At 64.4% G+C, this 111,858-nt stretch carries 109 protein-coding genes, 2 tRNA genes and 3 riboswitches (1 of these 114 cut by a window edge); of the genes, 61 read left to right on the top strand and 50 right to left on the bottom strand.

Annotation, left to right across the window (positions count from 1 at the left end):
• The 4 genes from ACVJNE_RS15445 to ACVJNE_RS15430 all read left to right on the top strand — a co-directional run.
• Positions 1-1,217: the final stretch of a vitamin B12-dependent ribonucleotide reductase gene (locus ACVJNE_RS15445; protein WP_499566942.1), read on the top strand. It extends 2,602 nt beyond the left edge of the window; the window shows 1,217 of its 3,819 coding nt (coding positions 2,603-3,819); its start codon lies beyond the left edge, outside the window; it ends in the stop codon at positions 1,215-1,217.
• 11 nt (positions 1,218-1,228) lie between these two features.
• Complete coding sequence (locus ACVJNE_RS15440; RefSeq protein WP_499566940.1) at positions 1,229-2,722, top strand: hypothetical protein; 1,494 nt, start codon at positions 1,229-1,231, stop codon at positions 2,720-2,722.
• 490 nt (positions 2,723-3,212) lie between these two features.
• Positions 3,213-3,932 (top strand): HNH endonuclease, encoded by a 720-nt coding sequence (locus ACVJNE_RS15435; protein WP_499566938.1) that lies wholly within the window; start codon positions 3,213-3,215, stop codon positions 3,930-3,932.
• Positions 3,933-4,142: 210 nt separating this feature from the next.
• Positions 4,143-4,916, top strand: coding sequence for a hypothetical protein (locus ACVJNE_RS15430; protein ID WP_499566936.1), 774 nt, complete (start codon positions 4,143-4,145; stop codon positions 4,914-4,916).
• Between the two features lie 125 nt (positions 4,917-5,041).
• On the opposite strand, the gene ACVJNE_RS15425 is transcribed toward ACVJNE_RS15430, so the two are convergent.
• Positions 5,042-5,455: a hypothetical protein gene (locus tag ACVJNE_RS15425; RefSeq protein WP_499566934.1), complete on the bottom strand. Its 414-nt coding sequence runs from the start codon at positions 5,453-5,455 to the stop codon at positions 5,042-5,044.
• 168 nt (positions 5,456-5,623) lie between these two features.
• Between ACVJNE_RS15425 and ACVJNE_RS15420 the strand changes: the two genes are divergently transcribed.
• Entirely contained in the window at positions 5,624-6,472 is an 849-nt protein-coding gene (locus tag ACVJNE_RS15420) for an EF-hand domain-containing protein (protein ID WP_499566932.1), read from the top strand.
• A gap of 69 nt (positions 6,473-6,541) precedes the next feature.
• Here the strand turns inward: ACVJNE_RS15420 and ACVJNE_RS15415 are convergent, their stop codons facing one another.
• Both ACVJNE_RS15415 and cobD read right to left on the bottom strand, forming a co-directional pair.
• Complete coding sequence (locus tag ACVJNE_RS15415; protein WP_444725583.1) at positions 6,542-7,561, bottom strand: glycoside hydrolase family 25 protein; 1,020 nt, start codon at positions 7,559-7,561, stop codon at positions 6,542-6,544.
• 106 nt (positions 7,562-7,667) lie between these two features.
• The gene (gene cobD, locus ACVJNE_RS15410) at positions 7,668-8,711 is read right to left on the bottom strand and encodes a threonine-phosphate decarboxylase CobD (RefSeq protein WP_499566930.1); all 1,044 of its coding nucleotides are present in this window, start codon (positions 8,709-8,711) and stop codon (positions 7,668-7,670) included.
• On the opposite strand from cobD, the gene cbiB reads away from it, so the two are divergent.
• Positions 8,710-9,675: an adenosylcobinamide-phosphate synthase CbiB gene (gene cbiB / locus ACVJNE_RS15405; protein WP_499566928.1), complete on the top strand. Its 966-nt coding sequence runs from the start codon at positions 8,710-8,712 to the stop codon at positions 9,673-9,675. The genes cobD and cbiB overlap by 2 nt on opposite strands.
• Here the strand turns inward: cbiB and cobO are convergent.
• From cobO to ACVJNE_RS15385, 4 genes are read right to left on the bottom strand one after another with little or no spacing between them, the layout of a single operon-like run.
• Positions 9,672-10,286 (bottom strand): cob(I)yrinic acid a,c-diamide adenosyltransferase, encoded by a 615-nt coding sequence (gene cobO / locus ACVJNE_RS15400; RefSeq protein WP_499566926.1) that lies wholly within the window; start codon positions 10,284-10,286, stop codon positions 9,672-9,674. The genes cbiB and cobO overlap by 4 nt on opposite strands.
• The gene (gene cobU, locus ACVJNE_RS15395) at positions 10,286-10,804 is read right to left on the bottom strand and encodes a bifunctional adenosylcobinamide kinase/adenosylcobinamide-phosphate guanylyltransferase (protein ID WP_499566924.1); all 519 of its coding nucleotides are present in this window, start codon (positions 10,802-10,804) and stop codon (positions 10,286-10,288) included. Before cobU ends, cobO begins: the two co-directional genes overlap by 1 nt.
• Positions 10,797-11,528 (bottom strand): CbtA family protein, encoded by a 732-nt coding sequence (locus ACVJNE_RS15390; RefSeq protein ID WP_499566922.1) that lies wholly within the window; start codon positions 11,526-11,528, stop codon positions 10,797-10,799. Before ACVJNE_RS15390 ends, cobU begins: the two co-directional genes overlap by 8 nt.
• Before the next feature lie 15 nt (positions 11,529-11,543).
• Complete coding sequence (locus tag ACVJNE_RS15385) at positions 11,544-11,720, bottom strand: CbtB domain-containing protein (protein WP_499566920.1); 177 nt, start codon at positions 11,718-11,720, stop codon at positions 11,544-11,546.
• 31 nt (positions 11,721-11,751) lie between these two features.
• Positions 11,752-11,948, bottom strand: a riboswitch (cobalamin riboswitch).
• A gap of 60 nt (positions 11,949-12,008) precedes the next feature.
• Positions 12,009-12,209, top strand: a riboswitch (cobalamin riboswitch).
• A 37-nt stretch (positions 12,210-12,246) separates the two neighbouring features.
• On the opposite strand from ACVJNE_RS15385, the gene ACVJNE_RS15380 reads away from it, so the two are divergent.
• The 7 genes from ACVJNE_RS15380 to ACVJNE_RS15350 are packed head-to-tail and all read left to right on the top strand — an operon-like array spanning position 12,247 to position 20,378.
• Positions 12,247-12,687 carry a DUF1636 family protein gene (locus ACVJNE_RS15380; protein WP_499566918.1) on the top strand — a complete coding sequence of 147 codons (441 nt, stop codon included), beginning with the start codon at positions 12,247-12,249 and terminating at the stop codon, positions 12,685-12,687.
• The gene (gene cobW / locus ACVJNE_RS15375) at positions 12,684-13,721 is read left to right on the top strand and encodes a cobalamin biosynthesis protein CobW (RefSeq protein ID WP_499566916.1); all 1,038 of its coding nucleotides are present in this window, start codon (positions 12,684-12,686) and stop codon (positions 13,719-13,721) included. Before ACVJNE_RS15380 ends, cobW begins: the two co-directional genes overlap by 4 nt.
• Positions 13,722-13,725: 4 nt before the next feature.
• Positions 13,726-17,067: a cobaltochelatase subunit CobN gene (gene cobN, locus ACVJNE_RS15370; RefSeq protein WP_499566914.1), complete on the top strand. Its 3,342-nt coding sequence runs from the start codon at positions 13,726-13,728 to the stop codon at positions 17,065-17,067.
• Positions 17,064-18,251: a precorrin-3B synthase gene (cobG, locus tag ACVJNE_RS15365; RefSeq protein WP_499566912.1), complete on the top strand. Its 1,188-nt coding sequence runs from the start codon at positions 17,064-17,066 to the stop codon at positions 18,249-18,251. The genes cobN and cobG overlap by 4 nt, the downstream gene beginning before the upstream one ends.
• Complete coding sequence (locus tag ACVJNE_RS15360) at positions 18,248-18,883, top strand: precorrin-8X methylmutase (RefSeq protein WP_499566910.1); 636 nt, start codon at positions 18,248-18,250, stop codon at positions 18,881-18,883. The genes cobG and ACVJNE_RS15360 overlap by 4 nt, the downstream gene beginning before the upstream one ends.
• Complete coding sequence (locus tag ACVJNE_RS15355) at positions 18,880-19,605, top strand: precorrin-2 C(20)-methyltransferase (protein WP_499566909.1); 726 nt, start codon at positions 18,880-18,882, stop codon at positions 19,603-19,605. Before ACVJNE_RS15360 ends, ACVJNE_RS15355 begins: the two co-directional genes overlap by 4 nt.
• Positions 19,602-20,378 carry a precorrin-3B C(17)-methyltransferase gene (locus ACVJNE_RS15350; protein ID WP_499566907.1) on the top strand — a complete coding sequence of 259 codons (777 nt, stop codon included), beginning with the start codon at positions 19,602-19,604 and terminating at the stop codon, positions 20,376-20,378. The genes ACVJNE_RS15355 and ACVJNE_RS15350 overlap by 4 nt, the downstream gene beginning before the upstream one ends.
• Here the strand turns inward: ACVJNE_RS15350 and ACVJNE_RS15345 are convergent.
• On the bottom strand, positions 20,345-21,115 hold the full coding sequence (locus ACVJNE_RS15345; RefSeq protein WP_499566905.1) for a cobalt-precorrin-6A reductase: 771 nt from the start codon (positions 21,113-21,115) through the stop codon (positions 20,345-20,347). The genes ACVJNE_RS15350 and ACVJNE_RS15345 overlap by 34 nt on opposite strands.
• Here ACVJNE_RS15345 and cbiE point away from each other — a divergent pair.
• From cbiE to cobF, 8 genes are read left to right on the top strand one after another with little or no spacing between them, the layout of a single operon-like run.
• A complete protein-coding gene (gene cbiE, locus ACVJNE_RS15340) occupies positions 21,114-22,352 on the top strand; it encodes a precorrin-6y C5,15-methyltransferase (decarboxylating) subunit CbiE (RefSeq protein ID WP_499566904.1) in 1,239 nt (412 codons plus the stop codon). The two genes, ACVJNE_RS15345 and cbiE, sit on opposite strands and share 2 nt — an antisense overlap.
• Positions 22,337-22,720, top strand: coding sequence for a cobalamin biosynthesis protein (locus ACVJNE_RS15335; RefSeq protein WP_499566902.1), 384 nt, complete (start codon positions 22,337-22,339; stop codon positions 22,718-22,720). The genes cbiE and ACVJNE_RS15335 overlap by 16 nt, the downstream gene beginning before the upstream one ends.
• Positions 22,717-23,481, top strand: coding sequence for a precorrin-4 C(11)-methyltransferase (gene cobM / locus ACVJNE_RS15330; protein WP_499566901.1), 765 nt, complete (start codon positions 22,717-22,719; stop codon positions 23,479-23,481). The genes ACVJNE_RS15335 and cobM overlap by 4 nt, the downstream gene beginning before the upstream one ends.
• On the top strand, positions 23,478-24,257 hold the full coding sequence (gene cobA / locus ACVJNE_RS15325; protein ID WP_499566899.1) for a uroporphyrinogen-III C-methyltransferase: 780 nt from the start codon (positions 23,478-23,480) through the stop codon (positions 24,255-24,257). The genes cobM and cobA overlap by 4 nt, the downstream gene beginning before the upstream one ends.
• Positions 24,254-25,564 carry a cobyrinic acid a,c-diamide synthase CobB gene (locus ACVJNE_RS15320; protein WP_499566897.1) on the top strand — a complete coding sequence of 437 codons (1,311 nt, stop codon included), beginning with the start codon at positions 24,254-24,256 and terminating at the stop codon, positions 25,562-25,564. The genes cobA and ACVJNE_RS15320 overlap by 4 nt, the downstream gene beginning before the upstream one ends.
• Positions 25,565-25,567: 3 nt before the next feature.
• Positions 25,568-26,338 (top strand): adenosylcobinamide-GDP ribazoletransferase, encoded by a 771-nt coding sequence (cobS, locus tag ACVJNE_RS15315; RefSeq protein WP_499566895.1) that lies wholly within the window; start codon positions 25,568-25,570, stop codon positions 26,336-26,338.
• A gap of 10 nt (positions 26,339-26,348) precedes the next feature.
• Positions 26,349-27,365: a nicotinate-nucleotide--dimethylbenzimidazole phosphoribosyltransferase gene (gene cobT / locus ACVJNE_RS15310; RefSeq protein ID WP_499566893.1), complete on the top strand. Its 1,017-nt coding sequence runs from the start codon at positions 26,349-26,351 to the stop codon at positions 27,363-27,365.
• Positions 27,366-27,369: 4 nt separating this feature from the next.
• Entirely contained in the window at positions 27,370-28,137 is a 768-nt protein-coding gene (cobF, locus tag ACVJNE_RS15305; protein WP_499566891.1) for a precorrin-6A synthase (deacetylating), read from the top strand.
• A 117-nt stretch (positions 28,138-28,254) separates the two neighbouring features.
• On the opposite strand, the gene ACVJNE_RS15300 is transcribed toward cobF, so the two are convergent.
• Positions 28,255-28,331, bottom strand: a tRNA-Asp gene (locus ACVJNE_RS15300).
• A 213-nt stretch (positions 28,332-28,544) separates the two neighbouring features.
• On the opposite strand from ACVJNE_RS15300, the gene ACVJNE_RS15295 reads away from it, so the two are divergent.
• Positions 28,545-28,620 (top strand) — tRNA-Val (locus ACVJNE_RS15295).
• 214 nt (positions 28,621-28,834) lie between these two features.
• Here the strand turns inward: ACVJNE_RS15295 and hupB are convergent.
• Both hupB and lon read right to left on the bottom strand, forming a co-directional pair.
• Positions 28,835-29,107, bottom strand: a complete 273-nt coding sequence (gene hupB, locus ACVJNE_RS15290; RefSeq protein WP_173193594.1) for a DNA-binding protein HupB — start codon at positions 29,105-29,107, stop codon at positions 28,835-28,837.
• Between the two features lie 193 nt (positions 29,108-29,300).
• On the bottom strand, positions 29,301-31,736 hold the full coding sequence (gene lon / locus ACVJNE_RS15285; RefSeq protein WP_499566889.1) for an endopeptidase La: 2,436 nt from the start codon (positions 31,734-31,736) through the stop codon (positions 29,301-29,303).
• 218 nt (positions 31,737-31,954) lie between these two features.
• Here lon and ACVJNE_RS15280 point away from each other — a divergent pair, with 218 nt between their 5' ends.
• Complete coding sequence (locus ACVJNE_RS15280; protein ID WP_499566888.1) at positions 31,955-32,191, top strand: DUF1289 domain-containing protein; 237 nt, start codon at positions 31,955-31,957, stop codon at positions 32,189-32,191.
• The gene (locus ACVJNE_RS15275; RefSeq protein WP_499566886.1) at positions 32,188-32,898 is read left to right on the top strand and encodes a TIGR02281 family clan AA aspartic protease; all 711 of its coding nucleotides are present in this window, start codon (positions 32,188-32,190) and stop codon (positions 32,896-32,898) included. The genes ACVJNE_RS15280 and ACVJNE_RS15275 overlap by 4 nt, the downstream gene beginning before the upstream one ends.
• A 3-nt stretch (positions 32,899-32,901) precedes the next feature.
• Here ACVJNE_RS15275 and ACVJNE_RS15270 read toward each other — a convergent pair whose 3' ends face one another.
• From ACVJNE_RS15270 to ACVJNE_RS15255, 4 genes are all read right to left on the bottom strand, one after another.
• Positions 32,902-33,732, bottom strand: a complete 831-nt coding sequence (locus ACVJNE_RS15270; RefSeq protein WP_368804535.1) for a sulfite exporter TauE/SafE family protein — start codon at positions 33,730-33,732, stop codon at positions 32,902-32,904.
• 216 nt (positions 33,733-33,948) lie between these two features.
• Positions 33,949-34,953 carry a tRNA dihydrouridine(20/20a) synthase DusA gene (dusA, locus tag ACVJNE_RS15265; RefSeq protein ID WP_499566884.1) on the bottom strand — a complete coding sequence of 335 codons (1,005 nt, stop codon included), beginning with the start codon at positions 34,951-34,953 and terminating at the stop codon, positions 33,949-33,951.
• A 130-nt stretch (positions 34,954-35,083) separates the two neighbouring features.
• On the bottom strand, positions 35,084-36,184 hold the full coding sequence (locus ACVJNE_RS15260; protein WP_499566882.1) for an NAD(P)/FAD-dependent oxidoreductase: 1,101 nt from the start codon (positions 36,182-36,184) through the stop codon (positions 35,084-35,086).
• 18 nt (positions 36,185-36,202) lie between these two features.
• A complete protein-coding gene (locus ACVJNE_RS15255) occupies positions 36,203-37,234 on the bottom strand; it encodes a histone deacetylase family protein (RefSeq protein ID WP_499566880.1) in 1,032 nt (343 codons plus the stop codon).
• Positions 37,235-37,410: 176 nt separating this feature from the next.
• Between ACVJNE_RS15255 and ACVJNE_RS15250 the strand changes: the two genes are divergently transcribed.
• Positions 37,411-38,220, top strand: a complete 810-nt coding sequence (locus ACVJNE_RS15250; protein ID WP_499566878.1) for an IclR family transcriptional regulator — start codon at positions 37,411-37,413, stop codon at positions 38,218-38,220.
• Here ACVJNE_RS15250 and ACVJNE_RS15245 read toward each other — a convergent pair.
• Genes ACVJNE_RS15245 through ACVJNE_RS15235 form a run of 3 tightly spaced genes read right to left on the bottom strand, consistent with a single transcriptional unit; the run spans position 38,204 to position 41,587 of the window.
• Complete coding sequence (locus ACVJNE_RS15245) at positions 38,204-39,094, bottom strand: DMT family transporter (RefSeq protein ID WP_499566876.1); 891 nt, start codon at positions 39,092-39,094, stop codon at positions 38,204-38,206. The two genes, ACVJNE_RS15250 and ACVJNE_RS15245, sit on opposite strands and share 17 nt — an antisense overlap.
• Position 39,095: 1 nt before the next feature.
• Positions 39,096-40,796: an FAD-dependent oxidoreductase gene (locus ACVJNE_RS15240; RefSeq protein ID WP_499566874.1), complete on the bottom strand. Its 1,701-nt coding sequence runs from the start codon at positions 40,794-40,796 to the stop codon at positions 39,096-39,098.
• A gap of 38 nt (positions 40,797-40,834) precedes the next feature.
• Positions 40,835-41,587, bottom strand: a complete 753-nt coding sequence (locus tag ACVJNE_RS15235; RefSeq protein WP_499566872.1) for an SDR family NAD(P)-dependent oxidoreductase — start codon at positions 41,585-41,587, stop codon at positions 40,835-40,837.
• Positions 41,588-41,762: 175 nt separating this feature from the next.
• On the opposite strand from ACVJNE_RS15235, the gene ACVJNE_RS15230 reads away from it, so the two are divergent.
• The 3 genes from ACVJNE_RS15230 (at position 41,763) to ACVJNE_RS15220 (ending at position 44,799) form a co-directional block, all read left to right on the top strand.
• The gene (locus ACVJNE_RS15230; RefSeq protein WP_499566870.1) at positions 41,763-42,794 is read left to right on the top strand and encodes a TRAP transporter substrate-binding protein; all 1,032 of its coding nucleotides are present in this window, start codon (positions 41,763-41,765) and stop codon (positions 42,792-42,794) included.
• Positions 42,795-42,902: 108 nt separating this feature from the next.
• Positions 42,903-43,478, top strand: coding sequence for a TRAP transporter small permease subunit (locus ACVJNE_RS15225; protein WP_499566868.1), 576 nt, complete (start codon positions 42,903-42,905; stop codon positions 43,476-43,478).
• Positions 43,471-44,799, top strand: coding sequence for a TRAP transporter large permease (locus ACVJNE_RS15220; protein ID WP_499566866.1), 1,329 nt, complete (start codon positions 43,471-43,473; stop codon positions 44,797-44,799). The genes ACVJNE_RS15225 and ACVJNE_RS15220 overlap by 8 nt, the downstream gene beginning before the upstream one ends.
• Before the next feature lie 27 nt (positions 44,800-44,826).
• Here the strand turns inward: ACVJNE_RS15220 and ppk2 are convergent, their stop codons facing one another.
• From ppk2 to ACVJNE_RS15200, 4 genes are all read right to left on the bottom strand, one after another.
• The gene (ppk2, locus tag ACVJNE_RS15215; RefSeq protein WP_499566864.1) at positions 44,827-45,747 is read right to left on the bottom strand and encodes a polyphosphate kinase 2; all 921 of its coding nucleotides are present in this window, start codon (positions 45,745-45,747) and stop codon (positions 44,827-44,829) included.
• 150 nt (positions 45,748-45,897) lie between these two features.
• Positions 45,898-46,143 carry a hypothetical protein gene (locus ACVJNE_RS15210; RefSeq protein WP_499566862.1) on the bottom strand — a complete coding sequence of 82 codons (246 nt, stop codon included), beginning with the start codon at positions 46,141-46,143 and terminating at the stop codon, positions 45,898-45,900.
• A 1-nt stretch (position 46,144) separates the two neighbouring features.
• Complete coding sequence (locus ACVJNE_RS15205) at positions 46,145-47,236, bottom strand: FAD-binding oxidoreductase (protein WP_499566999.1); 1,092 nt, start codon at positions 47,234-47,236, stop codon at positions 46,145-46,147.
• Positions 47,237-47,255: 19 nt separating this feature from the next.
• Positions 47,256-48,503, bottom strand: coding sequence for an aromatic ring-hydroxylating oxygenase subunit alpha (locus ACVJNE_RS15200; RefSeq protein WP_499566860.1), 1,248 nt, complete (start codon positions 48,501-48,503; stop codon positions 47,256-47,258).
• 125 nt (positions 48,504-48,628) lie between these two features.
• Positions 48,629-48,836: riboswitch (cobalamin riboswitch) on the bottom strand.
• Positions 48,837-48,997: 161 nt separating this feature from the next.
• Here ACVJNE_RS15200 and deoC point away from each other — a divergent pair.
• Both deoC and ACVJNE_RS15190 read left to right on the top strand, forming a co-directional pair.
• A complete protein-coding gene (gene deoC / locus ACVJNE_RS15195; protein ID WP_499566858.1) occupies positions 48,998-50,029 on the top strand; it encodes a deoxyribose-phosphate aldolase in 1,032 nt (343 codons plus the stop codon).
• Positions 50,030-50,041: 12 nt separating this feature from the next.
• Positions 50,042-52,420 carry an aldehyde dehydrogenase family protein gene (locus ACVJNE_RS15190; RefSeq protein WP_499566856.1) on the top strand — a complete coding sequence of 793 codons (2,379 nt, stop codon included), beginning with the start codon at positions 50,042-50,044 and terminating at the stop codon, positions 52,418-52,420.
• 57 nt (positions 52,421-52,477) lie between these two features.
• On the opposite strand, the gene ACVJNE_RS15185 is transcribed toward ACVJNE_RS15190, so the two are convergent.
• Positions 52,478-53,260 carry a hypothetical protein gene (locus ACVJNE_RS15185; protein ID WP_499566854.1) on the bottom strand — a complete coding sequence of 261 codons (783 nt, stop codon included), beginning with the start codon at positions 53,258-53,260 and terminating at the stop codon, positions 52,478-52,480.
• Between the two features lie 14 nt (positions 53,261-53,274).
• Positions 53,275-54,042: a hypothetical protein gene (locus ACVJNE_RS15180; protein ID WP_499566852.1), complete on the bottom strand. Its 768-nt coding sequence runs from the start codon at positions 54,040-54,042 to the stop codon at positions 53,275-53,277.
• A gap of 271 nt (positions 54,043-54,313) precedes the next feature.
• Between ACVJNE_RS15180 and maiA the strand changes: the two genes are divergently transcribed.
• The gene (maiA, locus tag ACVJNE_RS15175) at positions 54,314-54,964 is read left to right on the top strand and encodes a maleylacetoacetate isomerase (RefSeq protein ID WP_499566851.1); all 651 of its coding nucleotides are present in this window, start codon (positions 54,314-54,316) and stop codon (positions 54,962-54,964) included.
• An 8-nt stretch (positions 54,965-54,972) separates the two neighbouring features.
• Here the strand turns inward: maiA and ACVJNE_RS15170 are convergent, their stop codons facing one another.
• The 4 genes from ACVJNE_RS15170 to ACVJNE_RS15155 all read right to left on the bottom strand — a co-directional run bounded on the left by ACVJNE_RS15170 (position 54,973) and on the right by ACVJNE_RS15155 (position 58,759).
• Complete coding sequence (locus ACVJNE_RS15170; RefSeq protein ID WP_499566849.1) at positions 54,973-55,443, bottom strand: MaoC family dehydratase; 471 nt, start codon at positions 55,441-55,443, stop codon at positions 54,973-54,975.
• A 17-nt stretch (positions 55,444-55,460) separates the two neighbouring features.
• Entirely contained in the window at positions 55,461-56,735 is a 1,275-nt protein-coding gene (locus ACVJNE_RS15165; RefSeq protein WP_499566847.1) for an alpha-hydroxy-acid oxidizing protein, read from the bottom strand.
• Between the two features lie 70 nt (positions 56,736-56,805).
• Complete coding sequence (locus ACVJNE_RS15160) at positions 56,806-58,104, bottom strand: DUF445 domain-containing protein (RefSeq protein WP_499566845.1); 1,299 nt, start codon at positions 58,102-58,104, stop codon at positions 56,806-56,808.
• Between the two features lie 97 nt (positions 58,105-58,201).
• Positions 58,202-58,759, bottom strand: a complete 558-nt coding sequence (locus ACVJNE_RS15155; protein ID WP_499566843.1) for a GNAT family N-acetyltransferase — start codon at positions 58,757-58,759, stop codon at positions 58,202-58,204.
• A 242-nt stretch (positions 58,760-59,001) separates the two neighbouring features.
• On the opposite strand from ACVJNE_RS15155, the gene rirA reads away from it, so the two are divergent.
• The gene (gene rirA / locus ACVJNE_RS15150) at positions 59,002-59,463 is read left to right on the top strand and encodes an iron-responsive transcriptional regulator RirA (RefSeq protein WP_499566841.1); all 462 of its coding nucleotides are present in this window, start codon (positions 59,002-59,004) and stop codon (positions 59,461-59,463) included.
• Between the two features lie 3 nt (positions 59,464-59,466).
• Here rirA and ACVJNE_RS15145 read toward each other — a convergent pair whose 3' ends face one another.
• Genes ACVJNE_RS15145 through hemP form a run of 5 tightly spaced genes read right to left on the bottom strand, consistent with a single transcriptional unit; the run spans position 59,467 to position 63,554 of the window.
• The gene (locus tag ACVJNE_RS15145) at positions 59,467-60,258 is read right to left on the bottom strand and encodes a heme ABC transporter ATP-binding protein (protein WP_499566840.1); all 792 of its coding nucleotides are present in this window, start codon (positions 60,256-60,258) and stop codon (positions 59,467-59,469) included.
• A gap of 11 nt (positions 60,259-60,269) precedes the next feature.
• Positions 60,270-61,373, bottom strand: coding sequence for a FecCD family ABC transporter permease (locus tag ACVJNE_RS15140; RefSeq protein ID WP_499566838.1), 1,104 nt, complete (start codon positions 61,371-61,373; stop codon positions 60,270-60,272).
• Positions 61,374-61,381: 8 nt separating this feature from the next.
• Complete coding sequence (locus tag ACVJNE_RS15135; protein WP_499566836.1) at positions 61,382-62,254, bottom strand: heme/hemin ABC transporter substrate-binding protein; 873 nt, start codon at positions 62,252-62,254, stop codon at positions 61,382-61,384.
• 11 nt (positions 62,255-62,265) lie between these two features.
• Entirely contained in the window at positions 62,266-63,321 is a 1,056-nt protein-coding gene (locus tag ACVJNE_RS15130; protein WP_499566835.1) for a hemin-degrading factor, read from the bottom strand.
• 17 nt (positions 63,322-63,338) lie between these two features.
• Positions 63,339-63,554 carry a hemin uptake protein HemP gene (gene hemP / locus ACVJNE_RS15125; protein ID WP_499566833.1) on the bottom strand — a complete coding sequence of 72 codons (216 nt, stop codon included), beginning with the start codon at positions 63,552-63,554 and terminating at the stop codon, positions 63,339-63,341.
• A gap of 214 nt (positions 63,555-63,768) precedes the next feature.
• Between hemP and ACVJNE_RS15120 the strand changes: the two genes are divergently transcribed.
• From ACVJNE_RS15120 to ACVJNE_RS15085, 8 genes are read left to right on the top strand one after another with little or no spacing between them, the layout of a single operon-like run.
• Positions 63,769-65,829 (top strand): TonB-dependent receptor domain-containing protein, encoded by a 2,061-nt coding sequence (locus ACVJNE_RS15120; RefSeq protein WP_499566832.1) that lies wholly within the window; start codon positions 63,769-63,771, stop codon positions 65,827-65,829.
• A gap of 2 nt (positions 65,830-65,831) precedes the next feature.
• Positions 65,832-66,281 carry a hypothetical protein gene (locus tag ACVJNE_RS15115; RefSeq protein ID WP_499566830.1) on the top strand — a complete coding sequence of 150 codons (450 nt, stop codon included), beginning with the start codon at positions 65,832-65,834 and terminating at the stop codon, positions 66,279-66,281.
• A 19-nt stretch (positions 66,282-66,300) separates the two neighbouring features.
• Complete coding sequence (gene exbB / locus ACVJNE_RS15110) at positions 66,301-67,239, top strand: tonB-system energizer ExbB (RefSeq protein WP_499566828.1); 939 nt, start codon at positions 66,301-66,303, stop codon at positions 67,237-67,239.
• Positions 67,240-67,253: 14 nt separating this feature from the next.
• A complete protein-coding gene (gene exbD, locus ACVJNE_RS15105) occupies positions 67,254-67,727 on the top strand; it encodes a TonB system transport protein ExbD (RefSeq protein WP_499566826.1) in 474 nt (157 codons plus the stop codon).
• Positions 67,724-68,833, top strand: a complete 1,110-nt coding sequence (gene tolA, locus ACVJNE_RS15100; RefSeq protein WP_499566824.1) for a cell envelope integrity protein TolA — start codon at positions 67,724-67,726, stop codon at positions 68,831-68,833. Before exbD ends, tolA begins: the two co-directional genes overlap by 4 nt.
• Positions 68,834-68,842: 9 nt before the next feature.
• Entirely contained in the window at positions 68,843-69,112 is a 270-nt protein-coding gene (locus ACVJNE_RS15095; protein WP_499566822.1) for a hypothetical protein, read from the top strand.
• A gap of 34 nt (positions 69,113-69,146) precedes the next feature.
• A complete protein-coding gene (gene hmuQ / locus ACVJNE_RS15090) occupies positions 69,147-69,461 on the top strand; it encodes a heme-degrading protein HmuQ (protein WP_499566820.1) in 315 nt (104 codons plus the stop codon).
• 2 nt (positions 69,462-69,463) lie between these two features.
• Positions 69,464-69,835, top strand: a complete 372-nt coding sequence (locus ACVJNE_RS15085) for a bleomycin resistance protein (protein WP_499566818.1) — start codon at positions 69,464-69,466, stop codon at positions 69,833-69,835.
• A gap of 3 nt (positions 69,836-69,838) precedes the next feature.
• Here the strand turns inward: ACVJNE_RS15085 and putA are convergent, their stop codons facing one another.
• Positions 69,839-73,393, bottom strand: a complete 3,555-nt coding sequence (gene putA, locus ACVJNE_RS15080) for a bifunctional proline dehydrogenase/L-glutamate gamma-semialdehyde dehydrogenase PutA (RefSeq protein WP_499566816.1) — start codon at positions 73,391-73,393, stop codon at positions 69,839-69,841.
• 190 nt (positions 73,394-73,583) lie between these two features.
• Between putA and ACVJNE_RS15075 the strand changes: the two genes are divergently transcribed.
• Complete coding sequence (locus ACVJNE_RS15075) at positions 73,584-74,036, top strand: Lrp/AsnC family transcriptional regulator (RefSeq protein WP_499566814.1); 453 nt, start codon at positions 73,584-73,586, stop codon at positions 74,034-74,036.
• Here the strand turns inward: ACVJNE_RS15075 and ACVJNE_RS15070 are convergent.
• The 3 genes from ACVJNE_RS15070 to ACVJNE_RS15060 are packed head-to-tail and all read right to left on the bottom strand — an operon-like array spanning position 74,033 to position 75,851.
• Positions 74,033-74,161, bottom strand: coding sequence for a hypothetical protein (locus tag ACVJNE_RS15070; protein ID WP_280515724.1), 129 nt, complete (start codon positions 74,159-74,161; stop codon positions 74,033-74,035). The two genes, ACVJNE_RS15075 and ACVJNE_RS15070, sit on opposite strands and share 4 nt — an antisense overlap.
• 26 nt (positions 74,162-74,187) lie before the next feature.
• Positions 74,188-75,411, bottom strand: a complete 1,224-nt coding sequence (locus ACVJNE_RS15065; RefSeq protein WP_499566812.1) for a cytochrome-c peroxidase — start codon at positions 75,409-75,411, stop codon at positions 74,188-74,190.
• An 8-nt stretch (positions 75,412-75,419) separates the two neighbouring features.
• Entirely contained in the window at positions 75,420-75,851 is a 432-nt protein-coding gene (locus tag ACVJNE_RS15060; RefSeq protein ID WP_499566810.1) for a FixH family protein, read from the bottom strand.
• Between the two features lie 133 nt (positions 75,852-75,984).
• On the opposite strand from ACVJNE_RS15060, the gene ACVJNE_RS15055 reads away from it, so the two are divergent.
• Positions 75,985-76,902 carry a sugar kinase gene (locus ACVJNE_RS15055; protein ID WP_499566808.1) on the top strand — a complete coding sequence of 306 codons (918 nt, stop codon included), beginning with the start codon at positions 75,985-75,987 and terminating at the stop codon, positions 76,900-76,902.
• Position 76,903: 1 nt separating this feature from the next.
• Here the strand turns inward: ACVJNE_RS15055 and ACVJNE_RS15050 are convergent, their stop codons facing one another.
• From ACVJNE_RS15050 to ACVJNE_RS15040, 3 genes are all read right to left on the bottom strand, one after another.
• A complete protein-coding gene (locus ACVJNE_RS15050; RefSeq protein ID WP_499566806.1) occupies positions 76,904-77,923 on the bottom strand; it encodes an aldose epimerase family protein in 1,020 nt (339 codons plus the stop codon).
• Positions 77,924-77,954: 31 nt separating this feature from the next.
• On the bottom strand, positions 77,955-79,412 hold the full coding sequence (locus tag ACVJNE_RS15045) for an NAD-dependent succinate-semialdehyde dehydrogenase (protein ID WP_499566804.1): 1,458 nt from the start codon (positions 79,410-79,412) through the stop codon (positions 77,955-77,957).
• Positions 79,413-79,497: 85 nt separating this feature from the next.
• The gene (locus ACVJNE_RS15040; RefSeq protein ID WP_499566997.1) at positions 79,498-80,448 is read right to left on the bottom strand and encodes an AEC family transporter; all 951 of its coding nucleotides are present in this window, start codon (positions 80,446-80,448) and stop codon (positions 79,498-79,500) included.
• A gap of 128 nt (positions 80,449-80,576) precedes the next feature.
• Here ACVJNE_RS15040 and ACVJNE_RS15035 point away from each other — a divergent pair, with 128 nt between their 5' ends.
• The 6 genes from ACVJNE_RS15035 (at position 80,577) to ACVJNE_RS15010 (ending at position 86,051) form a co-directional block, all read left to right on the top strand.
• Positions 80,577-81,137 carry a histidine phosphatase family protein gene (locus tag ACVJNE_RS15035; RefSeq protein WP_499566802.1) on the top strand — a complete coding sequence of 187 codons (561 nt, stop codon included), beginning with the start codon at positions 80,577-80,579 and terminating at the stop codon, positions 81,135-81,137.
• A gap of 109 nt (positions 81,138-81,246) precedes the next feature.
• Complete coding sequence (locus ACVJNE_RS15030) at positions 81,247-81,531, top strand: acyl carrier protein (protein WP_173192011.1); 285 nt, start codon at positions 81,247-81,249, stop codon at positions 81,529-81,531.
• Between the two features lie 33 nt (positions 81,532-81,564).
• Entirely contained in the window at positions 81,565-82,749 is a 1,185-nt protein-coding gene (locus tag ACVJNE_RS15025) for a beta-ketoacyl-ACP synthase (protein WP_499566800.1), read from the top strand.
• Positions 82,750-82,765: 16 nt separating this feature from the next.
• Positions 82,766-84,040: a beta-ketoacyl-ACP synthase gene (locus ACVJNE_RS15020; protein ID WP_499566798.1), complete on the top strand. Its 1,275-nt coding sequence runs from the start codon at positions 82,766-82,768 to the stop codon at positions 84,038-84,040.
• A 38-nt stretch (positions 84,041-84,078) separates the two neighbouring features.
• Positions 84,079-85,107, top strand: a complete 1,029-nt coding sequence (locus ACVJNE_RS15015; RefSeq protein ID WP_499566796.1) for a zinc-binding dehydrogenase — start codon at positions 84,079-84,081, stop codon at positions 85,105-85,107.
• Positions 85,107-86,051, top strand: coding sequence for a lipid A biosynthesis lauroyl acyltransferase (locus tag ACVJNE_RS15010; RefSeq protein ID WP_499566794.1), 945 nt, complete (start codon positions 85,107-85,109; stop codon positions 86,049-86,051). The genes ACVJNE_RS15015 and ACVJNE_RS15010 overlap by 1 nt, the downstream gene beginning before the upstream one ends.
• Positions 86,052-86,067: 16 nt before the next feature.
• Here the strand turns inward: ACVJNE_RS15010 and ACVJNE_RS15005 are convergent, their stop codons facing one another.
• The 4 genes from ACVJNE_RS15005 to ACVJNE_RS14990 all read right to left on the bottom strand — a co-directional run bounded on the left by ACVJNE_RS15005 (position 86,068) and on the right by ACVJNE_RS14990 (position 91,357).
• Positions 86,068-86,994, bottom strand: coding sequence for a dimethyl sulfoxide reductase anchor subunit family protein (locus tag ACVJNE_RS15005; RefSeq protein ID WP_499566792.1), 927 nt, complete (start codon positions 86,992-86,994; stop codon positions 86,068-86,070).
• Between the two features lie 233 nt (positions 86,995-87,227).
• Complete coding sequence (locus ACVJNE_RS15000; RefSeq protein ID WP_499566790.1) at positions 87,228-87,989, bottom strand: 4Fe-4S dicluster domain-containing protein; 762 nt, start codon at positions 87,987-87,989, stop codon at positions 87,228-87,230.
• Positions 87,986-90,826, bottom strand: a complete 2,841-nt coding sequence (locus ACVJNE_RS14995) for a molybdopterin oxidoreductase family protein (protein WP_499566788.1) — start codon at positions 90,824-90,826, stop codon at positions 87,986-87,988. The genes ACVJNE_RS15000 and ACVJNE_RS14995 overlap by 4 nt, the downstream gene beginning before the upstream one ends.
• Before the next feature lie 102 nt (positions 90,827-90,928).
• Positions 90,929-91,357: a L,D-transpeptidase gene (locus ACVJNE_RS14990; protein ID WP_173192032.1), complete on the bottom strand. Its 429-nt coding sequence runs from the start codon at positions 91,355-91,357 to the stop codon at positions 90,929-90,931.
• A 181-nt stretch (positions 91,358-91,538) separates the two neighbouring features.
• Between ACVJNE_RS14990 and ACVJNE_RS14985 the strand changes: the two genes are divergently transcribed.
• The 5 genes from ACVJNE_RS14985 (at position 91,539) to ACVJNE_RS14965 (ending at position 97,925) form a co-directional block, all read left to right on the top strand.
• The gene (locus ACVJNE_RS14985) at positions 91,539-92,819 is read left to right on the top strand and encodes an acetylornithine deacetylase/succinyl-diaminopimelate desuccinylase family protein (protein ID WP_499566786.1); all 1,281 of its coding nucleotides are present in this window, start codon (positions 91,539-91,541) and stop codon (positions 92,817-92,819) included.
• Between the two features lie 105 nt (positions 92,820-92,924).
• Positions 92,925-94,406 (top strand): ABC transporter substrate-binding protein, encoded by a 1,482-nt coding sequence (locus ACVJNE_RS14980; protein WP_499566784.1) that lies wholly within the window; start codon positions 92,925-92,927, stop codon positions 94,404-94,406.
• A 74-nt stretch (positions 94,407-94,480) separates the two neighbouring features.
• Positions 94,481-95,428 (top strand): ABC transporter permease, encoded by a 948-nt coding sequence (locus tag ACVJNE_RS14975; RefSeq protein WP_499566995.1) that lies wholly within the window; start codon positions 94,481-94,483, stop codon positions 95,426-95,428.
• Complete coding sequence (locus tag ACVJNE_RS14970; RefSeq protein ID WP_499566782.1) at positions 95,425-96,297, top strand: ABC transporter permease; 873 nt, start codon at positions 95,425-95,427, stop codon at positions 96,295-96,297. The genes ACVJNE_RS14975 and ACVJNE_RS14970 overlap by 4 nt, the downstream gene beginning before the upstream one ends.
• Positions 96,294-97,925: an ABC transporter ATP-binding protein gene (locus ACVJNE_RS14965; protein ID WP_499566780.1), complete on the top strand. Its 1,632-nt coding sequence runs from the start codon at positions 96,294-96,296 to the stop codon at positions 97,923-97,925. Before ACVJNE_RS14970 ends, ACVJNE_RS14965 begins: the two co-directional genes overlap by 4 nt.
• Before the next feature lie 104 nt (positions 97,926-98,029).
• On the opposite strand, the gene ACVJNE_RS14960 is transcribed toward ACVJNE_RS14965, so the two are convergent.
• Positions 98,030-98,461: a tellurite resistance TerB family protein gene (locus tag ACVJNE_RS14960; RefSeq protein WP_499566778.1), complete on the bottom strand. Its 432-nt coding sequence runs from the start codon at positions 98,459-98,461 to the stop codon at positions 98,030-98,032.
• Between the two features lie 104 nt (positions 98,462-98,565).
• Here ACVJNE_RS14960 and ACVJNE_RS14955 point away from each other — a divergent pair, with 104 nt between their 5' ends.
• From ACVJNE_RS14955 to ACVJNE_RS14940, 4 genes are all read left to right on the top strand, one after another.
• Positions 98,566-99,321, top strand: a complete 756-nt coding sequence (locus tag ACVJNE_RS14955; RefSeq protein ID WP_499566777.1) for a TSUP family transporter — start codon at positions 98,566-98,568, stop codon at positions 99,319-99,321.
• Between the two features lie 45 nt (positions 99,322-99,366).
• Complete coding sequence (locus ACVJNE_RS14950; RefSeq protein WP_499566775.1) at positions 99,367-100,218, top strand: helix-turn-helix domain-containing protein; 852 nt, start codon at positions 99,367-99,369, stop codon at positions 100,216-100,218.
• An 85-nt stretch (positions 100,219-100,303) separates the two neighbouring features.
• On the top strand, positions 100,304-100,729 hold the full coding sequence (locus ACVJNE_RS14945) for a VOC family protein (RefSeq protein ID WP_499566773.1): 426 nt from the start codon (positions 100,304-100,306) through the stop codon (positions 100,727-100,729).
• Entirely contained in the window at positions 100,726-101,127 is a 402-nt protein-coding gene (locus ACVJNE_RS14940; protein WP_499566771.1) for a cupin domain-containing protein, read from the top strand. The genes ACVJNE_RS14945 and ACVJNE_RS14940 overlap by 4 nt, the downstream gene beginning before the upstream one ends.
• 2 nt (positions 101,128-101,129) lie before the next feature.
• On the opposite strand, the gene ACVJNE_RS14935 is transcribed toward ACVJNE_RS14940, so the two are convergent.
• Positions 101,130-102,611 (bottom strand): cobyric acid synthase, encoded by a 1,482-nt coding sequence (locus ACVJNE_RS14935; protein ID WP_499566769.1) that lies wholly within the window; start codon positions 102,609-102,611, stop codon positions 101,130-101,132.
• A 117-nt stretch (positions 102,612-102,728) separates the two neighbouring features.
• Here ACVJNE_RS14935 and ACVJNE_RS14930 point away from each other — a divergent pair, with 117 nt between their 5' ends.
• Both ACVJNE_RS14930 and mmsB read left to right on the top strand, forming a co-directional pair.
• Entirely contained in the window at positions 102,729-103,904 is a 1,176-nt protein-coding gene (locus ACVJNE_RS14930; RefSeq protein ID WP_499566767.1) for an isobutyryl-CoA dehydrogenase, read from the top strand.
• A gap of 28 nt (positions 103,905-103,932) precedes the next feature.
• Positions 103,933-104,817, top strand: a complete 885-nt coding sequence (gene mmsB, locus ACVJNE_RS14925; protein WP_499566765.1) for a 3-hydroxyisobutyrate dehydrogenase — start codon at positions 103,933-103,935, stop codon at positions 104,815-104,817.
• Positions 104,818-105,079: 262 nt separating this feature from the next.
• Here mmsB and ACVJNE_RS14920 read toward each other — a convergent pair whose 3' ends face one another.
• From ACVJNE_RS14920 to ACVJNE_RS14905, 4 genes are all read right to left on the bottom strand, one after another.
• A complete protein-coding gene (locus ACVJNE_RS14920) occupies positions 105,080-105,436 on the bottom strand; it encodes a hypothetical protein (RefSeq protein ID WP_499566763.1) in 357 nt (118 codons plus the stop codon).
• An 89-nt stretch (positions 105,437-105,525) separates the two neighbouring features.
• The gene (locus tag ACVJNE_RS14915; protein WP_499566762.1) at positions 105,526-105,933 is read right to left on the bottom strand and encodes a carboxymuconolactone decarboxylase family protein; all 408 of its coding nucleotides are present in this window, start codon (positions 105,931-105,933) and stop codon (positions 105,526-105,528) included.
• A 15-nt stretch (positions 105,934-105,948) separates the two neighbouring features.
• A complete protein-coding gene (locus ACVJNE_RS14910; protein WP_499566761.1) occupies positions 105,949-107,325 on the bottom strand; it encodes an aspartate aminotransferase family protein in 1,377 nt (458 codons plus the stop codon).
• A gap of 50 nt (positions 107,326-107,375) precedes the next feature.
• Positions 107,376-107,540, bottom strand: coding sequence for a capsid protein (locus ACVJNE_RS14905; RefSeq protein WP_499566759.1), 165 nt, complete (start codon positions 107,538-107,540; stop codon positions 107,376-107,378).
• A 115-nt stretch (positions 107,541-107,655) separates the two neighbouring features.
• Between ACVJNE_RS14905 and ACVJNE_RS14900 the strand changes: the two genes are divergently transcribed.
• Both ACVJNE_RS14900 and ACVJNE_RS14895 read left to right on the top strand, forming a co-directional pair.
• Entirely contained in the window at positions 107,656-109,230 is a 1,575-nt protein-coding gene (locus ACVJNE_RS14900) for a trimethylamine methyltransferase family protein (RefSeq protein WP_499566757.1), read from the top strand.
• A 30-nt stretch (positions 109,231-109,260) separates the two neighbouring features.
• A complete protein-coding gene (locus tag ACVJNE_RS14895) occupies positions 109,261-111,834 on the top strand; it encodes a GcvT family protein (protein WP_499566755.1) in 2,574 nt (857 codons plus the stop codon).
• Positions 111,835-111,858: the final 24 nt, after the last annotated feature.

Here is a 111,858-nt window from a genome sequence, read left to right as displayed (position 1 = left end):
TGGCGGCCGCCCAGCCCTTCATCTCCGGCGCGATCTCCAAGACCATCAACATGGCCAACGAGGCGACCGTCGAGGACTGCAAGGAAGCCTACATGCTGTCCTGGAAGCTGGCGCTCAAGGCCAACGCGCTCTACCGCGACGGCTCCAAGCTCTCCCAGCCGCTCAACGCCTCGCTGATCGAGGACGAGGATGACGACCAGGACGAGCTGATCGAGGAGCTGGTCGCAGCGCCGGCCGCCGCAAGGGCGGTGCAGGTGACGGAGAAGATCATCGAGAAGATCGTCGAGCGCGAGGTGCGTTCGCTGCGCGAGAAGCTGCCGAACCGTCGCAAGGGCTACACGCAGAAAGCCGTTGTCGGCGGCCACAAGGTGTACCTGCGCACCGGCGAGTTCGACGACGGCCGCCTCGGCGAGATCTTCATCGACATGCACAAGGAAGGTGCCGCCTTCCGCGCGATGATGAACAACTTCGCCATCGCCATCTCGCTCGGCCTGCAATACGGCGTGCCGCTCGACGAATATGTCGAGGCCTTCACCTTCACCAAGTTCGAGCCGGCCGGCATGGTCCAGGGCAACGACGCGATCAAGAACGCGACGTCGATCCTCGACTACGTCTTCCGCGAGCTGGCGATCTCCTATATCGGGCGCAACGACCTCGCCCATGTCGACACGTCGGACTTCTCCAACACCGCGCTCGGCCGTGGCATCAACGAAGGCAAGGCGACGCCCTTCTCCAAGGGGCTGACCCGCGGCGCCTCACCGGTCAAGCTGGTCTCCAGCGTTGCCGGCGGCGGCTCCGAGCCCAAGGGCCAGGCCGGCGGTCATGCCCCTGCCCCGGTCCGCGCCGCCCCGGTCGCCGCGTCCGGCTCCAAAGTGCGGGCAATCTCGTCCGGCTCGACGGTGACGGCGCTCAAGCCGCTCACATCCGAGCAGCGCGAGGAAGCCACCGCCTTCAAGCGCGACTATGAGGAGCGCGCGAAGGAACTGGCCGAGGAAATCGCCGTCGAGGAAGGTGCTGCCGAAACCGAAGCCCTCTTCACCGACGCGGCCGCCAAGGAAGCCGGCGAAGCCAAGGCGCTGGCCGCCGAACGCCGCCAGAAATCGATGATGCAGGGCTACACCGGCAACTCCTGCTCGGAATGCCAGAACTTCACCATGGTCCGCAACGGCACCTGCGAGAAGTGCGACACCTGTGGAGCGACCAGCGGATGTAGCTGAACTTCGCGCCGATGATGATGGGTAATTTGCTAACAACGATCGGGCTGGCCAGCCCGATCGTTTTGTTCGGAGCACTTGATCTATACCTCCGAGCTGATTTACGTGAGCGCATCGCCTCTCATGTATACGGAACCAGCGATCAGCCGCTTTCTGAAAGAATCAGGCTTTTTCACTCATTTTTATCCAAAGCAGCAGGCGCCAATATTCTTGCTCGTTTGGCCCGCCTCGCCATATTATCAATTATCGCAATTCTATTTGTGTACTCAATACAATATAAATACAATTTTCCTTCTTTTGAAGGCAAAACATTATTATTTGTTGACCAGATAAGAACTGCCAATCCATTTGCGGTGCTTATTTTTGCTTCATTTATTTTAGTTGATGTGGTTTCTTTTTTTCAAACACTCGCTTTTGTGAGACTCTCTACGCACTGTAAAAATGTTTTTGAAATTTTCTTTCTAGGTATAGCTGATATAATACTATCTTTATTTATTGTTATAGCGGCACTTCCGTTTTTAATTATTGTCTCCCATAAAGTAACAAGCGTTCCGCGAGAAGTATCGTTCTATCTGAGCATCGATAGCGGAATTACGCGTCAAGATATGACCTTACGCGACTCTCTACTCATGGCCGCTCCTCGTATTGAGCCTACAGAATCCGAATCGAAGCGCGAAAATCTAAACGACGCCATTATGAACGGGTGGGACTATTCCCTCGGAAATCTCTCCGTGTCTAATACTTCCGAAGCCCCGACGCTTGCTGAAGCAGCACAATCACTTAAGTATCAATTTGGGCAAACAGTTTATTATGAACGCGGCAATCTGACAGCAGAGCAAACCGCTTCTGGATTCACAAAAATACTATCTAGTGCACCCACGATAGAATCGGCCAGAATCGTAGAAAATTATCGGGACGTATTTGGAAGATCGATATACATAATAAAAATATCCGGGAATTCGGGACGATCATCAGTATCAATTCGAAATGACTATAAGTTTCTTGTTAACGACATTAATTTCTTTGGGAGTGAGCTGGGTAAAATATTTTCATTTGACTCTAAGACGTACTCAGAAAATGAGCTGGTTTGGATTGGTCTTCTTGGAAATGCACTATCGAGCATGAATGGTCGCATGCTTGTGGTATGCGGTGAGAACGCACCTGTTGCGCTTGATCGCGACGAGTTTGTTAATCTTACAATCGACGAGTGCCCAGATGCGCTGGCAATGAGCGAAACATCCACCCTGGGGATTGCCGGAATGCCTTCCTATCGCTTTGCAAACGCCACATCTATTCCTGTCCTCCCCACTGCTCTTTCCTCTATATTTCTCACTATATCCGTTTATCTTCTAACTGCAGTATGGTTAATCTTACCCGTCATTCGTGAATACGCTTCCAAATACGCCGATGGCGGCATAGTATTTTTTAACAATCATGTGTTTGTTATATCATACCTGTCTTTCGTTTTTCTTGCGATCCCGGCAATGTATATTTACTCCTTATTCTGAAAAACCGACAGACACGCTGTAATTATGATACAAAATAGGCATCGTCACCTTATCACCCGGCCACGGCTAGACCGAAACTCACTACTCGATGATCTTAGATTCACTTGTCCACTCGAAGGACCTGACGAAGCACGGTGCAAACTACTCCATGACTGACCAAGCCGTGACCACTTTGGAGTGCATGGAAGTCGAGAAAGAACGCCACGACGACAGCATCCGTTAGCAGAGCCGCATCGGATGCTCACGGCGGTTGTCATCGTCGTCACCATCATTCAGGCGGGCTTCGCCGTGAGGGGTGAACTGAACCTCGATCCGCCGTCCGACCTGATACGCATACAAGTCAGGAAGGTAGTTGATTCCGGCGGACGTAACGTCTTACTCGGCCTAAAGGGGACGAGAGCCGATCCAGCAGCCTCGCGGTCGAGTATTGGTGCAAACCTCCGTTCAAGGTAAACCTTATACTGATCGCAAATTTCGTGAGGGAAAGAACGTGCTTGAACTGAGCGTAGAGGGAAAGGGCATCTTTCGATATCTGGTGAATGTCCTTTCGAGCGTGCAGCCCGGTCGCCCATATACATATCGAACTTACGGTATGGTTCACGCTGATCTGGGATTGCCAGGCACAGCGCGTGACCTTGAATTTCGGGGATTGGCGGAACTCGCGAAGGCGGTTCATGCTGCTAACCTGCCCGCCATTACAGGTTTAGTGGTTCGCCAGGACACATTGATGCCCGGCCAAGGGTATTTCCAACTCTACGAACGCGATGTGATGGACTTTCCGTGGTGGGAAGCTGAGATTGCGAAGGCCAAAGTTTTCGATTGGACGTCCTTTATCGACAACCCTACGCCGCCGCAGTCGCCAAAGGCATTGGACCTGAAAAAGCCGGAGCGCGTACAGACGATAACTTATCGGATTCTGCGGGATACGCTGGTTGCTCTTCGCGTGAAACAGCTTCACGGTTATCGCTGTCAGATTTGCAGCGAAACCATCGTATTGCCGGACGGTTCATTCTATGCGGAAGCGCATCATATACACCCGCTAGGCTCAGGCGGTCCGGACGTGGCGGAAAATGTTCTGTGCCTGTGCCCGAACCATCATGTTGAGCTAGACTATATGGTCAGTCCGATTGACAAAGCTGCACTAAGCCAAGTCGAGGGTCACACAATCGACGACGAATTCGTTCGCTATCACAACGACAAGTTCGGATAACAAATACTTGGTGAGAGAGTGCCGAGCTGTCCGCAAGTCAAATTAAATTGCAAGTTGGTATTTTCGACTTCCTCAATTTTGCTCGTAGCAATGGCAGGGAGGCAGCTAACGACGCCGCGATATCGAGCGTTGCCGAGCCCAGCGCTTCGAAAAACTTGTCCACGCCCCTCCAGACCCGCACGATCCTTGCCCGACCGAGCGGAGGGCGCGATGGACTGGAATGCTGCGATCGAGACGAACCGCGAGGCGCTCAGGCGGGTGCTCGCCATGCTCGTCGCCATGGTGAGGAGCGGTCCGCTTGGCGGAACGAACAGCCCCGAAACGGGCTTGTCGGGCGAACGGACGCCCGAGGCCATGGCCGGGGCTCGCCCCACTTTGCCCCGCTATCTCCACCGCGCGGTGCTTGCCCTGCTGCGCCCGGCGGAAGCGGCAGCGCGGCGGCTGGTCATCATCGTCGCGCGCGATCTCGCAGCACCGCCCTCAACGCCACGCCTTGCGAGGCGGCCCGTCGCACGCGGCGGCGCAGCCGTTGCGGAGCCTCGGCGCACACGCCCGCTCTGCCTGCCGCTCTTCGATCCGCTGCCGCGCTGGAACCGGCGTCACCGCCTTGCTGCGGCCGGCATGCCCCGCATCTCGTTTCCCGGCTTCACCCAGCCTGCGCCCATCCCGCAACCCCCGAACGACTTCGATAGGGTCGGCGCGACCCGCCTCGCCTTGCGGCTTGCAGCACTCGGCCGCGCCCTCGACGACCTGCCGCGACAGGCAACCCGTTTCGCGCGCTGGCGCGATGCCCGAGACGCGCGGCGCAGGCGTCTCGAAACCGGCGCGTCCCACCGCATCAGCCGCGTCTCCGCACTACGCCCCGGCCGCCCGCCCGGCCTGAAACCCGCCCGCCGCGACGGTTGGGCACACGAGGTCCACGCCGTGCTGGACACCGTCCACGGCCTCGCGTTCTGGGCGCTGGAGCCGGCCGACACCTCATGACGCGCGGCAGCGGCACTCGATAACCGCCGGCACGATCCCAACAGCGGCAAAACCTTGAACCGGCCGGACGCGGCAGCGGCCCGGCGACGATGAAGCGCGCCAACGCTCAAGGCGAGGCCGGGCTCCTACATCTTGCGGGCAAGGCACGGGTCGAGCATCATCCGCGTCTCGTCCACCGGCGCATAGCCGCCGCCGAAGGCCACGAAATCGCCCGGCTGCATCCCGTTGGTGGAATAGGTCACGCACAGGACCCGCACGCCGGGCGCGTCGCACATCACCAGATAGGCGAGCGTTCCATCGGTTTCGACGGCCGAAAGCACGCCGTGGATCGAGACGGTCAGCCGCCCGTCATAGGCGGGCACGCGCTCCATCCAGTAGCCGATGGTGTCGCATGTGGCCGGCTCGTCGGCGGCCGCCTCCCCCATGCGGAAGGGACCGGCCGGGTCGCAGCAATCCTGCGCCCGCGCGGCTGCGGAAGATACCGCAAGCGCCGCCGCCAGTGTCGAAGCGCGCAGGGCGCGAGCAGCCGTCATGGTCATTCGTCCCTCTCCTCAGTATCGCCATGCGGACTATCGCGGCCAGCATGGCGGAAGAATGACGCCGCCGGACGCCGATCCTTACCGCAGTTTAATGTGCCGGCCATCCCCCGGTAATGTTGGCGCACGCATCATCGCTTCGAGGGACAACGCAACGAGGAAGCCACCCCCATGAAAAAACTCATTATCATCGCGCTCGCCGCATCCGGCGCGGTCGTCGCCCAGGCCCACGCCGAGACACCCGACCAGCGCAGCGGCCGAGGCGAGTTCCGCGCCGAGATGCGGGCGCTGATCGCCGGCGACGGCATGGACGTCGCAGCCCTCGCCAACCTCATGCAAGAGCACGCCACCGCCCGCTTCGAGGCGCTGGATGCCGACGGCGACGGCATCGTCACGAAGGACGACGTGCTGGCCGCCGCCGCCGAGCGCGCACAGAGCCGCTTCGAACGCATGGGGCCGAACGAGGACGGCATCGTCAAGCACGAAGGCCGGAAGGGCTGGAGGCATCATGGCGGTCGCGGCGAACGTGCGGAGCGCGGCGAGCGCCGGCAGCCGCTCAGCGAAGAGCAGCGCGCCGAGCGCATGCAGGAGCGGACGAGCGAACGCTTCGCGCGCCTCGACACGGACGGCGACGGGATGATTTCGCCCGAGGAGTTCCAGGCTGGCGCCACGGGCCGGATGGAGCGTTTCGCCGAGCATCGCGAACGCCGGGCCGAGCGCCGCGCGGAGATGCCTGAGGAGATGCGCGAGATGCACGCGCAGTTCCGCACCATGATGCGCGAGGGCATGGATCTCGACGCCTTTTCCGGCTTTGCCCGCGATCGTGCATCCGCCCGCTTCGACGCGATGGACGCCGACGGCAATGGCGAGCTGACGGCTGGCGAGTTTACCGCCGAGGTGAGCGAACGCGCCGAGCGGGTCTTCGCCCGCATGGACCGTAACGAAGACGGAAAGGTGACGTCGGACGATCGCCCCAACCGCGCCGGCAAGCGTGGCGATGGCCCCCGCAGCAAGGACTGATCGGGATCGACAACGAAAAACCGCCCGGCACTGCCGGGCGGTTTGGGTGTTGTCAAAGGTCGGCGAGGATCAGTTTCGCGCCATCGCGGTGCCGTGGACGTTGCGCCCCAGCCAGCGATACCAGGTTGCGACGTCGCCATTGAAGACGTTGAGGTCGATCTCGCCCTTGACGCCCTTGGACAGGCCGGTGCCGGAATATTGCCAGAAGGCCCATTCGCGGCCGGGATAGCGCTTCGACGGGTGGGCCGCGACCGAGCGCAGCCAGAACGGATAGCCGTTGAACGCACCCTTGAGGTTGTCCTCATAGAAGTCGGGCGTCACGTAGATGATCGGCTTCTGGCCGTAATGACGCTCCAGCCGATCCATGAAGACCTGCATCTTTTCACGCACGAGCTGCGGCGAGAGCTTCTGCTTGCAGCGCGATTGATGGTTCCACTCAACATCGATCACCGGCGGCAGCGCGCCTGCCTCTCTCGGCACGTTGCGGATGAACCAGTCAGCCTGCGAGGAGGCCGTGCGGCACCAGTAGAAGAAGTGGTAGGCGCCGCGCTTGATCCCGGCTTCCGCCGCACCCTTCCAGTTCTTGGCAAACATCGGATCGAGATGGTCGCCACCATCGGTGGCCTTGATGAATGCGAAATTTGCGCCCTGGCTGCGCAGCCGCGCCCAGTCGATGTCGCCCTGCCAGCGCGAGACGTCGACGCCGTGCACCAGATGGTGCTGCGGCGTGATCTTGCCGAAGTCCATAGGCTTTGCGTCGCTGAAGCGCTGCGAAATCACCTTGGGGCGCGGGCCGGAGGCAGGCGGCGCTGCGGGCCTCGACTGCGGCGCCACCATTGCCACCTGCTGCATGGCCGGGGTGTCGATCCTATCCGGCTCATTCAGCGCGGCGATCGCCGCCGGAGATGCGTCAGGATAAGCTGATGCAGTGGCGCCTACGGCGGTCTGCGGTGTCACGGGGCGCACGATCGAACTGGTCGTCTCGTTCGACGGCTTGATCGATTGCAGCGCATCGATGGTCGAGCCCGTTGAGCAGCCGGCCAAGACGAGAAGTGCCGCAAACATCGCGGTAGGTCGGAAAGGACGCATGAAAACTCGCATACAAAACTGGAGTTTGCAGGCAAGGGAACGCGCCGCCCTGCCCGCCTCCAGTCACGCTTAACGAAAAATCACCAACAATCACTGAATCCGAGCTTTAACCATGTTTGGTCCGCTCGACGGCCGTTGCGAGCGCGTCGCCGAGGCGGCCGAACGCGGCCTCGTCTCCGGGCAGGCCGAAGCGCAGGGCCTGCTCGTCGAAATCGAAGCTGCGCACCAGCACGCCCTGTCGGCCCAGTGCCGCGGCAACAGCCCCCGCACCGGGCACGCGCACGAAGCGGTAGAGATCGGTGCCGCCAGAAACGGCCAACCCGTGCCGGCCAAGCAATGAATCAAGCCGGTCGGCGTCCATCCGGAGCCGTTCGCGCATTGCCTCTTGCCAGCCGGTATCGGCAAGTGCACGCAAGCCGATCTCCAGCGCCGGACCTGAAACCGCCCACGGACCGAGCCGACGCCGCAGGTCTTCTGCCAGCTCTGATGCTGCCAGTGCGAACCCGAGGCGGATACCGGCGAGACCGAAGAACTTCCCGAACGAGCGCAGAACGACGATGCCGCCCGCCTCAACCTCCGGCGCGAGGCTCTGATGGCGGGGACCGACATCCATGAACGCCTCGTCAACAACCAGCAAACCGCCTTTGGTTCGAAGGTGCGCGGCCAGTCGAAGCAAGCCGTCTCGCAGGCAGACACGCCCGTCCGGATTGTTCGGGTTGACGACGATCGCGACGTCGGCTTCGAACAAGGCATCGAAATCCCGCGCTTCAACGACGGCGTGACCGGCCAGCGCCGCCGCGCGCGCGTGTTCTGTGTAGGTAGGCGACAGCACGGCCGCGCTCCCCGGCCGCACCAGCTCGGCTACTAGTGGCAACAAGGCCTGCGTGCCGGGCGCCGCGGCGATGAACTCTGCGGACGGCGCTTCATAAGCCGCTGCCGCCACCGCCGCGAGTTCATTGGCTCGGCTTTCCTCGGGCAGACGTGCAAAGACGCTGGCGGGCAGCTCGAACAGCGGATAGGAGTGCGGGTTGATGCCGGTAGACAGGTCGAGCCAGGGTTTCGGCGCGCCTGGGTAAAGCCTTTCAGCCCGCGACAGGCTGCCGCCATGTTCCACCGTTCCGAATGATCCATCAACGCCGCTTGCCGTCATGTTCGTGCTGATCGCCTTTCTTGCCCTGCTGTTCGAAACCGCCGTCGGCTATCCCGACCGCCTGTTTCGCGCGATCGGACACCCAGTGACATGGGTCGGTCGACTGATCTCATGGATGGATACGCGCTTCAATCGCGACGCCGACTCGCCGTCCACAGCCCGCATGGCGGGCATCATAACACTGCTCTTGCTGGTTGTGCTTTCGGTCGGGACAGGACTGGTGCTGCAATGGTTTCTTGCCGGCTGGATCGGCTTCTTGCTGCTTGCAGTGCTCGCCAGCAGCCTGCTGGCCCAGCGCAGCCTTGCGGCGCATGTCGAGGCAGTTGCCGACGCACTCGAGGCCGGCGGGCTGGAGGCCGGCCGCGAAGCCGTCTCGCATATCGTTGGCCGCGACCCGCAGAGCCTCGATGAAGCCGGTGTCTCCCGTGCCGCAATCGAGAGCCTTGCGGAAAATTTCTCCGACGGCGTGGTCGCGCCGGCGTTCTGGTTGGCCCTTGCCGGGCTTCCCGGCGGAATTGCCTACAAGGCAATCAACACCGCCGACAGCATGATCGGCCACAGGACACCACGCCACCTTGCATTCGGCTGGGCCTCGGCGCGGCTCGACGATCTGGTCAACCTGCCGGCCTCGCGGCTTTGCGCAATGTTGATCTGCGCTGCAGCCGCGCTTGTGCCGGGCGCATCGCCGGCGGAAGCATGGCGCGCGGTCTGGCGCGATGCGCGATACCACAAGTCGCCCAATGCGGGCTGGCCGGAGGCTGCCATGGCGGGCGCGCTCGGCCTCGCACTGGCAGGCCCGCGCTCCTATGGCGGCGTGCTGGTCGATGACATCTTCATGGGCGAAGGCGGCCGCCGCGAAGCCAACGCTGCCGATATCCGCCGCGCCCTGCGGCTCTACCGGACAGCCGACGCGCTGCTGATCAGCCTCGCCGGCGTAGGCGCCGCAAGTGTGCTGGCTCTCTAGAATTCTATGCCCGCCTGCGCCTTCACGCCGGCGGCAAAGTGGTGCTTGACCTGCCCCATCTCGGTGACGAGGTCTGCCACCTCCACGAGTTCGGGCTTTGCGTTGCGTCCGGTGACGACGACATGCAGGTCCGGCCGGCGCGTCTTCAGGGTAGCCACGACACTGCCGAGGTCGAGGTAGTCGTAGCGCAGAGCGATGTTGAGCTCGTCTAGGATGACCAGGCCGAAACTCTCGTCGGCCATCATCTCCTGCGCCTTCGCCCATGCGCGCTCGGCCGCGGCCACGTCGCGGGCGAGATCCTGCGTTTCCCAGGTGAACCCCTCGCCCATGGCGTGCCAGACGAACATGTCTCCGAAGCGCTCGAGCGCCTGCGTCTCGCCTGTCTTCCACGCGCCCTTGATAAACTGCACGACACCGACCCGCCGTCCGTGTCCCAACATGCGCAAGGCAAGGCCAAACGCCGCGGTCGACTTGCCCTTGCCCGGCCCGGTATTGACGACCAAAAGACCCTTTTCGACCGTCTTGCCGGCGACCTCGGCGTCCTGGACGGCCTTGCGTCTCTCCATCTTGGCCTTATGGCGCTCGGCTTGCTTTTCGTCGATCTCGCGCATCACTTCACTTTCATCGGAAGGCCGGCGACCATAAAGACCACGCTATCAGCGCGCGCCGCGACCATCTGGTTGAGGCGACCCGCAGCATCGCGAAACCGGCGCGCAAGCGCGTTGTCCGGCACGATCCCGAGCCCGACCTCGTTTGCGACGACAACCCAGCGCCCATGTGGGCTGGCGAGGGCATCGGCCAGCCGCTGCGATTCGGCATCTACGTCCCGCTCGGCCAACATCACATTCGTCAGCCACAGGGTCAGGCAATCCAGAAGAACCGGACGACCCGCGGGCAACGCTTCCAGCGCGTCGACGAGGTCCAGCGGCGCATCGACGGTCTGCCATCGCGAATCCCGGCGCGCACGGTGGTGAGCGATCCGCTCCGCCATCTCGCCGTCCAGCGCCTGCGCCGTCGCGATATAGCTCCAGGGCGCCGGCTCTGCTGACAGAAGGTCCTCGGCGTGGTGGCTCTTTCCGGAGCGCGCACCGCCGAGGACGAAAGTCAGCGTACCGGTCGGGTCAGGCAAGGCTGCTTTGCGGCTCGCCGAGCCCCTGCGCGAAACGCGGCCGCAGCACGCCAACTATGGCGCCGAGAGCCAGCCAGAAGACGAGGTTGGTCACGGTCACCGCCACAACAAAGCTGTGGTGGAGATGGGCCGGGACCAGCGTATCGTGGCTCTCCGGCTGCGGAGCGCCGATGACGTGCGGCAGCACGATCAGCACGGCACCCAGGGCCGCCAGCGCCGCCGACCGCGTCAGCGCGATAAGCGCGAGTCCACCGGCCGTGGCAATGACGACACCGATCCACCATGCCTGCCGCGCGAAGAGATCGGCGGCAGGCATGCCCGGCAGTTCGGGCGGCAGGCCTAGTCCGGGTGCAAGCGTGAACACCGAGAAACCAGCGAACCCCCAGAATAGTCCCTGCCGCCAGCCGGCGATCCCGCCAACCAGTTCGGATGCAACAACCAGCAGCAGGCTGAAGCCAATGCCGGTCACAATGGCTGCAAGGGCGGTGTAGAGGGTTCGTTCCAGCCCGTCGGCGGGCATCCACGCCTCGTCGCCATGGCTGTGCCCGGCTGCACCGTGATCGTGTGATTCTTCAGCCGCAGCACCTTCTTCGCCTGCGCCTTCATAGGCTTCGGCTTGGAGAATGAGGGGAACCGTGAAGGCAACCTGCATGGCGGTCATCACGAAACCCGCGAACAGCCCGGAGAGCGCCGCGACGAACACGACGTTACGAAATATGGTCATGGCTTAACTCTCGTATCAGTGGCAGGGAAATGCCATCGAATGGCGGTAGTCGTGGCCGGCATTGTGCATCACTTCGATATGGGAAAAGCCCACGAAGCCGGTGATGAACAGGCCCAGAAAACCTGCGAGCGAGAGCTGCAAGAGGCGCGATTGAGAAGAAGCGGCACCGATAGCGCCAGATGAAGTAGCCATGATTCGTCCTTTCCCCTCCACCCGAGGGAACGTGTTGCGATAGTCAGCGGCAGGTCTCCTGGCTCGCGGGTCACAGCCCTTCCCCGCCTTCCCGAAGCGAATGCTCCAGTGGCTTTTGGGGAAAGGCTCTCCGCTTACAGTTGCGGGGGCAGCCGCGGAATCGGGCGCTGTTGGCCCTCACCGCATTCCCTCTGGTCCCTTGCGGAAACCGACGACGCTTTCACCATAGCGCAATCATCGGCTGCCGCAACCTTCAATCGAGCCGCGTTGACAGCCTTACCTCGGGCGACCTAAATGGACGCCGACGGTCCTGTCGCCGCGAGGTGACAGGCTAAGAGGGAATACGGTGCGCTTTCGGGCAAATCCGTAGCTGTCCCCGCAACTGTAGACGGATAGTTCCTGTCGAATGCCACTGAAGCGGGTGCTTCGGGAAGGCGGCAGGAGCAGCGATCCGTGAGCCAGGAGACCTGCCGTCGCAGACCCAATCCTGACCGCCCGGCGGGTGTTCCCGGGCAAGGAGCGCAATGTGACGGACATAATTTCCGGCGAGTTGAAGCCGGACCTCGATGCCTCTTCGCCAGATAGCGAGACCGCGTCCGCGGTTACCATAATCGTCTGCAGTTCCTGCCGCTATCCAGGCACGCCGGCCGAAACCTTTCCACGACCCGGATCGGCGCTGGCCGACGCCACCCGCGAGGCCGCAGCAGGCAGCACGGTCGACGTCAGGCAGGTCGCCTGCCTCGGCAACTGCAAGCGAGGCCTGAGCGCCGCCGTGCTGCGCGCCGGCTCGTGGAGCTACATCTTCGGCGAACTCGACACCGACAACGCCGCAGACCTCGTTGCGGGCGCGGAGCTCTTTGCCGGCTCATCCGATGGTTTCATGCCGTTCCGCAGTCGGCCGGAAGCGCTCAAGCGCGGCCTCATCGCCCGCGTCCCCACCGCAGCCAACCTTCAGGATCTCAAATGAACACGTCCGTCCAGCGCATCCCCTGCACCGTCGTCACCGGCTTTCTCGGCGCCGGCAAGACCACGCTCATCCGCAACCTGATAGAGAATGCCGGCGGCAGGAAACTCGCCGTCATCGTCAACGAGTTCGGCGATGTCGGCATCGATGGCGAAATCCTGCGCGGCTGCGGCGTCGAGAACTGCTCCGAGGAGGACATCGTCGAACTGGCCAATGGCTGCATATGCTGCACCGTCGCCGACGATTTCGTGCCGGCTCTGGACAAGATCCTGTCGCGCGGCACGCAGGTCGACCATATCCTGATCGAGACGTCGGGCCTCGCCCTGCCCAAGCCGCTGGTGCAGGCCTTCCAGTGGCCTGCCGTGCGCAACCGCGTGACGGTGGACAGCGTGGTTGCAGTGGTCGACGGACCCGCGCTTGCCGCGGGCGAGGTGACGGGCGACCGCGACGCGCTCGAACAGCAGCGGGCAGCGGACGAATCGATCGACCACGAAGACCCGGTAGAGGAAGTCTTCGAGGATCAGGTCGCCTGCGCAGACCTGATCGTGCTGTCCAAGAGCGACTTGCTGGACGATGCCGCCAGACGCCGGGCCGAAGCAGCGGTGGCCGAGCATCTGCCGCGCGCGGTCAAGATCGTAGCCGTCGCAAACGGCCGCATCGATGCAGGCGCCGTGCTCGGCCTCGGCCTCGCCGTCGAAAACGACATCGAGAACCGCAAGACGCACCACGATGACGAGGAAGATCACGAGCACGACGATTTCGACTCCTTCGTCATCGACCTTCCGGCGATCGCAAGCCCCGAGGAGCTTGCCCGCAAGGTGGCAAGCGCTGCTGAGGCTGAGAACGTCCTGCGCCTGAAGGGGTTCGCCCATGTCGAGGGCAAGCCCATGCGCCTTCTGGTGCAGGCGGTCGGCCCGCGCGTGTCGCATCACTACGACCGCGCCTGGGAAGCCGGCGAAGAGAAGGCGACACGGCTCGTCGTGATCGGCCTGAAGGGGCTCGACCGCGCCGCCGTGGAGCGGCTGCTGGCCGCCTGAGACGATGCACATCCTCGCGACATCTTCCGCCTCGCTGGACGACCTGATCGACCCCGTCGATCTGGCCATGCAGCCAGCGGAGATGATCGCGCTCTCCTTCTCCGACAGCGATCTTGCCGCGCTTTCACGGGCGTGGAAGGCCGCCGACGGCGCGTTGCCTTCGCTACGGCTGGCGGCCCTGCGCGACCTGCGGCATCCGATGTCCGTCGACCTCTGGCTCGATGGCGCGGGCGGGACGGCGAAGGTCGTGGTGGTGCGCCTCCTCGGCGGCCACGACTACTGGCGCTATGGCTGCGACAGACTGGCGGAAACCGCGCGGCGAAACGGCATCGCGCTTGCGCTGCTGCCGGGTGAATGCCGCGAGCGCGACGAGCGGCTGGCTGGGCTCTCGACGATCCCGGACGTCGAGTATGATGCCCTGCTGGCCTGTTTCCGCGAGGGCGGGCCGGCCAATCTCGCCCTGGCGCTGCGCCATATGGCGCGGCTGGCCGGCCACGAGGTCGAGGCGGCAACGGCGGCCTCTATCGCAAAAGCTGGTTACTATCTGCCTGGCGAAGGTGTCGTTGCTCCCGAACGGATCGAACCGGATGGCAGGCCCGTCGTGCCGCTGCTGTTCTATCGATCGATGCTGCTGGCGGACGACGTCGCGCCCATCGACGCGCTGGCGAGTGCACTTGAGGCACGCGGCATCCGTGCCCTGCCTGTCTTCGTTGCCAGCCTGCGCGACGACGCGGCGCGAGCTCTGCTCAAGGACGTGGTGAAGCGTTTCGCGCCGCCGCTGCTGGTCACCGCGACGGCTTTCGCCACCGGTGCCGAACCCGGCGAGCAGAACATCTTCGACGACATCGGCCTTCCGGTGTTTCAGGTAGCCATTGCCACGACGAGGCGGGACGCCTGGGCGGAAGGCCAGCGCGGGCTGGCGCCGGCAGACCTTGCGATGCACGTGGTCCTGCCGGAACTCGACGGCCGGCTGATGGCCGGCGCAATCTCCTTCAAGCACACGGCGGAACCAGACGCCCAACTGGCGTTGAGACCTACGGTCAACCGGCCGGAGCTCGACCGGGTCGAGCAGGTGGCCGCCCGCATCGAGGCTTTCCTCAGTCTGCAAGCGACGCCGCCCGCCGAGCGCCGCGTGGCGATCCTCGTTCCCGACTATCCGGCTGCGGCCGGCCGTACCGGTTATGCCGTCGGCCTCGATGTGCCGCAAAGCGTGCTGGAGATACTGCGCGACCTGAAGAACGCCGGCTATTCGGTTGAGAAGATTCCAGATTCGGCGCGCGAACTCATGCGGCTGCTTGAGCGCGAAAGCGACGCACTTGCGCTTGATGTCTATCGCAACGCCCTTTCCGACCTACCGCTGGAATCCGTCCAAGCGCTGCAGGCGGCCTGGGGCGACCCTGCCGACGATGCAGCCGAAGGCAGGTTCCGCTTCCGCGCGGCCCGGTTCGGCAATATCACCGTCGCGCTTGCACCCGATCGCGGCCGTTCCGCCGACAGGCGCGTCGACTATCACGATCCGGCCCTTCCGCCGCGCCATGCGCTCGTTGCATTCGGCGTCTGGCTGCGCCAAGCGCTTGGCTGCCACGCATTGGTGCATGTGGGTGCGCATGGCACGCTCGAGTGGTTGCCCGGCAAGACGGTCGCGCTGTCGAGCGGCTGCTTCCCCGAGATCGTCGCCGGCGCACTGCCGGTCATCTACCCCTTTATCGTCAGCAATCCCGGCGAGGCCGCACAGGCCAAGCGGCGCATCGCAGCAGTCACGCTCGGCCACCTGACGCCGGCACTGGTCGGCGCGGGCTTGACGCAAGAGCAGCAGGCGCTGGAGCGGCTGGTCGACGAGTACGCACAGGCCGACGGGCTCGACCGGCGGCGGCGCGACCGGCTGGCGAAGCTGATCATGGAGACCGCGGCCGAAACCGGCCTGGCCCGCGATGCAAGCGTTTCGACCGACAACCCCGACGAGGCATTGCTGCAGATCGATGCGTGGCTGTGCGATCTCAAGGACTTCGCGGTCAAGGACGGGTTGCACATCTATGGCCGCAGCCCGGACGGGGAAACTGACACGGTGCGCAAGGCCAGCGCCGAAGCGGAGCGAAAAGCGCTGCTCGTCGCACTCGATGGCCGGCGCATTGCCGCAGGCCCCTCGGGTGCGCCGGCGCGCGGCCGCACCGATGTGTTTCCGACCGGGCGCAATCTGTTCACGGCCGATCCACGCACGCTGCCGACGCCGACCGCCGCAGCGCTCGGCGAGGCGGCGGCAAAAGAGGTCGTGCGCGGCTATATGCAGGACCACGGCGACTATCCGCGCGCGATGGTGATCGATCTGTGGGGCTCGGCCTCCCTGCGTACCGGCGGCGAGGAAATCGCGCAGGGGCTGGCGCTGATGGGCTGCCGCCCGCAATGGGACCATGCGACCGGGCGCGTCACCGGTATCGAGGTGCTGCCGCCTGCCGCTATCGGGCGCCCCCGCGTCGACGTGACCTGGCGTATTTCCGGCCTGTTCCGCGACATGTTCCCGACCCAGATCGCATTGATCGACGCAGCGGTCGCGGCCGTCGCCGCGCGCGACGAGGCCGCTCCGGAGAACCCGCTGGCCGCTGGCCGCCACGTTGGTGATGCGCGGCCCGTTCGAATCTTTGGGTCCGCACCCGGTACCTATGGCTCCGGCATCGAGGAGAAGCTCGCAAGCGGCGCATGGGACGAGCGGGCGGAACTTGGCCGCGCCTATCTCGAAGCGACCACCCATGCCTATGGCGGCGCGGATGGCGAGGGCTTGGCTGTGCCCGGTGCGTTCGCGGACCGTATCGCGGGCGCCGACCTGCTCGTGCATGTCAGCGACGACCCCGGTCGCGACATACTCGAAGGGTCTGCGGACGTCGCCTTTGTCGGCGGCTTCGCGGCGGCGGTTGCCGCACTCGGCGGCAAGGCCGACATCGTCATGCTCGACGTCACCGATCCGGCGCGGCCGCGCGCCCGCTCGGTCGTTTCCGCCGTGACGCGTACCGTCCGCGCCCGCGCGCTCAATTCGCGCTTCATCGCTGGCCAGATGCGCCACGGCCCACGTGGCGGTGCGGAATTTGCCGAGACGGTGGACCGTCTGGTGGGTTTTGCCGAAACGGCGGAAGCGATCCCCAGCAACCTGCTGGAAGATGTGCACGACGCCTATCTCGGCGACCCGGCGGTGCGCGCCTTCCTGCTCGACCAGAACCCGGCGGCCGCCCGCGCCATCGCGGAGCGGTTCGCGGCGGCACGTCGGCGTGGGCTCTGGCACCCGCTGCGCAATTCGGTCGACGAGGATCTGGCCGCGCTCATCGCCGAGGCGCAGGCGCTGGAGCAGGCCGCATGAGCCCGGACCTGCGCCGGGGCGCCTGCCCCTCCCTTTCCGCGCCTATGCAGACGGGCGACGGCCTGCTTGCGCGGCTCAACCCCGCCGACGGCGCGCTGACAGGAGACCAGCTTGCCGGTGTGGCGGATGCAGCCCAAGCGTTCGGAAACGGCCAGCTTGAAATCTCCGCTCGCGGCAACCTGCAGATCAGGGGACTGACGCGCGCTTCGGCAAACGTCCTTGCAGATGCGGTTGCGGAGTTGGGCATCGCGGTTCACCCAGGCATAGAGGTGCGGACGGGAGCCTTGGCCGGACTCGACACCGCGGAGATCGCAGACCCCCGCCCGCTCGCCGGGGCGATCCGAAAACGGGCACTGCCGCTTGCCGACCGGCTCGCGCCCAAGCTGTCGGTGGTGGTCGATGGCGGCGGCGCCCTGCCTCTCCATGAACTTGTTGCGGATGTGCGGCTCCGCGCCATCTCGGCACGCGAGTGGCTGGTGGAAGCAGGCCGCACGGTGGTCGGCACCGGTGGGCCGGACGCGGCTGTCGATGCGGCGCTCTTCGTGCTCGACCACCTGTCGGAACGCGGCCCCGGCGCGCGCGGTCGCGACCTGGACGACGCCGCGATCAGCGCGGTTTCCGCCAGCCTGAAACCCGCCCCGCAAAGAGCCCCGGCGCAAGCGACGCTGCCGGTCGGGCGCTTTCCACTGCGCGACGGCAGGATGGCACGCGGCATTGCGCTGGCTTTCGGCCAGATCGATGCGAGCAGCCTCAGAACCCTTGCACAAGCGGCGGAATCGGAAACGGTCTTCCGGCTTGCGCCCGGCCGTGGACTGCTGGTGCTGAACATGTCTGAGGCCGAAGAACACACGCTGGTCGAGACCGCCACCCGGCTTGGTCTCGTGACCGAAGCGAGCGATCCCAGGCTGCGCATCGTGACCTGCGCCGGGGCGCCAGCGTGTGCCTCCGCTCATCTGGCTACCAAGGCGATCGCCGCTGCCCTGGCAATGGAGATACCGGATGGAAGCGGGATCGTTCATCTTTCCGGCTGTGCCAAGCAGTGCGCCAACCCGCGACGGGCGGCCGCGACCCTGATCGGCGGGGCGCAAGGCTACGAAATTGAAACGAAGGACGACGCCATGCGCGCGCGGCTTAAGCGCATCGCCGAAAGCCATGGCGCTGCGGCGCGGAGACGGAGTGCATGACGGCAGCGAACGACTACATACGCGATGGAACTGCGATCTACGAAAAATCCTTCGCCATCATCCGTGCCGAGGCCGACCTGTCGCGTTTCAGCGCCGATCAGGCAGACGTCGCCATTCGCATGATCCATGCCTGCGGGCTGGTCGAGGCGGCCGAAGCCTTTCATTTCTCGCCGGATTTCGTGTCTGACGGGCGCAAAGCCCTCATGGGCGGCGCGCCGATCCTGTGTGATGCCGAAATGGTGGCCCATGGCGTCACCCGTGCCCGCCTGCCGGCCGACAATGCCGTGATCTGTACGCTGCGCGATCCACGCACGGCCGAACTCGCCGCAAGCATGGGCAATACGCGCTCGGCTGCTGCGCTTGAGCTCTGGCGCGGCCACCTCGCCGGCGCCGTCGTCGCGATCGGCAATGCGCCGACGGCACTGTTTCATCTACTCGACATGCTGTCGGCCGGCGCGCCGAAACCCGCTGCGATCATCGGCATGCCGGTCGGCTTCGTCGGTGCTGCCGAATCCAAGGACGCACTGGCCGAAGGCAGCCACGGCGTGCCGTTTGCCATCGTGCGCGGACGGCTGGGCGGCAGCGCGATGACGGCCGCTGCGATCAACGCACTCGCGAGGCCGGGACTGTGACGGGAAAACTGATTGGCGTCGGGACCGGCCCAGGCGATCCGGAACTGCTAACCTTGAAGGCTGTGCGCGCGCTGGCGGAGGCCGACGTGATCGCCCATTTCGCCAAGCGCGGCAATTCCAGCAATGCGCGCCGCATAGTGGCGGGGCACCTGCGCCTGGGCGTGTTGGAACTGCCGCTACTCTACCCGGTCACCACCGAGATCGCGCGCAGCGACGACGCTTACGGCTCTGCGATCGGCACGTTCTACGAGGACGCCGCAGCCTCGGTTGCCGCACATCTGGAAGCCGGCCGCAGCGTTGCCGTGCTGAGCGAGGGCGATCCTCTTTTCTACGGCTCCTACATGCACCTCCACGTGCGCCTTGCGAACCGTTTTCCGACCGAGGTGATTCCGGGCGTCACGGCCATGTCCGGCGCCTGGTCGGCGGTTGGCGCGCCCATCGCCCAGGGCGACGACGTCCTATGCGTGCTGCCCGGTACCCTGCCTGACGATGAGCTCGCACGGCGCCTTTCGGCTTCCGAGGCGTGCGTCATCATGAAGGTCGGGCGCAACCTGCCGCGTATCCGTCGCGCGCTCGACATCGCCGGCAGGCTCGACGAGGCAATCTATGTCGAGCGCGCCACGATGGCAGAAATGACGTTTGCCCGGCTGTCCGAACGGCCGGACGATGCGGCTCCCTACTTTTCCATCGTGCTCGTGCCGGGATGGAGCGGGCGACGATGAATGAGCAAACGACCACAGGCCGGCTGACGGTGGTAGGGCTTGGGCCGGGCAGTCCGCGTCAGCTCACGCCCGAAGCTCACGCGGCGATCGAAGCATCCAGCGACCTTTTCGGCTACGGTCCCTATCTCGACCGCATCGCGCTGCTGCCGGGCCAGACTGCACACCGCTCCGACAACCGGGAAGAAATTGCACGTGCTTCGGCGGCACTCGAACTGGCGGCAAGCGGCCGCCAGGTAGCCGTGGTTTCCGGCGGCGATGCCGGAGTCTTTGCCATGGCAGCAGCCGTGTGCGAGGCCATCGAGGCAGGGCCGGAAGCCTGGCGGGAACTGGAAATTTCGATCGTGCCGGGCGTGACCGCGATGCTTGCCGTGGCAGCCAGTGTCGGCGCACCGCTCGGCCATGATTTCTGCGCGCTGTCACTGTCCGACAATCTCAAGCCGTGGGAAACGATTGAACAGCGCCTGCGCGCGGCGGCTTCGGCCGGCTTCGTGATCGCGATCTACAATCCGGTCAGCCGCGCAAGACCTTGGCAGCTCGACAAGGCGTTTTCGATCCTGCGAGAGGAGTTGCCCGAGACCGTACCGGTTGTATTCGGCCGCGCAGCCGGCAGGGCTGACGAGAAAATGACGTTGACCGATCTGGCGGGTGCCGAGGGCGCGCTCGCCGACATGGCGACCTGCGTCATTGTCGGCTCGCTCGAAACGAGAACGGTCCCGCGTAGTGGATTGCCGCCCCTCGTTTATTCGCCGCGATCGACCGGCAGGTCAGCATGACTACATATGCGCATGATGGCTTCGTCCACGGTCGCTGCGACATCCCCGACCGGCGGCTGCGGCCTAGAGACCATGACGACCGGCAGGCCAAGCTGGCGCGCAGCCGCGATCTTGCCGTAGGTGGCCTCGCCGCCGCTGTTCTTGGTGACGACGATCTCGACGCCATGCGCGTGCAAAAGCGCGTGTTCGTCGGCTTCCGCAAAGGGGCCGCGATCGAGGATGTAATGCGCGCCGGTGATCCGCTCGGCCGTGTCCACCGGCTCGACGCTTCGCACGATGTAGCGGTGTTGCGGGCTGGCCGCGAAGCATCCGGCCTCCTGCCGTCCGATGGCGAGAAACACGGTAAGCGGCGCTTCGCCAAGCAGAGACACCGCGTGATCGATGTCCCGGGCGCCGACCCAGTCGTCGCCGGGGTGCGGCTCCCACGGCGCTCGCTCCAGCCGCACGAGCGGCACGGCGGCCGCACGCGACGCCTCAACGGCATTGCCGGTGATGCGTGTTGCGAACGGATGGGTGGCATCGACGAGCACTTCGACCTGCCCTGCCCGCAGCCACTGCGCCAACCCCTGCGCGCCGCCGAAGCCGCCGACGCGCACGGCACCGGCCTGCGGCAGCGGGTTTTCCGTTCGACCGGCGAGCGACAGCGTCACGCGCATATCGCCGCGCGCGACAAGGCGTCGGGCAAGCACGCGTGCCTCGCTGGTGCCGCCGAGGATGAGAACATGCGGGATGGCCATGACGCCATCTAGAGAAGACAGCGCCGCACGCGCAACCGCAAAACCCTGGCTGAGCATCGTCGGAATAGGCGAGGATGGACTAGCCGGGCTCGGCGAGGCGGCGCGTGCTGCAATCGCTGAAGCTGCATTCGTGTTCGGTGGGGCACGGCACATCGAACTGGCCGCACCGCTGATCGCCGGGGAAAAGCGGCAATGGCCCTCCCCGTTCGATGTTACCGCCGTGCTTGACCTAGTAGGTCAGAAAGTCTGTGTGCTGGCTTCCGGCGACCCGTTTCGCCACGGTGTGGGCGCAACGCTGGCGCGTGAGCTGCATCCTTCGGAATATACGGTCTTTCCCGCTCCCTCTGCCTTCAGCCTCGCTGCCGCACGCCTCGGCTGGCCGCTGCAGGACGTCGCGACCATTTCCCTGCACGGCCGGCTGATCGAGCACCTGCGACCGCTGCTGCATCCCGCAACGCGCATTCTCGCGCTGACTTCGGACGGTGCCGCACCGGCGGCCATTGCGCGAATGATAACGGAGCTGGGCTTCGGTGCATCAAGTGTCTGCGTACTGGAAGCCATGGGCGGCCCGAACGAGCAGCGGACCGATATGAAGGCCAGCGAAACAGGCGATCGGCAATTCGGACCGCTCAATGTGCTCGGCATCGCGGTGGTCGCCGACGACGGCGCATCGATCCTGCCACTCGCGGGCATCGGCGACGACCCCTTCGAGCATGACGGGCAGATCACCAAACGCGAGATCCGCGCATTGACGCTCTCCGCCCTGGCGCCGCGCCGCGGGGAGTTGCTGTGGGATGTCGGAGCCGGATCCGGCTCGATTGCGATAACGTGGATGCTGAAACATCCCTCCATGCGCGCAGTCGCCATCGAGCAGCACGCGGATCGCGCGCAACGCATTCGCCTCAATGCCGACACCCTCGGCGTGCCGGAGCTTTCGGTGATCGAGGGCTCCGCGCCTGCCGCCCTCGCCGACCTCACTGTCCCGGACGCGATCTTCATCGGCGGCGGCGGTGCCGACGATGGCGTGGCGGAAGCAGCCATCGAAGCGCTGAAGCCGGGTGGCCGGCTGGTGGCGAACGCCGTGACGGTGGAGACGGAGACCGTGCTTGCCGGTCTGCACGCGCGGCTAGGCGGCGACCTGATCCGCATCGCGCTGTCGCGAGCATCGCCGGTCGGCAGCATGACCGGCTGGCGCCCGGCGATGCCGGTGACGCAGTGGATATGGACGAAGCCATGATCGTCGCCGGCATAGGATGCAGAAAAGGCGCCGCAGAAACCGGTGTGCTCGCCGCGGTCGACGCCGCACTCGGCGCTCATGGCCTGAGCCGGGCCGCCCTGGGGGCATTGTCGGTGCTACCGCAGAAACAGAATGAACCGGCAATCGGTGCGGCAGCGCGAACGCTCGGTGTCGACGTGATCGTCTCAGCCGCCATCGGTAAGCCGACACTTACGCAATCTTCGCATTCGCTGGCCGCGACTGGCACGGGCTCGGCATCAGAGGCGGCCGCACTTGCTGCGGCCGGCGAAGGCGCATATCTGCTCGGCCCCCGCATTGCCGCCGGCGGCGCGACATGCGCGCTGGCCAGTACGGAGCGCCGGCCATGACCGTTCATTTCATCGGAGCGGGACCGGGGGCGGCAGACCTGATCACCGTTCGCGGGCGCGATCTGCTGGCTGCCTGCCCCGTCTGCCTCTATGCGGGCTCGGTCGTGCCCATGGAATTGCTGACCTACTGTCCGCCGGAGGCTCGCATCGTCGACACCGCACCGATGTCGCTGGACGAGATCGAGGCCGAGTATGTGGCCGCGCACGCTGCCGGCCACGATGTGGCGCGGCTGCATTCCGGCGACCTTTCGATCTGGAGCGCGGTGGCCGAGCAGATGCGCAGGCTCGACCGGCTTGGCATACCCTATACGCTCACACCCGGCGTTCCCGCCTTTGCAGCAGCGGCAGCCGCGCTAGGTCGCGAACTGACCATACCGGAGGTGGCGCAGAGCCTCGTTCTGACGCGGGTATCCGGCCGCGCATCCGTGATGCCCGAAGGCGAGACGCTGGCGGCGTTCGGGCGCACGCAGGCAACGATGGCCATTCATCTGGCGGTCCATGCGCTGGACAGGATCGTGGCGGAGCTGACGCCGGTGTACGGTGCGGATTGCCCCGTTGCGGTGGTTGCGAGGGCAACATGGCCCGATGAGCGCGTTATCACCGGGACGCTGGCGACAATCGAAGCCCTGCTTGCAGAGAACCCCATCGACCGCACGGCGATCGTTTTCGTGGGCCGCGGGCTTGCTGCGGCAGGATTTCGCGAAAGCGCGCTTTATGACGCCGCCTACCAGCGCCGCTTTCGCGGACGGGAGGGTTTATGAGCCTCGCAACGGCCATCGAGCGGCTCGACTTCGCGGGGCCGGCCTTTGCACCAGGCGACGTCTGGCTCGCAGGCGCAGGACCGGGCGGCGTCGGCTGTCTGACGCTGGAGGTTCTGCACGCGCTTTCGTGCGCCGATGCGGTCGTTTACGACGCGCTCGTCGAACCGGCGATACTGGAGGCCGCACAAGACGCCGAGCTGCATTTCGTCGGTAAGCGCGGCGGCCAGCCATCGACGCCACAGTCTGAAATCAACGCGCTGCTGGTTTCGCTGGCCAGATCGGGCAAGCGGGTGCTGCGCCTCAAGGGCGGCGACCCGAACCTGTTCGGACGTGGCGGCGAGGAAGCGCTGGCGCTCGCCGAGGCCGGCATGGCGTTCCGCTTCCTGCCCGGCATAACGGCGGCCTTCGGCGCGCTGGCGGCCGCATCCATACCGGCCACGATGCGCGGCACCAACACAGCGATCATACTGGCGACTGGCCATCTCGCCGGCGAGGACGACGATCTCGACTGGGCGGCGCTGGCCGCGACCGGTCAGCCGATCGTCGTCTATATGGGCATGAGCCGGTTGGGGCGCATCGCCGACGCGCTGATGGCCGGCGGAACCGCGCCGGAAACACCCGCGGCAGCCATCGTATCCGCCACGACGGCCAGCGAGCGGATCGTCGTCGCCGAACTCGGCACGATCGCCGCGCGCGCGGCTCAGGTCGGCCTGGCGTCACCGGGGCTGGTGATCATCGGCGACATTGTCGCCATTCGCGAAAGACTTGGCCGATGAGCGCACGCGGTCTCATCGTTGGCGCGGCCCGATCCGGATCCGGCAAAACCAGTGTCGCGGTCGGGCTGATGCGGGCATTGCAGCGGCGCGGGCTTGGCGTGGCGGGCGCCAAATCCGGGCCTGACTATATCGATCCGGGTTTTCATGCAGCGGCGACGGCGCGGCCGGGCGTAAACCTGGATAGCTGGGCGATGGATCCGCCGCTGCTTGAGTCGCTGCTGGCGCGGCAGGCCAACGGGGCGGACATTCTGATCGCCGAAAGCGCCATGGGGCTTTTCGATGGGGTGCGGGGCGAAGACGGCCGCACCGGCTCCGCTGCGGATCTCGCGAGACGCTTCGGGCTGCCGGTGCTGCTCGTGCTTGACGTGTCGGGGCAGTCACAGACAGCGGCAGCCATCGCCCACGGCTTTGCCAGCTTCGACCCGGCGGTACGCATCGGCGGTGTGGTGCTCAACCAGGTCGCCAGCGAGCGGCACGAGACGCAGGCGCGAGCGGCGATCGAAGAGCGCAACATCCCGGTCGTCGGCGCGATCCGGCGCAACCCCGACATGGCCATGCCCGAACGCCATCTGGGCCTCGTGCAGGCGCGCGAGCATCAAGCGCTGGAAGCCTTCATCGAACGCCTGGCCGATGTCATGGAGCAGTCCATCGACCTCGAAGCCGTCATCGCATGCGCCGGTCCCATCGCAGCGAGCGATATAGGCGCGCCGGCGCTGCCGCCGCCGGGTCAGAGGATCGCGATCGCCGACGATGCGGCGTTCAGTTTCGTCTACCCGCACCTTGCGCGCCAGTGGCGCTCTGCTGGCGCCGAGTTCGTGCCCTTTTCGCCATTGGCGGACGAGACACCGGACCTATCCTGCGATGTCTGCTGGCTGCCGGGCGGCTATCCCGAGCTGCACGCAGGCAGGCTCGCGGCTGCGGCGGGTTTCAAGACGGGACTGGCAGCCTTCGCCCGCAACCGCCCTATCCATGGCGAATGCGGCGGCTACATGGTTCTCGGCGCAGCACTGGAGGACGCCGACGGCGTGATGCACGAAATGGCGGGCCTGCTAGGTCATGTCACCAGCTTCGCCAAGCGCAAGATCAACCTGGGCTATCGCCGCGCCCATCTCATCGCCGACTGCCCGGTCGCGACAGCCGGCGCGGAGCTGCGCGGCCACGAATTCCATTACTCGCGCGTCGTCGAACCCGGCAATGATGAGCCGCTGGCCGAACTGTTCGATGCCGCAGGCAACGCGCTCGGCGCTTCGGGTGGCAGGCGCGGCCTCGTCACCGGGGCTTTTTTCCACGCCATCGCGGGCCACTGAGCCATGGCCTCATCCACGCCCGATCCGAAAGCGCTACTGGCCGATATCGCCTGCTGCGTCGGTTTCTACACCCGCCTGCCGATCCCTGATCCCGGCGCACGCGATTTTGCCGCCGCGCAGTGGGCGGCACCAGTTGCCGGAGTGGTGGTCGGCCTAATGGTTGGCGCTACGCTCGGGCTTTCTCATGCGCTGGGCGTGCCTGCACCGCTGGCCGCTGCATTGGCGCTGGCGGCAGGCGCACTGCTGACCGGGGCGCTGCACGAGGATGGCTTGGCGGACGTCGCGGACGGGTTCGGCGGCGGGCAGACGAGGGAGCGCAAGCTCGAGATCATGAAGGACAGCCGCGTCGGCAGCTACGGGTTGATCGCCCTGGTATTGTCCCTGCTCATGCGCTGGTCGGCGCTCGCCATGCTGGCGGCATCCGGCACGTTCACGATGATCGCCGTACTCGTCGGCGCGCATGCCGCTTCGCGAGCGGCGATTCCCGCCTTCATGGCCCGCGTGCAGCCTGCGCGGCCGGACGGATTGTCGGCCGGTGCCGGCCGCGTCACAAGTCAACCCGCCCTGTACGCCGCTGCAATCGGCTTCGCGCTGCTGCTGCCGGGCGGATTTGCATTCGCGCTTGTGTCTGCCCTGCTTGTGATTGCCCTCTCGCTCGGGCTGGAACAGTTGGCGAGGAGGCAGATCGGGGGCCAGACCGGCGACGTGCTGGGCACGCTTCAGCAAGGCTGTGAGATCGCGGTACTGGCGACCGCAGTGACCATTCTCATCTGACGGAGACCAAATGACAGAGCTTCCCGACAGGATCGACGCCATACGTTCCCTCGTGGACACCCTGCCCGGCGGCGACGAAGCCGCCGCGCAGGCCGCAGCCGAACGACAAGGTGTGCTCACGAAGCCCCCTGGCAGCCTTGGCCGACTTGAGGAACTGGCGACGTTCATCGCTCGATGGCGAGGACAAACGGTGCCGGTTCTCGATCCGGTCTCCGTCCTCGTCTTCGCCGGCTCGCACGGCATGACCGCGCGCGGCGTCTCGGCCTTCCCGGCGGAAGTGACCGCGCAGATGGTCGCCAACTTCGCCGCAGGCGGAGCAGCGATCAATCAACTCGCGAAACAGGCAGGCGCATCGCTGAAGGTGACGCCGCTGGAAATCGATAGGCCCACGGCTGACTTCACCAAGGCTCCGGCGATGAGCGACAACGAGTTCGTCACCGCGGTTTGTGCCGGCATGGCGGCAGTGCCGGCCGATGCCGGGTTGATCTGCGTGGGCGAGATGGGCATCGGCAACACGACTGCAGCGGCTGCCGTCGCGGCGGCACTGTTCGGCGGCACGGGCAACGACTGGGTGGGACGCGGCACCGGCGTCGACGATGGCGGGCTTGCCCGCAAGGCCGAGACAGTCGACGCCGCGCTCGCGCTGCACGGCAAAGCACTTGCCGATCCGCTGGAGACGCTGCGGCGCGTCGGCGGCCGGGAACTGGCGGCGATCTTCGGCGCTACGCTGGCAGCACGCCTCAACCGCGTTCCAGTCCTCCTCGACGGTTTCGTGGCTACGGCCGCGGCAGCCCCCCTCGCCCGACTGTCAGACAACGGCCTTGCGCATGCGCTGGCCGGCCACGTCTCGGCCGAAGCCCAGCACAAAAAGCTGCTGGCGCATCTGGAGCTCGCACCGCTGCTCGACCTTGGCATGCGCCTCGGCGAAGCCTCCGGTGCCTGCCTGGCCATCAACGTGCTGCGGGGAGCGCTGGCCTGCCACGCCGGCATGGCCACCTTTGCCGAAGCCGGCGTCTCGGAAGGCTGACGGTATGCGAACCCTGCTCGTCATCGGCATCGGCACCGGTAACCCGGAGCATATGACGATGCAGGCGATCGGCGCGCTGAACCGCGCCGACATCGTGCTGGTGCCGCGCAAGGGCGAAGAGAAGGCCGAGCTCGCGGAGCTGCGGCTGGAGATATGCCGGCGCTACCTGACCGATCCGGGCACGAGATTGATCGAGTTCGACCTGCCCGCACGTGACGACAGCATGCCCTATCGAGAGGCTGTCGACGAGTGGCATCAAGCCATCGCGGACACCTACAGGGCCCTGCTGGAGCGACACACGGCAGTCGACGGCAAGGCCGCCTTTCTGGTGTGGGGCGACCCGGCGTTCTACGACAGCACGCTGCGCATCCTGGAGCGCTTGCGCGACGACCCGCCCTGCAGGATCGAAGTCATTCCGGGCATTTCGAGCATCCAGGCGCTGGCAGCGAGCCACGCAATCCCGGTGAACGAGGTCGCGGGCAGCGTCCACATCACCACCGGCAGGCGGCTGGCTCAACACGGCTTCCCGGATGACGCCGAGAGCGTTCTCGTCATGCTGGACGGCGGCCTGTCGTTCGGCAAACTCGAGATGGACCGCTTCGAAATCTGGTGGGGAGCCTATCTCGGCTCTAAAGACGAGATTGCCATTTCTGGACCGCTGGCCGAGGTGGCCGAAAAAATCAGGGCAACCCGCGCCGAGGCGCGTGAACGGCACGGCTGGATCATGGATACCTATCTGTTGCGGAAAAGGTCGGGCAACCTGTCGAGCTGACGTCGGTGTTCATTCAGTCTGAGTGACTGGTATCGTGGCCCGGAACACGTGCGACGCGCTCACCCGCCGGCACAATGTGCCGGCAAACATAAATGGGCCGCAAATCTCTTGGGAAGATGGCGCGAGTGACGGGGCTCGAACCCGCGACCTCCGGCGTGACAGGCCGGCACTCTAACCGACTGAGCTACACCCGCGCAGCGACTTTCGCCGTCAGCGGCGTTTGTCGTGGGCGTGAATTAAGCGCTTCTCCCATTGGTGTCAAGCACACCGGCAACCGATTTTCGACAATCTTCAAAAGCATTTGGAGCACCTGTGGATCGCGGCGCCCACGACTGGCCAGCCGTGCTGAAAGCGCCCTATTTTCGCTTGCGAAACCGGCTGCGAACGCTTACACGTCCGCCCCGGAAGGGCGATTAGCTCAGTTGGTAGAGCGCTTCGTTTACACCGAAGATGTCGGCAGTTCGAGCCTGTCATCGCCCACCATTCCCAAGCCTGCTGAACCTGTCACGCGCATGCAAGCTCCGCCATCGGGGCTGGCTACCGCTTATAGAAGCGTCACCCTGACGCTGCTGCTAGCGCGGCGAGCAACGTCTTTGCGTCTCATGCCGTTACCGATGCCTTAGGCCAGCCGGCATGGCAGATGGCAAAAGAAAAGCCGGGCAAGCCCGGCTTTTCAAAATTCAGCCTTGGGACAGTCTCAGTTGACTGCGTCCTTCAGGCCCTTGCCGGCGGAGAACTTCGGCACGTTGCGGGCCGGAATCTGCACCTCGGCGCCGGTCTGCGGGTTGCGACCGGTGGAAGCCTCACGCTTGGAAACGGAAAAATTGCCAAAGCCAACGAGACGGACGTCGCCGCCCTTCTTCAGTTCCCCGGTGATGACAGAAAACACCGCGTCGACGGCGGACTGGGCGTCGCCCTTGGAGAGCTTTGCGGAGTCCGCGACGGCGGATACGAGTTCGTTCTTGTTCATTAAAAAAATTCCCTTCCCTGTGAAAGGCCGGCCATTCGACTCAACCGGCAGGATGCGGAGTGTAAGAAATCCCGCCTTGCCGACCAAGTATGAAAAGCGTTCCGGACCCCGGTTTTTCCCGGTTTTCTGCGGGTTTGAGATAAAAAGGCCAGGCAATCGCCTGGCCTTTTTATCGATTTCGCGCTCGCGAGCGTTAGTGAGCGAGTGCAGCAGAGCCGGCTTCGGCCTTTGCAGCCGCCGGTTCGACGGGCTCGACCCACTCGATCGGCTCAGGCATGCGCACCAGCGCATGGCCTAGTACCTCTCCCACGCGCGAAACCGGCACGATTTCGAGCCCGCTCTTTACGTTTTCCGGGATATCCGCCAAATCCTTGGCGTTTTCCTCGGGGATCAGCACCTTCTTGATACCGCCGCGAAGCGCCGCCAGCAGCTTTTCCTTGAGGCCACCAATGGGCAGGACCCTGCCACGCAAGGTGATCTCGCCGGTCATGGCGACATCCTTGCGCACCGGAATGCCCGTCAGCACCGAAACGATCGCCGTTGCCATCGCCGTACCGGCAGACGGGCCATCCTTGGGCGTCGCGCCTTCCGGCACGTGCACGTGGATGTCCCGCTTGTCGAAGAGCGGCGGCTCGATGCCGAAATCGATGGCGCGCGAGCGGACATAGGATGCCGCAGCCGAGATCGATTCCTTCATCACGTCACGCAGGTTGCCGGTAACGGTCATCTTGCCCTTGCCGGGCATCATGACACCTTCGATCGTCAGCAATTCGCCGCCGACCTCGGTCCAGGCAAGCCCGGTAACGACGCCGACCTGATCCTCGCCATCGACCTGGCCGTAGCGATAACGCGGCACGCCAAGATAATCGGCGAGGTTCTTCTCGGTCACCTTCACCGACTTCTTCTTCGTGCGCAGGATCTCGGTCACCGCCTTGCGGCCGAGCTTCATCAGCTCGCGTTCGAGATTACGCACACCGGCTTCCCGCGTGTAGAGCTGGATAACCGCCCTGAGCGCCTCGTCGGTGATCGAAAACTCCTTCGGCTGAAGCGCGTGATCGCGTACAGCCTTGGGAAGAAGGTGCCGCTTGGCGATCTCGACCTTCTCGTCCTCGGTGTAGCCGGCGATGCGGATGATCTCCATACGGTCCATCAGCGGGGCCGGAATGTTGAGCGTGTTCGCGGTCGTCACGAACATCACGCTCGACAGATCGTATTCGACCTCGAGATAGTGATCCATGAAGGTCATGTTCTGCTCGGGATCGAGCACCTCGAGCAGCGCCGAAGACGGATCACCGCGATAATCCTGTCCGAGCTTGTCGATCTCGTCGAGCAGGAACAGCGGGTTCGACTTCTTCGCCTTCTTCATCGACTGGATGACCTTGCCGGGCATCGAGCCGATATAGGTGCGCCGGTGGCCCCTGATCTCGGCCTCGTCGCGCACGCCGCCCAGCGCCATACGAACATATTCGCGGCCAGTGGCCTTGGCGATCGACTTGGCGAGCGAGGTCTTGCCGACGCCGGGAGGCCCGACGAGGCAGAGAATCGGCCCCTTCAGCTTCTTCTGGCGGCTCTGCACGGCAAGATACTCGACGATGCGCTCCTTGACCTTGTCGAGGCCGAAGTGATCGGCATCGAGCACTTCCTCGGCGAAACCAAGGTCCTTCTTGACCCTCGACGGCTTCTGCCAGGGTATCGAAAGCAGCCAGTCGAGATAATTGCGCACGACCGTCGCTTCGGCCGACATCGGTGACATCGTCCGCAGCTTCTTCAGCTCGGCGTCGGCCTTCTCGCGCGCCTCTTTCGACAGGCGGGTCTTCTTGATGCGCTCTTCCAGCTCGGAAGCCTCGTCGCGGCCGTCCTCGCCCTCGCCGAGTTCCTTCTGGATCGCCTTCATCTGCTCGTTGAGGTAGTACTCGCGCTGCGTCTTCTCCATCTGGCGCTTGACGCGCGAGCGGATGCGCTTTTCCACCTGGAGCACGGAAATCTCGGCTTCCATGAAGCCCATCGCCTTTTCGAGCCGCTCACGCACGGAAAGTGTCGCAAGCATTTCCTGCTTCTCGCCGATCTTCACGGCAAGATGCGAGGCAACGGTATCGGCAAGCTTGGAATAGTCATCGATCTGGCTGGCGGCGCCAACCACCTCCGGCGATATCTTCTTGTTCAGCTTGACGTAGTTTTCGAAGTCGGAGACCACCGAGCGCGCCAGCGCCTCGATCTCGACTTCCTCTTCCTCGGGCTCCAGAAGCGTTTCCGCCTTGGCCTCGTGGAAATCATCGCGATCGGTGAAGGCACTGATCTTCGCACGCGCGGTGCCCTCTACAAGCACCTTCACGGTGCCGTCCGGCAGCTTGAGAAGCTGAAGCACGTTCGCCAGCGTACCGACATCGTAGATCGCATCGGCTGCCGGGTCGTCGTCGGCTGCATTCATCTGGGTTGCAAGCAGGATCTGCTTGTCAGCCCCCATGACGTCTTCCAGCGCCCTGATCGACTTCTCGCGCCCGACAAACAGGGGCACGATCATGTGGGGAAACACGACGATGTCCCGCAGCGGGAGAACCGCGAACACGCCTGCGTCAGAGGACCGGGATGATTTGGTCATTGTCCAACCTTTCATTTCGCGGCCGCACATGGGCCGACCGCGAATCTCATATTAGCGACCGCCGGGCCTTCCGCCTACCGCCGAAGCTCTTTCGGCGCCTTTCAGCACGGATTTCCGAGCGACCGGGTCGATGCTTAGTTGGCGTTGCAGCAAAGAAAGATCAAGAGGCGCAAAAGGCGCAAGGGTACACACACTTGCATTGCTTTCGCGCCTGTCCCATGTGGGAACTGTCGAGCCAAGGAAACTTTATGACGGCGATTGAATCTCCCTGCATCCTGGTCTGTTCCATCGACATGAAGACCGGTTACTGCTTCGGCTGCGGACGCACGCGCGAGGAGATCGGGGCGTGGTTGACGATGACGCCGGAGACGCGGCGCGCCGTCATGGCTGTCCTGCCGGCCCGCCTCGAGACCGTCGAACGCAGGCCGCGCCGCGAAACCCGCCGGACCAGACTAGCCCGCGAAAGGGGTGAAACCACGCAATGAAGGGCGACAGGCTCCTTTGGATCGTCCTCGGCGTTTTGGCCGTGGGGCTCATTCTGCTCCTGGCTTCGGGTTACAGCGGTACCGTGTTTGGCTTCGAGGACGAAGCCTTTGCCCGTACGCTCTATCTGGGCGTGCTGGGCGCGGTTATCGCGGCCGGCATCGTCGGTTCCGGTATTCGCCTCAGCCACGCCGTGCGTACCGGCGCTATCTGGCTGCTGATCATCCTGCTGCTGATGGGTGGGTATCAGTACCGCTACGAATTGCAGGACATCGCCAGCCGTGTAACGGCGGGGCTGATCCCCGGCAGCCCGTTATCGGTAAGCGATGCCGACGGACGCGCCGCCGTCATGCTGGACAGGCTTTCCAACGGCCATTTCGAGGTCCGCGCACAGATCGACGGCACACCGGTCATGACAATGGTTGACACCGGCGCAACCAGCACGGTCCTGACTTACGACGACGCGAGCCGCGCCGGCTATGAACCCGACACGCTCTCCTTCACCATCCCTATCATGACCGCCAATGGCGAGGCGCGCGCCGCGCGCGTGGTGGCGGACGAAATCCGCATCGGCGACATTGTCCGCAACCGCGTACCGGTGATGGTGGCCGAACGGGGGCGGCTCGACCGCAGCCTGCTCGGCATGAACTTCATCGGCACGCTGTCGGGATTCGACATGCGCGGCGAAAGGCTGATCCTGCGCGATTGACGCTTAAAGCAGGCTCCAGAAGAAGCGCGCAGACACGAAGATGCAGAACAGGCCGAAGCCGACTTCAAGCTGACGCTTAGACAGCGCATGCGCGATCCGCACGCCGTAAGGCGTGACCAGCAGCGCGATCGGAATGACAAGCGCCACCGCTATCCAGTTGATGTAGCCGGTCGACGCGATCGGCAGCAGAGGGTTGCCCCAGCCGGCCCAGATGTAGCCGATCGTACCAGGAATGGCGATCAGTACGCCAACGCCGGAAGACGTGGCAACGGCCTGGTGCATGGGTCGGCCGAAAAGGGTCATGAACGTGTTGTTCATGACGCCGCCGCCGATGCCCATCAGCGTTGAGAAATAGCCGATAACGGCGCCGATGATGGCGCGCGCCGGATTTCCCGGAATATCCGCCCCGACACGCCAGCTTTCGCGATTGAAGAGCAGCCGAAAGGCGACCAGCAGCGTGATGACAGCGAAAATGACACGCAGGCCGCCGCTCGAGATGTAGGCCGCCGTGAGCGAGGCCAGGATGACGCCGATCGGCACGGGAATCAGGAAGCTCTTCAGCAGCGACATGTCGACCGCGCCCTTGGCGCGGTGCCCGGTGAAGGAGCGGATCGAGGTCGGGATGATGATGGCAAGCGACGAACCGACCGAAAGGTGCATGCGCACGACTTCGTCGACGCCGAGCAGGCCGAAGACCTGATAGAACACCGGCACCAGAACGGCGCCGCCGCCGATACCGAAAATGCCGGCCATCAGGCCGGAAACAACGCCGGATGCGGCGATGGCGAGTGCGAATGTGGCGAGTTCGCCCATCGGCAGGTCAAGTCCGGCCATCAGAATTCCCTCTCTCGATGCGGATGAACTGTCGAATGAAACGAATTGGACATTCGATCTCCGGCTGACGCTGGTCTCACCGAACGAATGTCAACCTCGAACGTTCGGGCGAAACCCTGAGGTTGCTGACAGTCCTGCGTTTCCGCTCCTCCCCAAAGGCCGATGCGAAGTGCGGAAACGGACCACTAGCCGCGTTGAACGGCAAAGTAAATCGGGTCAGGCAGCGGCTGCCGCTTCGTCCAGCCGAACATGCGACAGCGCCTGGTGCAGCACCTCCGGCCCTGCCCCGGGGCGCGTGGCATCGGTCGAAAGCACCTGCCGCCAACGCCGCGCGCCGGGCAGGCCGTGAAAGAGGCCCGTCATATGTCGGGTGACATGCACCAGCCTGCCGCTCCTCTCGATATGGAGGGCTGCGTGCGCTGCCATCGCATCGATGATCGACGGCCAGTCCGCGGCAGAAACCGGATCGCCGTAGAAACGCGCATCGACCTCGGTGAGTAGCCCGGGATTGTGGTAGGCGGCGCGGCCGAGCATCGCTCCATCCACGCCCCGTTCCAGATGGGCCGAAACCTCGTCCAGCGTCTGAATACCGCCGTTTATGCCGATGTATCGATTCGGCAAGCGCTCTTTCAGGCGATAGACGCGCGGATAGTCGAGCGGCGGGATGTCACGATTTTCCTTAGGTGAAAGCCCCTCCAGCCACGCCTTTCGCGCATGCACCCACAGCGCGTCCGCCCCCGCCGCGAAGACCCCGTCGGCCAACTCGTCCAGCGCTTCTTCGACGTCCTGATCGTCCACCCCGATGCGACACTTGACCGTGACCGGAACCGCGACGGCACCTTTCATGGCTGCCACGCAGTCTGCCACCAGCGCTGGGGTCCGCATCAGGCAGGCGCCGAATGTGCCCGATTGCACGCGGTCGGACGGGCAGCCGACGTTGAGGTTGATCTCGTCATAGCCGTAGCCGGCTGCGATCCGAGCCGCCTCCGCGAGCTTGGCCGGATCGGAACCGCCAAGTTGCAGCGCGACGGGATGCTCCACTGCGTCGAAGCCCAGCAACCGCTCGCGGTCGCCGTGGATCACCGCATCGGCAACCACCATCTCCGTATAAAGCAAAGCGCGCCGCGTGAGCTGGCGATGGAAGAACCGGCAATGCCGATCCGTCCAATCCATCATGGGAGCGACGGCCAGCCGCAAGTCGGATATGTCGAATTGTGTCATGCTCGTCTGGCGCGGGGCGCATGTTTCGATAGCTCTGGGCTACGCCTGCGCGTGATAGACGAGTTGAGGCCAATGTTCAAATCATGGGCGGCAGCGAGGTTTGCTACCGGCCGTCAGTCTGGCAACGCGCTCAGACCATCACCCGGTTCGGCGACATCATTGCCGGGTCGATCGCCAGGCCTGGCTCGTCGCCAAGGATGAGCGCGGCGGCGACTGCCGACAGCGCGGGCGACGTCTGGATGCCGTAGCCGCCCTGCCCCGCCAGCCAGAAGAACCCCTCGGCGTCGGCGTCGAAGCCCACCACCGGCGTCCTGTCGGGCGCGAAAGTGCGCAGGCCGGCCCAATTCCCATCCACCCGCACGATCTCCTCTCGAACCGCCTGCTGGTACCGGTCGAGGCCTTCGGCGAGTGTCATATCATCCACGAAGGCATCGTGAGGCTCCACGGGGTCTTCATCGGCTGGCGAAATCAGCAGCCGCCCCGCATCGGGCTTGAAGTACCAACGGTCGGCGGAATTGGAGACGAGCGGCCAGCGCTCGCAATCGTAGCCGGCGGGACAGGCAATGACCGCCATCGAACGCCGGTGGGGAACGAGACCCTTGGGAGCGACGCCGCAGTTTCCAGCCACCACGTCGACCCACGCGCCGGCGGCGTTGACGATCGTTTCGGCCTCGATTTCGCCCGCCGTGGTCTCCACCTTCCAGCGATTGCCCACCCTGTGCGCTTTCAGCAGCGCCGCATCGGTCATCACCCGCGCGCCGGCGCGGCGAGCCGTCTTCAGCCAGCCCTGGTGCAACGCGTTCACGTCGATGTCGCTTGCATCGTGCTCATATCCAGCCGCGGCAATGCACTCGGGCCTGAGCAGCGGTACCATCGCCGCGGCGTCGGCCGGCAGCATCGGGACGAGGCCCTCGGAGAGCGCAAGCAGATCCTCATGGTGGGACAGGTCTTCCGCGTCCGCAACGAACAGGATGCCCCTCTGCGAAAGCAGCGGCGACGGGAAGAATTCGCTATCCGGCGCATCGAACAGCGGCCGGCTTGCCGCACTTAGCGCGCGAATGACCGCGTTGCCGTAGTTCTGGATGAAGATCGCAGCCGACCGTCCCGTGGAATGATGGCCGGGGCGCGACTCCTGCTCAATCAGCACAACATCACGCCGTCCGCCGATGGCGGCCGCCACACCGGCACCGGCGATGCCGGCACCAATCACCAGAACGTCTGTGGAAATCATCGCCGAAGAATACCCTTCTCAGATGGCCGCGACGTGCCGGAAGCCCCGGAGGAACGCCGCAAGGTTGTCGCCGAGCGCATCGCACAGATAGCCCCCTTCCTGCACGATGGCAGTTGGCACCCCGATGCTGGCGCAGCGCCCGCCGATCAAGCGGAAACCGTCTGTCGAAACGGAAAGCCCGCCGAACGGATCGCCTTCGAACGCATCCAACCCGAGCGCGATGACGACGGCGCCCGGCGCGAACGACGCGATGCGCGTCAATGCTACGTCGAGCTGATCGAGAAACTCCTCGTCGCCGGAATGGCGCGGCAGCGGCAGGTTGAGGTTGTAGCCGAGCCCCGCCCCTTCCCCGCGTTCCGACGCATGCCCCCAGAAGAAGGGATAGAATCGTGCCGGATCGGCATGCAGCGAGACCGTCAAAACGTCAGCGCGTGCATAGAAAATGCCCTGCGTGCCGTTGCCGTGATGCAGGTCCACATCGAGGATGGCGACGCGCTCGTGCCGGCTGCGCAGGACCTGAGCGGCGATCGCGGAATTGTTGAGAAAGCAAAAGCCGCCGGCCATGTCCGCAAAAGCGTGATGGCCGGGTGGCCGGCACAGCGCATAGGCGGCCTTTTCACCGTCGAGCACCATCGCGGCGGCCTCGGCTGCCGTCTGCGCACTCCAGTAGGCCGATTCCCAGGTATCAGCCGAGATCGGACAGGCGGTGTCGGCCATGTGGTATCCAGCCTGGCCGACGGCCGAGGCAGGGTAGGAAAAGTCGCGGCGGTCGGGGTGGATGTTTGGCACCACCTCCTCCGAGGCATCGGGGATACGCCGCCAGCGGTCATAGATCGTCTCCAGGAAGCGAAGATATTCGGGCGAGTGAATCGCCGCCGCCGGCGCCAGCCCCCGGTCGCCAGGCGCAACGCGTTCAAGTCCTGCGTTTTCCGCGCCGGCAAGCAGCCGGTTGACCCGCTCCGGCACCTCCGGGTTAGGCTTCTGCGCACCTGAGGAAAGGAAGTGCCTGGGATCGTGTCTGCGCTGGGTTTCGTGGAAAACACACTTCATGCTGTTCTGGCTTTCGATGGAGATTTTTGGGAATAGAGAGAAACGGGGGCGTCAGCAAGCAACACGATAGCCGCCCCCAACGTCAAGCATGACAGGCCGGACACAGGCGAGCGTCCCGGTGTCGTTGTGCTTCCCGATCTTCTGGTTTACCTCCATTCAAACGGAATAAGAGGGCGATGGCTTCGACGGAGAAGAAGAACGGCTCGCGCGGCGTCCAGTCGATCGACACGGGCGGCGTGGTGCTTAATGCCCTGGCGCGCGCGCGGGGACCGCTGAAACTGCGCGATCTCGCGCAGGAAACGGGGATGGCCGCGGCGCAACTGCATCCCTATCTCGTCTCCTTCCGCAAGATGGGCATGGTCGAGCAGACAGAGGCAGGCCACTACCAGCTCGGGTCGTTCGCCCTGCATCTGGGCCTGACCCGGCTGCGCAACCAGAACGCCTACCGGGAAACCGTGCAGCGCGTCGCCGCTCTTGCCGACGACCTGCAACTCATGATCGCCATCACGGTCTGGGGCCTTCACGGCCCGACCATCGTCTATGTTCAGGAATCGTCCGCGCGCATCCATGCCAACGTCCAGGTCGGGAACATCTTCCTCATGACGGCAACCGCGACAGGCAAGGTCTTCGCCGCCTTCCTGCCTCGACCAGTCACCCAGCCGATGATCCGGCAGGAACGCTCCGACCGCACATTGCTAGAGCGCGGGCCGTTCGAATTCGACGAAGCCCGCTACTGGGAGGAGGTCGCGATCGTCGCGGCCAACGGCCACGCAGTCACCCGCGACCTGCCGATCCCGGGCGTCAGCGCTGTTGCGGCTCCGGTGTTCGATCACACCGGGCAGATGCAGCTCGCGCTGACCGCCATCGGCCCCACGGCGATGATCGACCTGTCGGCAGATGGCCCGGCTGTCACCGGCCTGCTCGGGTTCACCCGGCAGCTTTCGAATGAGCTCGGCTATCGTGAGGACGTCACCGCCGACGCATGAATTCGAGCGAGACGATCAGGCCGCCCGAGGCAAGCGCCATGCCCAGCCATTGCACGCCGCTCGGCGTCTGGCCGGCAAGCGGAATAGCCAATAGGACGGCCATGGGTGGCAACAGCGCCGGAAACAGCGCGGCGGTTCCAGCACCAAGCCGCGTCACGCACCCCGCAAAGGCGACAATTGCCAGCGCACCGCCGAAAAGCCCCTGATAGACGATCTGCTCGGCCCACCGGTCTCCTGGAAGCGACGTGACCCCGAATGCGACCAGATAGACGGGGAGGAAGCAGAGCGCTGCGCAGATGGAAACGGCCGCAGTCGTCTCGATCGCCGGCAGCTTCCAGCGGCCGACCAGCCATGTGAAGATGCCCCACAGCGTGCCGGAAGCGACGAAGCAGAGGTCGCCCATCCATACGGGCACGCCTGATGGCGCGGCCGCCGGCTGATCTGCCGCAATCGCCACGAGCCCAAGGACGAGAAGCGCAATGCCTATGCGGCGTTGCATGGGTACCGAGCGGCGGTCGACGATGGCTGCCAACACGTTGGCCGTCAGCATGGTCACACCGGGTGAAATCACCACCGCGTGCGCCAGCGGCGCGATGCCGTAGCCGGTATTGATGAAGAAGGCGAATGGCGGGCCGATGAGCAGGTTCAGCACTACCACGCGCCTGAAGGTCAAGGCGGGCCGCCAGCCGGTCCTGCGAGCCAGCAGAGGTCCCAGGACCAGCGCCGCTACCCCGAAGCGCAGCATGGCGAGGTCGGCGCTTGAAAAGCCGTCGGCCCGGCCGATTGCCGTGCCGACATTGTAGAACGACCAGAAGATGGTGGCGGCAAGACCCAGCGCCACCCCTTCCGCCCATTGGCGCCGGGCTTGCGACACGTCAGTCGTTCGCGCCGGAGATGTGTCGGGCGGCTATGTAGCCGAATGTGACGGCGGGCCCAAGCGTGATGCCGCCGCCCGGATAATTTCCGCCCATGATGCTCGCCGCGTCGTTGCCCACCGAATAGAGGCCCGGTATCGGCCGCCCATCCTCGGCGAGCACCTGCGCGTTCTCGTTGCAGCGAAGCCCCGCGAAGGTGCCGAGATCGCCAACGACCAGCTTGACCGCGTAGAACGGCCCCTTGCGGATCGGCGCAACGCACGGATTGGGCTTGTGGTCAGGATCGCCGAGCGATCGGTTGTAGGACGTCGAGCCTTTGCCGAATTCCGGATCTTCCCCGTGCTCAGCATGTTTGTTGAAGTTCTCGACGGTACGCCGCAGCCCAGCCGGGTCGGCGCCGATACGTTCGGCAAGCTCTTCCAGCGTGCGTCCCTCATAGAGATAGCCCGACCGGACGTGTTGGCGGAACGGCACCGGCGCCGGCTTGACGTAGCCGAGCCCGTATTTGCGCAGCACATGATGGTCGGCGAGGAAGAAGGCGCAGACCTCGCCATTCTCCTCGTTGCAGCGGGCCACCATCGCCTGGCAGAAATCGTGATAGGAATTCGCTTCGTTGACGAACCGCCGTCCCGAACGGGTGACCGCGATCACGCCGGGCTTCGAGCGATCGACGAAATGCGGGAACGTGCCCAGCGTTCCGTCCGGCTTGACGGGACGCGAAATCGGCACCCAGGCTGCCGCCTGCGGCAGCGTCGTGTCCACGCTTGCGCCAGCCGCTTCGCCCAGTCTCAGCCCATCGCCGGTGTTTCCGGGCGGCGCCGGCGAGGCATGTTCGTAACCGGTAGGCGCATGCGGAAAAAGTTCCTTCCGTCGCACGGGGTCCTGTGGAAAGCCCCCAGCGGCGAGCACCACGCCACGGCGTGCAACGATCTCCACCGGCCCTTCCGCCGTATCGACAATTGCGCCGGAGACCCTGTTCTTGCCGTCACGGACAAGTTCCCGCACAGGCGAGCGGGTCCAGATCGGCACCTCCTTGTCGAAGCAGGATTTGGCGAGCCGCGCCACCAGCGCGTTTCCGTTCATCAGGCGCATCGGGCGACCGTGAAACGCCATGTCGCGCAGGAACTTGACGAACAGCTTGCCGACATAGAACGCAGAAACGGGCGAGCGCAGGACGTTGAAGAAATGCAGCAGTTCCTTACCCGAGCCGATCATCATGCCGAGGAAGGTAATCTCGGCCAACGGCGGCCGCAGGCGCTTGATCTCGGGGCCGAGCTCGCGCCCGTCGAACGGGCGGGCCACGATGGAGCGCCCGCCATCCATGCCGCCCGGCGCGTCGGGGTGATAGTCGGCGAATGTCGGGCCGAGATCGAACTGGAGGGCTGTGTTCCGCTCGTAGAAGTCGACCGCCTTGGGGCCGGCCTCGAGGAAAGCATCGACTCGGCGCTCGTCAAAATGGCTGCCGGCCTCGTGCTTGAGATAGGTCCGTGCCTTGTCCGCGGAATCCTCAACGCCGGCCCGGCGCGCAGGCGCGTTGCAGGGGATCCACATCCAGCCGCCGGAACGCGCCGTGGTGCCGCCATAGACCGGCTCCTTTTCCACCACCAGCACGTCCAGATGGCGGTGCGCGGCCGACACGGCGGTCGAAAGCCCTCCCGCGCCGGAGCCGATAACCAGCACGTCACATTCATGTCTTTTCATGGTCATGTCCAAAGCGTCCAAGAAATCGTCCAGCCGGGTCACGAGGCGAGATAGCCGCCGTCGACCGGGAGCAAGGCACCGGTGACGTAGGTCGACATGGCCGACGCAAGGAAAAGCACCGGCCCGACCAGTTCTTCCGGCTCGCCGACGCGCCCCAACGGCGTATGCGCCATGAAGCGCCCGATCGCGTCGGGCGTTTCGCGCGTCACCTTCGTCATCGGCGTCGCGATCACCCCCGGTGCGATCGCGTTCACCCGGATGCCGTCGGGCGCGAGATCGTGTGCAAGCGCGCGGGTGAACTGCAAAACCGCGCCCTTGCTGGCTGCGTAGGCGCCAAGGCCCGGCCCTGCCGAGACCGACATGATCGAGCCGAGGTTGACGATCCGCCCGCGCGTCTTGCGAAGCTGGGGCAGGAATGAACGAACCATCGTGCGAACACCGTCGACATTGACCCTGAAGACATCGGCCCAATCGGCATCGAAGTTCGCGCCATCAATGGGCGTACGACGGATGATGCCCGCATTGTTGACGAGAATTGCAGCCGGCCCCTGCCAGGCTTCTACCTGGCCGGCGAATCGCACTGCTGCTTCGGGCTGGGTTACGTCGAGTTCCGTCGCCATGGCCACACCGCCATTCGCGCGAATGTCCGCTGCGGCGGCTTCGGCAGCCGCTCCCGCCATGTCGCAGAGCACCACCTTGGCACCGGCCTCTGCCAGGCCGCGCGCAATGGCCAGGCCGTTACCCTGTGCCGCGCCGGTCACCACCGCGACCTCTCCCTCGATGCCCAGCATGCATCTTCCCAATCATTCGTTATCTGCAAATGAGTTTGCTATTCGCGAATTTTCTTATTGAGGCAAACGTCGGAATTTGCAAGACTGCAATTCTGCGAAGACACGCCAGGCACGGATGCCGGGACACGTCGCAGGGAGATGAGCCGCGGCTGTGCGGTGCCTTGGGAGGATTTTTATGAAACATTACATCGCCGCGGCCACGCTGGCCGCTTCCGTTGCATTTGCCGGGTCGGCCATGGCCCAGAGCTTCGATCTGCAGAGCGTGTTCGGACTGAACGTTCCGTCGATCGGCCCCAGCCCCGTGAACTGGGCCGACAAGGTGCGGTTGATGACCAACGGCGAGGTCGACATCAAGGTGCACGGCGCCGGCGACTTCGTTCCACCTTTCGAGGTCTTCGGAGCGGTATCGAGCGGTGCGATTCCGATGGGCTTCGACTGGATCGGCTACTGGGCCGAGTCGATTCCCGTCGCCAACCTCGTCGGCTCGATGCCCTTCGGCCCCTCGCCCGATATCGCGCTCGGCTGGATGTTCGAGGGTGGCGGTCTGGAAATCATCCAGAAGGCCTATGACCCGCATGGCGTGAAGGTCATTCCGTGCCACCTCGTCGTGCCTGAGGCCGGCGGATGGTTCAACAAGGAGATCAATACCGTCGAGGACCTGAAGGGCCTCAACATGCGCATCGCCGGCCTCGGCGGCCGGACGCTGGCGAAGCTCGGCGCGAACACGCAGCTCGTGCCCGCCGGCGAGATCTACGTGTCGCTCGAGACCGGCCGCATCGATGCGGCTGAGTTTTCCGCGCCGCAGCTCGACAAGGGCTTCGGCTTCCAGAAGATCGTCAAGAACTACTATTTCCCCGGCTGGCACCAGCCCTCGAGCTGGGATTCCATCATCGTCAACATGGATGTCTGGAACGGTTTCTCCGAGGATCAGCAGAAGATCATGGTCGAGGCCTGCAAGGCCAACATCGCCGAGAACATGGCCGACCAGCTCAATGCGCAGGTTGCAGCCGTCGAGGAGATCGAGGCAGCAGGCGTGAGCATCAAGCGCTTCCCCCACGAAGTGCTGGAAGCCATGCGCACGGCGGCCGGCGAAGTGCTTCAGGAAGAAGCGGCGAAGGACCCGATCTTCAAGGAAGCGCTTGATTCCCTGACCGCCTATGTCGAGCGCACGTCGCGCTGGTCGGAACTCCAGGCCCTGCCGCGATAGGCAAACGAGCGGGTCCGGCACGAAGCCGGACTCGCAACCGTCGCGCGCTGTCGCAACCGCTGAATTTCGCGTAACAGGCTTCATCGGTAAAACCGCTGGAGGAGAAGGTTGAAACGTCTTTCGGATGCCGTGCTCGACGCGGTTGTTCTGCCGGGCAAGGTGGTCGGATGGCTCGTGCTGCCGCTGATCGCATCGGTGCTACTGACGGTCTTTGCCGCCAAGATGGGCTGGAACGCGATCTGGCGCTGGGAAGATGCAATTCCCGTGCTTGGCAACGGCATCACCGTCAACACCCTCGCCGACCTGCAATGGTACATATTCGCCATCATCGCCGTTCTCGGCGGCGTCTATGCCCTGCGTGACGGCCAGCATGTGAGTGTCGACGTTTTCGTAGCGGGCTTGCCGCACCGTGCCCGCCTGTGCCTGACGCTTTTCGGCGACATCGTCTTTCTCCTCCCATTCTGTGTCATCATCGTCTGGTACGGCTGGAAGTTCGCCGCGACCTCGTTCGTATCCGGCGAGGGTTCGACCTATGGCGGCCTGATGGACCGCTGGCTCATCAAGGCGATGATCCCGGCCGGTTTCGCGCTGCTGGGCATAGCTGCCCTCGCGCGCGTGGCCCAGACCTTGCGCGTGCTTTTCTCTCCCGCATCCAACCAAGGCCCGGCCGAAAACCATGACTGAATTTGCCTGGCCGCTCGCCATGCTCGTCGCGCTCGTGGCGGGCATCTTTTCGGGATACCCTGTTGCATTCGTTCTGTCGGGCATCGGCATCGTCTTCGCCTTTCTGGCCGGCGTGCCGATACTCTTCCTGTCGACGGGCGTATCGCGCATCTATTCCGGCATCCTCACCAACTGGCTGCTGATCGCCATTCCCCTCTTCGTCTTCATGGGGCTGATGCTCGAACGTTCCGGTGTCGCGGAGCGGCTTCTTCGGTCGCTGGCGGCGCTCTTCGGTCGGCTGCCCGGCGGCTACGCTTTCGCGGTCGCCATCATCGGCGTGGTGATGGCGGCCTCCACGGGCATCATCGGCGCATCCGTGGTGCTCATGGGCATGATGGCTCTGCCCGCCATGACGCAGGCCCGCTACGATCCCAAGGTCTCCACAGGCCTGATCGCCGCTTCAGGCACGCTCGGCATCCTGATCCCGCCGTCAATCATGCTGATCGTCCTCGGCGACCAGCTCCGCGTTTCGGTCGGCGACCTGTTCATGGGCGCGATAGGGCCGGGTCTGCTGCTGGCCGGGCTCTATTTTCTCTATCTGATCGCGATCGCCATCTTCCAGCCGCACCGCATGCCACCGCTGGACCATGCACCGGCGGAAAGCCGCAGAGCGGCTATGCTCGGTCTCGCCCGAGATTTGCTGGCGCCGATCATCCTCGTAGTCTCGGTGCTCGGCACCATCGTCGCGGGCATTGCCACCCCCACGGAAGCCGCTGCCATCGGCGCGGCGGGCGCGATGATCCTCGCCCTGTTTTCCGGAAAGCTCGACCTGGCGACATTGCGCACCGCCGTGCGCGACACCACCAAGACCACCGCGATGATCATTTTCGTTATGATCGGCGCGACGATCTTTTCCGTGATATTCAGGCGCCTTGGCGGAGACGAGATGGTCATCCATGCCTTCGATGCGCTAGGGACCGGACCCTATTTCGTGCTTTTCACCATCATGGCACTGGTCTTCGTGCTGGGCTTCTTCCTCGACTGGGTCGAGATCGCACTGGTCGTCGTGCCGCTGGTCGCCCCGGTCGTGACCAGCCTCGACTTCGGCATGACGCAACCTCAGACCCTTACGTGGTTCGCCATTGCGCTTGCCGTCAACATGCAGACGTCTTTCCTGACCCCGCCATTCGGCTATGCGCTGTTCTACCTGCGCGGTGTGGCCAAAGACATATCGATCGGCACGATCTACCGCGGCATCATTCCCTTCGTGCTTCTGCAGATCACCGCGCTGGTACTCCTGATCCTGTTTCCGCAGATCAGCCTATGGATGGTTGCCCAGTAGACCACCCCAGCCGCATTAGGCGCGCGATCAATATTTCTGCGGGACGTAGAGGTCGTGCGGAAGGGTTGCGCGTTCGTATTCCGGGTTGAAGACGCGTTCCGGCAGGGCGATGTCCTCGTGCGGCACCGGCTCGTAGGGAATCTGCTGTAGCAGGTGGTCCATGCAGTTCAGCCGGGCACGCTTCTTGTCGTTGCCCTCGACGATGTACCAGGGCGCCTCCGGGATGCTGGTTCGGGCGAACATCTCCTCCTTCGCCTTGGTGTACTGCTCCCAGCGCACCCGAGACTGGAGGTCCATCGGCGAAAGCTTCCACTGTTTCATAGGGTCGTGGATGCGCATCAGGAAGCGAAGCTGCTGCTCCTCGTCGGTGATCGAGAACCAGTATTTGATCAGCCTGATGCCTGAGCGAAGCAGCATGCGCTCGAACTCCGGCACATCGCGGAAGAAATCCTCCACCTGCTGCGGCGAAGCGAAATCCATCACCCGCTCGACACCCGCTCGGTTGTACCAGGACCGGTCGAAGAGCACGATCTCACCGCCGGCCGGCAGATGCGGAACGTAGCGCTGGAAATACCACTGCGTCTTTTCCCGGTCGCTCGGCGCCGGCAGCGCCACCACGCGGACGATACGTGGATTGAGCCTCTGCGTGATGCGCTTGATGACCCCGCCCTTGCCGGCGGAATCCCTGCCCTCAAACAGGACAACCACCTTTTCCTTGGTGTGCGCGACCCAATCCTGGAGCTTTATCAGTTCCGACTGCAGGCGGATCAGCTCGTGGAAATAGGTGTGCCGGTCGAGCGCGTGGGGGTGGGCCTTCTTGTAGATTTTGGACAGTTCGAGCGACAGCGCCGGTTCCGACAGTTCGAGCTCGTAATCCTCGTCAAGCGTATCCTCGAGTTCGGCCTTGAGCCATTCCTCGGCACCTTTGCCCGCCCTGTCGTGATCCATCGTTGTTCCTCCGGCCGCTTAGCGCGATAAACTCGTCGCTTCCGGTGACAACAAGACCCGCGAACACGACATCGATCAAGCGTCGGCTAACACCGGCGGGTAACATATACATGACGGCGTCTGACGCAGCGTAGCACCTGACGAGGAAATCTAATCCGGTGTTCCGGCCGCTTCCGCAAGCAAGGCGCGAAGCCTACACAGCAGCGGGGATACGCTGGTTGCCTCATCCAACCGTCTTATCTGCTTGCGCGCAGCAACGGCGACGTCTTCTCCATCGGGCAATGCGATGAGCCAGGCCAGGAAAACCTCCTCGGGGCTTGCCTGGGCCAGCGGCGGACGCGGCGAAATCGACGACGTCGGCTTGTTGAGGTCGGCATGGATTGGAGAAGATCCCATGTCAGGCCTCGATTTCCAGAGCCGAGAGCGGCTTCGAACAGCAGGCGAGGATAAAGCCTTCCTCGATCTCGTGGTCGAGTATGCCGCCATTGTGGCTCATCTCGACCGCCCCGGAGACTTTCTTGACCTTGCAGGTACCGCACAGGCCGAACTCGCAGGCGGCCGGGATCCGCACACCCGACGCGCGCGCGGTCTGAAGCAGGGTCTGGCCCGCAACGCATTCGCCGTCGACTTCCGACAGCGCGAACCTGACCGGCAGGGCGATTTCTCCGACACCCGCTTCGCCGTCTTCGGTGAAAGGCGCGGGCACGGGCTCGGCCACGGGGGCGGCGAAGCTCTCCTGATGATAATGCACCATGTCGAAGCCGGCTGTTTCGAGCATCTCCCGCACGGCCCGCATGAAGGGTTCCGGTCCGCAGCAGAAGATTTCCCGCTCGCGAAAATCGGGCGAGAGTAGCGGCAACCGCACCGCGTCGATCCGGCCCATATGGCCGAACCAGCTCTCACGACTCGAGCGTTCCTCGATGAGGAAGCCCAGCGACAGGCCGGGCATGCGGCTGCCGAGCAGCTCGAGTTCCTTGCGGAAGATGATCTCCTCTGGCCGGCGCGCGCAGTTGACGAAGGCGACGTCGGTCCATGGCGCACAGTCGTTCAGCCAGCGCAGCATCGACATCATGGGTGTGACGCCGGAACCGGCGGAGATGAACAGATATTTCGCCGCCGGATATTCGTGATGGGAGAAATCGCCGGCCGGACCGTAGGCCCTAATGTGGTCGCCGCGCCGCAGATGATCCAGCATCCAGCGCGTTGCGACGCTGCCGGCCTGCGCCTTGACCGTGACCGCGATGGAAAACGGCCGCGAGGGCGACGACGACAGCGTGTAGGTGCGCAGCAGCGGCTCGTCGCCAACCGGCAATTCCAGCGTGATGAACTGCCCCGGCTTGTACCGGAACCAGGTCTGGTTGTCCGACCGGAAGGTGAAGGTCTTCACGTCGGGCGCCTCGTCGGCGATGCCGATGACCTCCAGCACCTGAAGCCGGTCGTTCCACGGCGTCATCTCGTCGAGGTGGCGGTAGAGTGCGGCGTCCGTCATCGCGTTCATCGCTGTCGCCTCACGCCACGCTTCTGAGCGCCGGGGTTTCCGTCTCGGCCAGCCGCGGCTCGATGAAAGAGGCGTACCACTCGACGAACTGGATCACGCCGCCTTCATGCAGCTCCGAATAAGGACCGGGTTCGTAGGCGGGCGAATTGATGCCGAAGGCGTTCTCCTCGACGATCCTGCGGTCCTGGTCGTTGGTCTCGGTCCAGACATGGGTCAGTTCGGCAATGTCGTAGTCCACCCCCTCCACGGCATCCTTGTGCACGAGCCACTTAGTGGTGACGGCCGTCTCGGTAGCGCTGACCGGCAGCACGCGGAAGGTGACGGCGTGGTCGCCCAGAATGTGGTTCCATGTCGTCGGGTAATGGTAGAGCAGCAGCGACCCGATGCGGTCGGTGGAGACGCTGTCGGAAAGGTTGCGCTTGACCGCGCGCCTGCCGGTCATCGTGTAGCTGACGGCATCGCGCAGCAGCGGCGCGCGGGTCGCGCGATACTGGCCGTCCGCGTCGATGCGGAAGCGGGAAGGCAACCCCGCCGCCTCGCATTTCGCCCAATGCGCCAGCATTTCGGGATCGCTTTCCGCGCCGTTGACCCCCGTCACCGTGGGCGCTTCCGGGAACGTCTTGCAAAGCTCGGGATGGTTGGCCGCACAGTGGTAGCACTCGCGGTTGTTCTCCCAGACCAGCTTCCAGTTACCCTTTTCGATAATGGTGGATTCGTAGGCGACCTTTGCATCGGCCAGCCTATGCGGCAGGAAATAGGGTTCCATCATGGCCCGGAACGGCCCGAAGTCGGCCGGCTCCGGCGCAAGGCAGATGAAGATGTAGCCGCCGGCGCTCTCACAGGCGACCGGCTTGAGCGAGAACTGCGACGGGTCGAAATCGTCCGCCATCTGGCGTGCGAACAGGAGCTTGCCGTCGAGATCGTAGGTCCACTGGTGATAGGGGCAGACGAGGCGCGCGGAGAGGCCCTTCTGCGCCGCGCAGACGCGGCTGCCGCGATGCCGGCAGGAATTGTGGAAGGCGCGTATCTGCCCGTCACGATCGCGGACCAGCACGACCGGATACCGGCCAACCTGAACGGTGAAGAAGCTGCCCGGCTTCGGCAATTCGCAATCGTGGCCCACGAACAGCCAGTCGCGATACCAGATCAGGTCCATGTCGAGCCGGAAGAACTCGGGGTCAGTGTAGAAGGGCTGTTCCAGCGAATAGCCGTATCTGCGGCTGCGGATCAGCCCCAGCATTTCGTTGCGCGCATCCATGTCCTGTCCTCGCATCGTCATCACAAGGACTGAACTGGTGGTGATGGAGGGAAGGAGGAGCCGCGACATGGCCATGCTGGCCAGGTCCGCGCCGCTTCGCCTCTTGACCGCCCACCGCGATCAGTCGGTTTCGTATGCCGAAGGCTGGTTTCCGGGCTCCGGAGCCGTCCCTTGCAGGACCTTCCCGACACCTTCCCGGACATTGTCGTCCAGTGGTCTCCCGTCGAGATATTCAGCTCCGCTACCGTTGCGGGGGCAGCGCCGGATTTCGACCGGCTTCCCAATTCTCCGCTTCGATCGTCACGAAGCAGCACCTCAGGCATGCACATCTAACCACGGCTGCGTGGCTGGCAAACACGCGAAAGCGACACCGTGCAGACGCAAAGACGACACAGGGTTCACAACGCTGCGGCATGGTGCGCCGCACCGTTTCGTTTCACTCGAATTCGTGCGATAGCTGCATAAACTTTGACCAACGGGACAAAGAAAGTGCCATGACGAGCACCTCGACACGACAGGCTGCCGGCGCCAGCCTGCATACGCTGCCGACAGCGGCTGCGGCTGCGCATACCGACCTGCCGCGCAATCCCGGCATGAAGCTGGATCTCGGCTGGCTGGAAGAGATGCGGCATGTGAACCGTTCAGCCTTGGAGCGGCGCGCGACGACGCTGACCAAGCGCCGCTCGATCAAGGCCGACAATCAGGCGGCATGGTTGCTGCGCGCAATCAGCCTGATGGACCTGACGACGCTGAACAGCAACGACACCGACGAGCGCGTGCGCCGCCTCTGCACCAAGGCGCGCAACCCGCTGCGCGGCGATCTGGTCGCCGGCCTCGGGCTGGGCGACACGGTGATCCGGCCAGCGGCTGTCTGCGTCTACCATCCCTTTGTCGCGACAGCGGTCAAGGCGCTGGAAGGCACCGGCATCCACGTCGCCGCCGTCTCCACCGCCTTTCCGCACGGGCTGTCGCCGCTGGAAACACGGATCGCCGAAATCAGGGCGTCGGTTGCCGATGGCGCCGACGAGATCGACGTGGTCATCCCGCGCGGCCTGGTGCTGGGGGCAAAGTGGCAGGAACTTTACGACGAAGTCGCGCAGTTCCGCGAAGCCTGCGGGGAAGCGCACCTGAAGGTCATCCTCGGCACCGGCGAATTGTCGACGCTGCGCAATGTGATGCTTGCGTCGATGGTGGCGATGATGGCGGGCGCCGACTTCATCAAGACCTCGACCGGCAAGGAAAGTGTCAATGCCGTCCTGCCGGTCGGCCTCATCATGACGCGCGCCATCCGAGCCTATGAGGAGCGCACCGGCTTCAAGATCGGCTTCAAGCCTGCCGGCGGTATCTCCACCGCCAAGGCATCGCTGGACTGGCTGGTACTGATGAAGGAAGAACTCGGCCGCCGTTGGCTGGAGCCGGACCTTTTCCGCTTCGGCGCATCGAGCCTGCTCACCGACATCGAGCGCCAGCTCGAACACCACCTGACCGGCCACTACTCGGCCGCCCATCGCCACGCCATGGCCTGACGGGGAACCACCGTGAACATTCTTGAACGCTATCACGCCATGGAATACGGCCCTGCCCCGGAGGCGCGCAACGAAGCCGATGCGTGGCTTGCCTCGCGCGACTTCTCCGCCTGCCTGTTCATCGGCGGCCAATGGAAGAAGGCTGCGAGCGGCAAGACCTTCGACACTGCCGAACCCGCCACCGGCCAACATCTGGCGAGCCTGGCCGAGGCCGGCCACGCCGACATTGACGCCGCCGTCACGGCCGCCCGCAAGGCGCTCCCGAAGTGGCAGGCCGCTTCCGGCTATGAGCGTGCGCGCGTGCTCTACGCCATCGGCCGCGCCATGCAGCGCCATGCGCGGCTTTTCGCCGTGCTGGAATCGCTCGACAACGGCAAGCCGATCCGCGAAAGCCGTGACATCGACGTCCCGCTGGCGGTCCGCCACTTCATCCATCATGCCGGCTGGGCGCAGTCGCTGGGCAAGGAGTTCCCGGGCCATGCAGCGGTCGGTGTTGCCGGCCAGATCATCCCGTGGAATTTCCCGTTGCTGATGCTCGCCTGGAAGATCGCGCCGGCGCTCGCGGCAGGCTGCACGGTGGTGCTGAAGCCTGCCGAATTCACGCCGCTGACGGCCGTTCTGTTCGCCGAAATATGCGAGAAAGCCGGCGTGCCCAAGGGTGTCGTCAACATCGTTCATGGCGGCCCGGAAGCGGGCGCGGCAATCGTCAATCACCCCGACATCGACAAGATCGCTTTCACCGGCTCTTCCGAGGTCGGCAAGATCATCCGCAAGGCAACCGCCGGCTCGGGCAAGAAGCTGTCGCTGGAACTGGGCGGCAAGTCGGCCTTCATCGTCTTCGAGGATGCTGATCTGGATTCGGCGGTCGAAGGCCTCGTCGACGGCATCTGGTTCAACCAGGGCCAGGTCTGCTGCGCCGGCTCGCGGCTGCTGGTGCAGGAAGGTATCGCCGACGCCTTCCTCGCCAAGGTGCGCGCCCGCATGGAGAAGCTGCGGCTCGGCGACCCGCTCGACAAGAACACCGACATCGGCCCGCTGGTCGACCGCACCCAGCTCGAGCGCGTGCGCGGCCTCGTCGCCGAGGGCGAAAAGCAGGGCGCGCAGTGCTGGCAGCCGGCTGGCGAAGTGCCAGCGACCGGCTGGTATCACCTGCCGGTGCTCGCCACCAACGTAGCCCCCGCCAACATCCTCTCCCAGGAGGAGGTGTTCGGCCCGGTTCTGGCGACGATGACCTTCCGCAACACGGAAGAAGCGATCGAACTCGCCAACAACACCCGCTACGGGCTGGCAGCTTCCGTGTGGAGCGAGAACGTCAATCTCGCCCTGCATGTCGCGCCGCAGCTCAAGGCCGGCGTGGTGTGGATCAACGGGACCAACATGTTCGATGCCGCCTGCGGCTTCGGCGGCTATCGCGAAAGCGGCTTCGGGCGCGAAGGCGGCCGCGAGGGCATGGTCGAATATCTCGCCCTGCCAAAGGGCAAGAGCCAACCGATCAAGGTCTATGAGGCGCCTGGCGGCGTCTCGGAACGCTCAGACGGCGACGGCTCCTTCATCGACCGCACTCCGAAGCTTTTCATCGGCGGCAAGCAGACGCGTCCGGACGGCAACTACTCCATGGCAGTTCACGACGCCAAGAGCCGCCATGCCGGCGAAGTCGGGCTGGGCAGTCGCAAGGACATCCGCGACGCCGTCAGCGCCGCGCGCGCCGCCAAGGGATGGGCCGGTGCCACGGCCTACAATCGCGCTCAGGTGCTTTATTTCCTGGCCGAGAACCTGACGATCCGCGCCGACGAGTTCGCCGCGCGCATCGCAAGCCTCACCGGCGCATCGGTGAAGGCGGCGCGCGCAGAGGTCGACGCCTCGATCGAACGGCTGTTCGAAGCCGCAGGCATGGCCGACAAGTTCGAAGGCACCGTGCACAATCCCCCTGCCCGCACCGTCACCCTGGCGCTCAACGAGCCGGTCGGCGTCATCGGCATCGTCGCGCCCGACGAGCAACCGCTGCTCGGCCTCGTCGCTATGCTGGCACCGGCGCTGGCCATGGGCAACAGCGTCGTCGCCGTGCCATCTGCACGCTGGCCGTTGATCGCGACCGACCTCTACCAGGTGCTGGAAACGTCGGATATTCCCGCAGGCGCGGTCAACATCGTCACCGGGCGCACAGGCGAACTCGCGGGCGTGCTGGCCAAGCACGATGATGTCGACGGTCTCTGGCTCGTCGCCGACGCTGCAACCTGCAAGGCCGCCGAGCTGGAATCCACCGGCAACCTGAAGCGCGTCTGGACCTCGAACGGACAGGCCGTCGACTGGAACGGCGACGCCGGATCGCTCAAGCCATTCCTGCGCCGGGCCGTCGAGGTCAAGAACGTGTGGGTGCCTTACGGCGACTAGCCATGGAAGGCACCACACCGCCGTAAGCCGTGCGACCGGCGACGGTATGGGCTGACGTCACTCGGCAGGCCTGATCGTCACCTTCAGATGATCGCCCTGGATGCGGAATTCCTCTACGCCGGCCCGCTCAGCGTTGAACACAATCGCTCTCGCAGGCGTCATGCCCTTGCAGAAGATGCTGTTGCGCCGCGCCAGCCCGCCGTCTGAAAAGGTACCGAGCGCAGGCCCCGGCAGGTCGGCGACAACATCCGGCCAGTCGCGCGGCAGTTCTCCGCAGTCTCCACGTTCCGCGTGGATGACCTTGCTCTGGCCGACCGTCATGAATACTTCCGGATTGTAGCGCACCACGGGTGCGTCGTCCGCCGGCCCACCCCAAGGTCGCCAGCCGGAAGCCCAGACATTGCCCATCGCGATGCCCAGTCCGAAGACCACCACCGCTCCTGCAATCGTCCTCAAATTGGGCAGCGAAGATGACCATCGCGCAGCCACGGCGGCCAAAGCGCCACCGTTTGCCGAATGCGTGACGTCTGCGGGACTGTCCTCACCGGTCTCGTTCGCCTGCCGATAGAGCGCCGTCCATTGTTCCAGCAGGGCTGGATCGTCGCGGACACCCAGCACCTGCTCCAGAATTCTGAGGCTGCGCAGGCGCGGGATATGACGGCCGGAGCGCCAGTTGTTGAGATTGCGCAGCGTCGTGTCGTGTTCCTTCTGGGCGCCGTTTCCGGCCACTTCGCAGTAGCGTGCCGCCAATGAAGCGGCATCATGGAACCCGGCCCGAACGCACAACTCATCGAACAGGATGTGCCACCGGTTGATCTGCTGCAGGTCGTCCAAGGCCATGTCATACCCCCTGTTCAAAGTCCGGTGGTCGTATCGACCACCTCGATCTTCATGTAATCGTCAAGCAACCTGACCTCTTCGGTCCCGAGCGTCGTCCCCGTGAACATGACGGCGCGGACGACCATTTCCCGCCCGCAGTCGTTGACCATCTTGCGGGCAAGCCCCCCGTAGGAGAACGTGCCCAATGGCGTTGTCGGCACCCGTTGTGCAACCTGCTGCCAGTCTGGAACAGGGCCATCGCAATCCAGGAAATCCCCGTGGATGAGCTGGCTTCTGCCGAGCGCGACACGCACGTGGGCATTGTAGTTGACCGCCGGAAGTTCGGGCGATGGAGGTTGATGCTCTCTGGTGATCGCGGCTATCGCGATGCCCGCTCCAAGCACCGACACCGCGGAAAAGGCTGCCACGACGCGCAATCTGCTTGCGGCGATCCCCGCCTGAGCCGCGCGGGCATCCAGCGCCTCCTCGCCGCCAGACGGAGCATCCCCCTTGCCGTTTGCTGCTTTGTACAGCGCATTCCATCGCGCCTCGAGTTCCGGGTCGGACCTCACGTCGAGTATTGATGACAGGGCGAAGAAGCTCTTACGGCGCGGAACCCGCTTCCCGCTGCGCCAGCTTCTCAGCTTCGTCTTGGCGCCTTCGAAATCGTTTTGCCTGGTTCGGCCGGTGCGCGTGCAGAGCTGGCTCGCCAGCTCGGTATTGTCGTAATGGCCGGCATGGTTGCAGGCGGCATCGAACAACTCGTGCCATGTGCCGTATTCACGCCAGCGATCAGATCCCATCGCCCGTAGGCCCCCATCAGGATTTCAGAACTCATTTTTCCGAAACTGTCTGAAATCGCAACCAGAGGTATCAGCCGTTTTTCCGACTTTTCCGGCAATCGCCTGATTTTGCGAACGGCAGAAGCGCCCTGGGATCGGAGGCGCCCGCAAGGCTTTGCTATTGCCCCTCTGCGTGTTTTCAGGGAAACCTGCCGCACAGACAACGCGCCGGCCGCGAAGGTGGCAAAAATTCCGAAACGCCACGCCGTAGGCCGGGTCCCGAGGGGTAACCGTGACCGACATCGTCCTGCACAACTATTTCCGTTCGTCGACCTCCTACAGGGTCCGCATCGCGCTCAACATGAAGGGGCTCGACTACACCTACGTCGCGCACCATCTGCGCCATGGTGGCAACCGCGCGCCCGAATATCTGGCGGTCAACCCTCAGGGGCTCGTGCCCGCGCTGGTGTGGAGCGACGGCACGATGATCGCCCAGTCGCTGGCGATCATCGAGTTTCTGGACGAGATGCATCCAGAGCCCCCGCTTCTGCCGCCCGATCCCCACGGCCGGGCGCGGGTACGCATGCTGTCGCAGATGATCGCCTGCGACATCCACCCGGTGAACAATCTGCGCGTGCTGAATGCGCTGCGGAGCCGCTACGGCACTGACGACGCCGAAATCGCCTCGTGGTTCAGGCACTGGGTGAACGAAACCTTCGAACCGCTTGAGAAGATGCTCTCCGAAAGCCCGCATACCGGCACCTTCTGCCACGGCAATACGCCGGGCATGGCTGACATCTGCCTTGTCGCGCAGGTCGCGAACAACGCCCGCTTCAACGTCGACATGTCCGCTTATCCGACGATCGCGCGCATCCGCGACACCTGCATGAGCCTGCCTGCATTCGAGCAAGCGGCACCCGCGCAGCAGCCTGATGCGGAATAGGCCCGCTTTCAGCCTTCGGTGAGCAGAAGCAGCAGCGTTTCGGCCGCGAAGGCCGGACGCTCCTCGCCCTCGATCTCCATCGTGCTTGCGGATTTCATCAGATGCTGGCCGGGTGCCCTCTCCTCCAGCGAGATCAGCGTCGAGCGCAGCCTCACTCTGGCGCCAGCCTTGACCGGAGCCAGGAAGCGCAGCCGGTCGAGCCCGTAATTGATCGCGACCGATACGCCCTGTGGCTGGGTTCCGATTTCGGCGGCAAGTGCGGGAATCAGCGACAGGGTCAGGAAGCCATGGGCGATCGGCGCATGATAGGGGCTTTCCGTGCGTGCACGCTCGACATCGACATGAATCCACTGGTTGTCGCGCGTGGTCTTGGCGAAGCTGTCGATCATCGACTGATCGACCTCGATCCAGCTCGACACGCCGAGTTCCTCGCCAACCTTCGATTCGAGGTCGGCGAATGTCAGTTGATTGTCCGCCAAGTTCAGTCCTTCCGGCTTCAAGTCTCGATCAGCCACCGTCTGTCGAGATCCGCCGCGCGCGTCAGGCCGCACAGCGCCAGCGTCAGGTCGAATTCGGCAACGATGTTGCGGATGACCTCGCACACGCCGCCCTCGCCCGCAAGCGCGAGACCGTAGACATAGGGGCGGCCAAGCAGGACGGCGCGTGCGCCAAGCGCCAGCGCCTTGGCGACATCCGCTCCCGAGCGTACGCCCGAATCGAGCAGCACCGGCATTGTGCCGGCGGCCGCCACCACCGCAGGCAGCATATCGAGGGTCGCCGCCTCGCCGTCGACCTGCCGTCCACCGTGATTCGACACGATGATGCCGTCGACGCCGTGTTTGGCGGCAAGCGCCGCATCGTCCGCCCTGCGCAACCCCTTGAGCAGGATCGGCAGCTTCGTCATATCGCGCAGGCGCGCGATGTCGGACCAGTTGAGGTCCGGCCGCGAATAGGTCGCGGTGAAATGCGCCACCGCAGCGCGCATCTGTTGCATGGTCAGCCGATGCTCGCGCCCCTTGCGCCGCAGGCTCAGCGCGGTGCTGAGGATGCCCGCTCCCCTTGGCCGGAAGCCGGTTTCGGGCGGGCTTGCAGGTATCTTCGAACGAAAGACAGGGTCGCTCAGGTATTGCGCGAGGCCAAGCCCGCGCATGAACGGCAGATAGGCAAGATCGAGATCGCGCGGCCGCCAGCCCAGAAGCGTTGTGTCGAGTGTCACGACGATCGCTTCGCAACCGCAGTTTTCCGCGCGCGAGACCAGCGAGCGGACCACCTCGTCATCGCTGGACCAGTAGAGCTGGAACCAGCGCGGCGCATCACCCATTTCCGCCGCACAGTCTTCCATCGCAACCGACGCCTGGTTGGAAAAGACGTATCCTATGCCTCCGCGCGCGGCGGCGCGGGCAACCGCGCGGTCTGCCAGCGGATGCGCCATCTCCAGAACGCCTATTGGGGCCAGCAGTACGGGCGCGCGATGCGTGCGGCCGAACAGCTCGACCGAAAGATCGCGAACGGAGACGTCGTTGAGGACGTGCGGGGACAGATGCCGGCGCTCGAAGGCGGCACGATTGGCCGCCATCGTATGCTCGCTGCCGGCTCCGCCGATGATGTAGGCGGCCGCCTCGCGCCGCATCCGCCTCGCCGCACGCCGCTCGAGCGCGTCCGGTGCGACCGGCACCAGCGGCCGCTTGCCGCCGGCGCCGGTGACGTAGATTTCGGTCTGCCGCAGACGTCCGGGTTGTGGCGCGCCTGCACCGTCGGCACGATCAGGCATGAATTCCTCCCCACTCTCGGCGGCATCGGGAATACCGCCTGTGCGAGTGTATAGACAGCCGCCACGCGCTTCAATTGTGGAAGATGATCCTCTCGCCGACATGCAGGGCGAGTCCTGCCAGCCCGCCGATCAGCATGCCGTTGAAGCGGATATACTGCAGGTCGCGACCGATATTGATTTCCACCAGCCGGGTGAGCTGCAGGATGTCCCAGCGCCGCACCTGATCGGCGATAAAGGTGGAGACGCCGCTCTTCTGGTTCTCGACGAAAGAGGCGAGCGCCATGACGAAGCCCTGGTTCATGTCGGCGCGGATTTCGGGCTCATCGGCGAGTTGCTTGCCGACCTGCACGAACATGTCCGCCAGATGCTGGCGCACGGCAGACTGATCGGAAGCCAGATCCTGCTCGACGAACGAGCGCAGGCTGGACAGGAAATCGCCGGCAAGGCCGCGCAGTTCGGGCCGCGCAAGCAGGTCGCGCTTGAGCTGCTCTGCGCGCAATGCATACTCGGGCGATGTGCGAAGGTCGTCGATGAAACCTTTGACGAAGCGATCGAACTCGTGACGCATCGGGTGTTCGGCATCGGCTTCGACCTCGTCGATGAGCGTGCCGGCCGAGGCCACGATCTTTTTGAGCAGATAGGCGTCGGCCTTGAACAGGTTGGCGAGACTGGGCAATTCCTGTCTGATCTTGTCGCGGATCGCGGCCAGCGCGTCTTCATCCGACAGCAGCCGCCCGAAGACGCGCAGCAATTCATCGAAGAGCTGCTGGTGACGCCGGTCGGCCGTAAAGGCCGTCAACAGGTCTGCCGCCAACGGCGCGACCTGCACCTTCTCGACCTGTTCGGTAACCCGTTTGACGACGAAATCCCGCAGCCCCGATCCTTCCACGGCTGCAAGCGCCTGCGGCACGAGCCTTCCGACGAAGCGGGAGAGGCCGGCGGACCGCCTGCGGTCGGAAAGCCACTCGGAGACGAGAAGCGCGAAGTCCACTTCCTCGAGCTTTTCGCGCACCGGTCCGGGAGCGAGGAAATTGACCTCGATGAACCGCCCGAGATTGTCGGCGATGCGGTCCTTGTTGGCGGGAATGATCGCGGTGTGCGGAATGGGCAGGCCGAGCGGACGGCGGAACAGCGCAACGACGGCGTACCAGTCGGCAAGCCCGCCGATCGCGGCTGCTTCGGCAAAGGCTGCGAGGTAGGCGAACGCCGGATAGCTATCCTGCAACGCCCTCGCCCCTAGGAAGACGCCGACGCATGCGACAAGCGCGGCCGTTGCCACAGCCTTGGTGCGCCTTAGCGCTGCAATCTTGGCTGCATCGTCGGCTGATTGTGCCGCTTCGTGTCCAGCCGTTTGCGATGGGGCCGCCATGGGCTGTCCTCTCGGTCATCTGATTCCGCTGCTGCGGCTCAATGTGGGGCGTCGGTGGGCGTTCGTCACCCGCCATAGTCCCGCGAGAGGTCCTCGATCAGTAAGCGGCGGCCAGCAGCGTGCCGAACGCGCCGGCGCCCGGCCGTGCCGGCAATGGCGGCACTGGCTCCAGCCCGATGACACCCAGCGTCTCGCCATCCTCGAAGCGCAACGACGCGTTGAACCGGCGCGCCAGGCGCTTCATCGCCTCGTTCTGCGGATGGGTGGTCACAAGCAGCCGCTCGTAGCCGAAGGCCCGCGCACTCTCGATCAGCCGCGCGAAAAGAAGGCTGCCAAGGCCACGATGCTGCAAATGACGCTCGACGCTGAAGGCGATTTCGCCCGTCGGCTCGGGATCCTGCGGCCGCTCGTGAAGCTCGGCAGCACCCAACACCTGGCCGTTCTCGACATAACCGATGACCAGCGTGCCGGTGCCGAAACTGCGCTCGGCATAGGAGGAAACGAAACCGTCGTTTGTAGGACCGTTGAAACGATCGCGGCGACTATCGGCGTCAAGCCGCAGCAGATGCGCCTTGAACTGGGGCAGTTCCGAATGTCTCAGCAGCCGTATCGTGCCTGTAAGCGGGGCGGCCGCATGGTCTGGCGGCTGTTGCATGTCGCAATCCTCGTGGGTCCTCCCCGAGTCATCGCAACTCGACACACACGTATATTGTGCAATGCAGCATGATTTGCAAGCTCCGCCCGATGCACATCACACATGCCAGCCATGCATTTGCGAACCCGTCCTGCGGTTATAAGTTGAGATTCATACTCATGATTTTTTCGTTGCACTCTGGAATAGTTCTAAGATATGCTCCATATTAACGAAGATGCTTCGCGCCCCTCGAAAGGCATACCATGCGGCTCACACGCCAGACCAACTACGCCATCCGTATCCTTATGTACTGCGCGGCCAATGAAGGCCGGCTTAGCCGCATTCCCGAGATCGCGGCGGCCTACTCGGTATCGGAGCTTTTCCTGTTCAAAATCCTGCAGCCGCTGGTCGAGAACAAGCTGGTGCAAACCGTGCGTGGCCGCAATGGCGGTGTACGCCTCGGCAAGCCCGCCGCTGAGATCACGCTTTTCGACGTCGTGCGCGTGACCGAAGACAATTTCGCGATGGCTGAGTGTTTCGAAAACGATTCGGCCGAGTGCCCGCTGGTTGATTCCTGCGCACTCAACGAGGCGCTCCGCAAGGCGCTGGGCGCCTTCTTCCAGGTGCTGGAGAGCTATACGATCGAAGATCTCGCCAGCGCGCGTTTCTCACTGCGCGACCGGCTGGGCATCGACGACCTGCCGCGCGTTGCCGCAAACGGCTGATGTTCAGAGGTTCGCCGACTGCGGCAGAATGAAAGGGGCGTCGCCAGCAGGCAGCGCACCGACTTTCAGCCTGCATTCGAACACCCTGTGGATGAGGTCGTCGGTGAACACCTCCGCCGGCGCACCGGACGAGGCCACCCTGCCCCGGCTCATAACCATCACCTGATCGGCAAACATCGACGTCAGGTTGAGATCGTGCAGGATGGCGACCACGCCGCCCCCGCGCGTTGCGAAATCACGTGCGATCTTCATGATGACGAGCTGATGCTTGATGTCCAGGCTGGAGACCGGCTCATCGAGGAACAGCCAGCGCGGCTCGCCATCGAGCACCGGCGCCCACACCTGGCAGAGCACGCGCGCAAGCTGCACGCGCTGCTGCTCGCCGCCCGAAAGCTCCTGATAGAAACGTCCCGCAAACCCTTCCAGATCGACGCGCGCCAGCGCGCGTTCAGGCAGCCGCTCGTCCTCGCCGGCAAGCGCGCCGGAGCGGCCGTTGACGATGCCCAGCCGAACGATCTCGCGCACGGTGAACGGAAATGACAGCGTCGTCGCCTGCGGCAGCACCGCGCGCAGCCCGGCAGCCTGCCAGGGCTTCATCTCCCGCAGGTCGCGCCCGTTCAGCCGGATCGCGCCCTCTGCCTTGAGATCGCCGGACAGGGCCTTCAGGAAGGTGGTCTTGCCGGAGCCGTTCGGCCCGACGATCGCGGTGACTTCGCCGGGGCGGGCCTCAAAGCTCACATCCTGCAGGATGCGCTTGGGCCCGATTGAAACCGAAACGTCGCGTGCTTCGATCATGGCTGGTCTCCTCACAGGTCGAGAATGCCGCGCCTGCGCAGCAGGATCCAAAGGAAGAACGGCGCGCCGACAGCGGCGGTGACGATGCCGATCGGCAGTTCCGCCGGTGCAACGATGGTGCGACTGACCGCATCGGCGAGCAGCAGCAAGGAAGCGCCGAGAAGCGCTGATGCCGGCAGCAGGAAGCGGTGATCCGGGCCGATCAGCAACCGCAACAGATGCGGCACGACGATGCCGACGAAGCCGATGCCGCCCGAGACAGCCACCGATGCGCCCGTTGCCGCGGCAACGGCAACGATGGCGATATTCTTGAAGCGCTGTACGGGAACGCCGAGGTGATGCGCCGTCGCCTCGCCAAGCGCCATGGCATTAAGCCCCCGTGCCATGAAGGGCGCGCCCACAAGCGCAAGCACGATGATCGGACCGGCGGCGGCAATCTTGGTCCAGGTCGCGCCTGCCAGCGAGCCGAGGCCCCAGAACGTGAGGTCGCGGAGCTGGCGGTCGTCGGCGAGGTAGACGAGAACACCGGAGAACGCACCGGCCATTGCGCCAAGTGCAATGCCCGCCAGAAGCATCGTTGCGATCGACGTCTGTCCCCTGCGGGTCGCGACCCTGTAAAGCACGAGTGTTGTGACAAGGCCGCCGCCGAAGGCCGCCAGCGGCAAGGCGTAAATGCCAAGCAGCGCCGTCACTGGCGCCAGGACGGTGGAGCCCAGCACGATCATCGTGATCGCCCCGAGCCCTGCACCTGAGGAAACGCCGACAAGGCCGGGATCAGCCAGCGGATTGCGAAACAGGCCCTGCATCACCGCGCCTGAGACTGCCAGTGCCGCACCGATGAGAATGCCCAGGATCACGCGCGGCAGGCGTATGTCGTAGACGATGATCCGGTCACGCGCGCTCAATGCCGCATCGGCTGCTTCGCCGGAAAACATCCAGCCGACGACGACATCCCATGCGGAGGCGTCCGATGCCCCTGAAGTCAGGCTGAACAGGGCAACGACGACCAGCGCCAGCACAAGCACGCCGATCGTCGCCCGCGCCCGCGCGGAGCGATCCCCATCGGCGACTTCGTACGGCACCCCCACCGCGAAAATCCTCTGCAACATTTCCATGCCGATGCTCAGTCTGCCAGAGCGTCGCCGTAGAGAGCGGCCGAAAGGTCGCGCACGGCAGCCGCGGTGCGCGGACCGAAGCCGAGCAGATAGGCACCGTCCATCCGCACCACGCTGCCGGTCTTCGCCGCAGGCGTCGCCGCAATCGCCGGGTGGCTGAGCAGGTCGTTCGCCTGGGTCTCGTGGTCGCCACCGCGATCCATTGCCAGAATCACGTCGGGCGCCGCTTCGATGACCGCCTCGTCGGTAAGCTGCTTGTAGCCCTCACACTCCGTGACCGCATTGACGCCACCGGCCATGCTGATGATGCCGTCCGCAGCCGAGTTGGTGCCGGAAGCAAGAATGCGCCCGCCCTGCAGCGAAAGCACGAACAGCACCTTCTTGCGTTCCGCGATGTCCGCGGTGGCCTGCTCGGCGGCTTTCAGGTCGGCATCCGTATCAGCGGTCAGCGCCGCGGCCTTGTCCTCGACATCGAGAACGTCGCCGACGATGCGGATCTTCTCCAGGATACCTTCGCGATCGTACCGATCGGGCACGGTGACCATCGGAATGCTGGCCTTTTCGAGCACCTCGACCGCCTCGGGCGGGCCGCTGCCCTCGAGCGCGATGATGAGGCTCGGATCGACGGAAATGACGCCTTCCGGGGAAAGCTGGCGTATGTATCCGACATCGGGCAGTTCCAGCGCCGCGTTGGGGAACACGCTGGTCGTATCCCGCGCGATCAGGCGCTCTTCCTCGCCAAGCGCATAGATGATTTCGGTAACGGACCCGCCGATGGCGACGATCCGCGAGGCGTCGTAGTCCTGGGCTCGCAGCGGCGAGCCAAGCACCACCAAGGCGACGCCGAGAGCAGCCGCGCCCGCAAGTCTTCTCAATTTCATGGTATTTCTCCTCAGGCGGCCGTACGCTGCGGCAGGCGCGGCAGATTTTCCGCGATCATCCGCCAGTCGTCGCGCTCGGTCCTGCCCTCGCTTCGCTTGCCGAAGAACTGGATGATCATCTCGCCGTCGGCGCCATAGGCTTCGATCGAGGTGACGTGGCCGTCCTTCGTCGGCTTCCGGACGCCCCAAAGCTCGTGCACGTGATCGGCCCGCAAATGCAGATGGAACGTCTCGTCGAGCACGTTGATCCACGGCCCCATCGTCTTGATGTTCGCCACCGGACCGGAGTGGATCTGGATGCATCCGTGATTGCCCACGAAGCACATGATCGGGATTTCCTCCTGCGCGGCGTGAAGGAACATCGCGTTGAGGGCGTCCCCGTCCAACCGCCAGGCGTAGTCCTCGCCGATCATGTCCAGCGCCTGCCGGCGATTGAGCTTCAGCGAACGCAGCATGCCGAAGAACTGGTGCACGTCGGTCATCGTGCTCCAGCGCTCGCGCAGCTCGTCTGAGCTGCCGGCTTCGCTCTCGTCGAAGCCGGTCTTTTCGACCGGCTTCGTTTCGATCGCCTGCGACTGGTCCGCGGAGATCAACCGGGAAACAAGCTCTTCATAGGCGGCCACGTTTGACGCCGGCCGCAAATGAATCTTATGGACGGCATCACCGGCCTTGTCGAAGAACTGAAGGCTGCGACGCACGGTCTCGCCGTCGTTTTTCTCCACCGCAAAGCCATGTGCCCATGCATCGGGGAAGATGCGCAGGTCGATGTCGGCGCCCAGCAGCATCATCGCCCGCTGACCGGCTATGACCTTGTCATAGACGCCGATCTTCTCGTGCACCGCACTCTCGTTGCGGGTGAGCGCCATTACCTCCCCCAGGGCCTCGAGGCCGAAAAGCACGTCGCTGACACGCGGCTCGATACGCCGGACGCCTTCGCCGACATGCGCGGCCACCAGATCCGCTTCTGAGACACCAAGCTGGGCGGCAAGGTCACGTTCGCGCATCTTCGGATTTTCGGCACGCGCGAGACGAATCGCTTCCGGGCTGGGTTTGGCTTCAGCACTCATATTTTCACCTGACGTCTTCACTTGTTGAGGATGAGCTTGCCTTGCCGCGTGATCTTGAGCCGGTACATGGAGCCTTCGTGCTCGATACCGATCTCATGCGTGCCGCGGAACAGCGACTCGCTGGTGACGATCCGCGCGGCCCTGTCGAAGGGACGCGGCCGAACTTCGTGACCGCCTTCGGTTGCCGAAGACCTGCGGAAGGAGGGGTGATTGAAGGGAGTGTAGCTGTTCACGATACCGTTCCTTTTCACTGTCCGGGCTCGCGGTTGCTGGCTAGGGGGCGACTTCGCAAAAGCGCGATTGAATTCTTGACACTAATTATCAGCTTTAATAGGGAGTGCAATACCGGAGTGAAAAGGTCAACATTTTTGACGGACCGGCGGTATTGAGGAAGCAAGCGAGCCAGTGAGCCAGCCAGTGGAATCTCATGAGATCAGGAGACTTGAGATGGGGTTGGTGGCTCGCAAGGCGACCGTTCTGCTCGGCGGAGCGGCGATGGCGATGGTAATGGGGGTGTTTCAGGCAGGCGCACAGGATGCGGCGATTGAAGAGGCAACGACGAATACCGCGGAAAAGCAGGGGCGCGTGACGCTTCTTCAGCGCCTCGTCGTTGGCGCCGGCGCCGAAAAGGTGGCGATCGACACGCCACAGGCCGTTACGGTGGTCAACCAGGAAGACATAGACCAGGCCCAGCCGGAAACGGTCGGCGAGCTGCTGCGCAGGGTTCCGGGCGTCAACATGTCCGGTTCCGACAAGCTGCTCGGCCAGTCGATCAACATCCGCGGTATCGGTGGTCCGGCGACGGCCGGCGACGAGGGTCGCATCATCGTCAATATCGACGGTGTGTCGAAGTTCTACGAGCAGTACCGCATGGGCGGCCTGTTCACCGACATGGAGCTCTACAAGCAAGTCGAAGTGCTCCGCGGCCCCGCCTCCTCGACCCTTTACGGTTCGGGTGCATTGGGCGGCGTCGTCAACTTCACGACGAAAGACGCCTCCGACTTCCTCGCCGACGGCCAGAACGGCGCGCTGCGCCTGAAGACCAGCTACGACTCCAATTCGACCGGCCTGCTTGGCTCGGCGATCTTCGCGCAGCGTGTCAACGAGAACTTCGAGTTCCTTGCTGCGGGCAACTACCGCTATGCCGAGAATTACACCTCGGGCAACGGGCATGAAGTGCTGGGATCGGAGATTTCGGCGCCGTCGGGCTTGGTGAAGAGTACCTTCCGCTTCGGCGAGAACAACGAACAGACGCTGCGCGCTTCCTACCAGCATTGGACGACCACGATGCTGGATCAGGAATACAACCAGACCGGCGAGGAAGTCGGGTTCGGCCTCGTGGACCGCAAGGTCACCGACAAGACCGCGATCATCGCCTATGAGAATCCGGCAACCGACAACCGCTGGATCGACCTCAAGGTGCAGGCTTCGTTCTCGGACACGGTGAACGATCAGTCGGAAGCTGCCATCCCGTCACTGAACCGCACCTTCGGTTACAAGACCTACCAGTTCTCGATCGACAACACTTTCGACTTCAGCGGCGAGAACTACGAGAATTACCTGACGGTCGGCTCGCAATCGAACTTCCAGGAGCGCACGACCCTCAAGAGCACGTCGGGAACCCACCCGCAGGGCACCCGCGTCGCGACCGGCGTCTTCGCGCAGAACGAGTTCATCTGGGATGATCGCCTGACGCTCATTGCCGGCGCGCGACTGGACTGGCAGGAACTGGAGCCGACCGACATCATTGGCGCCACCAAGAAGACCCACACCGCCTTCTCACCCAAGATCGCCGCGCACTACAAATTCAACGACACTATCGCCGTGTTCGGGTCGATCGCGCATACCGAGCGCGTTCCGACCATCGACGAGGTGTTCGACAGCGGCGCGCTCACGTCGGACCTGAAGAAGGAAAAGTCGCTCAACTACGAGATCGGTACGGCGTTTTCTTTCTACGACACGTTCCAGGGTGGCGACGCGCTGCAGCTCAAGGCGACAGGCTTCTACAACGACATCACCGACCTGATCACCGATCGCGGCACTGGCGTCACCCCTCGCTACGACAACATCGGCGAAGCGCGCATCTACGGCGCCGAAATCGAGGCGGCCTATGATTCCGACTATTTCTTCGGCAGCGCATCCTATTCGCATGTCATCGGAAAGGATATTTCCAACGCCACGTGGTTGAACACGGTCGCACCGCACCAGTTCGCCTTCACGGTTGGAGGCCGGTTGCCGGAGCACGGTCTGGAGTTCGGCTGGACCAGTCGGATTGTCGCGGCCCAGAAGCGCGTTTCCAGCCTTCCCTTCATGCGCGAGGCGAGCGACGCCTTTTCGACCCACGACATTTTCGTTACATGGAGGCCGCAGGAAGGTCCGCTGGAAGGCTGGGATGCCAACTTCCGGGTCGACAACATCTTCAACGAGCAATACCGCGAGTTCCTCTCCGGCACCCCGGGCAAGGGCCGCACGTTCAAGGTATCGCTGGCGAAACAGATTGGATGGTAGTTATGCAACTCAAAAGCGTGGGCCGTATTCTGACCTCGGCCCTGCTCGCCTCCGCCCCGGTTTTCGGGGCGGCAGCGCAGGAGGCGGAGGAGTCATCCTCCGCCCCCGTGCTGTCAGTGGAACTCAATGCGCTGCAGGCGACCGACAAGGGTTGCAGGTTCACGTTCGTGGTCGCAAACCAGCTTGGAGGCGCGCTCGAAAGCGCAGCCTTCGAACTGGTGCTCTTCGACAAGGAAGGCATGGTCAGCCGGTTGACCATCGTCGACTTCAAGGACCTGCCCGACGGCAAGACCAAGGTCCGCCAGTTCGACTTCTCCGGCGTTGACTGTTCCTCGCTGGGTCGCGTGCTGGTGAACGACGCCACGGAATGCAAGGGCAGCGGCATCGACGCCCGCGCCTGCATCCAGAACCTGAAAACGGAAACACGCACCGATACCGCGTTCGGCATCTAACCTTCGGTTTGTACCAGTGATGACCCTATCCCCCCTCGCCCGCTCCGTCGCGATCCTGCTGGTCTCGGCCTTCGTCGCCGTGGCGCCGGTGTCAGCCACTTTCGCTCAATCGAGCGACACCCCCGTCACGGAGCCGGCCCAGGCACCGGAAACCGTCACGCCGGTTGTCGAACCCGATGCGGAAGCAGCCCCCGTTGCGGAGCCAAGCGGCGAGGCGGCGGAAGGCACTCAGGTCTCGACCCTGCCGCATGATCTTTCGCCTTGGGGCATGTTCATGGCCGCGGACTGGGTGGTCAAGGGCGTCATGATAGGGCTGGCTTTCGCATCGCTGGTGACGTGGACCGTCTGGCTTGCCAAGTCGCTCGAGCTCGCGGCCGCCAAGCGTCGCGTCTCCCAGGCGCTGGAGCGGATCATCGCGGCCAAGAGCCTAGAGGAGGCCGGGTTGGCGATGGAGGGCGTGGGCAGCGGCCCCGCGACCTTGCTGGTGCGCGCGGCAGGTCATGAAGCAGCCCTCTCGGGACCGCAGCACGACGGCAACGCAGCCGGCCTAAAGGAGCGCGTCGCGTCGCACCTCGGCCGCATCGAGGCGCAGGCCGCCCGTCGCATGACGCGCGGCACCGGCGTTCTCGCAACCATCGGTTCGACAGCGCCCTTCGTCGGCCTGTTCGGAACCGTATGGGGCATCATGAATTCGTTCATCGGCATCTCGCAGGCGCAGACAACCAACCTCGCCATTGTCGCGCCCGGTATCGCCGAGGCGCTGCTGGCGACCGCGCTTGGCCTTGTCGCGGCCATCCCCGCCGTCGTCATCTACAACGTGTTCGCGCGCGCCATCGCTGGATACAGGCTGCTGCTGGCGGACGCCTCGGCAGCGGTGGAGCGTCTCGTCAGCCGCGACATCGACCGCCGCGCGCTTGCGGGCGGGCATGGCGCGGCGCGCGCGCAGGCCGCAGAATAAGGCGGAGCGAAACGATGGCCGGCAGCCTCAACAGCAATACCGAGAGCGACGATCTCGTCGAAAGCCACGAGATCAACGTCACCCCGTTCATCGACGTGATGCTGGTGCTGCTCATCATCTTCATGGTGGCCGCCCCCCTGGCGACCGTCGACATCAATGTCGATCTGCCGGCCTCAAACGCCCAGGCGCAACCACGCCCGGACGAGCCGCTCTACGTGACGGTGCAGGAAGACCTGACCGTTTCCGTGGGCGACGATGCAGTGAATCACGAGCAACTCGCCGCCGCTCTCGAGCGCAGCACCGATGGCGACAAGGAGGCGCGCGTGTTCCTGCGTGCCGACAAGGCGGTTGCCTATGGTGACCTGATGACCGTGATGAACCTGGTGCGCATGGCGGGCTACACCAAGATCGCGCTGGTGGGCCTCGACGCCGCACCCGGCGGTGCCGCGGCGACCGCCGTCGAACCGTCAGGTGAAGCGCAACCATGAGTCCCCGCGCCGACATCGCCTGGTCGCGGCAGCTCGCCCGCACGACGCCGGGCCAGGTCGTTCTATGGACACTGGCCGCGCTCGTGATGCTGACCGCCCATGCCACAGCGGCATGGTGGGTCATGCGCGAGCCGCCCCCGGAACCCATTCAGATCGCCGGTTCGACGGCGATCGAAGTCGACCTTGCAGCACTTGGTTTTTCGGAAGTCGACATGCTCGCCGCCGGCCAGGCGATCGAAGCGGCGGAGCCGGTCGAGCCGACGGAAGCAGAAGCCGTCCCGACAGATGCAGTGGAGGTCGAAGAAGCGGAGCCGGTCGAGACCGCGCGTCCGGTCGAAACCACGCCGGTGGAACGAACCGAACCTGTGGAAGAGACGCCGCGCCAGAAGACCACGGAAGTAGAGCAGCAGGAGCCGGTTCGCGCAGAAGCCGTGCCCTCACCTGCTGCCCAACTGGCGGAAGCGCAATCCGAGGTGGCGATCGCAGCGCTGCCGCCGACGGAGCGTGAAACCACGGTCGACGTTCTGACAGCCAACCCAGTGGAAGTCGAGACAGTCGAACCCGTCGAGGAAAACGAGCAACTCGCCGCCCTGATGCGCGCGCCGCTGCCGACGCCCCGTCCCGACTACACGCCCCCGCCACCGAGGGTGGAGCGTCAGCGCACGGAACGGCCAAAACGCGAGAAGCCGACGCAGCAGGCCAAGCGGCCGGCCGCCGGCTCCCAGGGCAACGCCCAGGCAAACGCCAGGAAAGGCTCGGAACGGGGATCTGCCCAGGGTCGCGCAGCCAGCGAGTCCGCCGGCAACCAGCGTCGGTCTGCAGAGGGCAATGCAGCGGTGTCCAACTATCCGGGCCAGGTCGCGCGCAAACTGCGCCGCGCCGTCCGCTCGCCACGTGGACGCGACCGTGGCGAAGTCCTGGTGAGCTTTACCGTCAGCCGATCAGGTAGCGTGAGCGGCGTACGCATCGCGCGTAGTTCCGGCTCGCCGAACCTCGACAAGGCTGCGCTCGACACGGTTCGCCGCGCCGCACCCTTCCCGCCGATTCCGGATGCCGCAGGCCGGTCGAGCTGGCCTTTCAACCTGCCACTGGCCTTCACCCGTTGAGATTGGACGATGTCCGGCTTCCTCAATTTTCATAAGCTCGCCGCAGCGCGCGGCGACGGGTTGCATCCCAGGCTGCTTGAACTGCTCGAGCAGCGCGCGCTGGCCTTCGAGGCCGATCCGGACGTGGTCGAGCTTCACACCGTTCGCGAAGGCGCGTTCACCCAGGCCGGGCCCGGGCCGTCGCCGGTGAGACCGGTATTCCTGCCGGGCAACGTGATTGACTTCACACCGCGCCGGCAGGCGGCCGCGGTCGCGCAAAGGAAGACTTCGAACAGCTAGCCGGCAATACGGCCATCATGAAAGGAAGAACGTCATGTACATCGCCATGAACCGCTTCAAGGTGAAGAACGGGTCGGAAGAGGATTTCGAGACCATCTGGAAGAACCGCGACTCGAAGCTCAACGAGATGAAGGGTTTCCGCGAGTTCCACCTGCTGCGCGGTCCGGTGAACGAGGAAGAAGGCTATACGCTGTTTGCCTCGCACACCGTCTGGGAAAGCTACGATGACTTCCAGGCCTGGACGAAGTCGCAGAACTTCCGCGACGCGCACCGCAACGCCGGCGACCATAAGCCCGTTTATCTCGGCCACCCTCAGTTCGAAGGCTTCACAGTGGTGGAAGGCGCCTGAAGATGAGCAAGGATGCCGCGGATTTCGCTCGCGCCATCCCGATCCTGCCATCGGTGGATATGGGCGTTACGCGGTCATTCTACCGCGATCGTCTCGGCTTCACCGTCATAGGACCGGAATCGGCCAATCACCTGATCGTGCGCCGCGACGAGATGGAACTGCACTTCTGGCTCTGCAACGACCCGAAGCTGCCGGAAGTTTCGTCATGCTACATACGTGGCGGGCAGATAGCCGATCTACATGCCGAATACCGCAAACGCGGCGTGGAGCGCCTCAGCGATCTGGCCCTGCGGCCATGGGGCATGGTTGAGTTCTACATCCACGATCCCCAAGGCAACCTGCTGCGCTTCGGCCATCGCCCGGAAGCAGGCTGAGCCCTACTCCGCAGCGGCCAGCAGGCTGGCATTGCCGCCGGCTGCCGTGGTGTCCACGCACACGGCGCGTTCGTGCACATAGGCCGTCGGGTTGATCACCGCCGCCACGAGCCGGACGATGGCGCCCTTGCGCGCCGCCAGCGCCTTGCGAATGGCACGCAGCGTGTCCGCATCGGCGGAACTCGCCACCACTTCCACACCGAGCCCGGTCAGATCATCGGGGTCCACCACGCCGTCGATCGCCTCCACGGGCATGCCCTTGCCGGTCAGCGGCAAAAGCGCCGCGCGGGCGCCCGGCGTCACCGCAAGGACGGCGTTGCCCGCCGACAATGCCTGGATCGCTTGCGCGAAAGCCGTTTCAGGGTCCGGTCCGAGGCACAGCGTGCGCCCGCGCGGCACCAGAAGCAGCGTATTCGCTTCGCCGGTCGGGCCCGGCAGGTCCACCGGGCCGTAATCAAGCGCCGCCGCAGCCGCGATTGCCTCCGCGCCCTTGCCGCGCAGGTGCTTCCTGAGCACGCCGATCCGATCGAGCCGTGTCGACCAGCCGCTGCGAACGGCGTCCGGCATGTGCTCCGCCAGCGTGCGCGCAGGCACGACGTCGCCATCGGCCGGCGCCAGCGCCGTCACCTCGCCCTTGCGGAACCGCCGCAGGTAGGATGGGCCGCCGGCCTTAGGCCCCGTGCCCGACAGCCCCTCGCCGCCGAAAGGCTGCGAGCCGACCACCGCGCCGATCTGGTTGCGGTTCACGTATATATTGCCGGCATGGATGCCGTCGACGATATGCTGAACCCGCGCCTCGATGCGCGTGTGCAGCCCGAAGGTCAGCCCGTAACCCTTTGCGTTGATGTCGGAAATGATCTTGTCGATCTCATCGGCCTCGAAGGTCGCGACATGCAGGATCGGACCGAACATCTCCCGCTCCATCTCGCCGATGCCGTCGACGCGGAAAATGTGTGGCGCCACGAAGCGGCCCTCCGACGGCGTATCGAGCCGGGCGACGAGACGCCCCTTCTTCTCCATGTGCACGCAATAGCCGGTCAGGTTGTCCCGTGCCTCGTCATCGATGACAGGGCCGACGTCGGTCGAGATCAGGGCCGGATCGCCCAGGCGCAGCGCCTGCATCGCACCAGTCAGCATCTCGAGCACCTTCGCCTCGACGTCCTTCTGCACATAGAGCACGCGCAGCGCCGAACAGCGCTGGCCGGCGCTCTGGAAGGCCGAGGCGACGATGTCGCGCACCGCCTGCTCGGGCAGCGCGGTGGAATCGACGATCATCGCGTTGAGACCACCCGTCTCGGCGATCAGCATCGCATCGGGGTCCGCCGTCTCTGCGATCTGCCGCTCGATCAGCCGCGCCACGTCAGTGGAGCCGGTAAAGCAGACGCCGGCGATGCGCGGATCCGCCGTCAACGGGCCGCCGACGGAAGGACCGTCGCCCGGCAGCAGTTGAAGCACGTCCTCCGGGATGCCTGCCTCGTGCAGAAGTTCCACCGCCCGCGCGGCAATCAACGGCGTCTGTTCGGCTGGTTTTGCGACGACGGTGTTGCCGGTGACGAGCGCCGCCGCGATCTGTCCGGTGAAGATGGCCAGCGGAAAATTCCACGGCGAGATGCAGGCAATCACGCCGCGCGCCGTCGTGTGGCGCTCGACTTCCGCCGCCTGCCCGGCATAGTAGCGCAGAAAATCGGCAGCCTCCCGCACTTCGGCCACGCCGTCGGCAAGCACCTTGCCTGCTTCGCGGGCGCAGAGCGCGAAGAACTCGACCGCATGCTCCTCGTAGAGATCGGCGGCGCGCAGCAACGCGGCCGCGCGCGTGGCAACCGGCGTTTTCTCCCATCCGGGCTGCGCCTTTACGGCGGCATGGACGGCCTTGCCGACCGCGGCGCTGCTCGCCTCGGCCACCTCGCCGACGACCTCTGTCGGTCGAGACGGGTTGACGACTGCCCTCGTCTTGCTGCCCACGCCGGCGCGCCACTGGTGCGGCGCATCGAACTTCGCGCGCGCCTCTGCAATCTCGGCGAGCGTCACCGGATCGGTGATGTCCCATCCCCTGGAATTGCGCCTTTGTGTGCCGAAGATGTCGACCGGGCGCGGGATCGCCGGGTTGGTGGCCGGTCCTTGCGCCGCCACCACATCGAACGGGTCTCTGGCGATCTCTTCCGCCGCCACCTGCTTGTCGACGATCTGGTGCACGAAGGACGAGTTGGCGCCGTTCTCCAGCAAACGGCGCACCAGATAGGCAAGCAGGTCGGAATGCGCGCCCACCGGCGCGTAAATCCGGCAGCGCGTGCCTTCGGCCTTGCGCACGGCCTCGTGCAGGGCCTCGCCCATGCCGTGCAGCCGCTGGAACTCGAACGCCTGCCTGTCGTCGGCCATCTGCAGGATCGCGGCAACCGTGTGGGCGTTGTGCGTGGCAAACTGCGGATAGATGCGGTCGGTCATGCCGAGCAGCTTCCGGGCGCAGGCAATGTAGGAGACGTCGGTGTTGGGCTTGCGCGTGAATACCGGATAGCCGGCAAGCCCCAGCACCTGCGCACGCTTGATCTCGGTGTCCCAGTAGGCACCCTTGACCAGCCGCACCATGATCCGGCGATCGAGCCGCTTCGCGAGCGCATGGAGCCAGTCGATGACGAATGGCGCGCGCGGCCCGTAGGCCTGTACCACGACGCCGAACCCGTCCCAGCCGGCCAACTCGGGCTCCGAAAGTACTTTCTCGATCACGTCGAGCGACAGGTCGAGCCTGTCGGCTTCCTCGGCGTCGATGTTGAGCCCCATGCGCGCATGACGCGCGGCCAGCGCAAGCGAAAACAAGCGCTTTGCCATGACGGGCAGCATCGTTTCTTTCTGGCCGGTCTCGTAGCGCGGATGAAGGGCCGAAAGCTTGACCGAAATGCCGTGGTTCTTCGCGATGTCGGCATCGGTCGCACCCGCATTCAGAGCCGAGATCGCCGCCGCATAAGCACGGTGGTAGCGCAAGGCGTCGGCCTCGGTGCGCGCGGCCTCGCCCAGCATATCGAACGAATAGGTGTAGCCCTTGCGGGTGTAGTCGCGCCCGCGCTTGACCGCTTCGTCAATGGTCCGGCCCAGCACAAACTGCTCGCCCATTTCGCGCATGGCCGCTGAAACCGCCTTACGGATTACCGGTTCGCCCAGGCGCCGCACCATAGAGCGCAGCGTGCCCTCAATGCCGCCCTCGCCGTCTTCCAGCACACGGCCGGTGAGCATCAGAGCCCATGTCGAGGCGTTGACGAAGATCGAACTCGACCCGCCCGAATGCGCAGACCAGTCATGCGGCGCGATCTTGTCGCGGATCAGATCGTCCATCGTCTCGGCGTCCGGAACGCGCAGCAAGGCCTCGGCCAGGCACATGAGCGCCACGCCTTCCTTGGTGGAGAGGCCGTATTCTGACAGGAACACTTCCATCAGTTCCGGACTGGAAGCACCGCGCACCGCCCGAACGAGATCGGACGCGCGCGCGGAGATCGCGGCACGCGCGTCGGGATCGAGCTCGGCAAGAGCGACAAGACGGGCCAGCGCCTCCTCCTCGTCTGGAAGCATGTGGGCACGAATTGCTGCGCGAAGTTTCTGAAGCTGATGCGATGACATTGCGGACCGCCGAAGACGATGTTGAGCGAATGGCGCGAACATATCATGCCCTGCTCCAGCCGCCTTTACCAAACCTGTCGACTTCATAGGCGGCACGGTCTAATGAATGCCAGAAATTCGGACCAATTGGACCATACGAGCCGTGGCAGAAGATCAACTGGACCGCATCGATCGCAATATAGTGGCGGCTCTGTTGCGCGATGCACGGCTTTCCATGGCAGAACTCGGCCGCAAGGTCGGTCTTTCGAAGACGCCGGTGATGGCGCGCGTGCGGCGGCTGGAGCGCGACGGGTTCATTCGGGGCTACGCGGCAATCGTCGATCGCGAGCGCATGGGCCAGGGCCACATCGCCTTCGTCCAGGTCAAGCTTTCCGATACCCGGTCTGCCGCGCTCGATGCTTTCAACAAGGCGGCTCTATCCGTGCCGGAGATCGAGCAATGCCACATGATCGCGTCGAGCTTCGACTATCTGCTCAAGGTGCGCACGAAGGACATCGCGGCCTACCGGCGCGTGCTCGGCGAGCGCATCTCGGCCCTGCCCCATGTCGCGCAGACATCCACCTATGTGGCGATGGAAACGGTCAAGGACCGCTAGAGCCCCAGCCTGTCGACCACCCGGCTTATCTCGCCGACCACGGTTCTGGTGACGATCCAGTCGCCGTAGATCGATTCCCACAGGATGAACAGCGTCACTGTCATGATCACGATAACGTATCGCATGACATATCCCCCAGAATTCCGGGAGCTTAACGCGTCGCACCTCCAACTGACAACGGGCCATCAAGTGTCTTCAGGAAAGCAATGAGAGCCGCGCGGCCGCGATCGGTGAAGATCACGCCGCGCAACTCGCTATGGCCGGCGGGCGCCTCCGGCGCTCGCGAATAGTGGTCGATGACGTCTTCAAGCGTCGCGATCTGGCCCGAATGCATGTAGGGCGGCCGCGAGGCCGCGCCGCGCAGCGACGGCGTCTTGAAAGCGCGCTCGAACTCATGGCTGTCGCGCACCATGAAGCGCAGCTCGTCGCAGCCCTCGCCTGCCGCATCGCTGTAAGGGCCGAGGCAGTTGAACGGATCGGCAAGCACCTTGTCCACCGCCTGCGCCCTGCCCTGGTCCTTCGGCAGGCCGGGTACGGCCGCAACGCCGGTGTTGTGGAAGAAATCGTCCGTGAAGCGGGGACCGTTGTGGCAATCCACGCAGTTGGCCTTGCCGATGAAGAGCTTCAGGCCTTCGATCTCCAGGGAATTGAACGCCGCGTCGCCCTCGGGCTTGCGTCCCGCAAGGATCGCCTCGGCGAAGCGGTCGAAACGCGTTTCCTCGTGTGCAATGGTGCGCTGAAAGGCGGCTATGGCTTTGCCGATATTGGCGAACACGGCGTCGACCTGGCTGCGCTGTTCATCTTCCATCTTCGCCCATGCCGCCTGCTGTGTCACCGTGCCGAGCGGCGAGGCATCCTCCGGCAGCGCCGACAGGTCCGGCAGCGGCCCGAACAGGCCTTCGTAGTCCCGACGATACTGTCCCGCGACCAGATGGGCGAAGGCGGTGCGGTTGCCGGCGTGCTCACGCGCATCTTCGAGCGGGCCGAGCGCCTGCGCCCAAAGGCTGTCCTTGCGCCCGTCCCAGAAGAACCATTGCCCGTGCGACACGTTCGCGAGCGGCATGGTGCGTCGGTCAGTGACGCCCACGCCCTGTGCCAGCGCAAGGTCGTCCTGGAACTGACGGTCCGGCAGATGGCAGGTGGCGCACGAAACCGTGCCTTCGCCCGAAAGCCGCGTGTCGAAGAATAGGGCCTCGCCAAAAGCCGCGGCAGCCGGATCATCTGCGACCGCGTTGCTCGGGTCCGGCGGCAGGGGGCCAAGCTGTGACAGGCGCAACTGGCCGATCAGGCGTTTTTCCTCCTCCGAGAACTGCTCGGCAGAGCAGCCGCTCAGCAAAGCCGCCGATAGCAGGATGAGGAATATGGCGCGCGGCATCTTCAAGCTCACAGAACGATGTTGAACTCGGCTTCGTCGTTGCCTGCAGGAGCGGAAATGGCGAACTTCAGCACCCACCAGCCGCCCATGTTGAATCGCACGCCCTCAATGCGGTACCGCCCCTCGCCAAGATGCCCGGTCGATTGAGGGACGGTAGGCAGTCCATGCCCGTGCTGCGGCATGCCACCATCGACGGTGATTTCGGCATCCGAGACAGGTTCGCCGTCCGGCGTTTTCACGGTAACGATCCAGCCGTGCAGCGCGCCCTGCTGGATGGGCTCGGCCTCCGGCTCGATCGCAACAGCGTATTTTCCTGCAGCGGACATCTTCTCACGCGCCACATCGAGATCGGCCGGCGGCGGCGACATCATGCGCATGGCGTAAAACCCGGCCACGGCCAGAACCACCAGAATTATGGCGGCGATTATCCACTTCCTCATTGCAGGTCTCCCGGTTCGATTTGCTAGAGCTAGGGCTTCCCGTTGCTGGAAGGTCAAGCACAAATCTGTCGTGCATTGCGCACCTGCGACCGCACCGCTAGACAGTGGCCGCCAACCACAGGAGAAGCTGCGGATGAACGGAATCGCGTCGATCGGAGAATGCATGCTGGAGCTGACCGGCAGCGGGGCCGACTGGCGAATGGGGCACTCCGGCGATACGTTCAACGTTATCTGGACGATGCGCGCCTTGCTGCCTGAAAACCGAACGACCGATTACGTCAGCGCTTTCGGCGACGACGCGTTTTCCGCGCAACAACTGGCGTTCTTCGCCGAAAACGGCATCGGTACCGCCTCCAGCCCGCGTATTCCCGGCGCGCGACCCGGCCTCTATGCGATCAGCCTCGACGGCGCCGAGCGATCCTTCACATACTGGCGCGCCGACGCTGCCGCGCGTCGCCTTGCCGACGACGCCGCTCTTCTGTCGAAAAGCCTTGAAAACCGATCACTTGTCTACTTCTCCGGAATCACCGTGGCAATTCTGGAAGACACGCAGCGCGCAACGCTCCTGCAAGCCATCGAGGCCGCGCGCGACGCCGGCAGCCTGATCGCGTTCGATCCCAATTACCGACCTCGCCTGTGGCAGTCGGCCGAAGCGGCACGCACGGCGATCGATGCAGCGCTTTCGGTCGCCGATATTGTTCTGCCGACCTTTCCCGACGAGCAGGCGCTCTACGGCGATACCGCCCTCGCAGCGACCGCCGAGCGGATCGCAAACGCGGGGCCGAAGGAAGTCGTGGTCAAGGATGGAGCGGAGCCTGCGCTGGTTGTGACCGGCACCGACAGCTCGACCGTCGCCGCCACCCACGTCGCGAACCCAGTCGACACCACCGGGGCGGGCGATTCTTTCAACGGCGGCTATCTCGCCGCGCGTCTGCTCGGCCACGATCCCATTGACGCGGCCAGCCGCGCTCATCGGGTTGCCGCGGCAGTCGTTCAGGTCCGCGGCGCACTGGCGCCCGTCGAAGTCCTGCGCGAGGCGTTCGCAGGCTGAGTCAGACCTCGCTCAGCAGGCTGAAGCGGAATTCGCTGCGCTGATGGTATTCTTCCCCAGGCCGCAACACCGACTGCGGGAAATAGGGCCGGTTCGGCGCATCCGGCCATCCTTGCGGCTCCAGGCAGAAGCCCGCGAATGAGCGATAGACGATGCCGTCAAGGCCGGGAACCTGCCTGTCTGGGAAGTGGCCGCTGAAGAACTGCAGCCCCGCCTCGGTCGTCCAGACCTCCATTTCGACACCAGACCGTTCGCCCTGCGCCCACGCCACCTGCCGGAATGGTTGGGGTGCGGCCGAAAGGCAGAAATTGTGGTCGTAGCGCGTTTCCTGCCCTGTCGTCTGGCGGATCGTACGCGGAACCACGAAATCGAACGGCGTACCCTCGACCGGCAGGACAGCCCCCGTCGGCACACATTGCTCGTCGATCGGCAAATAGGCCTCAGCCGATATCGAGAGGCGATGGTCGTGGATCGGGCGGGTGCCGCCATCGTTCAGGTTGAAATAGGAATGGTGGGCGAGATTGCAGAGCGTCGGCCGGTCGCAGGTCGCCGTCAACTCGACGGACAAGGTGCCGGGCGGCTTCAGCCGATACGTGCAAGCCACGTCGAGCGTGCCGGGAAAGCCCATTGCGCCGGCAGGATCGCCGATGGTCAGGGTTACGAAATCGGTGCCGTGGCCGGCCAGCCGCCACACACGCCTGTCGAGCCCCCGTCCACCGCCATGCAGCGTGTTTCCGTTGTCGTTGCGGTCGGTCTCGAAGCGTTCGCCGTCCAGTGCAAACTTGCCGCGCGCGATGCGGTTTGCCTGTCGGCCGACGATTGCCCCGAAATAGAGCGAGTGGTCGAGATAATCGTCCAGGCGCTCGAAACCCAGCACCAGCGGCGCGTCATGACCATCCAGACGCAAATCCTGGACAATCGCACCATAGGTTAGAATGCTGGCGCGAAGCCCGCCTCCGGCGATCCGGATGCGTTGGACCGGTTCGCCGTCCTTCGTCTCGCCAAAATTCTCGATGTCCATCGACACCCCGCCAGCCTTTATTCCAAGGCCGCTAAAGGCCAAGCCCGCCGATGCATACATATTTGGTGTCGAGATAATCCTCGATGCCCTGATGGCCGCCTTCTCGGCCGAGGCCGGATTCCTTGACGCCGCCGAAGGGCGCTTCCGGCGTGGTGATGAGGCCCTCGTTTATTCCGACCATCCCGTATTTCAGCCCTTCCATCACGCGGAAGGCGCGACCAAGGTCACCGGTGTAGAAGTAGCAGGCGAGGCCGAACTCCGTGTCGTTGGCGAGCGCCACCGCCTCCTCCTCGGTCTCGAAGCGGAAAACCGGCGCCACGGGGCCGAAAATCTCCTCCTTCATGAACTTCATGTCAGGTGTGGCTCCCGAGATAACCGTTGGCTGGAAGAAGGAGCCGCCAAGCTCATGCCGCTTGCCGCCGGTCACGACCTTGCCGCCCTTGGCTTGGGCGTCAGAGATGAATTCCTCGACCTTCTCGACCGCCTTGTCGTCGATCAATGGCCCCTGCTGGGTTCCGTCCTCAAGTCCGGGCCCGACCTTCAGCTTCTTCGAAGCATCGGCAAATTTCTCCACGAAGCGGTCGTAGATGCCCGCCTGAACGAAGAAGCGGTTGGTGCAGACGCAGGTCTGGCCGGAATTGCGATATTTGGCGACGACCGCCCCTTCGACAGCGCGGTCGATGTCGGCATCGTCGAAGATCAGGAAGGGCGCGTTGCCGCCGAGCTCCATCGAGACCTTCTTTACGGTCGACGCCGACTTCTCGATCAGGATCTTGCCGACCTCGGTCGACCCCGTGAAGGTGATCTTCTTGACGAGGGGGTTAGAGCAGATTTCGTCGCCGATTTCGCCAGCCGAGCCGGTGACGATGTTGACGACGCCCTTGGGGATGCCGACCTCCTCGCACAGCGCACCCCAGGCAAGCCCGGAATACGGCGTCTGGGAAGCGGGCTTCACGACAGCCGTGCAACCGGCCGCGATCGCCGGTGCGATCTTGCGTGCCAGCATCGAGGACGGAAAGTTCCAGGGCGTGATCGCGGCAATGACGCCGACAGGCTCCTTGGTGACGATGACCCGGCGGTCCGCCCATGGGCTCGGCACGACGTCGCCATATGTCCGCCGCGCCTCCTCTGCGAACCACAGAACATAGGCCGCGGACGCGCCGACCTCCCCCTTGGATTCGGCGAGCGACTTGCCCTGCTCCATCGTCAGCAGCTCGGCAAGCGCATCCTGGTTGTCCATGATCGCGTCATGCAGCTTGCGCAGCATCTTGGAACGCTCGAGCGCCGATGTTTTCCGGAACGACTTGAAGGCGGCATCCGCGGCCTCGATGGCGCGGCGCGTCTCTGCTTTACCGGCCTTTGGCACGGTCCCGATCTTCAAGCCGGTGGCGGGATTGATCACGTCGATGACGGCACCGGAATCGGCCTGCACCCATTCGCCGTCGATGAGGTTGCCCTGGCGCATGAAATGGCTTGTCTTCTGCAGCATGGTGCTTTCTCCCTTGCGGCGCATCGGCGCCTCGTCCCGTTGATTCACTAACAGACTTAGCCGCATCCGCGCCGAAGCCAAGGCTTCACCCGAGAAACCTCTGCGCGACAGTCAGCCAGAACCCCGTGGTCAGGATCGCGCAGGCCGTGGAAATGGTCATGGTGTTCGAAGCCAGAACCTGCCCGGTGCCGAACCGGGTCGCGATGAGGTAGGGATTGACGCCGGTCGGCATCGAGGCAGCAACCAACAGAACCTGCGCTGGCAGTGGCGGAAGACCGATGACAATCACGGCGATCAGCACGACGCCGGGCAGAAGCATGAGTTTCAGGAACGAGAGCGCCAGCGCAGGCTTCACGTTGCCCGAAATGCCGAACTTGCGCAGACCGAGCCCCATCGCGAATAGCGCGACCGTGCCGGCGATGCCCGCGAAAGCATCGATGAATCGCATCCCCAATGAAGGCATCGGCAAGCCGGTGATCCGCCAGGCAAGGCCGGCGAGAATGCCAATGATCAGCGGGTTGGTGAAAAGGTTGCGCAGGAAGTCGCGCAGAACGCGGAGCGGGTCGGACGACTTGCCTTCCTTGCGACGCACCAGTTCGAACATGACGATCGAGGCGGCCATCATGATCGGCAGGTGCACGGAGAGTAAGAGCGACAGCACCTCGATTCCGGGTTGGCCGAACACACCCTGCATGAATGGAAGGCCGAGAAGCAGCAGGTTCGAGAACGAGGCTGCTATGCCCGCGACAACACCTGCGGCCGCGTCGCGACCGAATATCCGCGTCGCGACCATATGCCCCGCGATCCACACGACCGGCACCGAAGAAAAATAGGCAAGCCACAGCGACCACGGCGCCGCTCCGTGGAAATCGACCCCGGTCATGGTGCGGAACAGCAGAGCCGGCACGGCCACGACGATGGCGAAGTCGGTCAGAGCATCACCAACCTGAGGTCGCAGCAGACCGGCCCAGCCCGCGCAATAGCCGAGCCCGACCAGCCCGAAGACGAAGGCAATGGTTTCGACCACCGGGGACATGCCCGCGCGGTAGCGCAATTGCGCCGTCGCGGCAAGCTGCGGCATCGAAACCGCAAGCACAAAGCATTGGCTTGCCTTTCATGTCCCGATCCCGTCCCTATATCGGGAGCAGCAACAAAGGGTACCGGATGCTCCGTCTGACAACGATCGTCGTCGCCATTCTCCTTCTGGCAGGCACGCCAGCCAGCGCCACCGAGGCGGGATGGGCATTGCTGCGCAATGGCGGCCAGGTGCTGTTCCTGGTGCATGCCAACGCGCCGGGTTCCGGCGACCCGGCCAATTTCGACATCGAGAACTGCCGCACACAACGCAATCTGTCGGACCGGGGGCGTCAGCAGGCACGGCGCATCGGCGCGCTGATCTCGGCACGAGCCGAGCCGGTTGAGCAGGTTTACGCAAGCCGCTATTGCCGCACACTCCAGACCGCCCGCCTCGCATTCGGCGACGGGCTGGTCGAGGAAATGGACGCGCTCGACCCGCCTCCGGAAGTCGAGGAAGCCGCAAAATCAGCGCGGGAGGAAGTGATGGAGCTGATTCGCACCTACTCTGGTTCCGGCAATCTCGTGCTCGTCACACATCCCGAAAGTATCGAGGCGCTCGTCGGCGTAACCCCGCGCGAGGGCGAGGCAGTGATCGTTGCGCCGACCGATGAGGGTATCCACATCATCGGCCGGATCGTCTTCAATTGAGGGCAAAGGCGGCTACCTTTTTGGCTCTGGCTCTTTTCCTGCCCGTAAAAACCGATTAGAGAGCCGCCAGACCACGAACGAACAAGCCCTGCATTCAGAGGGAATCACAGTGACATCGACATTCGACAAGGTTGCCGACATCATCGCGGAGACCAGCGAGATCGACCGCGACACGATCACGCCCAAGAGCCACACGATCGACGACCTCGGCATCGACAGCCTCGATTTCCTCGACATCGTCTTCGCGATCGACAAGGAGTTCGGCATCAAGGTGCCGCTCGAGAAGTGGACCCAGGAGGTCAACGACGGAAAGGCTCCGGCCGAGGAATATTTCGTCATGGAAAACCTCTGCGCCAAGATCGATGGCCTCGTCGCGGCCAAGAACGCGACCTGAGCTTGTATGGCGGCGGCCTCGGATGAGCCCTGAATGAGCGCGCGCGACGTCGTCATTACCGGCATCGGCCTCGTCTCCTCGCTCGGCGAAGGCGCCGAGCGCCATTGGCATGTGCTGAGCACGCCCGGCGCGACGCCCGTGCTCGATGCAGAGCGCTTTCAGCCGTACACGATCCACCCGCTTCCCGCGATTGACTGGGGCCTGCAGATCGCCAAGCGAGGCGACCAGCGGCAGATGGAGACATGGCAGCGGCTGGGGACTTATGCGGCCGGTGTGGCGCTCGACGATGCCGACGCCAAGGACGAAGCGCTGCTGGCGACCATGGATATGGTCGTGGCTGCCGGCGGCGGCGAGCGCGATAGCGCGGTCGACCAGGCCATCCTCGACGCGGCACGCACCCGCAACGACCGCGACCTGCTTCTCAACGAGAAGCTCACAACCGAATTACGGCCCACGCTCTTTCTCGCCCAGCTATCCAACCTGCTGGCCGGCAACATATCGATCGTGCACAAGGTCACCGGCTCGTCGCGCACCTTCATGGGCGAAGAGGGTGCAGGCGTTTCGGCGATCGAAACAGCGGCGGCGCGCATCCGGTCGGGACAGTCGACCCATATGCTGGTTGGCGGCGCGTTCCAGACCGAACATCCGGACATGCTGCTGGGCTATGAGCTGGACGGCTTCCTGCACCGCAAGCGCTGGAAATCCGTGTGGCAGCGGGCCGCCAACGATGGCGGCGGCGTCATCACCGGCTCGGGCGCGGCTTTCCTCGTCCTTGAATCGCGCGAACACGCTGAAGCGCGCGGGCGCAATGCCTACGCCGCCATCGGCAGCGTAGCGTCCGGCCGGGCAAGGCGCAGCGAAGGCAATCTCGTCGAGGCGATCTCGGGTGTCGTCCGCGCGCTGGGCGCGCCAGACCAGCGCCTGATGGCCATCTCCGGCGCTTCGGGCGCGCATGCCGCGACAGGCGCGGAACGCAACGCGCTCCAGAGCGCGGGTGACTTCGCGATGCGTGGCTTCTCGACGTTGACCGGCCACCTCAAGGAAGCGCAGTTCCCCTTCGCGATCGCGCTGGCCGCACTCGCCATTCACAACGGCGCGCCCTACCCGGCCTTCGACGCGGAGAACGAGAGCCCGCTGGACGACGCTCCCGAAGCAGTCCTGGCAACCAGCATCGGCTATCATCGCTACGAGGGCGCTGCCCTCATCGTCAAGGCGTGAGCCGGAGGAAGACGCGATGCCCAGCACCACCGATCACCGTGGCCGCCCCGTTATCGCCGTAACCGGCGTTGGCGTCGTGACCTCGCTCGGCCAGGGCGTGGAGGACAACTGGACCGCGCTGACTTCGGGACGCTCCGGCATCCATCCGATCACCCGCTTCCCCACCGAACACCTGAACACCACCATTTCCGGCACAGTCGATTTTCTGGCTTCCAGCGACAAGGGCGCAAGCGCGCTGACCTACGAGCTTGCCGAGATCGCGGCGCTGGAAGCGGTTGCCGGCGCGGGCTACAATGTCGGCGATTTCGCCGGCCCATTGTTTCTCGCATCCCCTCCGGTCGAGCTCGACTGGCACGAACGGCTGGCGCTCTACGATTCTGCCGATCTCGATCTACCGGTTTACGAACGCCTGCTCGCCTCCGCGCGCGAGCAGCTTCGCCAGGAAATCTTCGAGGCTTCGCAGTTCGGCGCCATCGCCGACCGTCTAGCCGATCGCTTCGGCACGCGCGGCCTGCCGGTCACCCTGTCGACCGCCTGTGCATCCGGCGCAACCGCCATCCAGCTTGGCGTGGAAGCGATCCAGCGCGGCGAAAGCGATCGGGCGCTCGCCATCGGCGCGGACGGTTCGGCCACCGCCGAGGCGCTGATCCGCTTTTCGCTGCTTTCGGCACTCTCCACGCAGAACGAGCGGCCCGAAAAAGCATCGAAGCCGTTTTCGAAGGACCGCGACGGCTTCGTGCTGGCCGAGGGTTCGGCTGCCCTTGTGCTCGAATCGCTGGAAAGTGCACTTTCCCGCGGCGCGCCGGTGCTCGGCATCATGCGCGGCTGCGGCGAAAAGGCCGACGATTTCCATCGCACCCGTTCCAAGCCGGATGGCTCGCCTGCCATAGCCGCCGTTCATGCCGCCCTTGCCGATGCCGGCATGGACGCGGACGAAATCGAGTACGTGAACGCACACGGCACCTCGACGCCGGAAAATGACAAGATGGAACACCTGTCGCTTTCCACCGTATTCGGCGAGCGGATGAAGCGGATTCCCATCTCGTCCAACAAGTCGATGATCGGGCATACGCTGTCGGCGGCGGGCGCCATCGAGGCGGTGTTTTCGCTTCTGACTATGGCGCGCGGCGTCATCCCGCCGACCATCAATTATGACCATCCGGATCCGGCGATCGAGCTCGACGTCGTGCCCAACGTGAAGCGCGACGCCGAGGTCGGCACTGTGATTTCCAACTCCTTCGGCTTCGGCGGTCAGAATACGTGCCTTGTCATGGCGCGGGAACCGGTCTAGTCCGCTTCCGCAAACGCCAGACAGAAGCGGATACTCCCATGCGCGCACTGCAACTCGTCGAGGATCGGCGGCTTGAATCCGTCGACCTGCCCCCGCCCCCGCCTCCCGGTCTCGGAGAGGTCACTGTCAGGATCAGGGCGGTTGCGCTCAACCACATCGATGTCTGGGGCTGGCGTGGCATGGCGTTCGCCAAGCGCAAGATGCCGCTGGTCGTCGGCGCGGAGGCCTCCGGCGAGGTTGAGACCGTCGGCGAAGGGGTTTCCAACCTCGCACCGGGCCAGCTCGTTTCGATCTATGGCGCGCGCACCTGCGGTCGCTGCCGCGCCTGTCGCGAGAAGCGCGACAATCTCTGCGAGCATGTGTCGGGCGTCCACGGCTTCCATCTCGACGGCTTCGCGCAGGAAAAGGTCAACCTGCCTGCGCGGCTTCTGGTGCCGGCACCGCCAGGCGTCGACGAGATCGGCGCGGCCGTTGCGCCCGTCACCTTCGGCACGGTCGAGCACATGTTGTTCGACAACGCGAAGCTGCAGCCGGGCGAAACCATCCTCGTCCATGCGGGCGGTTCCGGCATTGGCTCGGCCGCGATCCAGCTCGCGCGGCGCATGGGCTGCACAGTCATCACGACCGTGGGCTCGGACGACAAGATCGAGAAGGCCAAGGCGCTGGGCGCGGACCACGTCATCAACTACCGCGAAGACCGCTTCGAAGGCGTCGTGCGCAAACTGACGAAGAAGAAGGGTGTCGACGTTGTCTTCGAACATGTCGGCGCCGACACGTGGGCCGGCTCGATGCTGTGCATGAAGCGCGGCGCGCGCCTCGTCACCTGCGGCTCGACCTCGGGTGTGTCCACCAGCATGAACCTGATGCAGCTCTTCCAGCAGCAGCTCAAGATATTCGGCTCCTTCGGCTGCCGGATGGAAAACATGGCCGATGCCATGCAGAAGATGGCCGCCGGCATCGTCCACCCGGTCATCGACACCGAAGTCGGTTTCGACGACATCGGCCGTGCGCTGGAGCGCATGGAAGGCCGCGAGGTTTTCGGCAAGATCATCCTGCGGATTGCGTGATGAGTGAGGGCCGCGCGCCATTCCTTCGGCCGCTGGTTGCAAGGACCCTGCGCTTTCTCAAGCAGGCGGAGTATTGGCTGACGGCACAGGCCGCCATGGCAGCGCTTTGGCTCCTGCGCCTGCTGCCGCCCGATCGCGCGCTCGATTTCGCCGATCGCGTGGCGCGCCGCATCGGTCCGTGGTTTGGACGTCATCGTGTCGCGCTCGACAATCTCCGCAACGCCTATCCCGAAAAGAGCGAGGAAGAGATACAGGCGATCGCCTCTGACATGTGGGGCAACATGGCGCGTCTGGCCGGCGAGTACGTCTTCCTGGACCAGCTTTTCGATTTCGAACCCAATTCGGACAAGACGGGCCGCGTCGAGGTCATCGGCGAGGAGATTTTCGTGCGCGTGCGCGCCAGCGACAAGCCGCACATCTTCTTCACCGCCCATACCGGCAATTTCGAGCTCCTGCCGGTTGCGGCAGCCTCGTACGAACTGCCGGTGACAGCGCTGTTCCGCGCCCCGAACAACCCCTACATCGCCAAATACATCTTCTCGACCCGCGCCGACGCAATGGGTGAACTGATCGCCTCGCGCGCCGGCGCAGCCTTCGGCCTCGCCCGCATCCTCGAACGCGGCGGCAATATAGGCGTCCTCGTCGATCAGAAGTTCCACAAGGGCGTGCCAACCACCTTCTTCGGACGGCCGTGCAACACCAGTCCGCTGGTGGCGAAGCTCGCGCGGCAGTATGAATGCGACGTCTATCCGGCTCGCTCTGTTCGGCTACCCGGCAACCGCTACCGTCTCGAGATTTTCGACAGACTGGAGCTACCGCGCACCGAGAAGGGAACGCTCGACGTGCAGGCGACCAGCCAGCTTCTCAACGACACGGTCGAAGGCTGGGTGCGCGAGCATCCAGGCCAGTGGATGTGGTTTCACAAGCGCTGGAAGACGAGCTGACGGAAGCTGCTGCGGCCTACTGTCCGTAATAATTCATCACCGCATGCCGCGCTTCGGCGAAGAACAGCCAGCGCTCGGTCAGGACACCGACGGCATGCGACACGACCGCAATTACGGCCAGCAGGACAGCGAGCGCCGGGGTGACGGCACCGGACAATAGCAGCGGCGCGACGGCCGCGACCGGCACGACGCCGCCGAGCAGCAGGCTGAGCCGCGCCAGCTTCGCCGCATGCTTGCGCGCCACCCTGAACCCCATCTCGCTGGTGAGATAGTTGTCGTTGAAATGCGGCCGCTCGAACAGCTTCACGCTGCCGATAAAGCCGAGGCCGGTCGCGCTTTCAGGTGTCGACAGTGGAACCTGCGACAGCATGTGTTGCCGCCACAGCCATTTCAACACCCAGGCCGCGACTAGCAGAACCACCGACAGCAGCGACAGCGCGAGTGCGTTGCCACCTCCAGAAACCGCGAAGAACAGACCGAGCAGGCTTCCGCCGGCGCCGGCAAAAAGCAGGTAGCAGGCCGGCGTGAGCGGTGTGTGCCACGCCTGCACCGCCCGCAGCGACGCATAGATCATCGAGGTGCAATAGACGGTGACGGCCGCCCCCAGCGTGCCGAGCAGGCCCGCAATCGGCAGGTAGCGCGACTGGAAGATCGCGCCATAGGCGGCGATACAGAGCGGAACGAAGGTGACGATCGCCATCACGCCCTCGCGCGACAGCCAGCTCGAGCGCCACTGCGACAGCGCCCGCCATGCGCGCTGCGGATTGCCCAGATGCAATGTCGATGACAGCAGACCGGCCGAGATCAGCGCCAGCGCGACGAAATGCGCGGTCTTGGTTGCGATCGACGCAGGGTCGAGCAGGCCGAGGCCGAGAACGGCCGCAAGCCCGTAACCCAGACCGGAAGCGGTCGTGAACGCGATGATGGAAAGGGCCGGGTGCATCTAGAAGCGAAGCCCCTGCGATGCCGCGTTCCTTCGCGCCCCCCTCTGTCCTGCCGGACATCTCCCCCACGAGGGGGGAGATCGCCACGCACACCTGCTTTCGCCAATCATCAACGCTGCAGAACGGGCACCGGCAGAATTGACGGCCGATCTCCCCCCTCGTGGGGGAGATGTCCGGCAGGACAGAGGGGGGCAACGTAGAGTGCCTTGCAAAGTCGAGAGCTGCACGACCATCAGATGCGGTCCAGCATATCGTCGACCCACGCAAAGAAACCCGTTGCCCCGCGCGTATCCTCCGCAGCCGGCACCGCCTTCGCTGCCAGCGGCTTTCGCGGGCGTGGCGGCAGGTATTTGTTGACAGGCCTTGTGCCCTGCTCCGGCATCAGATCCATGCCGCCACGTTCCGCCACCATGACCGATACGGCAGACCCCGGATCGGCTAGATCGCCGAAATGCCGCGCATTGGTCGGGCAGGTCCGCACGCAGGACGGCACGCGATCCACTTCGGGAATGGTCTCATTGTAGATGCGGTCGATGCAGAGCGTGCATTTCTTCATCACGCCGGCAGCAAGGTCCATCTCGCGCGCACCATAGGGGCACGCCCATGCGCACAGGCCGCAACCGATGCACATCTCCTCGTCCACCAGCACGATGCCGTCGTCGGTGCGCTTGTAGGAGGCGCCCGTCGGGCAGACGGTCACGCAGGGCGCGTCCTCGCAATGCAGGCAGGACTTGGGAAAGTGGATCAACCGCGCAGCGCCCGCCTCGCCCACCACCTCGCCGCCCTCGGGCGTCACCTCGAAGGAATGGATGCGGTTTAGGAACGTGCCTGAAACGTCCGGACCATAAGGGTCCTGATCGGACAAAGCGGCGCCGTATCCACCGGTGTTCCACTCCTTGCACGAGACCACGCAGGCATGACAGCCGACACAGACGTCAAGGTCGATGACGAGACCGAGCTTTTTGGGGGACGGCTGGGAAGGGAGAGACGTCATCGGCTCCACTCCTGCCCGTAGCGCAGGTCGTCGGCGACCTCACGCGTGCCACGCTTCTGCGGTTCGAAATGCGGCTGGCTTGCCACGTCGGGCTCGGCCTTCTCGATGTTTACCCGCAGGTCGTACCACGCCGCCTGGCCGGTGACGGGATCGGAATTCGACCAGCGCATGCCGTCGCCCTTCGGCGGCAGCAATTCATGGATCAGGTGGTTCATCAGGAAGCCTCTGGTCGCCTCCGGCGAAGCAGGGTCGAGTGCCCACGCCCCGCCCCGCTTGCCGATCGCGTTCCATGTCCACATCGTGTCGCGATTGACGGTCTCGGAACGTGCGATCTCGACCTTGATGCGACCGTGATGCGATGTCAGCCATATCCAGTCGCCGTCCTTCAGCCCGTGCGCGTCGCAGATCGCGCCGGGCACGTAGAGGGGGTTGCGGGTATGGATCTGGCGCAGCCACGCATTCATCGAGCCCCACGAATGGTACATCGCCATCGGGCGCTGCGTGATCGCGTGATAAGGGAAGGCCGACTTGTCCACCCCCGCTTCCTCGAATGGCTCGTACCATGACGGCAGCGGGGAGAAGGCAGACATGATGCGCTCGCGATAGGCTTCCGGCGTCACCGGCTCGCGAAGGCCCCGCGCCGACAGGCGGAACTTCTGCAGTTCTTCCGAATAGAGCTGGAACGTTACCGGCTGCGGCTGGTCGAAGAAACCCATCCGCACTGCAAAGTCCTGATAGGCCGCGTTTGCATGCTTGAAGAACTGCGCCTCGAGCGGGATATGCGCGGAGAAGAACGAACCGTTCTCGATATAGCGGTTCAACTGGTCGGGATTGGCCGCGCCCCTGCCCGTCCGGTCGGCTTCAAGGCCGCGAAACCCCGCCAGAGGCCCGATGCCGGGGCGCCTCTCATGGCGCACGATGTAATCGGCGTAGTCTGTGTAGAGCGGCTGCCCGCGACTGTCGGAAAAGCCAGGCAGGCGCAGCCGCGCGCCGAGGTCGATCAGCACGCTCTGGAAGGCGCGCACGTCGCGGTCTGGCTCGACCACCGGCCAGCGGATGGCGTCATTGACGGAATCCGGTTCCGAGATGGGCCGGTCGAGCAGCGAGATGCAGTCGTGGCGTTCGAGATATGTCGTATCGGGCAGGACCAGATCGGCATAGGCCACCATCTCCGACGAATAGGCGTCGGAATAGATGATCTTCGGGATGCGATACTCGCCGGTCGCCTCGTCCTTGTCCTCCAGCATCCTGATGACGCCGGCAGTGTTCATCGACGAGTTCCAGGCCATGTTGGCCATGTAGAGGAACAACACGTCGACCGGATACGGATCGCCGGCATGCGCGTTGGCGATGACCATATGCATCAGGCCATGGGCGGAGATCGGGGCATCCCAGGAAAACGCCTTGTCGATGCGCGTCGGCTTGCCCTCCGCGTCGACCAGAAGGTCTTCGGGCCCGAGCGGGAAACCTAGATGCGGCCCGGCAAGCGGCTGGTTGGAGCCGAAATGCTCCGACTTGCCGTGCGGACGCGGATGCGCGTGCAGGGGCTTCGGGTAAGGCGGCTCGAAACGGAAACCGCCGGGGCAGTCGATCGCGCCGATCAGCACCTGCAGCATGTGTAGCGCGCGCGCCGTCTGGAACCCGTTGGAATGCGCCGAGATGCCGCGCATCGCATGAAACGAGACCGGCCGGCCCACAAAGGTCTGGTGTCGTTCGCCATAAACATCCGTCCAGGGCTGCTCGATCTCAATCGCCTCGTCAAAGGCGACACGCCCGATTTCCTCGGCAAGGCCGCGAATGGTGGCGGCATCGATCCCAACGCGGTCGGCCACGGCCTCGGGTGCGTGGCGCGGATCGAGATACTCTTCCGCAAGCAACTGGAACGACGGCGCCACGGCGCGCCCGTCCGGCAGCGTCGTGCGCCCGGAAAGCGACGGACGCGCGCCCTTCGTCCCGGCCGCCACGACGCGCTCGGTCACGGTTTCGAAGACCAGCGGCTTGCCTTCAGCGTCCCGGGCGAAAAGCCTGTGATCGGCAGTGCCGGGCGCGTCGATCACCAGCCACGGCGCATTGGAATAGCGGACAAGGTAGTCGACATCGATCCGCCGCGCCTTGAGGAGCTCGTGGACGAGAGCCAGGATCAGCAGGCCGTCGGTTCCCGGCCGCACGCCGATCCAGTTGTCGGCAACCGCCGAATAGCCGGTGCGGACTGGATTGACCGAAACGAACCGCGCCCCGCGCTTCTTGAGCTTCGAGATGCCCATCTTGAGCGGGTTGGAATCGTGATCCTCGGCAACGCCGAACATCACGAACAGCTTCGTGCGCTCCCAATCCGGCGCGCCGAATTCCCAGAAGGCGCCGCCGATCGTCATGATGCCGGCAGCCGCCATGTTGACGGAGCAGAAGCCGCCATGCGCGGCATAGTTGGGCGTGCCGAACTGCTGTGCCCAGAAGCTGGTGAGCGATTGCGACTGGTCGCGTCCTGTGAAGAAGGCGAGCTTCTTCGGATCGCGGTCGCGTACCTCGCCGAGCCACCCGGTAGCGAGCGTCAACGCTTCGTCCCAGGAAATCTTGCGGAATTCGCCCGATCCGCGTGGACCGGTACGCAGCAGCGGCGAATCGAGCCGCGCGGGCGCATAGTGCTGCATGATGCCGGACGAGCCTTTGGCGCAAAGCACGCCGCGATTGACCGGATGATCACGGTTGCCTTCGATGTAGCGGATCTTGCCGTCCTTGAGGTGCACATCGATCCCGCAACGGCAGGCACACATATAGCAGGTCGTCTTCCGGACCTCGTCCGAAACAGGTCTCGAAAGTTCGACCCGGTGATCCGACATCGTTGAACGCTCCCTCACCTCCTCAGGTCTATGCAAGACGGTTCGGGATTGAAATGCCGGAAACGCGACATGAAGTGGAATATTTTTCGCCGGCTGGCGGTCTCAGTTTTCCACGATGATGCGCGTGTTGCCTGCACCCACCTGGCGCACCAGCCGGTAGAAGGCTTCCGCGTTGGGCGTCGCGAGCCGCACGCAGCCATGCGAGGCAGGCTGTCCAAGCCGGCTGACGGCATCCGTTCCGTGTACCGCCCAGCCGCGGTCGTAGAAGACGGCAAAGGGCATCGGCGCGTTGTCGTAGGTGCGCGAGAGCCAAAGCTTATGCACTCTGTAGGGCCGGAACTCGCCACGCGGCGTCGTATAACCGGCACGCGCGGTCGAAACGGGCCACTCGTAGAGCACCTTGCCGTAATGCGTGACCGTCATCTTCTGCGCGGCGACGTCAACGCGCGCCACGACACTGGATGCCTGGGCCGAAAGGCCGGAAAAGAGCAACAACGCCGCCGATGCAGCGGCCAGCACAAACCTGTTCATGCGTCGAACCCCAAACTGTCCCATCCCACAAAGCACATTGTGCACCCTTGGGTGATTTCGGGCGAGTCTGACGCAGATTTCCTAACAATCTTTCGCATATCGGGCTGGCTGGCATCATGAAATCAGGCTGGACCAAACAGCCTGCTTGCCAGCCCCCATGCCCGCCTGCTCAATAGCGCCCATGAACGAACAGCTCTTCCGCGCCATAGACGACCGCCGCGACGAACTCGTCGCTCTAACTGCCGACCTGATCCGCTTTCCCACGGTGAACCCGCCGGGTGAGGCCTACACGCCCTGCGCCGAATTCATCGCCAACCGGCTGAGGAAGCGGCGTTTCGAGACCCAGCTTATTAGGGGGCAGGACACGCCGGGCGATTCGGACCGCTACCCGCGCACCAACGTCGTCGCCCGGTTCGACGGACGCGGCCACGGCCCCACGGTGCATTTCAACTCGCATATCGACGTGGTGGAGGCTGGCGAAGGCTGGACGGTCGATCCCTATGGCGGCATCGTGAAGGATGGCCGCGTGTACGGCCGCGGCGCCTGCGACATGAAGGGCGGACTCGCGGCCTCCATCATCGCCGCCGAAGTTTTCATGGACGTCTATCCGGATTTTCCGGGCGCCATCGAAATTTCGGGCACTGTCGACGAGGAGTCCGGCGGCTTTGGCGGCGTTGCATATCTTGCCTCCAAGGGCTTCTTCTCGAAGCCGCGCGTCGACCACGTCATCATTCCCGAACCACTCAACAAGGACCGCATCTGCCTCGGTCATCGCGGCGTCTGGTGGGCGGAGATCGAGACCAAGGGCAGGATCGCGCACGGCTCCATGCCGTTCCTCGGCGATTCGGCGATCCGACACATGGGCGCGGTGCTGCACGCCTTCGAGGAAGAGCTTTTCCCAGCGCTCGACCGCAAGCAGACCCAGATGCCGGTGGTGCCGGAAGGTGCGCGCCGCTCGACGATGAACATCAATTCGATCCACGGCGGCCAGACCGAGGATTTCTTTCCCGGCCTGCCCTCGCCCAACGTCGCGGATACATGCCGCACGGTGATAGACCGGCGCTTCCTGCTCGAAGAATCCATCGACGAGGTGAAGGGCGAGGTTACTTCCATCCTCGACCGCCTGAAGCGCGAACGCCCGAAATTCGACTATTCGATCCGCGACCTGATGGAAGTCCAGCCGACCATGACGGAGCGCGACGCCCCGGTTGTGACTGCGGTTGCCGAAGGCATCCGTGAAATCTTTGGCAAGGAGCCGGACTACGTGATTTCGCCCGGCACCTACGACCAGAAGCATGTCGCCCGCATCGGCCACCTGCACGATTGCATCGCCTACGGCCCCGGCATCCTCGATCTCGCCCACCAGCCGGACGAGTGGGTCGGCATCGACGACATGGTCGAATCCGCCAAGGTCATGGCCATCGGGCTGGATGTGCTGTTGCGCGGCGCTTTGCGTGGCTGAAGCCTCGAAGCGCTCATGTGCGCTTTGCGGCGCAACAAAGTCGATTTACTCCCCGTGCGTTTCGCGCTTTGATCGCCGGGGTTCAGTTTGCATCGGGAGATCGTCATGAAGCTTTTGAAATCCGTTCTCGTGGCCACGGCGCTTGCGCTCGCCACGTCGAGCGCGGCCATTGCCCAGCGCACGGACATCGTCATCGGCATGGTGCTTGAGCCGCCGCATCTCGATCCGACGGCCGGTGCCGCAGCCGCGATCAAGGAAGTCGGCTATGCGAACATCTTCGAAGGCCTGACCCGCATCGGCCCGGACGGCGCCGTACAGCCCGGCCTCGCCGACAGCTGGGAAATCTCCGACGATGGAAAGGTTTACACCTTCAAGCTGCGCACGGGCGTGAAGTTTCACGACGGCGCGGACTTCAGCGCCGAGGACGTGAAATTCTCCATCGACCGCGCCATGGCCGAGGATTCCGTCAATCCGCAGAAAGGCCTCTATTCGGCGATCGAGAAGGTGGAGGTTGTCGACCCGGCGACCGTCGTCGTGACCCTCAAGCACCCGCAGGGCGCGTTCCTGTGGAACATGGGCTGGGGTGAGGCAGCCATCGTCTCCCCGGCCTCTGCCGACGGCAACAAGGAAAAGCCCATCGGCACCGGCCCGTTCAAGTTCGAGAACTGGGCCAAGGGTTCTTCGATCACGCTGGTGAAGAACCCCGACTACTGGGGCGAAGAGGTCGCGCTCGACAAGGCCGAGTTCCGCATCATCCCGGACGCGGCCGCGGCTGTTCCGGCACTTCTGTCGGGCGACGTGCATGCCTTCTCCAACATGCCGGCCGGCGACGCCCTGCCGCAGATCGAAAGCGATCCGCGCTTCAAGGTCGTGATCGGCTCCACCGAGGGCGAGACCGTTCTGGCGACCAATAGCAAGAAGGAGCCGTTCGACAGGCTGGAGGTGCGCCAGGCCATCGCCCATGCGCTCAACCGCGACGAGATCATCGCCGGCACCCCGCCCGGCCTCGGCGTGCCGATCGGTTCGCACTTCGCGCCCCACCATCCGGCCTATGTCGACCTGACCGGCACCTATCCCCACGATCCTGAAAAGGCGAAGGAACTGCTGGCGCAGGCGGGCTTCCCCGATGGCTTCTCCGCGACGCTGAAGCTCCCGCCTCCCGGCTACGCCCGTGACGGCGGCCAGATCATCGCCTCGCAGTTGCGACAGGTGGGCATCAATCTCGAGATCATTCCGCTGGAATGGGCCGACTGGCTGAGCCAGGTCTTCACCGACAAGAACTACGACCTCTCCATCGTCTCTCATGTCGAGCCGATGGACATCGGCATCTATGCGCGGCCGGACTACTACTTCCAGTACCAGAACCCCGAGTTCAACGCGGTCATGGAAGAACTCGAGGTCACGATCGACGAGGCCAAGCGCAACGAGCTTTACGGCAAGGCCCAGCGCATCCTCGCGGAGGATGCCGTCAACGGCTTCCTGTTCCAGCTCCCCAAGGTCGGCGTGTGGGACGCGAAGATCGACGGCATGTGGGAGAACTGGCCGCTTTCGGTGGCCGACCTGACAAAGGTCCACTGGACCGAATAGTCTCGACAGCAACGATGCCTCCCCCGGCGCCAGCCGTGGGAGGCATCGTCTTGAAGGAAACCGCACCGCCCTCCATGACCGCCTTTCTCGCCAAACGCATCGGCATCGGCTTTCTCACGCTGATGGTCGCTTCGGCAGTCGTTTTCGGCGTGCTGGAGATTCTGCCCGGCGACCCGGCGCAGCTCATGCTGGGCATGAACGCGACCCCGGAAGCGCTGGCGAACCTGCGCGAGCAGATGGGGCTCAACCAGCCGGTGCTGCTGCGGTATTTCAACTGGGTCGGGGGCATGCTGGTGGGCGATTTCGGCCGCTCCTTCACCTATTCCTCGCCAGTCATCGACCTGATCGCCGAACGCGTGGTCGTGTCGCTGCCGCTGGCGATCATATCGCTCATACTGTCGACCGCGATCGCCATTCCCGTCGGCATCTTCTCGGCGGCCCGACGCGGCAAGGCCGCGGACACCGTCTCGATGGGCGCAGCACAGATCGGCGTCGCTATTCCCAATTTCTGGTTCGCGCTGCTGCTGATCTACGTCTTCGCGGTGTGGCTGAGGCTGGTGCCCTCCGGCGGCTTTCCCGGGTGGAGCGCCGGCATCTGGCCGGGCATCAAGGCGCTTCTCTTGCCGGCCGTAGCGCTTGCCCTTCCGCAGGCCGCGATCCTTGCCCGCGTGACCCGCTCCGCCATGCTCGAAGTGCTCGGCGAGGACTATATCCGCACCGCGCGCGCCAAGGGCATGCCGCGCCGTACCGTGTTGTGGCGGCACGCGCTCCGCAACGCGATGATACCGGTGCTGACGATCCTCGGCCTGCAATTCGCATTCCTGCTCGCCGGCACCATCATCATCGAGAACGTCTTCTATCTTCCGGGGCTCGGCCGGCTCGTCTTCCAGGCGATCACGCAGCGAGACCTGATCGTGGTGGAAGGTGTTGTCATGCTGCTCGTGGCGAGCGTGGTCGTCGTCAACATAATTGTCGACATCCTCTATGCCGTCGTCGACCCGCGGCTGAGGATCGCCGCATGAGCATGCAGCCGCTTTCCGCCGAACCGACCGGCTGGCGCGCGCTGGTCCGCATGGCGTTTGCCAACCGTTCCTTCCTGGTCGGCTTCATCATTACGGCACTGATCGCCGCGATGGCGCTCGTCTCGTTTTTGTGGACGCCTTACGACGTCACGCATCTTGTGGTCGCCGACCGGATGAAGGGGCTCTCGGCCGAGCACCCCTTCGGCACCGATCATTTCGGCCGCGACATCCTTTCGATGATCATGGTCGGCTCCCGCAATTCCATCGCGGTCGCGCTTGTGGCTGTCGGCATCGGCATGGGCATCGGCGTCCCGCTCGGCTGCTGGGCTGCGGCCCGCGGCGGCTGGATCGACGAGGCGCTGATGCGCTTCAATGACGTGGTGTTCGCCTTCCCCGCTCTGCTTTCGGCGGTGATGATTACGGCGATCTTCGGCCCCGGCGCCGTAAATGCGATCATCGCCATCGGCATTTTCAACGTGCCCGTCTTTGCGCGCGTCGCGCGCGCCGGCGCGCTATCGCTGTGGCCACGCGAATATGTTCTGGCTGCGCGGGCGGCGGGCAAGGGCAAGGCGCTCATCACCGTCGAGCACATCCTGCCCAACATTGCGTCGATCCTGCTGGTGCAGGGCACCATCCAGTTCGCGCTGGGCATCCTGGCCGAAGCAGGGCTTTCCTATCTGGGTCTCGGCGCACAGCCGCCTATGCCTTCGTGGGGGCGGATGCTGTTCGACGCGCAGACGCGCATGATGGTCGCGCCGCACCTCGCGATCTTCCCCGGCCTTGCCATCGTCATCACCGTTCTGGGCCTCAACCTCCTGGGTGACGGCCTGCGCGACATGCTCGATCCGAAATTGAGACGTCAGCGATGAGCCTGCTCGAAATCGAGAACCTGCGGCTCGACATCGGCGACACGCCGATCCTCAAGGACATCGACCTGACCATCGAACAGGGCGAGGTGATGGGGCTTGTGGGCGAATCGGGCTCCGGCAAGTCAATGACGGCACTGACCGTCATGCAGCTCCTGCCGGAAGCGGCACGGGCGCAAGGCCGCGTTACCTTCGACGGGATCGACATCCTGTCCGCCCCCGAAGCCGCGATGAATCGGTTGCGCGGCGATGACATCGGCATGGTTTTCCAGGAACCGATGACGGCGCTGAATCCGGTGAAGACCATCGGCGAGCAGGTCGCCGAGGGCATTCGCTGGCACACCGGCGCCAACCGCGCCGATGCCGAGCAGACCGCGCGCCAGATCCTCGACCGAGTCGGCCTGCCGGAAGCGAAGTTCCCGCTCGCACGCTATCCGCATGAGCTTTCCGGCGGCCAGCGCCAGCGCGTGGTCATCGCGATTGCCTGCGCCTTGAAGCCCAAGCTGCTGATCGCCGACGAGCCGACGACCGCACTCGATGTGGTGCTGCAGCAGCAGATACTCGAACTGCTGCGCGACCTCGTCGATGAGCGGAAGATGGGCCTGCTGCTGATCTCGCACGATCTCGCGGTCGTCGCTGACATGGCCGACCGCATCACCATCATGCGCCACGGCGAGGTGATGGAGGACGGCGAGACCGCGCGCACGCTTTCGGAGCAGGTGCATCCTTACACGCGTCAGCTCGCGCAGGCATCCATGCACGTGCCCGCGCGGAAACGGCATGCCACGGCGGATGCGATCAGTGACACCCCGCCTCTCCTCTCCGTCGAGAACGTCGTCCGCGACTATCCGGGGCGGCGCACCTCGCTTTTGCGCAAGCCGGCGCCGTTTCGCGCCGTGGACGGCGTCTCGTTCTCCCTGCGCGCAGGCCAGTCGGTGGCGCTGGTGGGGCGGTCCGGCTGCGGCAAATCCACCCTGGCGCGCATGGTTCTGGCGCTGGATCGGCCAACCGGCGGCGCGATCCGTCTCGATGGCGCGGAAGTCAGCGTGCTCGGCGAGGACGCGCTGAAGCCGCATCGGCGAAAGATGCAGGTCGTCTTCCAGGATCCCTACGGCTCGTTCAACCCGCGCCACAAGGTCGAGCGGCTGGTGGGCGAACCGCTGCATCTGCTGGAAAAGAAACCATCCGCCGCCGAGCGGCGCGAAATGGTCGCCGACGCGCTGCACGAAGTCGGCTTGCAGCCACGCGACATGGACAAGTATCCGCACGAGTTTTCGGGCGGCCAGCGCCAGCGCATCTCGATTGCCCGCGCGATCATCACCCGCCCCAGGCTGGTGGTGGCCGACGAGCCGGTCTCCGCACTCGACGTCTCGATCAGGGCACAGGTTCTCGATCTCTTCGCCGATCTCAACGACAGGCTGGGCGTCGCCTACCTCTTCATCACCCACGACCTCACCGTCGCGCGCGCCATCACCGACGAGGTGATGGTTATGCACGAGGGACGTATCGTGGAGGAAGGCAAGACCGGCCAGGTGCTGGACAATCCGCAGTCCGATGCGGCCAAGGCGCTGGTTGCCGCGGCACCCGACCTGCACCGGGCACTACGCAGGCGCTTGGCCGAACAGGGGTAGCGCCGAGGCCGTAAGGTTGAAGGTGCGTCCTTCGAGGCTCGCTGTGCTCGCAGGACGCACTGAGACGCCGTATCGGTCAAACGCAAAAGCCGCAGACAAAAGATCTACGCTTCGCCGGTCACCACTTCGTGCGGGTCGAGTCTCAAGACCTCCAGTGTGCGGGCCAGAAGCCGTACTTCCTGCTGGTTCAGTTCGTCGTCGGCCTTGGCGATTTCGGCGAGGTGGCGGGCCAGTTCGACACGGCGTTCATGCGGATACCCCCGGAAGATGGCAAGCGCCTGCGCCGTGGTCGTCTCGTAGCCGTAATCCTGCAGGTAACGCATGACTTTGCCGAAGCTCTCCCCGTCAATGCCGAACGCGTCGGCGCAAATCCGGCGCAGGGTCTCGAGCTCGGCTTCGTCCACCTCACCATCGGCGAGCACCATGCGGAACAGAAGCAGTATCTCGGCCGAAAGTGCTGGATCGTCGGCGACCTTGCGCACGACGGGATCGCCCTCGAAAAGCTCTCTGATCCTCGAAAACATCTCCAGCGCCATACGATCGACTCTCCGGTTCCCCTAGCGTCTGCGAAGCTAGCGCGAAATCGCGCTTGCGGATAGCGCGCGACCGTGCTGCAAGCGCCCGTAATCTGGAATTGCGCATGTTCTCCGACCTCGCCCTCGAAATCGTCCTGTTGCTTGCCGCAGCCGCGTTCCTTGCCGGCTTCGTCGATTCGATCGCCGGCGGCGGCGGACTCATCACCGTACCGGTTCTGCTGCTGGCCGGTTTCTCGCCGGTCGAGGCACTGGGCACAAACAAGCTGCAAGGCCTTTTCGGCACCGCTTCGGCGACCATTTCCTATGCCTCCAAGGGCCATGTCGACCTGAAGAAGCAGGCGCCTTCGGCACTGCTAGCCTTCGTTGGCTCGGTCGTCGGCGCCGCACTGGCCACGATCCTGCCCGGCGAGTTGCTGCGCGCCGCCCTGCCGGTGATGCTGGTGGCAATCGCGCTCTATTTCGCCTTCAAGCCGAACATGGACGATGTCGATCGTGCCGAGCGCATCGGGCCGTTCCTGTTCGGCGTGACGATCCCGCCGCTGCTCGGCTTCTATGACGGGCTTTTCGGTCCCGGCACCGGCTCGTTCCTGATGCTGGCATTCGTGGGTCTGGCCGGCTACGGCGTGCTGAAGGCGACTGCCCACACCAAGCTGCTGAACTTCGCATCCAATGTCGGCGGCTTCGCCTTCTTTGCGGTCGCCGGGGTCGTTTCCTGGAAAATCGGCCTGATGATGGGTCTCTGCCAGTTCCTCGGCGCAAGGCTCGGCGCCGCGCTGGCGATGAAGAAAGGCGCACGCCTCATCAAGCCGCTGCTGGTCGTGACCTGTGTCGCGCTCGCCGTCAGGCTTCTGATGGATTGATCGACGGCACTTTTTGCCGCGCGCGCTTTGCGGTATCTTGCGGCGATGGGACCCGACGCCGATCTCGCAGCGATTGCGATGCGTCCCGGCGCGACAGTCCTGTCGACGCCGGACTTCACGCTCGTCAAGGTGCCTCCTGTCGAAGAACTGCGCGGGCTGGTGGTGGAGATCGGCCTTTATCGAGAGCTGTCCGGCGCGCCGATGCCACAACTGGAAACGGCATCGCTGGTCGTGCCGCTACTGATCGGCTTCGCCGAGCCATTCGAGATCGCACTCGGCCGGCAGCCATCGGCGGACGACAACTATCAGAGTTTTACATCGGGCCTTTGCCTGCAGCCGGTCAACATCATGTCGGCCGGGCGCTGTTCCTGCCTGCAGATTTCCTTCACACCGCTCGGGGCACGGCGCTTTTTCGGTCTGCCTATGAACGATCTCACCAGCCGCATGGTCACGCTGGATGAGCTTGGTGACTGCAACCTCGACCGCCTGCGCCAGCAGCTTGGCGAAGAGGCAAACTGGCATCGTCGGCTCTCCATCGCAGAGCGCTTCGTGCTCCATCGGCTGCGCAAAGGCCCGGTGCCTTCCCAAGCTACGGCCTGGGCGTACGACCGCATCATCGAGACCAACGGCCGAGCGAAAGTGGCGCGGCTGGCGGCCAGTCTCGACTGGAGCCGCAAGCACCTCGCTGCCCGTTTTCACGAGGAAGTCGGTCTAGCCCCGAAGGCGGTAGCACGCATTGCCCGTTTCATGCGGGCGCAGTCGCTGGCGAGGGCGCGGACCGAAAGCGGGTGGGCCGACATCGCTGCCGGCTGCGGCTACGCAGACCAAGCGCATCTGGCACGCGACTTCCGCGAATTCGCCGGCACCACGCCCTCCGCATGGCTGGCCGGCACCTGAGGGTTCGCAGGTAACATTCCTTCAAGCCGAAGGAACCCGCATCGGGCATTCTCCTTGTCATTGAGACACTTCGAAGGAGATTCCGATGACCACCAATACCGCCATCGAGCCGCCGCGCATCTACCCCACTTTCCGCTTCCGCGATGCGGCGGCCATGATCGACTGGCTGCGCGACGCGTTCGGCTTCACCGTGAAAGCCCGCTACGAGGACGACAAGGGTGTCGTCGGCCACGCCGAACTGGCGCTCGGATCGTCGATCATCATGTGCGGCCAGGCGCAGGAAGACGAATACGGCACCATCGTCGGCCAGCCCGGCGACCAGGGCGGCAAGTCGCTCTATGTAGCCGTCGAAGACGTGGACGCCCTGTTTGAGCAGGTGCGCAAGGCAGGTGCTGCCATCGAGCAGGGCCTGACCGACCGCGATTACGGTAGCCGTGAATTCATCTGCCGCGATCCCGAAGGCAATGTCTGGTGCTTCGGCACCTACTGGCCAAAGGCGCATGAAGGGTGACGCCTCGCGCGCCCATCGTGCTGCCCGCCGGCCTGGGCCGCAGCTACGCCATGCCGGGCATGAAAGCGGTCTTCAAGGCCGACGGGGATGAGACCGCGAACGCCTACTGCGTCTCGGAGTGGTGGCTCGAGCCGGGCACCGATGGACCGGGAGCCCACATGCACGAGGGGAACGACGAGATCTTCGTGGTTCTGTCAGGCACGGTTTCAGTCCTCGCCGGCGAGGAATGGATCGCCGTATCGGAAGGTACGACGATCATTGTTCCCGCCGGCGTGACGCATGATTTCCGCAACACGACCGGCGAGCGGGCCGGCCTGCTCAACGTCTTCATCCCCGGTGGTTTCGAACAGCGCATGCCGGCAATCATGGCGTGGTATGCGGAAAATCCGGCAGGCTGATCTCAGCGCGCAGCGGCAAGCAGCGCATCGACGTCGAGATGGCGTTCGAGGTGATCGGCGATGGCATCAAGCGCATTCTCGACGCTGGCGCGATAGTCGGTGCCACCGCCGCGCACGCCCAGTTCCTCCAGAAATTTCGCGCGGAAACGGTCGGCCGAAAAGATGCCGTGCAGATATGTGCCCCACACCCGACCGTTGGGCGAGACCGCGCCGTCCGGCACGCCGTCGATCGTCACCGCCGGTCGCAGCGTGTCCGGACCGGAGCTGCGGCCGAGATGGATTTCATAGCCCGCCACATCCTCGTCGAAGATCACCGACCGCGCCGAAACGTTGCGCACGATCTTTTCAGGTTCCAGCACGGTTTCGATGTCGAGCAGGCTCAGCCCTTCAGCCTCGCCGCCGCCCTCGATCCCATGCGGATCGCGCACGACCCTGCCGAGCATCTGGTATCCGCCGCACAGGCCGACGATGCGGCCGCCCCGCCGCTGATGCGCGGCCAGGTCCTTGTCCCAGCCATTGTCGCGCAGCATGGCGAGATCGGCGATGGTCGACTTCGATCCGGGAATGACAACGAGCGCCGCATCGCTCGGCAAGGGACTGCCGGGCGGCACGAAGACCACCTCTACCTCGTCTTCGACTCTGAGCGGATCGAGATCGTCGAAATTGGCGATGCGCGACAGCATCGGCACCGCGACCTTGCAGGCCGGCCCTCCGCCTCTGACGGCCCGTTCCAGGACCACGGAATCCTCGGACGGCAGAAGTGCTGCCTCGCGCAGCCACGGCACCACGCCGAAACAGCGCCAGCCCGTAAAGCGCTCGATAGCGGCGAGCCCGTCGTCGAACAATGTCACGTCTCCGCGAAACTTGTTGATGAGGTAGCCCACGATCATCCGCCGATCCTCTTCCGGCAGGATCAGATGCGTGCCGGCAACGGCCGCGATGACTCCGCCGCGGTCGATGTCGCCGACGAGTGCAACCGGCACGTCGGCGCGGGTGGCGAAGCCCATATTGGCGATGTCGCGCGGGCGCAGGTTGATTTCGGCAGGCGACCCGGCTCCCTCGACGACGACGAGGTCCGCCCCCTCGCCCAGCCGCTCCCACGATTGCATCACCGCATCCATCAGCGATGCCTTGAGCGTCTGGTAGTCGCGCGCCTTCGCCTCGCCGCGCATCCGGCCCTGGACGATCACCTGCGCGCCGATGTCGGTCTGCGGCTTGAGCAGGACCGGGTTCATGTCGACGCTGGCGGGTACCCCGCAGGCAAGGGCCTGAAGCCACTGCGCGCGGCCGATCTCGCCGCCGCCTGCCTCGCCCGGCAGGTCGGCGACCGCTGCGTTGTTCGACATGTTCTGCGGCTTGAACGGACGTACGGAAAGCCCGCGTTTGCGTGCGACCCGGCACAGCCCCGCGACCAGCACCGTCTTGCCGACATCCGAACCCGTGCCTTGCAGCATGATCGCGCGGGCCTTGCTGGCAGTCGACATTTCGCACGCTCCGTTGTCGCATCCACGCACAGCGTCTTTGCGGACTGACACGTTGCGCGGCTTCCCCAATGGTCTAAATTGCCTTCCAAGTCCACCGGACGCGCGAGGGAGGAACATATGGACGCCGCAGCCGACGCCAACACGGGCCAGTTCGAGCTGAACGCCGACCAGCGCGCGATTCAGGAAATGACGGCCGGCTTCGCAGCCGAGCAGGTCGCACCTTACGCGCTCGACTGGGATCGGGAGCGCTTCTTTCCCTCCAAAGTGATCCGCGAAACCGGCGCGCTCGGCTTCGGCGGCATCTACATTCGGGAGGATGTCGGCGGTTCCGGCCTCGGCCGGCTTGACGCGGTTCTGATCTTCGAGGCGCTTGCGGCCGCCTGCCCCGGCTTCTCCTCGATGATCTCGATCCACAACATGGCGGCCTGGATGGTCGACATGTTCGGCTCCGACGAGCAGCGCCAGCGCCTGCTGCCCAAGATGACCTCGCTGGAATGGCTGGCAAGCTATTGCCTCACCGAACCCGGCTCCGGCTCGGACGCCGCCGCGCTGCGCACGAAAGCAACGCGCTCCGGCGGAAACGGCAGCGACTACGTGCTGAACGGCGCCAAGCAGTTCATTTCCGGCGCCGGCGATTCCGATGTCTACGTGGTGATGGCGCGCACCGGCGAGGACGGGCCGAAAGGCATCTCCACACTGGTCGTGCCGAAGGACGCGCCCGGCCTGTCCTTCGGCCCCAGCGAAAGCAAGATGGGGTGGCACATGCAGCCGACGCGTCAGGTCATCTTCGAGGACTGCAAAGTGCCGGCCGAAAACCTGCTGTCTGGCGAAGGCGCGGGTTTCAAGATCGCCATGGCCGGCCTCGACGGCGGTCGCCTCAACATCGCCGCCTGTTCGCTGGGCGGCGCGCAGGCGGCACTGGACAAGGCGCTGGCCTATGCGAGCGAACGGCAGGCGTTCGGCCAGTCGATCGACCGGTTCCAGGCGCTGCAGTTCAAGCTGGCCGACATGGAAACCGACCTGCAGGCCTCGCGCATGCTGCTCTATGCGGCGGCTTCGAAGCTGGACCGCAAGGCGCACGACGCGGGGAAATGGTCGGCGATGGCCAAGCGTTTCGTCACCGACGCCTGCTTCGACATCGCCAACGAGGCGCTGCAGATACACGGTGGCTACGGCTACCTGCACGAATATGGCGTCGAGAAGCTGGTGCGCGACCTCAGGGTGCACCAGATCCTCGAAGGTACAAACGAAATCATGCGCGTCATCATTGCGCGGCACATGATCGGACGCTGAAGACTTAATTTTTCGGGAGGAACAGGCGATGACGACAATCGCATTCATCGGGCTCGGCAACATGGGCAACCCCATGGCCGCCAATCTGGTCAAGGCCGGACACCAGGTGCGCGGCTTCGACCTCGTCGCCGACAATCTGACGACGGCCGCAGCAAACGGCGTGACCATCAGCGACAACGCCACGGCAGCGGTCGACGGCGCTGAGGTCGTCGTGACTATGCTGCCCGCCGGCAAGCACGTGCTGGCGGTCTATGGCGAAATCGTCGCGGCAGCGGGCAAGGGCACGTTGTTCATCGATTCCTCCACCATCGACGTCGATTCGGCACGCAAGGCGCACGCGATTGCCGGCGAGGCAGGCATGCTCTCCATCGACGCGCCGGTTTCGGGCGGCGTCGGCGGCGCGGAAGCCGGCACCCTGACCTTCATGGCCGGCGGATCGAAGGAAGCCTTTGCCAAGGGCGAGCCGATCCTGCAGCCGATGGCGGGCAAGGTTGTCCACTGCGGCGACGCGGGCGCGGGCCAGGCAGCGAAGATCTGCAACAACATGATCCTCGGCATCTCGATGATAGGCGTCGGCGAGGCCTTCGTGCTGGCCGAAAAGCTCGGCCTGTCGCATCAGGCGCTGTTCGACGTTGCGTCGACCTCCTCGGGCCAGTGCTGGTCGCTGACGACCTACTGCCCCGTGCCCGGCCCGGTGCCCACCTCGCCTGCCAACCGCGACTACAAGCCCGGCTTCGCCGCAGCGTTGATGCTGAAGGACCTGAAGCTCGCGCAGGAGGCCGCGCAATCCGCCGGCGCCGTCACCCCGCTCGGCGCGGAAGCAGCACAGCTTTACGCGCTGTTCGACGCCATGGGCCACGGCGGCACCGACTTTTCCGGCATCGTGAAGTTCCTTCGCGGCGACGTAGCGTAACCTGCATCTGCCCGGAACTTGCAGCACGCGTTCAAAAAAACGCCTGATTCAGATTTGCTTAAGGTCTCGATAACCCGGCGGTAACGATGTCTGTGTAGAACAGACAACGAGGCGGTCATCGCAGCCGCCCCCCGCTCCGGATCAGGTATCGCGTACCGGAGCCGTCAGTTTCGCTAGTATCGAGTCCGCGAAGCGCCATGCGTATGTTTGGCAAGACCGCGTTTCTCCCCGCCTGGAGAGCGCGGTTTTTGCTGTGCGTGGCCTAGCCGCGCTTGAGCCGGTTGTAGTTGGCCCTGACGCGCTTTCCCGATGGCTTGAGCGCGGCATGAACGGCCCGCTCCATCGCCACGCCATTGAGCAGCGACGGCGTACGGCCCGAAGCAAGCTCCACCCAGAAGGTCGACGCGGACCAGAACAGCGACATCTGGGCCGCGACCGCGCCTTCCATGACAGCGGCAGCCTTTTCGGTGGTGGCGCGCACCGTCTCCACACGCCAAGGATTTGCATCCTGCGCTTCCATGGCAAGCAGCGGTGTGCGCATTGCCGCCACGGCCGGAGCCAGCATCAGGCTGCCGGCAAGCGCACCCGCAGCGCGTTTGGATTTACGTGATCTCGCCATCTGATGCCCCGCATCGAAGAGGACTCTCTCCGCTGGCAGCGATGTGTACTCTCACCACATGCACCGCGATAGCCCCTTGCCGAGATTACTCAGTGGGGCTCGAATTGTGGATCGACCGGCGGCCGCAGCCCGTTGGCGAGCCGGTTCGTCTCGTTCGCCATCCCGACCACGGCCATGAGTTCCATAAGTTGCGCATCCGTCATGCCCTTGGCGCGGGCAGACGCGGTGTGCGAATAAGTGCAGTATTCGCATCCGTTGGTGGCGGAGACGGCCACGTAGATCATCTCCTTCACCAGCGGATCGAGCGCGCCCGGCGCCATGACCGCCTTGATGTCCTCCCACGTGCGCTTGAGAAGCGCGGGATCGTGCGCCAGCACCTTCCAGAAATTGTTGATCCAGTCGGTGCCCCGCGTGCGCATGATGTCGTCATAGACGTCGCGCACGGCGGGCGACGCGGCGTCGTATTCGACGAGCGGGACAAGAGGTTTGGCGGTCATGGGAAAGTCCTTCCGCTATTTTCGAAGATCCGCTTCGGCAAGATCAAGCGCCCTGGCGATCCGGTCCGCCGCCATGTCGATGGTTGATCTGGTCCAGATCAGCGGCGGCGACAGGATCATCGTGTCGCCCGTGGCCCGCAACATCATGCCGTTGGCGATCGCATGATCGCGTACGACGACGGCTGCCGCGCCATCGCCGGGGAAGCGCTCGCGCGTTTCCTTGTCCTTGACGATCTCGATAGCGCCCATCAGGCCGATCGTGCGCACCTCACCCACGATGCCGTGGCCGGCCAGGCGTTCCATCAGCGCCTTGCGGAAATAGGGGCCCGTATCGTCCCGCACCCGCTCGATGAGGCCTTCCTTCTCGATGATCTCGAGATTGGCGAGCGCAACCGCGCAGGCAACCGGATGCCCGGAATAGGTATAGCCGTGATAGAACTCGCCGCCCTTCTCGATGACCGTCGATGCGATGCGGTCTCCGACCAGCAGCGCCGACAGCGGCTGATAGCCTGACGTCAGCGCCTTCGCCGTGGTGATCGTGTCGGGCTCGATGCCCATCGACTGGGCGGCGAACCACGCGCCGGTCCTGCCGTAGCCGGTAATCACCTCGTCGAGCATCAGCAGCACATCGTATTTGCGGCAGATGCGCTGGATTTCAGGCCAGTAGCTCGCCGGCGGAATCTTGACGCCGCCCGCGCCCATGACCGGCTCGCCGATGAAGGCCGCGACGGTTTGCGGCCCCGCCTCAAGGATAGCATCCTCGACCGAACGCGCCGCCCTGATGCCAAAATCATGCTCGCTTTCGCCTGGCAGGGAGAGCTCGAAAGCATAGGGCGCCATGGCGTGTACGATGCCCGGCACCGGCGCGCCGAGCTGGCTGTGCATGGCCGCCATGCCGCCGAGCGACGCGCCGGCAACCGTCGAGCCGTGATAGGCGCTTCTGCGCGAGACGATGATGGTCTTTTCCGGCTTGCCCTCCAGCGCCCAGTAGTGGCGGACCAGCCGCAAGGCGGTGTCGTTGGATTCGGAGCCGGACGAGCCGTAGAAGACCTGCTTGACACCCGCCGGCGCGATCTCCGCGAGCTTTCGCGACAGAAGCACCGGCGTCGGGGTCGAGCAGCGGAAGAACGAGTTGTAGTAGGGCAGCTCCTTCATCTGCGCATAGGCGGCCTCTGCCAGTTCGTGCCGGCCATAGCCGACATTGACGCACCACAAGCCGGCCATGCCGTCGAGGAGCTCGTTGTCCTCGCTGTCGTATATGAACGGCCCGTCGGCGCGCGTGATGATGCGCGTGCCGGCGGCACGCAGATCCTTGTGGTCGGTAAAGGGATGGAGATGATGCGCGCCATCGATCTCCTGAAGCTGCTTCAGGGAAAAATTCTGATAGGTCATGGGTTTGGAAGCTCCGTTTGAATCGATCCGGCAACTATGCCGGGGCGGCTTCACACGGAATGCGGCGGCGAATAGCCTATCCGGGCGCACAGGCGCAGCAGTTCGTCATGCCGCGTGCGCGGCGACGGCGTAACCGCCATCGGGCGAAAGCGGAATTGCTGTCTGCGACCGAACGTCATGACCAGACTGTAGCCGAGGAACACGGAAACGTTCAAGCGAACCGCACCTTCGCCATGTCGCATCTTTCGCGCTTGTGGTCGCCGCATCGTCAATGATGCGGATGACGCCGGTCCAATATGCGCCGAGGATACATGAATTCCGAGGTTGTGGATGACTGACCAGACGCTGCCCAGCGAGGCCACCGGCACGGACAGGGCACGACGCGGCGGCAGAGCCGGCAAAAGGACCGGCAGCGGCGCGGCGTTCGAGCAGCCTCCGTTCCGCCAGTTGCGCATTCCCTTCGCGCCAACGCAAATCGTCTCGGACGATGAGCTGGAATCGATCCACCTTGCTTCCCTCCGGGTTCTGAAGGAGATCGGCGTCGAGGTTCTGCACGAGGAAGCGCGCGCGATCATGAAGGCGCACGGGGCCGACGTGCTGCAGGGCACCGAACGGGTGCGCTTCGATCCCGACATGATCCTCGAGCTCGTGGGTCATGCGCCCTCGCAGTTCACGCTGCACGCCCGCAATCCGGACCACAACGTCGTCTTCGGCGGCGACAATCTCATCATCGCGATGATGGCTTCGGCCCCCAACGCTTCCGATCTCGACGGCGGGCGGCGGCCCGGCAACCAGAATGACTACCGCAATTTCCTGCGCCTCGCGCAGATGCACAACGTCATCAACATCACCGGCGGCTATCCCGTCGAACCGATCGACATCCACCCGTCGATCCGCCACCTCGAATGCGTGCGCGACCTTGCCGTGCTCACCGACAAGGTGTTTCACATCTATTCGCTCGGCAAGGAACGCAATGTAGACGGCATCGAGATCGCGAGGCTCGCCCGCGGCATCTCTCGCGAGCAGCTTCTGGATGAGCCGTCGGTCTTCACCATCATCAACACGAATTCGCCTCTGAAGCTCGATGTGCCGATGATGGAAGGCATCATACAGATGGCATCTGCCGGCCAGGCTGTGGTGGTGACGCCGTTCACGCTGTCGGGCGCGATGGCCCCGGTGACGATCGCCGGCGCGCTCGTGCAGCAGAATGCCGAGGCACTCTCCGGCATCGCCTTCTCGCAGATGGTGAGAAAGGGCGCGCCCGTCGCCTATGGTGGCTTCACCTCCAATGTCGACATGAAATCCGGCGCGCCCGCCTTCGGCACGCCGGAATACATGAAGGCGCAGATGGTCGGCGGCCAGCTCGCCCGCCGCTACGCCCTGCCCTACCGCACCTCGAACACCTGCGCGGCCAACACTGTCGACGCGCAGGCCGCCTACGAAAGCGTGTTCTCGCTGTGGGGCGCGATCCAGGGCGGCGGCAACATGATGATGCACGCGGCCGGCTGGCTCGAGGGCGGTCTGCGCTGCTCGTTCGAAAAGACGATCCTCGACATCGATCTCCTGCAGATGGTGTCGGAATTCCTCACCCCGCTCGACCTGTCGGAAGACGCGCTTGCCGTGGACGCGATCCGCGATGTGGGCCCGGGTGGCCATTTCTTCGGAACGCCGCACACCCAGAGCCGCTACCGCAACGCGTTCTATTCTCCGATCCTGTCCGACTGGCGCAACTTCGAGAGCTGGACCGAGGCCGGATCTCCGACCGCGATCGAGCGCGCCAATCGCGTCTGGAAAGAACGCCTCGCCACCTACGAAGCGCCGCCGATGGACCCGGCCATCCGCGAGGCGCTGGACGACTTCGTCGACCGCCGCATCGCCGAAGGCGGCGCCCCGACGGATTTTTGAATCATTTCATTCGTTTACGGATCTATCTCCATGAAATCTCACGTCAAAGCGGTGGTTATCGGCGGCGGCGTCGTCGGTTGCTCGGTGCTCTATCATCTGGCCCGCGCAGGGTGGACCGACATCATGCTGATCGAACGGTCGGAGCTGACGTCCGGTTCGTCCTGGCATGCCGCAGGCGGGTTCCACACGCTCAACGGCGACCCAAACGTCGCCAAGCTGCAGGCCTATACCGTGCAGCTCTACAAGGAGCTGGAAGAAATCTCCGGCCAGTCCTGCTCGCTGCACCTGACCGGCGGCGTGATGTTGGCAGACAGTCCCGAGCGCATGGACTTCCTGCGACTTGCGCACGCCAAGGGGCGCTATCTCGGCATGGACACGGAGCTGATCACGCCGTCAGAAGCCAAGGCCATGTTCCCGCTGATGGACGAGAGCCATTTCGTGGGCGCGATGTGGGACCCGGTGGAAGGCCATCTCGACCCCTCCGGCACCACTATCGCCTACTCCAAGGCGGCCAAGAAGCTCGGCGCGGAGATCGTGCTGCGCAACCCGGTGCGCGAGCTAACGCAGGAGGCGGACGGCACCTGGAACGTCATCACAGAGCAGGGAACGGTCAAGGCCGAGCACGTGGTCAACTGCGGCGGCCTTTGGGCGCGCGAGGTCGGACGCATGGTCGGCGTCGAGCTGCCGGTGCTGGCCATGGAACACATGTATCTGCTGACCGAGCCGATGCCGGAAGTGGAAGCCTTCAACCGGGAAACCGGCCGCGAGATGGTCGGCGTGCTCGACTTCAAGGGCGAAATCTACACCCGTCAGGAGCGCAACGGCATCCTGCTCGGCACTTACGAGAAGGCCTGCAAGCCGTGGTCTCCCGTCAACACGCCGTGGGATTTCGGCCATGAGCTGCTGGCGCCCGATCTCGACCGCATCGCCCCATCGCTGGAAATCGGCTTCAAGCATTTCCCGGGCATCGCCAATGCCGGCATCAAGCAGGTCATCAACGGCCCCTTCACCTTCGCGCCCGACGGCAACCCGCTTGTCGGGCCGGTTCAGGGCCTCACCAATTACTGGGTGGCGTGCGGCGTGATGGCGGGCTTCAGCCAGGGCGGCGGCGTGGGGCTGGCACTGTCGAACTGGATGGTCGACGGTGATCCCGGCTTTGATGTGTGGGGCATGGACGTCGCCCGCTTCGGCGAATGGGCGAGCCTGCGCTACACCAACGCCAAGGTGCGAGAGAACTATTCGCGCCGCTTCTCCATCCGTTTCCCCAACGAGGAGTTGCCGGCCGCGCGACCCGCGCAGACGACGCCACTCTACGACACCATGGTCGCGCAGAATGCCGTCATGGGCGACTCTTGGGGCCTTGAAACGCCGCTCTGGTTCGCGCCCGAAGGCAGCGAGCCGAAGGACATCGTCTCCTTCCATCGATCGAACGATTTCGAGCATGTTGGCAACGAGGTGCGCGCCGTACGCGAGGGCGTCGGCGTCACCGAGATCGCCAATTTCGCCAAATACGCGGTGTCGGGGCCGGCTGCGGAAGACTTCCTCAACCGGCTGATGACCAACCGCATGCCTAAGACGGGCCGCATCGTGCTCACCCCGATGCTGAACGAGTTCGGCAAGCTGATCGGCGACTTCACCATCGCCAAGACCGGCGACGAGCGCTTCATGATCTGGGGCTCCTCGGCGGCGCAGAAATACCATATGCGCTGGTTCGAGAAGCACCTGCCGAAGGACGGTTCGGTTCGTATCCACCGCTACGACCAGACGCTGGTGGGTCTGTCGATCGCCGGACCAAGATCGCAGGCGCTGCTGCAGAAGCTGGTTGATGTGGACGTGTCCTCGAAGGCATTCCGTTTCATGGATTTCCGCGAAATGGCCGTCGGCGGCGCGCCATGCATGGTCAATCGCATTACCTACACCGGCGACCTCGGCTACGAGATCTGGATGGAGCCGGCCTATCAGAGGCTGGTCTATGCGGCGATCAAGGATGCCGGCGCCGAGTTCGGCATAATCGATTTCGGCATGCGCGCCCTTCTGTCGATGCGGCTCGAGAAGAACTTCCCGACATGGTTTCGCGAGTTGCGCCCGATCTACGGCCCGTTCGAAGGCGGCATGGAGCGCTTCATAAAGCTGGAGAAGAACGACTTCATCGGCCGTGAAGCGGCCGCAAGGGAGCATGCGGACGGTCCGAAACTGGCCCGCGTCTCGTTCTTGGTCGACGCGCTGGACGCCGATGTCATGGGCGACGAGCCGATCTGGGCCAAGGTGAACGGCACCGACTTCGGCACGATCGAAAAGCCACACGGCTACGGTGCGCCGCGCTTCGACGCCAAAGGCAAGGAAACCCGCAGCTCGCAGGCCGATCACGGCGCATCCTCGGTGCGCGGCATCCATGACGGTGAATGGTCCGTCATCGGCTGGGTCACGTCGGGCGGCTATGCGCATTTCGTCGGCAAGTCGATGGCGCAGGGCTATGTGCCGGCCGCCCTTGCTAACGACGAAAGCGAAGGCCTGTTCGAGATCGAAATCCTCGGCCAGCGCCGCCCGGCGCGGATCAACATCGAACCGCCCTTCGACCCATCGGGCGAAAAGATGCGGGGTTGATGCCACCGGCAAGCTGGGCCAGTG

This window comes from Mesorhizobium sp. DxT, assembly GCF_058448885.1.
The sequence above is the reverse complement of the archived record's forward strand: the minus strand, read 5'-3'. Positions and strand labels throughout refer to the sequence as shown.

Excerpts from the sequence above, each read along its gene's own strand:
- ACVJNE_RS15440 (WP_499566940.1), top strand. The coding sequence starts at position 1,229 with ATGATGATGGGTAATTTGCTAACAACGATCGGGCTGGCCAGCCCGATC.
- ACVJNE_RS15430 (WP_499566936.1), top strand. The coding sequence starts at position 4,143 with ATGGACTGGAATGCTGCGATCGAGACGAACCGCGAGGCGCTCAGGCGG.
- ACVJNE_RS15425 (WP_499566934.1), bottom strand. The coding sequence starts at position 5,455 with ATGACCATGACGGCTGCTCGCGCCCTGCGCGCTTCGACACTGGCGGCG.
- ACVJNE_RS15420 (WP_499566932.1), top strand. The coding sequence starts at position 5,624 with ATGAAAAAACTCATTATCATCGCGCTCGCCGCATCCGGCGCGGTCGTC.
- ACVJNE_RS15415 (WP_444725583.1), bottom strand. The coding sequence starts at position 7,561 with ATGCGTCCTTTCCGACCTACCGCGATGTTTGCGGCACTTCTCGTCTTG.
- cbiB (WP_499566928.1), top strand. The coding sequence starts at position 8,710 with ATGTTCGTGCTGATCGCCTTTCTTGCCCTGCTGTTCGAAACCGCCGTC.
- cobD (WP_499566930.1), bottom strand. The coding sequence starts at position 8,711 with ATGACGGCAAGCGGCGTTGATGGATCATTCGGAACGGTGGAACATGGC.
- cobO (WP_499566926.1), bottom strand. The coding sequence starts at position 10,286 with ATGCGCGAGATCGACGAAAAGCAAGCCGAGCGCCATAAGGCCAAGATG.
- ACVJNE_RS15390 (WP_499566922.1), bottom strand. The coding sequence starts at position 11,528 with ATGACCATATTTCGTAACGTCGTGTTCGTCGCGGCGCTCTCCGGGCTG.
- ACVJNE_RS15385 (WP_499566920.1), bottom strand. The coding sequence starts at position 11,720 with ATGGCTACTTCATCTGGCGCTATCGGTGCCGCTTCTTCTCAATCGCGC.
- cobW (WP_499566916.1), top strand. The coding sequence starts at position 12,684 with ATGAACACGTCCGTCCAGCGCATCCCCTGCACCGTCGTCACCGGCTTT.
- cobN (WP_499566914.1), top strand. The coding sequence starts at position 13,726 with ATGCACATCCTCGCGACATCTTCCGCCTCGCTGGACGACCTGATCGAC.
- cobG (WP_499566912.1), top strand. The coding sequence starts at position 17,064 with ATGAGCCCGGACCTGCGCCGGGGCGCCTGCCCCTCCCTTTCCGCGCCT.
- ACVJNE_RS15360 (WP_499566910.1), top strand. The coding sequence starts at position 18,248 with ATGACGGCAGCGAACGACTACATACGCGATGGAACTGCGATCTACGAA.
- ACVJNE_RS15350 (WP_499566907.1), top strand. The coding sequence starts at position 19,602 with ATGAATGAGCAAACGACCACAGGCCGGCTGACGGTGGTAGGGCTTGGG.
- cbiE (WP_499566904.1), top strand. The coding sequence starts at position 21,114 with ATGACGCCATCTAGAGAAGACAGCGCCGCACGCGCAACCGCAAAACCC.
- ACVJNE_RS15345 (WP_499566905.1), bottom strand. The coding sequence starts at position 21,115 with ATGGCCATCCCGCATGTTCTCATCCTCGGCGGCACCAGCGAGGCACGC.
- ACVJNE_RS15335 (WP_499566902.1), top strand. The coding sequence starts at position 22,337 with ATGGACGAAGCCATGATCGTCGCCGGCATAGGATGCAGAAAAGGCGCC.
- cobM (WP_499566901.1), top strand. The coding sequence starts at position 22,717 with ATGACCGTTCATTTCATCGGAGCGGGACCGGGGGCGGCAGACCTGATC.
- cobA (WP_499566899.1), top strand. The coding sequence starts at position 23,478 with ATGAGCCTCGCAACGGCCATCGAGCGGCTCGACTTCGCGGGGCCGGCC.
- ACVJNE_RS15320 (WP_499566897.1), top strand. The coding sequence starts at position 24,254 with ATGAGCGCACGCGGTCTCATCGTTGGCGCGGCCCGATCCGGATCCGGC.
- cobS (WP_499566895.1), top strand. The coding sequence starts at position 25,568 with ATGGCCTCATCCACGCCCGATCCGAAAGCGCTACTGGCCGATATCGCC.
- cobT (WP_499566893.1), top strand. The coding sequence starts at position 26,349 with ATGACAGAGCTTCCCGACAGGATCGACGCCATACGTTCCCTCGTGGAC.
- cobF (WP_499566891.1), top strand. The coding sequence starts at position 27,370 with ATGCGAACCCTGCTCGTCATCGGCATCGGCACCGGTAACCCGGAGCAT.
- hupB (WP_173193594.1), bottom strand. The coding sequence starts at position 29,107 with ATGAACAAGAACGAACTCGTATCCGCCGTCGCGGACTCCGCAAAGCTC.
- lon (WP_499566889.1), bottom strand. The coding sequence starts at position 31,736 with ATGTGCGGCCGCGAAATGAAAGGTTGGACAATGACCAAATCATCCCGG.
- ACVJNE_RS15280 (WP_499566888.1), top strand. The coding sequence starts at position 31,955 with ATGACGGCGATTGAATCTCCCTGCATCCTGGTCTGTTCCATCGACATG.
- ACVJNE_RS15275 (WP_499566886.1), top strand. The coding sequence starts at position 32,188 with ATGAAGGGCGACAGGCTCCTTTGGATCGTCCTCGGCGTTTTGGCCGTG.
- ACVJNE_RS15270 (WP_368804535.1), bottom strand. The coding sequence starts at position 33,732 with ATGGCCGGACTTGACCTGCCGATGGGCGAACTCGCCACATTCGCACTC.
- dusA (WP_499566884.1), bottom strand. The coding sequence starts at position 34,953 with ATGACACAATTCGACATATCCGACTTGCGGCTGGCCGTCGCTCCCATG.
- ACVJNE_RS15260 (WP_499566882.1), bottom strand. The coding sequence starts at position 36,184 with ATGATTTCCACAGACGTTCTGGTGATTGGTGCCGGCATCGCCGGTGCC.
- ACVJNE_RS15255 (WP_499566880.1), bottom strand. The coding sequence starts at position 37,234 with ATGAAGTGTGTTTTCCACGAAACCCAGCGCAGACACGATCCCAGGCAC.
- ACVJNE_RS15250 (WP_499566878.1), top strand. The coding sequence starts at position 37,411 with ATGGCTTCGACGGAGAAGAAGAACGGCTCGCGCGGCGTCCAGTCGATC.
- ACVJNE_RS15240 (WP_499566874.1), bottom strand. The coding sequence starts at position 40,796 with ATGAAAAGACATGAATGTGACGTGCTGGTTATCGGCTCCGGCGCGGGA.
- ACVJNE_RS15235 (WP_499566872.1), bottom strand. The coding sequence starts at position 41,587 with ATGCTGGGCATCGAGGGAGAGGTCGCGGTGGTGACCGGCGCGGCACAG.
- ACVJNE_RS15230 (WP_499566870.1), top strand. The coding sequence starts at position 41,763 with ATGAAACATTACATCGCCGCGGCCACGCTGGCCGCTTCCGTTGCATTT.
- ACVJNE_RS15220 (WP_499566866.1), top strand. The coding sequence starts at position 43,471 with ATGACTGAATTTGCCTGGCCGCTCGCCATGCTCGTCGCGCTCGTGGCG.
- ppk2 (WP_499566864.1), bottom strand. The coding sequence starts at position 45,747 with ATGGATCACGACAGGGCGGGCAAAGGTGCCGAGGAATGGCTCAAGGCC.
- ACVJNE_RS15210 (WP_499566862.1), bottom strand. The coding sequence starts at position 46,143 with ATGGGATCTTCTCCAATCCATGCCGACCTCAACAAGCCGACGTCGTCG.
- ACVJNE_RS15205 (WP_499566999.1), bottom strand. The coding sequence starts at position 47,236 with ATGACGGACGCCGCACTCTACCGCCACCTCGACGAGATGACGCCGTGG.
- ACVJNE_RS15200 (WP_499566860.1), bottom strand. The coding sequence starts at position 48,503 with ATGGATGCGCGCAACGAAATGCTGGGGCTGATCCGCAGCCGCAGATAC.
- deoC (WP_499566858.1), top strand. The coding sequence starts at position 48,998 with ATGACGAGCACCTCGACACGACAGGCTGCCGGCGCCAGCCTGCATACG.
- ACVJNE_RS15185 (WP_499566854.1), bottom strand. The coding sequence starts at position 53,260 with ATGGCCTTGGACGACCTGCAGCAGATCAACCGGTGGCACATCCTGTTC.
- ACVJNE_RS15180 (WP_499566852.1), bottom strand. The coding sequence starts at position 54,042 with ATGGGATCTGATCGCTGGCGTGAATACGGCACATGGCACGAGTTGTTC.
- ACVJNE_RS15165 (WP_499566847.1), bottom strand. The coding sequence starts at position 56,735 with ATGCCTGATCGTGCCGACGGTGCAGGCGCGCCACAACCCGGACGTCTG.
- ACVJNE_RS15160 (WP_499566845.1), bottom strand. The coding sequence starts at position 58,104 with ATGGCGGCCCCATCGCAAACGGCTGGACACGAAGCGGCACAATCAGCC.
- ACVJNE_RS15155 (WP_499566843.1), bottom strand. The coding sequence starts at position 58,759 with ATGCAACAGCCGCCAGACCATGCGGCCGCCCCGCTTACAGGCACGATA.
- rirA (WP_499566841.1), top strand. The coding sequence starts at position 59,002 with ATGCGGCTCACACGCCAGACCAACTACGCCATCCGTATCCTTATGTAC.
- ACVJNE_RS15145 (WP_499566840.1), bottom strand. The coding sequence starts at position 60,258 with ATGATCGAAGCACGCGACGTTTCGGTTTCAATCGGGCCCAAGCGCATC.
- ACVJNE_RS15140 (WP_499566838.1), bottom strand. The coding sequence starts at position 61,373 with ATGGAAATGTTGCAGAGGATTTTCGCGGTGGGGGTGCCGTACGAAGTC.
- ACVJNE_RS15135 (WP_499566836.1), bottom strand. The coding sequence starts at position 62,254 with ATGAAATTGAGAAGACTTGCGGGCGCGGCTGCTCTCGGCGTCGCCTTG.
- ACVJNE_RS15130 (WP_499566835.1), bottom strand. The coding sequence starts at position 63,321 with ATGAGTGCTGAAGCCAAACCCAGCCCGGAAGCGATTCGTCTCGCGCGT.
- ACVJNE_RS15120 (WP_499566832.1), top strand. The coding sequence starts at position 63,769 with ATGGGGTTGGTGGCTCGCAAGGCGACCGTTCTGCTCGGCGGAGCGGCG.
- ACVJNE_RS15115 (WP_499566830.1), top strand. The coding sequence starts at position 65,832 with ATGCAACTCAAAAGCGTGGGCCGTATTCTGACCTCGGCCCTGCTCGCC.
- exbB (WP_499566828.1), top strand. The coding sequence starts at position 66,301 with ATGACCCTATCCCCCCTCGCCCGCTCCGTCGCGATCCTGCTGGTCTCG.
- exbD (WP_499566826.1), top strand. The coding sequence starts at position 67,254 with ATGGCCGGCAGCCTCAACAGCAATACCGAGAGCGACGATCTCGTCGAA.
- tolA (WP_499566824.1), top strand. The coding sequence starts at position 67,724 with ATGAGTCCCCGCGCCGACATCGCCTGGTCGCGGCAGCTCGCCCGCACG.
- ACVJNE_RS15095 (WP_499566822.1), top strand. The coding sequence starts at position 68,843 with ATGTCCGGCTTCCTCAATTTTCATAAGCTCGCCGCAGCGCGCGGCGAC.
- hmuQ (WP_499566820.1), top strand. The coding sequence starts at position 69,147 with ATGTACATCGCCATGAACCGCTTCAAGGTGAAGAACGGGTCGGAAGAG.
- ACVJNE_RS15085 (WP_499566818.1), top strand. The coding sequence starts at position 69,464 with ATGAGCAAGGATGCCGCGGATTTCGCTCGCGCCATCCCGATCCTGCCA.
- putA (WP_499566816.1), bottom strand. The coding sequence starts at position 73,393 with ATGCTTCCAGACGAGGAGGAGGCGCTGGCCCGTCTTGTCGCTCTTGCC.
- ACVJNE_RS15070 (WP_280515724.1), bottom strand. The coding sequence starts at position 74,161 with ATGCGATACGTTATCGTGATCATGACAGTGACGCTGTTCATCCTGTGG.
- ACVJNE_RS15065 (WP_499566812.1), bottom strand. The coding sequence starts at position 75,411 with ATGCCGCGCGCCATATTCCTCATCCTGCTATCGGCGGCTTTGCTGAGC.
- ACVJNE_RS15060 (WP_499566810.1), bottom strand. The coding sequence starts at position 75,851 with ATGAGGAAGTGGATAATCGCCGCCATAATTCTGGTGGTTCTGGCCGTG.
- ACVJNE_RS15055 (WP_499566808.1), top strand. The coding sequence starts at position 75,985 with ATGAACGGAATCGCGTCGATCGGAGAATGCATGCTGGAGCTGACCGGC.
- ACVJNE_RS15050 (WP_499566806.1), bottom strand. The coding sequence starts at position 77,923 with ATGGACATCGAGAATTTTGGCGAGACGAAGGACGGCGAACCGGTCCAA.
- ACVJNE_RS15045 (WP_499566804.1), bottom strand. The coding sequence starts at position 79,412 with ATGCTGCAGAAGACAAGCCATTTCATGCGCCAGGGCAACCTCATCGAC.
- ACVJNE_RS15040 (WP_499566997.1), bottom strand. The coding sequence starts at position 80,448 with ATGTCCCCGGTGGTCGAAACCATTGCCTTCGTCTTCGGGCTGGTCGGG.
- ACVJNE_RS15035 (WP_499566802.1), top strand. The coding sequence starts at position 80,577 with ATGCTCCGTCTGACAACGATCGTCGTCGCCATTCTCCTTCTGGCAGGC.
- ACVJNE_RS15025 (WP_499566800.1), top strand. The coding sequence starts at position 81,565 with ATGAGCGCGCGCGACGTCGTCATTACCGGCATCGGCCTCGTCTCCTCG.
- ACVJNE_RS15020 (WP_499566798.1), top strand. The coding sequence starts at position 82,766 with ATGCCCAGCACCACCGATCACCGTGGCCGCCCCGTTATCGCCGTAACC.
- ACVJNE_RS15015 (WP_499566796.1), top strand. The coding sequence starts at position 84,079 with ATGCGCGCACTGCAACTCGTCGAGGATCGGCGGCTTGAATCCGTCGAC.
- ACVJNE_RS15010 (WP_499566794.1), top strand. The coding sequence starts at position 85,107 with ATGAGTGAGGGCCGCGCGCCATTCCTTCGGCCGCTGGTTGCAAGGACC.
- ACVJNE_RS15005 (WP_499566792.1), bottom strand. The coding sequence starts at position 86,994 with ATGCACCCGGCCCTTTCCATCATCGCGTTCACGACCGCTTCCGGTCTG.
- ACVJNE_RS15000 (WP_499566790.1), bottom strand. The coding sequence starts at position 87,989 with ATGACGTCTCTCCCTTCCCAGCCGTCCCCCAAAAAGCTCGGTCTCGTC.
- ACVJNE_RS14995 (WP_499566788.1), bottom strand. The coding sequence starts at position 90,826 with ATGTCGGATCACCGGGTCGAACTTTCGAGACCTGTTTCGGACGAGGTC.
- ACVJNE_RS14990 (WP_173192032.1), bottom strand. The coding sequence starts at position 91,357 with ATGAACAGGTTTGTGCTGGCCGCTGCATCGGCGGCGTTGTTGCTCTTT.
- ACVJNE_RS14985 (WP_499566786.1), top strand. The coding sequence starts at position 91,539 with ATGAACGAACAGCTCTTCCGCGCCATAGACGACCGCCGCGACGAACTC.
- ACVJNE_RS14980 (WP_499566784.1), top strand. The coding sequence starts at position 92,925 with ATGAAGCTTTTGAAATCCGTTCTCGTGGCCACGGCGCTTGCGCTCGCC.
- ACVJNE_RS14975 (WP_499566995.1), top strand. The coding sequence starts at position 94,481 with ATGACCGCCTTTCTCGCCAAACGCATCGGCATCGGCTTTCTCACGCTG.
- ACVJNE_RS14970 (WP_499566782.1), top strand. The coding sequence starts at position 95,425 with ATGAGCATGCAGCCGCTTTCCGCCGAACCGACCGGCTGGCGCGCGCTG.
- ACVJNE_RS14965 (WP_499566780.1), top strand. The coding sequence starts at position 96,294 with ATGAGCCTGCTCGAAATCGAGAACCTGCGGCTCGACATCGGCGACACG.
- ACVJNE_RS14960 (WP_499566778.1), bottom strand. The coding sequence starts at position 98,461 with ATGGCGCTGGAGATGTTTTCGAGGATCAGAGAGCTTTTCGAGGGCGAT.
- ACVJNE_RS14955 (WP_499566777.1), top strand. The coding sequence starts at position 98,566 with ATGTTCTCCGACCTCGCCCTCGAAATCGTCCTGTTGCTTGCCGCAGCC.
- ACVJNE_RS14950 (WP_499566775.1), top strand. The coding sequence starts at position 99,367 with ATGGGACCCGACGCCGATCTCGCAGCGATTGCGATGCGTCCCGGCGCG.
- ACVJNE_RS14945 (WP_499566773.1), top strand. The coding sequence starts at position 100,304 with ATGACCACCAATACCGCCATCGAGCCGCCGCGCATCTACCCCACTTTC.
- ACVJNE_RS14935 (WP_499566769.1), bottom strand. The coding sequence starts at position 102,611 with ATGTCGACTGCCAGCAAGGCCCGCGCGATCATGCTGCAAGGCACGGGT.
- ACVJNE_RS14930 (WP_499566767.1), top strand. The coding sequence starts at position 102,729 with ATGGACGCCGCAGCCGACGCCAACACGGGCCAGTTCGAGCTGAACGCC.
- mmsB (WP_499566765.1), top strand. The coding sequence starts at position 103,933 with ATGACGACAATCGCATTCATCGGGCTCGGCAACATGGGCAACCCCATG.
- ACVJNE_RS14920 (WP_499566763.1), bottom strand. The coding sequence starts at position 105,436 with ATGGCGAGATCACGTAAATCCAAACGCGCTGCGGGTGCGCTTGCCGGC.
- ACVJNE_RS14915 (WP_499566762.1), bottom strand. The coding sequence starts at position 105,933 with ATGACCGCCAAACCTCTTGTCCCGCTCGTCGAATACGACGCCGCGTCG.
- ACVJNE_RS14910 (WP_499566761.1), bottom strand. The coding sequence starts at position 107,325 with ATGACCTATCAGAATTTTTCCCTGAAGCAGCTTCAGGAGATCGATGGC.
- ACVJNE_RS14900 (WP_499566757.1), top strand. The coding sequence starts at position 107,656 with ATGACTGACCAGACGCTGCCCAGCGAGGCCACCGGCACGGACAGGGCA.
- ACVJNE_RS14895 (WP_499566755.1), top strand. The coding sequence starts at position 109,261 with ATGAAATCTCACGTCAAAGCGGTGGTTATCGGCGGCGGCGTCGTCGGT.